The organism is Njordella aestuarii, assembly GCF_056494165.1.
This window is the reverse complement of sequence record NZ_CM151397.1, coordinates 1268770-1384112: the sequence shown is the minus strand read 5'-3', so window position 1 is coordinate 1384112 and position 115343 is coordinate 1268770. Positions and strand designations below refer to the sequence as shown.

General features: G+C 52.3%; 77 protein-coding genes (2 of these 77 only partly in view). 29 read left to right on the top strand and 48 right to left on the bottom strand.

Going from position 1 to position 115343, the window contains the following annotated elements; translation table 11 throughout:
* Positions 1–3609, bottom strand: partial view of a DUF2135 domain-containing protein gene (locus SH451x_RS05350; RefSeq protein ID WP_479361412.1) — the 5' portion only. The gene continues 585 nt to the left of window position 1, outside the view; the window shows 3609 of its 4194 coding nt (coding positions 1–3609); the start codon lies at positions 3607–3609; its stop codon lies off the left edge, out of view.
* A 624-nt stretch (positions 3610–4233) separates the two neighbouring features.
* A complete protein-coding gene (gene carB / locus SH451x_RS05345; protein WP_479361411.1) occupies positions 4234–7482 on the bottom strand; it encodes a carbamoyl-phosphate synthase large subunit in 3249 nt (1082 codons plus the stop codon).
* 656 nt (positions 7483–8138) lie between these two features.
* On the opposite strand from carB, the gene SH451x_RS05340 reads away from it, so the two are divergent.
* The 5 genes from SH451x_RS05340 to SH451x_RS05320 all read left to right on the top strand — a co-directional run bounded on the left by SH451x_RS05340 (position 8139) and on the right by SH451x_RS05320 (position 15068).
* Positions 8139–8720, top strand: coding sequence for a 5-formyltetrahydrofolate cyclo-ligase (locus SH451x_RS05340; RefSeq protein WP_479361410.1), 582 nt, complete (start codon positions 8139–8141; stop codon positions 8718–8720).
* A gap of 20 nt (positions 8721–8740) precedes the next feature.
* Positions 8741–9520: a lysophospholipid acyltransferase family protein gene (locus SH451x_RS05335; RefSeq protein WP_479361409.1), complete on the top strand. Its 780-nt coding sequence runs from the start codon at positions 8741–8743 to the stop codon at positions 9518–9520.
* A gap of 114 nt (positions 9521–9634) precedes the next feature.
* The gene (smc, locus tag SH451x_RS05330) at positions 9635–13252 is read left to right on the top strand and encodes a chromosome segregation protein SMC (RefSeq protein WP_479361408.1); all 3618 of its coding nucleotides are present in this window, start codon (positions 9635–9637) and stop codon (positions 13250–13252) included.
* A gap of 179 nt (positions 13253–13431) precedes the next feature.
* The gene (locus tag SH451x_RS05325; RefSeq protein ID WP_479361407.1) at positions 13432–13680 is read left to right on the top strand and encodes a hypothetical protein; all 249 of its coding nucleotides are present in this window, start codon (positions 13432–13434) and stop codon (positions 13678–13680) included.
* A gap of 146 nt (positions 13681–13826) precedes the next feature.
* Positions 13827–15068, top strand: coding sequence for a hypothetical protein (locus SH451x_RS05320; RefSeq protein ID WP_479361406.1), 1242 nt, complete (start codon positions 13827–13829; stop codon positions 15066–15068).
* A 142-nt stretch (positions 15069–15210) separates the two neighbouring features.
* On the opposite strand, the gene SH451x_RS05315 is transcribed toward SH451x_RS05320, so the two are convergent.
* Both SH451x_RS05315 and SH451x_RS05310 read right to left on the bottom strand, forming a co-directional pair.
* Positions 15211–15936 carry an SDR family oxidoreductase gene (locus SH451x_RS05315; RefSeq protein WP_479361405.1) on the bottom strand — a complete coding sequence of 242 codons (726 nt, stop codon included), beginning with the start codon at positions 15934–15936 and terminating at the stop codon, positions 15211–15213.
* 189 nt (positions 15937–16125) lie between these two features.
* Positions 16126–17445 (bottom strand): Gfo/Idh/MocA family protein, encoded by a 1320-nt coding sequence (locus SH451x_RS05310; protein WP_479361404.1) that lies wholly within the window; start codon positions 17443–17445, stop codon positions 16126–16128.
* Positions 17446–17737: 292 nt separating this feature from the next.
* On the opposite strand from SH451x_RS05310, the gene SH451x_RS05305 reads away from it, so the two are divergent.
* The 4 genes from SH451x_RS05305 (at position 17738) to SH451x_RS05290 (ending at position 24753) form a co-directional block, all read left to right on the top strand.
* Complete coding sequence (locus tag SH451x_RS05305) at positions 17738–18700, top strand: MBL fold metallo-hydrolase (RefSeq protein ID WP_479361403.1); 963 nt, start codon at positions 17738–17740, stop codon at positions 18698–18700.
* A 338-nt stretch (positions 18701–19038) separates the two neighbouring features.
* Positions 19039–21819 (top strand): MMPL family transporter, encoded by a 2781-nt coding sequence (locus SH451x_RS05300; protein ID WP_479361402.1) that lies wholly within the window; start codon positions 19039–19041, stop codon positions 21817–21819.
* A 144-nt stretch (positions 21820–21963) separates the two neighbouring features.
* Entirely contained in the window at positions 21964–22899 is a 936-nt protein-coding gene (locus tag SH451x_RS05295; protein ID WP_479361401.1) for a hypothetical protein, read from the top strand.
* Positions 22900–22923: 24 nt separating this feature from the next.
* A complete protein-coding gene (locus SH451x_RS05290; RefSeq protein WP_479361400.1) occupies positions 22924–24753 on the top strand; it encodes a tetratricopeptide repeat protein in 1830 nt (609 codons plus the stop codon).
* Between the two features lie 73 nt (positions 24754–24826).
* Here the strand turns inward: SH451x_RS05290 and SH451x_RS05285 are convergent, their stop codons facing one another.
* Positions 24827–25843, bottom strand: coding sequence for an ROK family protein (locus SH451x_RS05285; RefSeq protein ID WP_479361399.1), 1017 nt, complete (start codon positions 25841–25843; stop codon positions 24827–24829).
* 168 nt (positions 25844–26011) lie between these two features.
* Here SH451x_RS05285 and metG point away from each other — a divergent pair, with 168 nt between their 5' ends.
* From metG to SH451x_RS05265, 4 genes are all read left to right on the top strand, one after another.
* Positions 26012–28060 carry a methionine--tRNA ligase gene (metG, locus tag SH451x_RS05280; RefSeq protein WP_479361398.1) on the top strand — a complete coding sequence of 683 codons (2049 nt, stop codon included), beginning with the start codon at positions 26012–26014 and terminating at the stop codon, positions 28058–28060.
* A 649-nt stretch (positions 28061–28709) separates the two neighbouring features.
* Positions 28710–30047, top strand: a complete 1338-nt coding sequence (locus SH451x_RS05275; RefSeq protein WP_479362884.1) for an excinuclease ABC subunit UvrC — start codon at positions 28710–28712, stop codon at positions 30045–30047.
* 38 nt (positions 30048–30085) lie between these two features.
* On the top strand, positions 30086–30973 hold the full coding sequence (locus SH451x_RS05270; protein ID WP_479361397.1) for an SDR family NAD(P)-dependent oxidoreductase: 888 nt from the start codon (positions 30086–30088) through the stop codon (positions 30971–30973).
* A gap of 70 nt (positions 30974–31043) precedes the next feature.
* Positions 31044–32549, top strand: coding sequence for a sulfatase (locus tag SH451x_RS05265; protein WP_479361396.1), 1506 nt, complete (start codon positions 31044–31046; stop codon positions 32547–32549).
* 1147 nt (positions 32550–33696) lie between these two features.
* Here the strand turns inward: SH451x_RS05265 and SH451x_RS05260 are convergent.
* The 28 genes from SH451x_RS05260 to SH451x_RS05125 form a co-directional block, all read right to left on the bottom strand.
* On the bottom strand, positions 33697–35085 hold the full coding sequence (locus tag SH451x_RS05260) for a DEAD/DEAH box helicase (RefSeq protein ID WP_479361395.1): 1389 nt from the start codon (positions 35083–35085) through the stop codon (positions 33697–33699).
* A gap of 569 nt (positions 35086–35654) precedes the next feature.
* Positions 35655–36236 carry a hypothetical protein gene (locus tag SH451x_RS05255; RefSeq protein WP_479361394.1) on the bottom strand — a complete coding sequence of 194 codons (582 nt, stop codon included), beginning with the start codon at positions 36234–36236 and terminating at the stop codon, positions 35655–35657.
* A 584-nt stretch (positions 36237–36820) separates the two neighbouring features.
* Complete coding sequence (locus SH451x_RS05250) at positions 36821–37408, bottom strand: hypothetical protein (RefSeq protein WP_479361393.1); 588 nt, start codon at positions 37406–37408, stop codon at positions 36821–36823.
* A 506-nt stretch (positions 37409–37914) separates the two neighbouring features.
* Positions 37915–39237, bottom strand: coding sequence for a NupC/NupG family nucleoside CNT transporter (locus SH451x_RS05245; RefSeq protein ID WP_479361392.1), 1323 nt, complete (start codon positions 39235–39237; stop codon positions 37915–37917).
* A gap of 198 nt (positions 39238–39435) precedes the next feature.
* The gene (gene upp / locus SH451x_RS05240; RefSeq protein WP_479361391.1) at positions 39436–40074 is read right to left on the bottom strand and encodes a uracil phosphoribosyltransferase; all 639 of its coding nucleotides are present in this window, start codon (positions 40072–40074) and stop codon (positions 39436–39438) included.
* 1118 nt (positions 40075–41192) lie between these two features.
* Entirely contained in the window at positions 41193–42008 is an 816-nt protein-coding gene (locus SH451x_RS05235) for a hypothetical protein (protein ID WP_479361390.1), read from the bottom strand.
* A 1451-nt stretch (positions 42009–43459) separates the two neighbouring features.
* Positions 43460–45901, bottom strand: coding sequence for a polysaccharide biosynthesis tyrosine autokinase (locus tag SH451x_RS05230; protein WP_479361389.1), 2442 nt, complete (start codon positions 45899–45901; stop codon positions 43460–43462).
* 2011 nt (positions 45902–47912) lie between these two features.
* Entirely contained in the window at positions 47913–49766 is a 1854-nt protein-coding gene (locus tag SH451x_RS05225) for a TIGR03790 family protein (RefSeq protein ID WP_479361388.1), read from the bottom strand.
* A 1576-nt stretch (positions 49767–51342) separates the two neighbouring features.
* Positions 51343–53121 carry a hypothetical protein gene (locus SH451x_RS05220; protein ID WP_479361387.1) on the bottom strand — a complete coding sequence of 593 codons (1779 nt, stop codon included), beginning with the start codon at positions 53119–53121 and terminating at the stop codon, positions 51343–51345.
* 518 nt (positions 53122–53639) lie between these two features.
* Complete coding sequence (gene xrtU / locus SH451x_RS05215; protein ID WP_479361386.1) at positions 53640–55436, bottom strand: exosortase U; 1797 nt, start codon at positions 55434–55436, stop codon at positions 53640–53642.
* Positions 55437–55719: 283 nt separating this feature from the next.
* Entirely contained in the window at positions 55720–57003 is a 1284-nt protein-coding gene (locus SH451x_RS05210; RefSeq protein ID WP_479361385.1) for a WcaI family glycosyltransferase, read from the bottom strand.
* Positions 57000–57521 (bottom strand): hypothetical protein, encoded by a 522-nt coding sequence (locus tag SH451x_RS05205; RefSeq protein WP_479361384.1) that lies wholly within the window; start codon positions 57519–57521, stop codon positions 57000–57002. Before SH451x_RS05205 ends, SH451x_RS05210 begins: the two co-directional genes overlap by 4 nt.
* A gap of 81 nt (positions 57522–57602) precedes the next feature.
* Positions 57603–57959, bottom strand: coding sequence for a hypothetical protein (locus tag SH451x_RS05200; RefSeq protein WP_479361383.1), 357 nt, complete (start codon positions 57957–57959; stop codon positions 57603–57605).
* Between the two features lie 119 nt (positions 57960–58078).
* Complete coding sequence (locus SH451x_RS05195; RefSeq protein WP_479361382.1) at positions 58079–59068, bottom strand: NAD-dependent epimerase/dehydratase family protein; 990 nt, start codon at positions 59066–59068, stop codon at positions 58079–58081.
* The gene (locus SH451x_RS05190) at positions 59058–59615 is read right to left on the bottom strand and encodes a WcaF family extracellular polysaccharide biosynthesis acetyltransferase (RefSeq protein WP_479361381.1); all 558 of its coding nucleotides are present in this window, start codon (positions 59613–59615) and stop codon (positions 59058–59060) included. Before SH451x_RS05190 ends, SH451x_RS05195 begins: the two co-directional genes overlap by 11 nt.
* Before the next feature lie 208 nt (positions 59616–59823).
* Positions 59824–61053, bottom strand: coding sequence for an ISL3 family transposase (locus SH451x_RS05185; RefSeq protein ID WP_479361380.1), 1230 nt, complete (start codon positions 61051–61053; stop codon positions 59824–59826).
* Between the two features lie 41 nt (positions 61054–61094).
* The gene (locus SH451x_RS05180) at positions 61095–62225 is read right to left on the bottom strand and encodes a glycosyltransferase (protein WP_479361379.1); all 1131 of its coding nucleotides are present in this window, start codon (positions 62223–62225) and stop codon (positions 61095–61097) included.
* 430 nt (positions 62226–62655) lie between these two features.
* Entirely contained in the window at positions 62656–63501 is an 846-nt protein-coding gene (locus tag SH451x_RS05175) for an ATP-grasp fold amidoligase family protein (protein ID WP_479361378.1), read from the bottom strand.
* A 192-nt stretch (positions 63502–63693) separates the two neighbouring features.
* Positions 63694–64893 carry a hypothetical protein gene (locus SH451x_RS05170; protein ID WP_479361377.1) on the bottom strand — a complete coding sequence of 400 codons (1200 nt, stop codon included), beginning with the start codon at positions 64891–64893 and terminating at the stop codon, positions 63694–63696.
* Positions 64894–65205: 312 nt separating this feature from the next.
* The gene (locus SH451x_RS05165; RefSeq protein ID WP_479361376.1) at positions 65206–66546 is read right to left on the bottom strand and encodes a hypothetical protein; all 1341 of its coding nucleotides are present in this window, start codon (positions 66544–66546) and stop codon (positions 65206–65208) included.
* Between the two features lie 513 nt (positions 66547–67059).
* A complete protein-coding gene (locus tag SH451x_RS05160) occupies positions 67060–67524 on the bottom strand; it encodes a nucleotidyl transferase AbiEii/AbiGii toxin family protein (protein ID WP_479361375.1) in 465 nt (154 codons plus the stop codon).
* A gap of 355 nt (positions 67525–67879) precedes the next feature.
* Complete coding sequence (locus tag SH451x_RS05155; RefSeq protein ID WP_479361374.1) at positions 67880–68440, bottom strand: DUF6036 family nucleotidyltransferase; 561 nt, start codon at positions 68438–68440, stop codon at positions 67880–67882.
* Positions 68437–68670 (bottom strand): hypothetical protein, encoded by a 234-nt coding sequence (locus SH451x_RS05150; RefSeq protein WP_479361373.1) that lies wholly within the window; start codon positions 68668–68670, stop codon positions 68437–68439. Before SH451x_RS05150 ends, SH451x_RS05155 begins: the two co-directional genes overlap by 4 nt.
* 61 nt (positions 68671–68731) lie before the next feature.
* Positions 68732–69304 carry a nucleotidyltransferase gene (locus tag SH451x_RS05145; RefSeq protein ID WP_479361372.1) on the bottom strand — a complete coding sequence of 191 codons (573 nt, stop codon included), beginning with the start codon at positions 69302–69304 and terminating at the stop codon, positions 68732–68734.
* On the bottom strand, positions 69301–69552 hold the full coding sequence (locus tag SH451x_RS05140; protein ID WP_479361371.1) for a hypothetical protein: 252 nt from the start codon (positions 69550–69552) through the stop codon (positions 69301–69303). The genes SH451x_RS05145 and SH451x_RS05140 overlap by 4 nt, the downstream gene beginning before the upstream one ends.
* A 171-nt stretch (positions 69553–69723) precedes the next feature.
* Positions 69724–70284, bottom strand: a complete 561-nt coding sequence (locus SH451x_RS05135) for a Uma2 family endonuclease (protein WP_479361370.1) — start codon at positions 70282–70284, stop codon at positions 69724–69726.
* Between the two features lie 140 nt (positions 70285–70424).
* Complete coding sequence (locus tag SH451x_RS05130) at positions 70425–70979, bottom strand: Uma2 family endonuclease (protein WP_479361369.1); 555 nt, start codon at positions 70977–70979, stop codon at positions 70425–70427.
* Positions 70980–71013: 34 nt separating this feature from the next.
* The gene (locus SH451x_RS05125; RefSeq protein WP_479361368.1) at positions 71014–72603 is read right to left on the bottom strand and encodes an exopolysaccharide biosynthesis polyprenyl glycosylphosphotransferase; all 1590 of its coding nucleotides are present in this window, start codon (positions 72601–72603) and stop codon (positions 71014–71016) included.
* Positions 72604–76253: 3650 nt separating this feature from the next.
* Between SH451x_RS05125 and SH451x_RS05120 the strand changes: the two genes are divergently transcribed.
* Together SH451x_RS05120 and SH451x_RS05115 are read left to right on the top strand one after the other, a co-directional pair.
* Positions 76254–77039, top strand: coding sequence for a PEP-CTERM sorting domain-containing protein (locus tag SH451x_RS05120; protein ID WP_479361367.1), 786 nt, complete (start codon positions 76254–76256; stop codon positions 77037–77039).
* A gap of 305 nt (positions 77040–77344) precedes the next feature.
* A complete protein-coding gene (locus SH451x_RS05115) occupies positions 77345–77752 on the top strand; it encodes a hypothetical protein (protein ID WP_479361366.1) in 408 nt (135 codons plus the stop codon).
* Between the two features lie 864 nt (positions 77753–78616).
* Here SH451x_RS05115 and gmd read toward each other — a convergent pair.
* The 7 genes from gmd to SH451x_RS05080 form a co-directional block, all read right to left on the bottom strand.
* A complete protein-coding gene (gene gmd, locus SH451x_RS05110; protein ID WP_479361365.1) occupies positions 78617–79735 on the bottom strand; it encodes a GDP-mannose 4,6-dehydratase in 1119 nt (372 codons plus the stop codon).
* A gap of 118 nt (positions 79736–79853) precedes the next feature.
* Positions 79854–80852, bottom strand: a complete 999-nt coding sequence (locus SH451x_RS05105; protein WP_479361364.1) for a GDP-mannose 4,6-dehydratase — start codon at positions 80850–80852, stop codon at positions 79854–79856.
* Positions 80853–82194: 1342 nt separating this feature from the next.
* Positions 82195–82695: a hypothetical protein gene (locus tag SH451x_RS05100; RefSeq protein ID WP_479361363.1), complete on the bottom strand. Its 501-nt coding sequence runs from the start codon at positions 82693–82695 to the stop codon at positions 82195–82197.
* Positions 82696–82892: 197 nt separating this feature from the next.
* Positions 82893–83837 carry a RadC family protein gene (gene radC, locus SH451x_RS05095; protein WP_479361362.1) on the bottom strand — a complete coding sequence of 315 codons (945 nt, stop codon included), beginning with the start codon at positions 83835–83837 and terminating at the stop codon, positions 82893–82895.
* Positions 83838–84139: 302 nt separating this feature from the next.
* Positions 84140–85180, bottom strand: coding sequence for a S1C family serine protease (locus SH451x_RS05090; RefSeq protein WP_479361361.1), 1041 nt, complete (start codon positions 85178–85180; stop codon positions 84140–84142).
* Positions 85177–87036: a S1C family serine protease gene (locus tag SH451x_RS05085; RefSeq protein WP_479361360.1), complete on the bottom strand. Its 1860-nt coding sequence runs from the start codon at positions 87034–87036 to the stop codon at positions 85177–85179. The genes SH451x_RS05090 and SH451x_RS05085 overlap by 4 nt, the downstream gene beginning before the upstream one ends.
* A gap of 29 nt (positions 87037–87065) precedes the next feature.
* Positions 87066–88313 (bottom strand): hypothetical protein, encoded by a 1248-nt coding sequence (locus SH451x_RS05080; RefSeq protein WP_479361359.1) that lies wholly within the window; start codon positions 88311–88313, stop codon positions 87066–87068.
* 714 nt (positions 88314–89027) lie between these two features.
* Here SH451x_RS05080 and SH451x_RS05075 point away from each other — a divergent pair.
* From SH451x_RS05075 to SH451x_RS05060, 4 genes are all read left to right on the top strand, one after another.
* A complete protein-coding gene (locus SH451x_RS05075; protein ID WP_479361358.1) occupies positions 89028–90461 on the top strand; it encodes an ammonium transporter in 1434 nt (477 codons plus the stop codon).
* A gap of 861 nt (positions 90462–91322) precedes the next feature.
* Positions 91323–91808, top strand: a complete 486-nt coding sequence (locus tag SH451x_RS05070; protein ID WP_479361357.1) for a YkgJ family cysteine cluster protein — start codon at positions 91323–91325, stop codon at positions 91806–91808.
* 181 nt (positions 91809–91989) lie between these two features.
* Positions 91990–93336 carry a histidine--tRNA ligase gene (hisS, locus tag SH451x_RS05065; RefSeq protein ID WP_479362883.1) on the top strand — a complete coding sequence of 449 codons (1347 nt, stop codon included), beginning with the start codon at positions 91990–91992 and terminating at the stop codon, positions 93334–93336.
* A gap of 16 nt (positions 93337–93352) precedes the next feature.
* A complete protein-coding gene (locus tag SH451x_RS05060; RefSeq protein WP_479361356.1) occupies positions 93353–94216 on the top strand; it encodes a carbon-nitrogen hydrolase family protein in 864 nt (287 codons plus the stop codon).
* Here SH451x_RS05060 and SH451x_RS05055 read toward each other — a convergent pair.
* The gene (locus tag SH451x_RS05055; RefSeq protein ID WP_479362882.1) at positions 94207–95724 is read right to left on the bottom strand and encodes a sulfatase family protein; all 1518 of its coding nucleotides are present in this window, start codon (positions 95722–95724) and stop codon (positions 94207–94209) included. The genes SH451x_RS05060 and SH451x_RS05055 overlap by 10 nt on opposite strands.
* 63 nt (positions 95725–95787) lie before the next feature.
* Between SH451x_RS05055 and SH451x_RS05050 the strand changes: the two genes are divergently transcribed.
* Positions 95788–96597, top strand: coding sequence for an SDR family NAD(P)-dependent oxidoreductase (locus SH451x_RS05050; protein WP_479361355.1), 810 nt, complete (start codon positions 95788–95790; stop codon positions 96595–96597).
* A gap of 34 nt (positions 96598–96631) precedes the next feature.
* Positions 96632–97543 (top strand): archaemetzincin, encoded by a 912-nt coding sequence (locus tag SH451x_RS05045; protein WP_479361354.1) that lies wholly within the window; start codon positions 96632–96634, stop codon positions 97541–97543.
* A 34-nt stretch (positions 97544–97577) separates the two neighbouring features.
* Here SH451x_RS05045 and SH451x_RS05040 read toward each other — a convergent pair whose 3' ends face one another.
* Together SH451x_RS05040 and rpsT are read right to left on the bottom strand one after the other, a co-directional pair.
* Positions 97578–99053: a glycoside hydrolase family 130 protein gene (locus tag SH451x_RS05040; protein ID WP_479361353.1), complete on the bottom strand. Its 1476-nt coding sequence runs from the start codon at positions 99051–99053 to the stop codon at positions 97578–97580.
* A 446-nt stretch (positions 99054–99499) separates the two neighbouring features.
* Entirely contained in the window at positions 99500–99763 is a 264-nt protein-coding gene (gene rpsT / locus SH451x_RS05035) for a 30S ribosomal protein S20 (protein ID WP_479361352.1), read from the bottom strand.
* A 195-nt stretch (positions 99764–99958) separates the two neighbouring features.
* On the opposite strand from rpsT, the gene cobA reads away from it, so the two are divergent.
* The 3 genes from cobA (at position 99959) to SH451x_RS05020 (ending at position 102644) form a co-directional block, all read left to right on the top strand.
* Positions 99959–101512: a uroporphyrinogen-III C-methyltransferase gene (gene cobA / locus SH451x_RS05030; RefSeq protein ID WP_479362881.1), complete on the top strand. Its 1554-nt coding sequence runs from the start codon at positions 99959–99961 to the stop codon at positions 101510–101512.
* 74 nt (positions 101513–101586) lie between these two features.
* Positions 101587–102210 carry a DUF502 domain-containing protein gene (locus SH451x_RS05025; RefSeq protein ID WP_479361351.1) on the top strand — a complete coding sequence of 208 codons (624 nt, stop codon included), beginning with the start codon at positions 101587–101589 and terminating at the stop codon, positions 102208–102210.
* Positions 102211–102287: 77 nt separating this feature from the next.
* Positions 102288–102644, top strand: coding sequence for a translation initiation factor (locus SH451x_RS05020; RefSeq protein ID WP_479361350.1), 357 nt, complete (start codon positions 102288–102290; stop codon positions 102642–102644).
* 11 nt (positions 102645–102655) lie between these two features.
* On the opposite strand, the gene SH451x_RS05015 is transcribed toward SH451x_RS05020, so the two are convergent.
* A complete protein-coding gene (locus SH451x_RS05015) occupies positions 102656–103717 on the bottom strand; it encodes a hypothetical protein (protein ID WP_479361349.1) in 1062 nt (353 codons plus the stop codon).
* A gap of 94 nt (positions 103718–103811) precedes the next feature.
* Complete coding sequence (locus SH451x_RS05010) at positions 103812–104513, bottom strand: HD domain-containing protein (RefSeq protein ID WP_479361348.1); 702 nt, start codon at positions 104511–104513, stop codon at positions 103812–103814.
* A gap of 102 nt (positions 104514–104615) precedes the next feature.
* Here SH451x_RS05010 and SH451x_RS05005 point away from each other — a divergent pair, with 102 nt between their 5' ends.
* From SH451x_RS05005 to SH451x_RS04995, 3 genes are all read left to right on the top strand, one after another.
* The gene (locus SH451x_RS05005) at positions 104616–105362 is read left to right on the top strand and encodes a DNA alkylation repair protein (protein WP_479361347.1); all 747 of its coding nucleotides are present in this window, start codon (positions 104616–104618) and stop codon (positions 105360–105362) included.
* Between the two features lie 225 nt (positions 105363–105587).
* Positions 105588–105953: a hypothetical protein gene (locus tag SH451x_RS05000; RefSeq protein WP_479361346.1), complete on the top strand. Its 366-nt coding sequence runs from the start codon at positions 105588–105590 to the stop codon at positions 105951–105953.
* A gap of 304 nt (positions 105954–106257) precedes the next feature.
* Positions 106258–106545 carry a hypothetical protein gene (locus tag SH451x_RS04995; protein ID WP_479361345.1) on the top strand — a complete coding sequence of 96 codons (288 nt, stop codon included), beginning with the start codon at positions 106258–106260 and terminating at the stop codon, positions 106543–106545.
* A gap of 35 nt (positions 106546–106580) precedes the next feature.
* Here SH451x_RS04995 and SH451x_RS04990 read toward each other — a convergent pair whose 3' ends face one another.
* Positions 106581–108347 carry an outer membrane protein assembly factor BamB family protein gene (locus tag SH451x_RS04990; RefSeq protein ID WP_479361344.1) on the bottom strand — a complete coding sequence of 589 codons (1767 nt, stop codon included), beginning with the start codon at positions 108345–108347 and terminating at the stop codon, positions 106581–106583.
* A 724-nt stretch (positions 108348–109071) separates the two neighbouring features.
* On the opposite strand from SH451x_RS04990, the gene SH451x_RS04985 reads away from it, so the two are divergent.
* Positions 109072–111741 carry a hypothetical protein gene (locus SH451x_RS04985; RefSeq protein WP_479361343.1) on the top strand — a complete coding sequence of 890 codons (2670 nt, stop codon included), beginning with the start codon at positions 109072–109074 and terminating at the stop codon, positions 111739–111741.
* 15 nt (positions 111742–111756) lie between these two features.
* On the opposite strand, the gene SH451x_RS04980 is transcribed toward SH451x_RS04985, so the two are convergent.
* The gene (locus SH451x_RS04980) at positions 111757–113316 is read right to left on the bottom strand and encodes a S1C family serine protease (protein WP_479361342.1); all 1560 of its coding nucleotides are present in this window, start codon (positions 113314–113316) and stop codon (positions 111757–111759) included.
* A gap of 133 nt (positions 113317–113449) precedes the next feature.
* Here SH451x_RS04980 and wecB point away from each other — a divergent pair, with 133 nt between their 5' ends.
* Positions 113450–114616, top strand: coding sequence for a non-hydrolyzing UDP-N-acetylglucosamine 2-epimerase (wecB, locus tag SH451x_RS04975; protein ID WP_479361341.1), 1167 nt, complete (start codon positions 113450–113452; stop codon positions 114614–114616).
* 9 nt (positions 114617–114625) lie between these two features.
* Here the strand turns inward: wecB and SH451x_RS04970 are convergent, their stop codons facing one another.
* A protein-coding gene (locus SH451x_RS04970) for a GMC family oxidoreductase N-terminal domain-containing protein (protein WP_479361340.1) crosses the window boundary here: on the bottom strand, positions 114626–115343 show its 3' portion. The gene runs 1169 nt beyond the window's last position; the window shows 718 of its 1887 coding nt (coding positions 1170–1887); the start codon falls outside the window, past its right edge; the stop codon is at positions 114626–114628.

The following is a 115343-nucleotide window of genomic DNA, read 5'->3' as shown; positions in this document are numbered from 1 at the left end:
AACGTAGGTCTCGCTAAAGCCATCGTTACCCGCCTGATCCAAGCTGGATGTATCCCCTAACAAAACGCCACCGGCAGTTGTTCGCGGATTTCCAACGGAGCAGATCGTACCTGTCGGCTCTTGAACGCTAAGGTCGATATCAGCCTCGCCCGTCCAAGACACGCGGACAATGATGTCACGTGTTACGTTGGCCTTCAGATGATCTTCAAAAGCTTTTGCTTCGACGATTCGACCTGAACGGTTTAGCGTAGCAAATGCAACTTGAGCGGCCAAAGCGGCCTGTTCAGTCAGCTGCGAATGTTCAGCTGACCAGGCTTGGCTCAACACGCCGACACACGTCCAACGCATCGCCTCGATGTCCTGCAATTCAACAGCAACGGGTAGAGCCATTTGGTACGGCTCAGGACGAAGCGGTTGTTGAATTGAAGCATCCCGCAGTGCTAACAATGCTTCTGACTTCATGTCGCGCGAAATCAGATACTTCGCAATTCGCAATCGGTCTTCGATATCGTTGCTATAGTCAACCGCGGACATGAGAACGCGGTAGATGTCTGCATTGGAGTAGTCGCAGGCTTGCATCGAAATGCTTAGTGCTTCGTACATCCAAGGCAATGGATACCCCCGGATGATCGACGAATTGAGTGCCGCAATGACCTCTTCGAAATGAGGCTTTGCTGCAGCCAAATTCTTTTCTGCACCAACACGCTCAATTGCATTTAGTTGCGAATTGATCAGCTTGACAATCTTCGCTTCGACCGCTGCTTGTCCCGCTTCGTCTGCGGCAGCTAGTTGATCGATTAAAGCATTCATCTTGACGACAAGATTCTTCTCCAGAACCGCAACTGGCTTTGCCGGTAGAGCCTGAGCCTGCACAGACGAGGCTGCTTGTGGTTTTGCTGGAACGTCATTTACATCGAACATTCCGCCACCACCACCGCCCATGCCACCCATGCCGCCGCCGCCCATACCGCCACCCATGCCGCCGCCCATGCCGCCGCCGCCCATGCCGCCGCCCATACCGCCGCCCATCATGCCGCCGCCCATACCGCCACCAGACATCACTGGCACGACGAGGTCACCGACAGGATAAACACGGATGATCGCAGCATTACCTTCGTCAACGGTCGTAATCGTCATTACTTCGTTGTCGATCACATAGGTCAATTGCAACTGGCCAAGAATCTGGTTCAGCGCCGCACGCAATGACATTTCCGGAACGTTTTGCAAGATGATTGGATCGTCAGGTGAAGAGACTCCACCTTCCAACGCGACTTCGTCAAACAATATCGGAATATCGAACTGCTGCGCAATTTCGTCGATCGCACTTCGCAATGGAACGTTATTGAAGTCAGGCGTAAAAGTCCTGCTCAACGAACTGTAAATTCGTTGTTCCGATGGATTCGAACCTGCCAAATCGATCGAACCATAACGCTCTAAACGGCGAGCCGACAACCGTCGCCACACGTCCGAAGGTGGATACAAAACTGGTGGTTCGTCTGAAATTGGAATCGAAGCGATTTCGTTTTGGTAAAGAACGTCAACAAAACCACGACGTTTTGCATAGATCACGTCGTAGATCAAGTTGTAGTTCGACTCGATACTCGACTTGGTTTCTGTAACAACCGAAATTACCGTACGCTTGGCAAGGTCGTTGACGATCGGAGCGATCTCTTGATTCGCTTTGACATACTGCTGTTGATCGATCAACGCATTGAAACGCTCAACCAATTGTTGGATAGAAGCTTCGGTCCGAGCTTGTTCGGCCAGAAGTCGCTGCGATTGAGCGGCTTGGGCTGTCGCCGATTCGGCAGTCGCTAGCTGTTCACGAACAACAGCTTCTCTCCTAGCGGCTTCTTGGATGTCAGACGCAATACGCGCCTCTAACTGTGCTCGTTTGCCTGGATCAAGGTCTGGCGAGCGAACAACTTCGCTGAGCAAGAGCTTGAGGGCAATCTTGGTGCCTTCTGGATCCCGAGAGATCGAGTTACGTGCTTGGCGAAGCTGCGAATTCACTTCCGCTTCGAGGCCTTCTGCTCGCAACTGACGGCGACCAACTTCGTCGGCTAACAAATCACCACCAAGGGCAAGTTCGCTACCACCCAACATTGGTGGTTCGCTGTATGCGGGAGCAGACTGACTACGAGGAAGCGAGGGAACTGGATTAACAAGCGGAGCGGCTGGAACATCCAAGCCCAGATCGCTGTCGACTTCTGCTTCCGCTGGTGCTGGCGGAGTCACATCCGAATCAAAGCCGCCAAATGGTGTTTCGGCGTCATCACCTGCAGGCATTTCGGCTTCTGCGGGAGTATCGCCGAAAAGCGAATCAGTCGAATCGCCGCCAAGCTCAGATCCAAACGGATTGTCGTCTTGGAAAGCAACTAGCTTCACTTTGACTTTGCGTTGAACCGATGCCGAATCATCCTTTTTCTCAATGGCACTGAGGATATTCTTGGCTTCTAGATTGTTAGGATCGCGACGCAAAGCTTCTTCAGCAATCGAACGTGCGCCTTCAACATCACCACGTTGCAAAGCAAACTGGGCGTCTTGGACCATGCTGACCGAAGCGACACTGAACATGTTCGCAACTTCACGCAAGCCCTCAGAACCAGCCGTTGGTAAGGTAAGACCACCATTACCTTCAACTTCACTGACTAGCTTTTGCAAGAAAGCCATGTCTGGGTTCGATTTCTCGGCCTTCAGGTTCCACTCAAGCTTGACATCTTTGCCATCGAAGTGACCTTCGACCTTTAACGTACCTGGTTGCTTGCCAGAATCCATCTTGCCGATAATGACCGAATCGCGGTCACCACGCACTGGTGGCAACTGTGCAGGCAGAGCTACTTCGACAAGCTCTTCGATATTCGATTTTGCAGGCCAGAAAACGGGTACCGAAGTCGTATCTGCCAAACGTTGGCCAACATCTTGCGGTGTTCCATTGGTCGTTTCGCGAATGAAGATCGCTCCGCCAGTATGATTGGCCAGAGTTGCAAGCGATTCGACGTCAACCGCAGCTCCAGTGCCCATCGAAGTTACACTAATACGACTGGCGACCAACGATTCAACGAGACTGCGGAAACCGCTTTCGTCCAGCAGACCAGTTCGCGTCATGCCATCGCCCAAGTAGACGATCGCACCACCGCTGGGCAGTTGCTTGCCGGCAGCTCGAAGCGCCTTAGGCAAATTGGTTGCTCCCAAAGGCACACGCTTTTCAAGTTTCGCAATGGCCGCCTGCATGGCTGGCGAATCTGCGAGGTGCAGCCCATCACTCAAGTCGACGGTGTCTACGTCGCAGGCCATCAGCCCAACCGACACGTCCGAGGGCAGCCCACGCAACGTGAACTTCAACACGTCCAGCGCGTCTTCGCGCGTCGCTCCAACTTGGGAGGCCGACGTGTCGAAAAGAATAATGACCGGTTGCTTCACTCGCTGGCTCGCAGCACTCTGTGCCGCAATGCTCAAAGCGTAAGACGTTTCGCCAGTAGCATCCGAAAAAGTCGCCAGCCGCGAAGCGGACGCCTTCATGTCAAAGTCGGCTGCTAAGGCAAACGGGCTCGCAACGCCAAGCATTGCTAAGGAAGTTAGGTATGTCAAACGACGTGGTCGCGACATAGGATTGTCTCCTTCAAGGTAGATTTTTTCGCGTTCATGAGCCGCTGGGCTCGGGCCTACGACTGCTAATTACACTTTACTTCGCATGCGCTCGGCTGCTAGGCAATCGGCACATTTTCCTGCATGAGCAACCCTTTTGGGCTCGTTTTCGGACCGTTACGTAAGATACGTACGACGATCAAAAAAGGCTTCAAGTCTGGATGACCTTCTGCCGCAAGGGCCGCTCACACACGCTTTCGAGGTTGCAATTTGCAACATCAAAATGTGCCTATTCACTATTAAGCAAACTGCTGGCCGCAGAGTCTTCGAATAACTTCCGGCCGCTGGATTCGAGAATAGATTCAATAATTTTTTGGCCAGGGCACTTCGAAAGCCCTTTTCACGACTAACGGCAGCCGAATTACGCCGATTTTAACGATGAAATCAGCTAAAAACGGCGTCGGCCAAACTAGCTTCAAAACGTAACATTTCCGAAGTGTTCAATTCTGCAACACTTTCGGGAAACGCGTAGCGACGCGGAAATAGTCTTTCTGCCGCGCCAAGATTGCCACCGGCACCGCCTCGAAACGAGGCAAAGTGCGTGTCAAAAAAACTTCGAAAATTTTTGCGGCTGACGCTAAAAATCTACAATGCAAAGCGTTCCTGCAACGACATTACGGTCATTTCCTTGGTCCGCATATCCTTCATCGCGCCTATCGCTGCTTCAGCAGCTGAGATTGTCGTGATGCAAGGCACGCCGAATTGGACAGCCGCAGCACGAATCCTGCCTTCGTCGGTCCGAGCGCCTTTGCCATTGGGCGTATTGATGATCAAAGAAACATCGCTGTTCTTCAAATAGTCAATCAGATTCGGATTCCCCTCCGCCAGTTTGCGGACGCGTGTCACCGGAATCCCCGACTTTTCAATATGAGCGGCAGTTCCCGAAGTAGCCAGCAACTTGTATCCCATCTCGTGCAAAGCTCGCGCTAGATCGGGCATCGTGCCCCGATGCCGCGACGATACGCTCAGGAACACGTTGCCCGACTCTGGCAACACAACGCCCGCCGCAATCTGGCTCTTGGCGAAAGCAATCGAAAACTGATCGCTCGTCCCCATCACTTCACCCGTCGAACGCATTTCAGGGCCCAAAACGATGTCGACACCGGCAAACTTACGGAATGGAAAGACACTCTCTTTCACCGAGACGTGTCGTGGTTTTGGTTCTTCGAGGATCCCCAGCGACGCCAGCGTTTCCCCCGCCATAACCTTGGCCGCAATGTTGGCGACAGGAACCCCAGTCGCCTTGGCAACAAACGGTACCGTGCGGCTTGCGCGAGGATTCACTTCCAAGACATAAACGATCGATTTGCCGTCTTCGTCCTTAACCGCAAACTGCACGTTCATCAGCCCGATAACTCGCAGCTTCATAGCCATCGCCTTGGTCGCGACACGAATCTCGTCCAGGACATCGCTTCCCAGATGGTGCGGCGGAATCGCACAAGCGGAATCGCCTGAGTGCACGCCGGCCTCCTCAATGTGTTCCATGATCCCCATGATGACGACATCTTTGCCATCGGCCACCGCGTCGACGTCGACTTCAGTAGCGTCTTCCAGAAAGCGGTCGATCAGAACTGGTTGGCCTTCGGCGACAACAAACGCTTCAGCAACATAGCGATCGAACTGGCTCATGTCATAGCAGATCTCCATCGCGCGTCCGCCTAACACAAAGCTTGGCCGAACCAAAACTGGAAACCCAATGCGCTGCATACTTGCGCGGGCTTGATCCATGTTGCGCGCGATCGCATTTGCCGGTTGCTTCAGGCCCAATTCCGTTAAGAACCGTTGGAACTTTTCACGATCCTCGGCCGATTCGATCGTATCAACGCTCGTGCCAATGATCGGAACTCCCGCGGAAGCAAGCGCCCGCGATAAATTTAACGGCGTCTGGCCGCCAAACTGCACGATCACGCCGTCGGGCTGAGTAACATCGAAAATGTTCAAAACATCTTCCGTCGTCAGCGGCTCAAAGAACAGCAAGTCGCTCGTGTCATAGTCAGTCGAAACCGTCTCGGGATTGCTGTTGACCATGATGGACTCAATGCCAAGCTCGCGTAATGCATACGAAGCATGGCAGCAACAATAATCGAATTCGATCCCCTGACCGATACGATTGGGGCCACCGCCCAAAATCATGATTCGTTTCTTGCCCGGCACTTTCGGCGGAACTTCATCCTCTTTTTCGTAAGTGCTGTAATAATATGGCGTAAACGCTTCAAATTCGGCGGCACAAGTATCAACTGACTTGAATACTGCCTGAATTCCACGTGCGATTCGCCAACGCCGCACTTCGCGATCGTCGCTCGAGAGCATCGTCGCGATTTGGCGATCGGAAAAACCATATTGCTTTGCCGCCAGCATCTTGTCGGCGTCCATTTGGTTCAGCGAGCCGACCGAACGAAGGTCGTTTTCCATCTCGATAATTTGATCCAGTTGGTCCAGGAACCATGGATCGATACCGGTCAACTGGTTGATTTCTGCTAAGGAAATGCCTGACTTAATGGCGTACCTCAGGAACCAAACTCGGTCAGCATTGGGACGGATTAGCTTGCTGCGAATTTCGTCATCGTCGGGCTGATCCTCGCGTCCCCAGCGATCTTTACTATCGCTGCCAAAACCGAACGCGCCGACTTCCAGCCCACGCAGTGCTTTTTGGAAAGACTCTTTGAATGTTCGGCCGATAGCCATCGTCTCACCAACGCTTTTCATTTGCGTCGTTAACGTCGGATCAGCTTCCGGGAATTTCTCGAAGGCAAACCTTGGTATTTTCGTAACGACGTAGTCAATCGTCGGTTCGAAGCAAGCCTGCGTCTTTTGTGTTATATCGTTCGGCAGTTCCCACAACCGATAGCCAACAGCCAACTTGGCCGCAATCTTGGCAATCGGAAAGCCGGTCGCCTTACTTGCAAGTGCACTAGAGCGAGAGACGCGTGGATTCATCTCGATCACGATCATGCGCCCATCGGATGGATTGATCGCGAACTGAATATTCGAGCCGCCCGTTTCTACGCCGATCTCGCGAATGACTTGGATGGAAGCGTCACGCATCCGTTGGTATTCTTTGTCGGTCAGCGTCTGCGCCGGAGCCACCGTGATCGAATCGCCTGTATGAACGCCCATCGGATCAAAGTTCTCGATCGAGCAAATGATGACGACGTTATCGTCAGCGTCGCGCATCACTTCCATTTCGTACTCTTTCCAACCGATGATCGATTCCTCGATCAGCACTTCGGTGGTGGGCGAAAGTGAAAGACCATTTTGGACCAGCGTTTCGAAGTCGTCGCGGTTATAAGCGATCGCGTTCCCGCTGCCACCCATCGTGAAAGATGGTCGGATTACGCATGGCAAACCGATCTCGGTCAGCGCTGCCCGTGCTTCCGCCAGCGTATGGACGACGACTCCTTTGCACACGTCCAAGCCAATTTTGTGCATGGCGTCTTTGAATTCTTCACGCCCTTCCGCCTTCTGGATCACGTCGGGCCGAGCTCCGATCATCTCGCAGTTGTACTTTTTCAAGATCCCGTGCTTGTCCAAGTCCATGGCAATGTTGAGCGCGGTCTGTCCGCCCAAAGTTGGCAGAACGGCGTCGGGTCGCTCACGCTCGATAACTTTGGTAACGAACTGCCAAGTCAACGGTTCGATGTAGGTGCGTTCAGCCATGCCAGGGTCGGTCATGATGGTGGCAGGGTTGCTGTTGACCAACACCACTTCGTAACCTTCTTCCCGCAAAGCCTTACATGCCTGAGTGCCCGAATAATCGAACTCACAGGCTTGTCCGATGACGATAGGTCCTGATCCGATCAGAAGAATCTTTTTGATGTCGGTACGACGGGGCACTTCCAGCCTCTAAAAAGCAATAGTGTCGAGCAGTTGAACGTTCCGTGGCTCAAGCCGATATAGGCCCTGTTCGGACCTTTTGGACTTGCCACCCTGACGTTCGCAAAATTGCCAAGAGCCTATCACGGTTAACGCACGATGTTAAGGCAGCTAACGAAATTTGTAGAACCTTGCCCGCACGTCGGCGTGTTGCGACTGTTCAACCTCTCCCGTAGCTGCGTTCGCCTAGAACGCGGTCGAATCTCGATACAATTCCTTTTGGATGCAGATCCCTGAAAAAGGGTGCCACTGCTGGCTCGTCCAGCAGTGCTCGTGGCGAAACAGCAAACCTTCCCAACACATCACCGGCTTCTAGGCGAAGCCAGCTACGATGCGCTTGTATCCTCTTGTATCCTCTTCCCGTAGCTGCGTTCGCCTAGAACGCGGGGGAATCGGGGTGCGATCCCAAAAAACGATCCCGGACCGCCCCCTGAAAAAGGGTGCCACTGCTGGCTCGTCCAGCAGTGCTCGTGGCGAAACAGCAAACCTTCCCAATACATCCCCGGCTTCTAGGCGAAGCCAGCTACGAACGACGTCAAACCTAACCGACCTGTTTGCAATCGTCGTCAATTTCACTATTCTGCTCTTTCCCCCCGCTCACATCCTCCCTATCGAACATGCAAACAAAACCTGAAATCCGTGCTGCGGCTCACGAGAATCGCAAAAACCAGCCTGATAAAGATGCCGTTTCAGCTCAAATCGTCGATAGATTTATGCAGCTGCCCGAATATAAAGCTGCGGGGACGGTCATGTTCTACGTCGACGTCCGCGATGAAGTCCGCACGCGGCACGCTCTGCCGGCGGCCCTGGCTAGCGGCAAAAAGATCGTCGTACCCTATTGTTTGGATGGCGAACTAGAACTCTTTCATCTCGAATCGATGGACGAGCTCGAACTGGGAATGTACCGAATCCTAGAGCCTCGCGAGGATTTGCGCAGCGTAGCTGCCAAACGGCTCGAACCGCAGGACTTAGATTTAGTGATGGTACCAGGGGTGGCGTTCGATCGCCAAGGCGGTCGGACTGGCCACGGAAAAGGCTACTATGACAAACTTTTGCAGCACGCTCGCTCCGATGCTCCGCTGATTGCACTGGCGTTTGAATGCCAGATGTTTGAGAAGATTCCGGTGGAAGATCACGACATTTATATGGACGCGGTCGTGACTCAAGATGCCGTTTATCCAGGCCGGGGCCGCAATTAAGTTTGCTTGGACGACTTTCGATGTTGACCAATCTCTCCAAGCGGCTGATGCAGTCGAGGCGACTTCATCGCGTTGGCGGATATCTTTTAAGCACCTTGGCCGGGCGTTGGATGGAAACGCTCGACTATCGCGTGGCTTATTATGACCCGTCGGCCGACGTTGGGCGAATCGAGTACAACGAACCTGTCATCTATTTAGTTTGGCATGAGTATCTGACGCTGCCGTTCTTTGTTCGCCGCGGAACAAAGCTGGCGTTGCTGACTAGCCGGCACCGCGACGCAGAATTTTTGACGCAAGCCGCAGAAATGTCCGGATTCCGGTGCTTCCGCGGCTCCAGTGGCCGAGGCGGAGGTGGAGCGTTGCTGGGAATTTTGAAAGAGTCTCACCAGAACGGCTTAGTCATAACACCCGACGGCCCCCGCGGCCCCCGCCGCAAAATCGCCATCGGCCCGGTCTTTCTAGCTAGCCGGCTCCAGTATCCAATTGTTTTGATCGGAGCCGGCTTTGATCGTCCAGTCAGGAACAATCGAGCTTGGGATAAGTTTGCAATTCCACGGTTTCACAGCCGCGCTCGCATGATTTTGAGCCCGAAGATCTATCTCCAGCCAGAGATGAACCGCAGCCAGTTGGAATCAGTCCGCGCTTCGTTAGGAAGATCGCTAGCGAATATTACGCTCGCCGCCGAACGATGGGCGGCCAGTAACCGCCCCCACGAAAACTCAGCTGCCTTTTATCCTGGCCCTTTTGCATGCGATTCGAGAATTAGCTTTCGAAATAGCGAAACCGATGTTGGTTTGTAACCCGCTGATTTTGTACAGTCCGAAACAGCTCACTGAAGTGGGAACCTTGCTTGGCTCAACTTTGCCTCGCTTAAGAATTTCGGACCGAAGCTCAATCCTGCAGCGTCGACTAACATGCTCAAAGCGCTCGAACTCAACGGCTTTAAAAGCTTTGCTGATGCCACGCGCTTCGATTTTCCAGACGGAATTACGGTCGTCGTTGGCCCCAACGGTTCCGGAAAATCAAATATCGTCGACGCCATTAAATGGGTCTTAGGCTCACAGTCGGCCAAGAGTCTGCGCGGCGGCGAAATGTCCGACGTGATCTTTAAAGGTTCCAGTGCTTCCGGCCGCAAGCCCTGCAACAGCGCCGAAGCCACCCTCGTACTCGACAATTCCACTCGCGTGTTAGGGGTCGAAACCGATGAGGTCACCGTCACTCGCCGCGTGTACCGCAGCGGCGAAAGCGAGTACTTGATCAACAATCAAGCTTGCCGGCTGCGCGATGTGAAAGACCTGTTTCGCGGCACGGGCGTCGGCGTTGACGCCTATTCTTTGATCGAACAAGGCAAAGTCGATCGAATGCTGCAAGCAAGCCCCAAGGATCGCCGCGCAATCTTTGAAGAAGCGGCGGGCATATCGCGCTTTAAAGCCAAGAAGATTGAAGCGGAACGTCGCCTGAATCGCGTCAACCAAAACATGCTCCGTCTCTCGGACATTGTTGACGAAGTCGCGGGCCGATTGAATTCAATCAAATCGCAAGCCTCCAAAGCCCAGCGATATCGCGAAATGACCGAACGACTCGGTATCCTCCGCTTACAAGTTGGTCACGCAGAGTTTGCTGACCTGCAGCATAGCGATACGGAGTTGACGAAGAAGATTTCCGAAACGGAGATGCTTCGCGACGCTAAACAAGCCGAAGTCGCTGAGCGGGAAACAGTCGCGCAGCAGGATCGCGAACATGCGACTACGCTGCAGCAGAACCTCCAAGTCTTAATCGAACAACAGTATGGGCTTGAGAATAGACGCTCGACGCTTGAAAACCAACAGCGAACACACCGCGAGCGATTGGCTGAACTGACTGACGAGAAAGCAATCGTCATCCGTCAGTGCGAATCGCTTCAAGAACGCGCGAGCTTGACCGAAGATCAGATCGTTGCGCGAGAAAAAGAGCTCACTTCATTGCGCGAGTCGAAAATCGCGCATGATCTTCAAGTTACCGCTGCGACGGCACAGTTGAGTCTGGTTGAACAGCAACGACTGCAGATCGACGCGGACCTCGACAGACTGCGGCACGAACTTGAACGTCTCCGCCGCGACGAGTCGGCGAAACAGTTGCAAGTAGCGAACCTAACGAATCGCTTGGAAGACCTGAACCAGCAATTGGAGTTCGCTCGCGCAGAACTAGCCAAGACGACCGAACAACTTGACGCTCACAAAGCCAAACACGCAGTTATCCAAGAGCAGTTTGTTGCAGCAGAAAGCTTGCTGGAGAAACGCGAGCAGGAGTTGCATGATAGCCGCGCTGCACTAGAACTTCAGCGCGAAGCGTTACGAGCGGAACAAGAAAACGCAATCGTGCTCCAAGGCCGACGTCATTCGCTGCACGATCGACTTGAACTACTGCAACAGCTGGATGCTGAGAATAACGGTTTGGGCGATGGCGCTCGAAAACTGATCGACATTGCTAAATCGAAACCGCAAGCACCTTGGAACAGCATCCAAGGCTTGGTAGCCGACTTGATCGAAGTCGACGTTCACCTCGCGCCGCTGATCGACGTGTCATTAGCTCATCTCTCGGAAGCAATTGTGCTCGCCGATGGCCAGATCGTCGATCTGCTACAAAATAAAAAATTGCAGATTGAAGGTCGAGCGACGCTCTTGCGACTTGATCGAATGCCGTCACGACGCGCTGGCGATCGTATCCAACTGGACGGTCTGCGAGGCGTCATCGGTCGCGCAGATCGGCTGGTACACTATGGTGAAGAGCACCAGGGATTGGTCCAGTTCCTCCTGGGCACTACTTGGTTAGTAGATTCGCTGGAAACCGCGCTCGACCTCAGCCATTTTCGCGGCAGCGGACTGCGATTTGTTACGGCTGCTTGCGAACGGATCGATACCGACGGCACCATTCACATTGGTACACTGCAGACGCTCTCGGGTATCTTAACGCGACGCAGCGAAATACACGCCGTTGAAGACGAGAACGAAAATCTGCTGCAATTGATCGAAGAATCGGCCAAGAAAGCAGCCACGCTGCAAGCCGAACTCGATGACAAAATCCGCGACGAACGGGAAGTCGAAAAAACGCTGCGTGCCGCTCAGCGTGATGTAGAACAAGTGCGTTTCGAACTTCAGTCGCTTGCCAATGAAACGGATGTAATTGCCAAACAAGAAGAATCGCTTCGACTGGAAATCGAAACGCTGGCAACAAACATCGAAGAGACCTCACAAAGTATTGCACAGTCCGAACTGTCGCTTGAACAAATCGCGGTTGAGCTGACTGAAACGCAGCAAAATGCGGATGCGATTCGGGAAAGCCGCCAGACGCAGCACACCATCCATTCAGCCGCCAGCGAACAACTTTCCCAGCAGCGTATTGCGGCAGCCAAACTCGAACACCAACTCGAGAGCGAACAGTTGATGCTGAACGCTTTGCTGAGCGATCGTGATGAACGAGCGGAACTGGTACGGCAAAGCGAAACGAAAATCGCCGGCATCGAAACGAAGATGGTAACCGCAACCGATGCGATCGCCAAAATCGATATTGAACTGGTGGAAGTCGATGGTGCTGTACAAGTGAAACTGGCTGAAAAATCAGGCCTGGAAGCTAGTTCACAGGGTTTGATTACGCAGCAAGTCGCCAGCGAAAAGGCATTGCATGCGGCTCGCAACGAGCTCAGCAAACTTGTGGCGATGATCGATGAATGCAACACGGCTCGCGTTCAAAATCAGCAGCGGCGTGAACTTTTGCTGCAGCACTATTTAGACGATCACCAAATCGATCTAAACCAACCTTTGCCAGTTGAACTTCAAGAGCAAGAGCTTGATCGTGCGGCGGCTAACCATGAAATTGGCAAATTGCGAAGTGAGATTGCGTCCGTAGGCTCCGTGAACATGGAAGCATTGGCGGAGCTTGATGAACTTCAGTCCAGATACGATTCGCTGCACGCGCATTATGTGGACCTCGAGTCAGCACGCGAGAGCCTGCTGAAGATCATCGAACGCATTGAAGTCAAATCGCGTGAGATGTTCATGACAACCTTGGAAGCGATCCGTTCGAACTTCCAAACACTTTACCGTCGCAGTTTTGGCGGCGGATCGGCTGACATCATTCTGGAAGATCCTGATGATGTACTGAACTGCGGTGTGGAAGTGGTTGCAACGCCGCCTGGGAAGATTGCACTTTCCAATTCCTTGTTAAGCGGTGGCGAGAAAGCGTTGACGGCGGTCGCTTTGATTATGTCGATCTTCCAGTTTCGCCCGAGCCCTTTCTGTATTCTGGACGAAGTCGACGCTCCGTTTGACGAGGCCAATATTGGTCGATTCGTGAATGTGTTAAAAGACTTTTTGCACATGACGAAATTCATCGTTGTATCGCATAGCAAGAAGACGATGACGGTGGCTAACACAATCTACGGTGTTACCATGCAAGAGAGCGGAGTGTCGCGTCAAGTTTCCGTCCGCTTTGAAGAAGTGGGCGACGACGGCGAAATCCTAACCGACGAAAAACCTAAACGCAAAGCTGCGTAGGCAACTCGGAACCGATCAGTAATCGCTGGATTGCAATAATCAGTCGTTCAACTTACGCTTCTTTTAGTCGATATTCCGACCGACTGGTTGGGAATAGTCGTGGACGCTGGGAGTTGAATTCGAAAATCGATTGGTACGGTGGCACGAGCGGTCGGCCATGCAATTGAGGAATCCAAGTCATGAATCGCGCTGCAAGGTATGTCAAGATCGTCGAGTGGTCGGATGAAGATGACTGTTTCGTAGGGAGTTGCCCAGGGCTACTTTATGGTGGCTGCCACGGTAACGATGAAAAAGCCGTTTTCGCTGAACTGTGCCAAATCGTCGAAGAAACGTTAGAGTCGTTTGAGAAAGATGGAAGGACGTTGCCACCGATCACTTCCGGACACGATTGGGCAAATACCATCGTAAACGCTTCGTCAGCGCGTTGAGGATATGCCTCGGTTCGATGCTGAAGCAGCCCGTCGGAGTGATATCCGACCGCCCGAAGATTTTCTTGACACGGAGGCACAGCCGTGCGACAACAACAGCTTGTCTTACGAGCTTCCCTCTCCTCAGTTCGATAAAGCGTAACGCTATGTTTGGCTTCCAAGTGATTCGTACGCTATTCCCAACAGGCTTATTTCTTTGTGCAGCGTTTGGTTATGCAGGCATGACAAACGGCCAAGAAGACAATGCACGGCAACCGGCTGTGGAAGCCGCCGCTAAGCTCGATGCATTGGTTGAAAGCCTCAAGCCCTTCATGGTGCAAGGGACGCAGAATAGACCAGACAATCGCTATGAGGTCGGCTTCTTATGGGCAGTCAATGATGATGATTTTGAAATCTACGCTAGCGCCACGCACGTGACTGCACAACCAAGTGGAAAAGTTTCGGGTCTGTTTAAGTACGAAAGAATCTTAACGAACCCTCTGACCAATCAACATTGGTACCTCAATGCAAAGCTACGCGATGGCAAACTTTTGCCAGATAGTATGCACAAGCAACGACTAGCACCTATTACATTCGGACAACTGGGCCCCATCAGCACGTTATTCAAAGTTGCATGTGGTGATCGCTTCTTTACGTTATCCGAACTAGTCGATTATTGCGAAACTGTTAGCGACGGAGGCCTACAAGAATTAAGCGGAGGAGACGCACACGACTCGGAATCAGTGCAGTTTTTCGACATGTTCCCGCCCAAAGTTCTAGGTAAACCAGAGAAGATTCGAGTCGGGATCGGCAGCAAATCAGGCCTGATTCGTCGTGTAGAAGCTTCAACTCGATTCAAAGAACAAGACACGAATCCTTTCGTATCTATTTGTGAAGTGACGAGAATCGTACCGTTTCAAGACCGGTTGGTTCCGAGCGAAACCAGTTGTCTTTCAGTCACCGCTGAGCAAGAAACCCCGAAACTGCTCAGCACACTCACGTTTTCGTTTACAGAAGACTTTCAATTCGATCCGACTTGGATCGATCAATTCTTTCCTGAAAACTCCGTCGTTCAAATACTCGACACGCCAGTCCAACTGGGTAATACCCAAAAAGAAGTTCCGGTAGAGATCGTCGGCCCCAATGGAACTGTGGTCGAAACGCTCGAGCCTGTTGGAGACGACGAAGCGAAACGCAATAAGCACTTCGAGCGAATGATGGGCCTTTCGAGACCGCTCCTTAATGTAGACTATGTCCAACCCATTCCTTTGTTGGATCAGATTTCAAATGCTGATTCGGGAACTCGCAACAGCGGAGCATCTAGCAATCGCCCCTACGCAGCAATATTAAGTCTAGTGCTAGTTCTTTGCGGTCTGATAGTGTTCTTCCGCTGGCGAAGCCGTAAATGAAAAGTTTGCAGGAAACGAAATGTTTACGGCGGACTCTTAGTCCGTTGATAAAGGCGACGGAAAGGAAATCCTTCGTACGAGGCTTTTTGATCCGAAACTTCTAAAGAATCAGTATGTTGCAAAGCATTTGTTTAACCGCAAATCAGCCGCGGCCAACAAACAATTGATCGCGCGGCAGGACGGTCGCTTCTAACATGGCGACGTGGTCGGGTAGGGATGCGGCAGAAATAACGACTTGCGCAACATCTTCCATCGCCATCATCGGTTCGCTATCCTCCTTTTCGGCGCTCGCCTTTCGTCGCTCAACCGCGATATTGCCTGGCTGAATGCAACAACACGTTACGCCATATTCGCGACCTTCCAACGCCGTTACTTGCGTCAGTCCCCACAGCCCAAACTTGGATGCGGAATAAGCAGCTGAATTTGGTCGCACGCGATGAGCCGAAATCGATCCGATGTTGATAATGCGGCCATGCTTTTGTTGCTTCATGATCCGCAAAGCTTCGCGGGTACAGAGAAAAGGCCCTCGCAAATTTGTGCCCAGCACCTTATCCCACGTCTCCGACGACATTTCATCCAGCGGTCCACCGTCAAACGCACCTGCGTTGTTGACCAAAAGATCTACACGCCCAAAATGCTCGTTCGCTTCACGAAAAAGTGCTTGAACGTCCGCTTCAACGGCCACGTCGGCTCGTACTGCTAAAGCGCGATTTCCCAGTTCTGCAATCTCCAGAGCAACTTTCTCCAGACTTTCAGAGCTTCGCGATGATATGCAAACATTCATCCCTTGCTTTGAAAGTGCCAGACTGAGCACTCGACCTAAACCACGACCCGCGCCAGTAATGATTGCCGTCTTGCCATTAAGCATTTAATGTAGGTTCTTCCATGGATTGAAGTTAGTAGGAAAAGCGACTTAGGAGCACTGGCGTCGTAAGGCCGTGGCCGGACATGATGTGGGCATTTGTATGCTTTTCCGGTGAGGTAAACGCTGCCCGATGGGCAAGCGGTTAAACGAAGTCACCCAATTTCGATTGCGAAGTTCTCGCAGGACGCTTCCTTACCCCAACGTCCAATCACGCGACGGTCGCGAGCGCAACAAGTTCGCTTCAGGATCATTGATAAACTCTTCGGTCGTCGGATCGATTTTGATTGGGCGTTTCAGAATCCAGGCTGCCGCCGCCGCATGACAAGCGATATGCGAACGCCGCATCACTTCGTGATTCGCCGCCGGCATGCTTCGTGTACGCATGCAATCGAAAAAGTTTCTTGCATGCGTCGAAACGTCCAAACCGCGAACGCGTTCAGTGTTTTCAACTTCCCGCGAAAGCTTCTCCGACGACAAAACCAATTCACCTTCGTCTCCTGTTTCAACCGATCCTTCCTCGCCCACAAAACGGACTGGACAAGTTCCCAAGCGTGTAATGTAGTGCGGATCACGATTGCCGAACGGTTCTGGCAAAAAGTCGACGATCAACTCAACTCCATTCGCGTATTTGCAAACAATGTTCTTCTCCGACGGAATATACTCGACTGGCATCGTATCATCACTGCTGTTAGCCCACTGGCACAGATCGATGGTGTGAGCGCCCCAATCGAGCAGCCGTGCGCCGGAGTCGAAATCCCACTGTCCTCGCCAGTTGCCATTTACGTACTCTTGGTTAAATGGTCGCCATGCAGCAGGCCCCAGCCACATATTCCAGTCGACGACTTTGCGAGGTGGCGTTGCCTGGGCGGGCAACCAGGAATTGTCGAGCGTTGGAATGTATACTGACGCATGCAACGTTTTCAGCTTCCCAAGCTTGCCGGACTGGGCGAGCGTAACTGCTTGTTGGAAATTCAAGACCGATCGGCGCTGCGTCCCTGCTTGAAATACGCGCCCCGTGCGCTTCATCGTATCGGAGAGTTGCTGGCAATCGTGGATCGTTATGCCACACGGCTTTTCGCTATAAACATCCTTGCCTGCCTCAGCGGCCAACATCGATGCCGCTGCGTGCCAACGATCACCAGTCGCAACGAGCACGGCGTCGATGTCTTTCCGTTCCAGCAGCTCACGAAAGTCTTCATACAGCTTGCAATCTTTGTTGCCATAGCGTTCATCGACCAGCTTCTTGCCGGCATCCCGTCGGGAAGCTTGCACGTCGGCGATCGCCACGCACGTAACATCTTTGAACTCGAGGATCGATTTTAGGTCGTACGTGCATCGTGGGCCAATACCGATGATTCCGAGCGAAATTCGTTCACTGGCTGCAGTATTATCGTTTTGTCCTAAGACGCGTGAGGGAATTATCGTGGCCGCCATCGAAGCAGCTACACCCGTCGCAGACTTGGCTAAAAAACTTCGCCTGGTGTCCGATAAAGTTCGTTCTGGATTTTGCATTTTGACTGCTCCGGGAATTGCAACCATAAACTGTGTACTTGTTGAAGACCGATTTTACACCATTCTCAAGCCTTTGTGGAAAGCGCGCCAAACTTGAGGGCTCAAAGGAAATTGCGAAACGTCTAAACCTCGGTTCCGGATTTTGGATAGTTCGCTAACATAGTGAACCTTGAAAATGCGGCCCGCCACTTAAGTCTGTTGGCTGGTATGAAGAGGCCAGATGTGACGTGATCGATTTAGACGTCTGCGAGCAATGCACATGGAAAACGGGACCAGAAGGTAGTTTAGGCGAATGCAATCAAATGATCGGAGAGGATCCGAAAAACCCGCTTCGCAGCGAGGTCAGTCGGCGAGCCAAACGCCAGCCGAAAGCATCGATACAGATGGCAACAATCCGCTACAAAACGTCCCCTCTTTCAAGAAAACGTTAGGTCGATGGACTGTCGAAGGCTACTCGCGCGCTGCGGTACAAACGTATTGGCGGATTGCCGAAATGAAGATCGGCTTTGACATCGGCGCACACCCCTGGGACTTCATGGGACTGCCGCGACTGTTCATCACCCATTCTCACCTTGACCATATCGCGGCTCTACCCGTTTACGTCGCTCGACGGCGGATGATGAAGATGGAGCCGCCAGTCGTCTACTTGCCAGAATCCGCAGTCGATGCCACCGCAGCACTGCTCCGCGTTTTTTCAAAACTGGATCGCGGGCGACTTCCGTGCGAACTGATCGGACTGAAACCGGGTGATGAAGTCGAAGTCTCACGCGAACTGGCCGTAACAACATCGGAGACGCGTCACACGGTTCCATCGCTTGGTTACATTGTTTGGGAGCGCCGCAAGAAGCTTAAGCCCGAGTTTGCTGAGCTGAACGGTGATCAGATCCGAGATATTCGACTGAGCGGTACGGAAGTGTCGCACGAAGTTCGAATACCGGCCGTCGCTTACACCGGAGACACGTCGCCTGCCGGATTGGACGACTGTCCTGAAATGTATGAAGCTGAAGTGCTGATCACCGAGCTGACTTTTCTTTCGCCGCATCATCGTAAAGAGAAAATTCACAAGCACGGGCACATGCATCTTGACGATTTCCTAGCACGCAAAGATCGCTTTAAGAACCAGCACATTGTCTGCGGTCATTTTAGCACTCGTTACAGCGATCATCAGATTTTGCGCTGGATGCGTCAAGCGATACCTGGCGATATGGCGAGCCGCGTACACGCTTGGCTCGAAAAACCTTTGTCCAAGCCATAGCAAAATCCCGACAGTGGAATACCCGCGCAGTGCAGCGCGCCCCCACGCAAATTCAATTGGCAGAAGAATGAAGGCAGACGAGAAGAATAGTCCGCGCATCATTCTCTTGCCTTCATTCTATTGCCAATATCTTTTTCTTCCGGACCAATCAGAAACAAAGGGAAGGGGTCGTTTCGCACGTGCTATCCATTTTAAGTGGGTGCAGAAAACAGGAAACCGCGTTACATTGACGCTTACAGGATTAATGCTATGTGATTCGCTGTCGCTGCGTTTTTATGACCATGGGCATCTCATTCAGCACTCCTGCACCTTCGCTTTTCCATCCAGGCTAACCAGTTATGTTCCGCAGGCTTCGAGATTTTGGGGCTCGTTCCGTCGCAACGCGATGGTACTGGATCGTCTTGGGTTGGTTCGCCATCGCGATTACGCTTCGATTGCTTAGCCCAAGCTGGAATACGGTCGTCAAGGATGGGGACTTTCAATTCTTGCCCCCGGAAAGCCCCAGCCGCGTTGGCCAAGCGGCCTTGTTGGCAGCTTTTCCAGACGACTTTGCTCGCTCCCAAATGGTGGTTGTGTTTGCCACGACGGGGACTGAATTAAGTCTGGCCGACAAGTGTACCACCATGGATGTTGCGCGACGATTGTCCTACGCAACCGCCAAGATTAACTTTGACCGACTCCAACAGGCCGGGGAAAAGCTCGACGGGAAAGCTCCCCACGTCGAACGACTGCGGCACACGATGGATTCTGCGGTCTTCTTTGACGAACGATGGTTTGACAGCATGCGACAACTTGCCGGTCAGGAGTCGCCCGTTGTCAACGAACGACTCTTTCAAGTTTATCGGCTTCGTCGCGACCTGGCGAAAGCGGTGGGCGACCAAGAACTTGCAGATAGCGACCAACGAACGCTCAGCGCATTAACAGATTCGACCGGTACCGAAGCAGAAAGTTCGCCGAACAAAGAGTCTGGCAGGGAACTCGTGCACTTGGACGACCAAGTGTTACGCTCGGTGGAAGAACTGTGGACGTGGAACGATCCCGTGCTATCAAACAAACTAGGCGAAGATAATCCTCGAGCTAAACTGCTGGCACTACAAATACGTGAAGAATTCATGGCGGTCCAGAACGTCGCCATCATCGAATGGGTGCAGACGATTATTTCAGACTCCAGGCAACTGACCAAGTCTGCTACCTCCGTCGATGCGTCGGCTGCGAATGGAAGTCAGCCGGACGAACTAATGATCGAAATCACCGGCCCCGCGGCGGTCGGCGCGGACCTTATTCGAGCGGCGAAGGAAAGCGTCAGCCGCAGTGAATTGCTGGCAGTTCTCGCTGTCATTCTCACTCTCTTGCTGATCTATCGTTCGCCACTTCTCGTGTTTTTGCCGCTGATTACGATTGGCCTGTCACTTTCAATTTCGATCAGCGTCTTGTCGATCCTTGCGAATTGGGCGACTACCAACTGGGTCCTGGGCAGCACAATCGAGGTCTATTCGACGACTCGTGTCTTTTTAGTTGTTCTAATATTTGGAATTGGTACCGATTTAACTCTTTTTTTAGTCGTGCGATGTCGGGAAACATACTTTTTTACTGCGGAATCCCGGTGGAGAAGAGTTGTTTCGTCGAGTTGGGACAACGTGCTGGAAGCGATCGTTGGCAGCGGACTAACTACCACCATCGGGCTGTCGATGATGGCTTTTGCTAGTTTTGCAAAATTTCGCTTTTCCGGCATTTCCATAGCCATATCGTTGCTCATAACACTGGCCGTCTGCGTAACCTTCCCCCCGGCGGCAATGGCTGGTTTGGGACCGCTTGCTTTCTGGCCACGACGCAAATTGAAATCAGCGGGAGAATCTGGAACAGAGACAATTGCCGATCAGCGGCCGCGCACCTCCATAGCAGACCGCACTTGGTCGTACCTTGCTCACACGATTATGAAACGACCTGGACTTGTATTAGGTCTATCGGTCGGCGTGTTGATGATTCCTGCAATCATCGGTTGGCAATCGATGGATCGCGTTACGTACAACTTGGTCGGCGAGCTGAGTACAAACGCGACCAGTCGTCAAGGGCAAGCCCTTGTTGAGGAATACTTTCCGCGAACAGAAACCAGTGCCATCACGGTAAGTGTGACGGCCAGCCAAGACTTTAAAGATGACCGTGCCCTTGCCTTGGCCATCGAAGAGTATCGTAAAGCTCTGTTTGTAGACGGAGTACGGGCGGTGCAGGCGCTAACCGATCCGCTAGGAGAATTCCCTCCCGACCGAACGATGAGCCTATTGTCGCAAGGCGCTTGGCGGCGGCGCTTGCTTCAAAACCACCCGCTAACTTTACGGAAGTTCGTCGCGCAAAACCCTAAACTGGCGATGCGGTCCGCTCGATTTGAAGTCGTCACGGACTTTGACCCCTTTTCTGACCAAGCGGCTGAAGTTCTGCAGCGTGTAACTGCGCAGAGTTTGAAAATCAGCACCAACAATAAAAGTGCGTGGGTGGGCAGCACGGCGGCCTTCTCTGGCACAACCTCTGGCATTGTCGATTTGAAACGAGTCACACAAACAGACCAAACGCGCGTTCAAATACTGGTGGTGTTAAGCGTCTTTGGAGTTTTGCTTGCACTGACGAAACGGTTCGAACTTAGCGCGTACTTGATGGTGACGGTTTTGTTGAGCTATCTTGCGACACTGGGCGTGACCTATGCCGTCTACCGTTTTGCATACGGCCCCTCCTACGAAGGGCTTGACTGGAAAGTCCCCCTCTTCCTCTTTGTAATTCTGGTCGCGGTCGGGCAAGATTATAACATATATCTGACCACGAGAATCCATGAAGAACAAGCTCGACTGGGTTGGTCTGAAGGGTTGCGGACTGCGATTGTGTCGACAGGGGGGATCATTACCAGTTGTGGCCTTATCATGTTCGCAACATTCGCAGCGATGTGTATCGGTGGAATCAGCATCCAACCGTTGGTACCAGCAAAGACGCCTGTCAGCGAGTGGGTTGTGCCGACTTTACGAGGGATCAGTGAGCTTGGATTCGCATTGGGATTCGGAGTGTTACTGGACACATTTGTGATCCGAACTGTGGTCGTACCCGCATATATTGCCGCGCGCAAGCTGGCTTGAGCAGATAAATTGTTAAACTTCATCAATGGCTAACGCCTCACACTTGACCAAATGCGGTTACACGCCGCACAATAGTCAGGAATTGCAAGCGGTCGCAGATGATCGCCGTCGCTGCCCCTAGATCTATTGCCATACAGTCAACCAATGCCGCGTTCACGGATTCTTCAGCTTGTCGTCCTCGCAGCGGGATTGATCGTTGCGTTGATTGCGTTTGTCTCTGTCGGTAAAAGCTTTGGCGCTATCTTTGCCAGCGGCGATTTAATGACTGCCGGCCTGGCGTTCGTTTCAGCATTCGCCGTCGGACTTGCGAGCACCGATTACGACTGGCAGACACTCAAAATGGGTCGCTTGGTGGGAGCTGGTATTGCACTTGGCATCGCCCTATTTTGTCTCGTCTTTGCCTTCACGAATTATCGTGCGGCTGCCGGATTTGCCGTATGGCTGGGTGTTTTTGCAGTACTGAATCTTTTCGTGACGAATAGCCTTTGGACGCGACCATTGGCGATTGCCGCCATGCCCGCCTGCATCCTATGGTTGATGACCAGCACCATCGCGGTCGACCAAATACGTGAACTGGTCAGCCAATGGACTCTCTGGCTTACTAGCTTGTTACTAGATACGTTTGTCATCCCACACGTACGTCTCGAACAGGCCATTCAAACGATTGTAGGCGAGTCGACGCCACAATCGGCCATCCGCAACTGGGACGGTGTTATCGCAATGATGGCCTTTTCTGCGATCCCGATCATCTATTTCCGCAGGTCGTTGTTGCAGGCAGTCGCGATTTGCTTTTCCATTGGGGCGATGTGGATTCTGTTGAACGCAGGTGCGTCCTGGTGGACGATCTGGCAAGGCGGAGAGCTGATTACTGCGGGCAGCGGGTCTATTCTGTTCGGGATTGTCGTCCTGCTCTTCTCTCTGGCGACTGCGATGATGGTGGGTGAGGTTACGGACGCGATTCCGATGGAACGCTCCGATCTAAGCTATCCCGTGACTACATACTTCTGGAATTTTTTCACACAGTTTCCGACTTCGCTTTTTGTAAGTGGACCGGCTCTGACAGAATCTACCAGCACCTAAACTGCTTTTTTGCTCAGCAATTCAATGCAACAATTCTTCTCCGAGCTCGCTCGATTTTTCGGCAATCCGTTTGAAGCGGTTACGGGCCTATTTGAAAGTTATGGCGCCTGGTCTGCTTCGCGGCGATGGATCGCGATCTTGCCGATGCTGCCGTTCGCGCTCTTTGCAATTGTTGTCTATGCCTATTCAGGACTCAGCTTTTCCGTTGGCAAGGAATCGCGCACGAAGGCCTATTTCGCCCAAATCGACGACAAAGCTTCGCTTAATGTTTTGGAGCGGTTGGTTTACCGTGACGTCTTGGTCTTGGCCGATAGCAACGCAGCAAACGCAGACGTGGATGCAGACAGTGCTGAGAATAGCCGATCTTCTAACCTGAGCAACGATCTGATCGTTGCCCCAACGTTTGCCAGCGGCACACTCGAAAAGCCGACTGACGAAGCGTTGGCGGAAATGAAACTGACGTTGGAGCGAGTAATACAGATCAATCCAAACTTTGACGACGGCAAGTACCGACTGGCTTTGGTTGAAGCTTTATCTGGTGACCGCGAATCAGCTCAACAACGAATCGAGCAACTCGCCAACAAAATCGGCATTCCCCATCTCGCGGCAAACCATTGGTACGCGGTTTCGCTGCTTGAGAAAAGAAGAAATAACGAAGAAGTACTCGACGTAAAACTAGCCGACGTGCTCAGCCGCGCTGTGCAGTGGCGCGAAGCTCGCGTTCCGGTACGCGCCGCCTATGCCGAACTCCTCTTGCGACAAGGGAAGATCGACGAATCGTTGGCAATCTCGGAATCGCTCGCCAACGAATTTCCAGCCCGCTATCTGCAAGTCGCGGCCATCGCTCGAGCAAACGGACGCGAACGAATTTTTCAAGCTGCAAATTCAAAGGCGGAAAACTACTACGAAAGTCGCATGAAGACGGGCAAAGACAAACCGGAGGATCGCATCGGTTATGCCCAGACCCTGCTGTTTAGCGACCGCAAAGATGTTGCTATCGAAGTGTTGAGTTCCGGTATACAAAACTCAACAGCAGAACAACCAGAACTGCGTCGCGCTTTGTCGATGATCTACCTCAACGATTTCTTGCGGCCCGATTCCCAGTCTACGTCGATCACGGGCCTAAGCAGCGTGAAGGATGTCGTAAAACCCGATGTGACCCGCGATCTCGCGTTGCTTGAAAAATCAGCCGCCATCGATCCGATGAACCCTCTTCTGGGGAAAACTATCGCCATGATCGCCGCCGATGCCAGCTCGACTGACCTGCGAATCACAAAACCGCTGACAGATGTCATTTCACGACAAATCAAAGAGAAAGCCATCGCGCCCGACACACTGATGATCTTGGGCGGCATGTATTACCAGAGAGGCAAGTACGCTCAGGCAGAACAGTTCTGGAATGAAATCGTCACGATGCAGCCTAACGCAATCGTTGCGCTCAACAACTTGGCTTACCTGCAAATTGAAAAAACGCCGAAGGACGTCAATCGCGGAATTGAGCTCATCGAACGTGCGTTCAAACTGGCACCCAATAACGTCGAAATAGCTGACTCATATGGCAGAATCCTGTTTGAAGCCGGTCAGAATGAAAAAGCCATCGCAATGCTCGAACGAGCCTTACGAATTGATCCTAAACGACCCAAGACTCGCGACTTGCTCGTCCAGGCCTATCGCAACATTGGACAAACAACAATCAGCGACGCCCAGCTTCGGTACATTAAAAGCCAAGCTCAAACCGAGGATTCTGCTGACAAAGAAGAAGCCAGCGAAGCTGAAAAAGATGCCTCCGGTGCACCTTCTGTAGATGACACGTCTGATGCCAGCCCAACCTCTACAACGTCTTCTGCACCCTAAAGCAACGCCTTAGCAAGATTTGAATTACGGTGGACGACGACTTGGCAAGCAAACTTGCGGCACGCGATCGAAATCATTTCATCATCTGCTGTGCCAGACCGGCCGCTCCTAGGTAGCCTGCGTCGCCACCAAGCTTCGCAAAACGGATCTCCGTTCCATCGGCGATATTCTTAAAGCTTCGTGAACGCATGCCAGATTGCACGTGAGCGAGAAAGCGGCGACCTATCGGGCTGTCTTGCCCGCCGAAAGTCATCGCTCCGCCAATCACGACCAGACCTGGGTCCAGCGTATGGACGATCGAAGTTACGCCGATCGCTAAATAGTCCGCCGTTTCGTCGATGATATTCAAGGCCAAGGCGTCGTTACGTTCGGCAGCTTCAAAAATTAGTCGCCCCGAAAGTTCCGCTTGCCGCCCAGATAGTACGCTCTCTTGCCCAGCATCCAGTCGCTCCCGAGTGATATTGATGACCGCGCTAGCACTCGCGTACGCTTCCAAGTGACCGCGCCCGCCTCCCCAAGCACATAGCCGGGCGTTAGGTCGACCGTCGATGATGATGTGCCCGCATTCGCCGCAACAAGAATTCTCTCCGACCAACATGCGACCATCCATGATGATACCGCCACCAACGCCAGTCCCCAGCGTCAGCATCGCCATGCTGTTCTTGTCTCGACCGCTCCCAAGCCAAAATTCGCCCCAAGACGCGGCATTGGCATCGTTGGAGTAAGCGACGGGCAGGCCGGCAACCGATTCCAAGCATGACACGATCGGGAAATGGTGCCAATTTGGATGGTTGGGTGGCTCGATCAGCAAACCATTCGGGATATCTTGCGGCCCGGGCGTTCCTAAACCTAGTGCCAACAGCGATTTGCGGTCTAAAGCGAGCTCCTTGAGCATCTGATCGATGGCGTCGACGGAAGCCTGCATGGCGGCTTTTGGCCCCTCTGGCTCGTTTGTGGGGATTTCGCGAAACGCTAGCGTGTTGCCCTCGTTGTCGACGATCCCAATTTTTATCGACGTGCCGCCCACATCGACGCCGGCGAAAAATGGACTCTTTGCGTCGGTCACCGCCACCATCGGTTGTTTAGTCATCTATTGGTTTGCTCCTCGATTTCAGTGAATTTCGGCGATGAGTATAAAGCAATTTGCGAAGTTTAATAGTTTGGTTTAATGAGCTTGCAAGTGGCGGTTCGCTCGCTCCAAAATCTGTTATGCTATCCGCGCACAAACTAACCGATCTCCTGATTCAGCAGCAATGGAATGAAGCCACGTAAAATCCTCGTTACAGCCGCGTTGCCTTATGCAAACGGTCCTATCCACATTGGGCACTTGGTCGAGTATATCCAAACTGATATTTGGGTTCGCTTCCAACGCCTGCGTGGTCACAAAGTAGTCTTCGTCTGCGCTGATGATACGCATGGCACCGCGATTATGATTCGCGCGCGTCGCGAAGGAATCGACGAGACGGAACTGATCGCAAAAATGCAAGCGGAACACGAACGTGATTTCGCAGGCTTCGATATTCAGTTTGACAACTACGGCAGCACCAACAGCGATGAAAACCGTGAGTTGTGCGGTCGCTTTTGGCAAGCCTTGCGGCAAACCGACCTGATCGCTGAACGTGAAATCAGTCAACTTTACGACCCGGTCGCTGGCACATTTCTGGCCGATCGGTTTGTTAAGGGAACTTGTCCCAATTGCAATAGCCCTGATCAGTACGGTGACAACTGTGATAAGTGCAGCGCGACGTATGCGCCTACCGATTTAATAAATCCAAAGAGCACCTTGTCAGATAGTACACCTGAGATTCGCCAGTCGCAGCATCTGTTCGTTGAACTCGAAAAGCTACATGGTTTCTTGGAAGAGTGGTCGCAAAACAGTGGGGCGCTTCAGACAGAAGTCGCCAACTATTTGAAAGGTCACTTTTTGGGCAAGCCGCTTCGCGACTGGGACATTTCTCGCCCCGCGCCTTACTTCGGTTTTGAAATCCCCGATTCGCCCGGCAATTATTGGTACGTCTGGTTCGACGCTCCCATCGGCTATATCGCATCCACGGCGCAGTGGTGTGCTAAACAAGATGAAAAGCTTGAGGATTGGTGGCAGAACGATGAGGTCGAGATCCATCATTTTATCGGCAAAGACATCACGTACTTCCACACGTTGTTCTGGCCTGGAATGTTGAAAACAGCTGGCTTTTCATTGCCTAGCCGCATTCATATCCACGGTTTCCTGACGGTGGGTGGCGAAAAGATGTCCAAGAGCAAGGGAACTTTGGTGCAAGCGTCAACGTTTCTGCAAAACATCGATGCAGCTTACTTGCGTTACTATTATGCAACCAAGCTTGGCCCACGCTTGGACGACTTGGATTTGAATCTTGACGAGTTCGCTCAGCGGGTAAACTCCGATCTAGTGGGCAAGGTCGTGAACCTCGCGAGTCGCACGGCAAGGTTTGTGGAATCGATCGGACTCTCCAACGACTATCCACATGACGGCGGGCTGTTTACTGCGGCCGCTCGCGCGGGGGAACAGATTGCAGCGGCGTACGAAGCCAACGATTACGCCCGTGCAACGCGGTTAATAATGGAATTGGCAGACAATGCCAATGCGTTTGTCGAAAATGCGGCGCCTTGGACATTGCGAAAAGACCCAGCTCAGCAAGATCGATTGCAACAGGTGTGCACGATCGTATTGAACCTGTTCCGACAAGTCTGCATCTACTTGTCGCCAGTCCTTCCACGACTGGCCAAACAGTGCAGCGAATTGTTGGGCGAGGCGATCACATCGTGGGATCAAAGCCAGGCTCCGTTGTTAGGCAAACCGGTAGCGAAATTTCAGCACATGATGCAACGTTTACAAATTGAGGATGTACAGCGAATGATAGAAGACAGTAAAGCAGATTCCGAAGCAGCGCAACCGACAGATGTCCCAGCTCCAGCCTTCAGTGATTCCGATGATGCTTTGAAGGCAGAACCACTGGCAGCGGAATGCTCGATCGACGACTTCGCCAAGATCGATTTGCGCGTCGCGAGAATCGTCGCTGCGGAACATGTTCCCGAAGCGAAGAAGCTGCTCAAGCTGACGCTGTCCTTAGGCGGCGACAATACCCGTACGGTTTTTGCTGGGATCAAAGCGGCTTACGAACCAGACAAGCTAGTTGGGCGATTGGTCGTTATGGTCGCCAACCTCGCGCCGCGGCAGATGAAGTTCGGACTTAGCGAAGGCATGGTCACTGCAGCTGGCGCTGGCGGAGCTGAAGTCTTCCTGCTCAGCCCCGACTCCGGCGCAGTACCTGGCCATCGCGTTCATTGATGTTTTGTTGACGTGAACGACAATCTACCAAGCGCATCGTAGCTGGCTTCGCCAAGAAGCCGGTGGGCACATTGGTTGAATTTAAGCCCGAAGGGCTGACATATTTCCTGCCGGGGTCGAAGGCCCCGGTTCCAAGCCTTTGTAATCCTCCAAGGCCCGAAGGGCCGACACATTTGCTTGACATGTGTCAGCCTTTCAGGCTTTTTCTTTTTGTTTGCTCTTTTCCGGTGGTTATCACCACCGGCAGAGGATGTGTCAGCCTTTCAGGCTTGGGGATCAAACAGAATCAGTATCACCCAACCTTCGTACCTCGCTTCGCCAAGAAGCCGGTGGGCATATTGGTAAGCTTTGCTGTTACGCCACGAGCACTGCTGGACAAGCCAGCAGTGCCACCCTTTTTATAACTCCCACCTAGATTCTCAGAGTCCGCATCCACCTTCAACCGCGTTCTAGGCGAACGCAGCTACGGGGGAGAGACCGTGTCGCGGATTAATTGCTTTCGTAGCCGAATTTGCCGCTGACGCTATAATTCCCTTTGTTACGCACGACCGAGCTGCTCTCCAGCGGCTCTTTCATGGATGGACAAATGGAAAACGAAACTCCCGAGATCCCCGAAGCGACCGATGAACCGTCGTCTCCTCGCGACGACATGACGTACAACCCGACGCAAAGTGGGAATGTGGGCTTTCGTCGCGCGGCCGAAAAGGTCAAAACGTTTCCGCAGACACCTGGCGTCTATCTGATGAAGGACGCTGCGGGGATCGTCATCTATGTTGGCAAAGCCAAAAATCTTCGCAGCCGGGCGGGCAGCTATTTCCAAAGCACAGCGGCGCGTGAAATTCGCACCGCCGATTGGTTGCACGAAATCGCCGACATCGACTATCTGGGCTGCGAGAGCGAAGTCGATGCGCTGCTTACCGAAAACCGCCTCATCAAAGACGTCCAACCGCGACACAATAAGGACCTTAAGGACGACAAGACTTACCCGTATCTAATGATCACTCAGCACGAAGATTTTCCCCGTGTTGAGGTCACGCGGACTCCGAAAGCAAAGGGAGCCAAACTTTACGGCCCGTTCACCAGCGCGGGTCAACTTCGTGGAGCTTTACAAGTGCTTCAGCGAGTGTTTAAGTTTCGCACCTGCTCGCTGGACATCGAAGAATCCGATCCACGCTGGCAATGGTTTCGCCCATGCATTCTGGCCAGCATCAAACAATGTACCGCTCCCTGTAATTTGCGGATCGACAAGGAAGCGTATCGGCGGGACATCAAACGCCTGCAAACGTTTCTCGATGGTGGTTCAACGAAATTGTTGAAGCAGATGCGTGAAGAGATGGCCACAGCATCCAAGGAACTTGACTTTGAACGAGCCGCAAAACTGCGCGACGAGATCAAGCTGTTGGAGAATCTAGACAAACGAGGGGAGATCGATACACATGCGCAACCTGAGGTGTTCTACGTCGATCCAAAACGCGGCCTCAGAGGACTCAAGAAAGTTCTTGGCCTGAAAGACGAACCTCGCGTTATCGAAGGCGTCGACATCGCTCACTTGGGCGGCACCGACACCGTCGCATCTCTCGTTCAGTTTTTGGACGGGCTGCCGTTCAAGCCTGGCTACCGCCGTTACAAGATTCGCGACGTCAAAGGTGTCGACGATTTCCGCAGTATTTACGAAGTAATCTCGCGGCGGTTCCGCAAGTTGGATCAACAGCAGGAAACGTTTCCGGATCTGCTGATGATCGATGGGGGAAAAGGCCAATTAAACGCCGCGATAGCCGCGTTCCGCGACCAAGGCATCTCGCCGCCAGCTCTTTGTTCTCTGGCGAAACGTGAGGAAGAGATTTTCTTGCCTGGCGAATCGGAATCGATCCGCTTAGGACGCGACTCCTTCGCACTTCGCTTGTTGCAATATGTCCGCGACGAAGCTCATCGATTTGCACAACACTATCATCATATCCTGCGCCGCAAAAGCACCTTGGACGATTAAGCTTGTCGACTTGACTTACACCGAAACCACGCATCCACATGACTCAGCACGACAAACCACTTCTCTGGCCCAGCGACAAGCTTGATCGCATCGAAGACTACCGCAGCACTTACGAACGCCAGCGCCAAATCGAACAGTACGGAACCGACGCTCCGGTCGCCTTCGTCACCGGCAGTTCCGCAGCTCGAGTGGGCAACATGGTCGCTCGCCATTTTGCCGCTCGGGGCTATCGAATTGTTCTGCACGCCAAAACAAGTATTGACCGAGGCGAACAAATGATCGACTTGTGCAAGTCGCAAGGGATCGAAGCAATGTTGGTCTCGGGTGACATTTCCGAGGAAGCAACTGTTACACAATGGGTTGAACAGATCGGCAATCGATTCCAGCGTATCGATGCCGTTGTGCATTGTGCGGCGACCTGGGACATGCTTGTACTCGAGCAGACGACGGCGGGGGATGTCGAGCGAAACTTGCGTGAACATACTTTGGGGAGTTTCCTGATCGCGCAGAAAATGGGACTGGCAATGGTCGCACAACCGACCGGTGGCAGCATCACCTTGATTGGCGACTGGGCTCTTGATCGTCCCTATCCTGCGTTCGCCGCGTACTTTGCCGGCAAGGCATCGATTCCAACGCTGACTCGGACTTTCGCCGTTGAACTGGGTACGCGAAATCCCAAAGTCCGGACCAATGGCATTTTGCCTGGCACGGTGCTGCTGGGAGAAGGGGCAACCGACGACACGCGGCAGCAGCTGTGCCGCGCCGCTTTGACGGGCCGAATCGGTACGCCACACGACATCGCTCAAGCGGCCCTTTTCTTTGCGGAAAACACGTTTGTCACCGGCGTGTGTTTGCCCGTCGATGGCGGCCGGCATTGCTATGCTGGGGCTGGTGTTGACGCGATTGCGCACCCGGAAATGCAATAAATACTGTTTGCTTCCCGTGCCAAAATCGCACGGGGTAACAATGTTGCCGATGGCAATTATATTATCCAGCATGAAACATTACTTTCTTTTCTTGACAGTAGGTCTCGGCTGGCTGCTGGCTCTTGCCGCAGAATCGGCCGATGCACAAGAACCGCAGCGGCCGAACGTGCTCATGATCGTGCTCGATGATCAGAACGATTGGGTTGGTTGCCTGGATGGTCACCCTCTCGCGAAAACACCGTACATCGACCAGTTGGCGGCCCGCGGCACACTGTTCTCAAATGCTCATTGCCAGGCTCCTTTGTGCAATCCTTCTCGCACCAGCGTCCTGACGGGCCTGCGACCGAGTTCGACAGGGATCTACAGTTTGCAGCCACAGCATTGGTCAGTCGACGAGTTCCGAGACACGCTCACAATTCCGCGAGCTCTGCAAGCGGTCGGATACAACACAGCCGCGGTGGGTAAGATATACCACGGCCAACCCGCTGACGAAGAAATCAATATTCGAGAATTTAATAACTGGGGCCCAGGTGCAAGTGTTGGAGCGAAACCAGAAAAGCGACTTATTCCGGAAACGCCGCCTCACAATAACCCTCTGATGGATTGGGGAGTCTTCGAGCATCGGGACGAAGACAAAGGGGACTCCCGCACTACCGATTGGGCGCTAGATTACCTAAGTAACAATCGGTCCCAAGAGCAACCTTTCTTCTTGGCGGTTGGATATTCGCTGCCTCATGTACCTTGTTATGTAACGCAACCTTGGTACGACCAATTCCCCGACAGCGATTCACTTTTGCCGCCGGTTTTGATGGCCGACCGAACTGATACACCTCGATTTTCTTGGTACCTGCACTGGTCGCTGCCCGAGCCGCGTTTAGCTTGGTTGAAAGCAAATAATCAGTGGCATAACCTATGTCGCTCTTATCTGGCCAGTACAACGTTTGTCGACGCTCAGATCGGACGATTGCTTGACAAACTCGAAGAGCAGGGCCTCGCTGAAAACACGCTTGTTGTCTTGTGGTCAGACCACGGATATCACTTGGGAGAGAAGGAGATCACGGGCAAGAACTCTCTATGGGAACGCTCGACGCGCGTCCCCTTAATCTTCGCTGGCCCTGGTGTAACACCGAATCAGGTCTGCAAGTCGCCGGTGGAACTTCTGGATATCTTCCCCACGCTGGTCGAAGTCTTAGAGTTACCGAAGGTGGAGCATTTGGAAGGGCATTCATTGTACGCTCAACTTCAGGAAGCCGGTCACCGTCGAGAATGGCCTGCGATCACAACTCACAATCACGGTAATCACGCCGTACGTTCGGCCACGCATCGGTACATTCAATATGCAGATGGTACGCAGGAGTTGTACGACCTGCAGTCGGATCCTAACGAATGGTATAACTTGATTGGCAAAGGAGACGCGGATGCGATTGCGGCCGAAATGAAGAAGTTCTTGCCGCAGGAGGACCGCGTAATGGTACCCGACAGTCGGCACCGCACCTTGCAGTATGACCAAGTAACGGACACGGCGATCTGGGAGGGCCAACCCATCAATCGCGAAGACCCAATCCCCGAGCAGTAGCATTTGTCGCAGGCCCAGATTTGGGTAGCAAGCTTCCCCCGTGGCTGCGCTGGCTTAGAACGCAGAGATGTTACCCGTAGCTGCGTTAGCCAAGAACGCGGTCGAATTTGGATGCGTTCCCTGAAAACGGGTGCCACTGCTAACGGTTGTGTTTCCGGAAAACGGGTGCCACTGCTGGCTTGTCCAGCAGTGCTCGTGGCGTAACGGAAAAGCTTCCCAACACATACCCGGCATCTAGGCGAAGCCAGCTACGATGCGCTTGTATTCTCTCCTGTAGCTGCGTTCGCCAGAACGCGGGTGAAGTTCGGTGCGTTTTCTGAAAACAGGTGCCACTGGCAACGGTTGCGTTTTCTGAAAACGGGTGCCACTGCTGGCTTGCCCAGCAGTGCTCGTGGCGAAACAGCAAACCTTCCCAACACCCCCAACCTTCTAGGCGAAGCCAGCGAATCCGGGAGTGATTCTTCAAATTGCGGAGCAATGACAGACTATAGCCTGGGACGTGAGTCCCAGGTTTCGAAGCACCAGATACGTTTGAGTCGCGGAGTGACGGCAGAAGACTAAAACGACGGTGGACTTGACGTTACGCTGAGCTTAATGCCGTCGCTCCGCGACTCCGGACCAAAATGGGGCGTGATACCTGGGGTTCCGCGTAAACTCGCCTTCAGCTCGTTTTCGCTCCACCCCAGGCTAGCATATGCCATCGCTCCGCGATTCAGGAACGAAACACGTTTGAATCCTAAGCCTGGAAGGCTGACACATCCTCTGCCGGTGGTGATAACCACCGGTTCCAAGTATTCCAAAAGAGAAAAAGCCCGAAGGGCTGACACACAGATAACAAATGTGTCGGCCCTCCGGGCCTGCTAACAGTACAAATGCTTGAAACCGGGGCCTTCGGCCCCCGGCAGAGGATCTGTCAGCCCGTCGGGCTTAAATCCAATCGGATGAAACTGGCATCATGCGTTCCCTGAAACGGGTGCACTAACAACGGTTGCGTTTTCTGAAAACGGGTGCCACTGCTGGCTTGCCCAGCAGTGCTCGTTGCGAAACGGTAAACCTTCCCAACTCATCCCCGGCTTCTAGGCGAAGCCAGCTACGATGCGTTTGCTTCCGCCTGAAGGCGGTACTACGAACGGTACTACGAAAATACCTACGGCTTCTTTCTTTTCGGGCGGCGTTTCTTCCAAGCTGGTACGAATTTGTCATCCGTCTGCTTGGTCGCCTTCCCCGAACGAATCTTACCCGACAACGTACGACGGCGACGCCCAGCCTTATATTCCACAACAGCAGATTTGCCGCTGCTGGTCGTCTGACGCCGCTGCTCAACTCCTCGCTCACCCGCTTCCCCCGCAGACAGACGACGACGCCGTAACGCCGTCCCGGGCATCGGAAGCTCAACGGCATACGGGTGTTCTGCATCCATCAGCAGCTTCTGCCCGATCTGCCGTTCGATGTCTCCCAGCATCTCCGCATCGCCGACCGTCACAAACGTAATGCTAGTGCCTTTCAGCCCCGCACGAGCTGTTCGGCCAATACGATGCACATACGATTCAACCGACAGCGGCACTTCGACATTGATCACATGGCTAAGTGCGTCAAAATCAAGCCCCCTTGAAGCGACGTCGGTTGCAATTAAACATCGGATTGCCCCCGACTTCAGTTGCTCCAAAACTTCGTCTCGCCCCGTTTGGCTCATCCCGCCGTGCATGACCGCCACTGGCAGCTCTCTCCGTGTCAAATATCGTGTTAGGCGACCGGCCAGTGATCGACTATTGGCGAAAACGACCGCCGAAGTCACTTTGTAGCTGGGAAGTTGTCCGGCAAGCAACGCATATAACAAGTTCTGACGGTCGGCGTCGCGAACTGGCATCGCCAACTGTTCCACTCCGGCTACGGTAGTGGCTGGCGCGTCGACAAAGACTTCCGCAGGGTTAATCAACATTCGCGAAGCGAGCCGCCTGATCGGTGGCGGCAACGTGGCTGAGAAGAAAAGGGATTGTCGGTCCGACTTCATCTTTGCCAGAATTGATTCGATGGCATCTTGAAACCCCATGTCCAGCATCCGATCCGCTTCATCCAAGACCAGCGTGTGTACGCGGTCGAGCAACACGTGGCCTTGATCCATCAGATCGATCAAACGGCCTGGGGTCGCAATCAGGATCTCGACGCCGGTGGTCAGCGTTTTGCGCTGCCGTGCATAACCGACACCGCCATACACGATACCAGTTCGCAACGACGCTTGGTCAGCGACATCCGTGACGACACCACCAACCTGCTGCGCGAGTTCACGCGTTGGGACCAAGATCAGAACGCCGGGCCGCCGAGTCGTCGCAGCGGGGAGCGAGCGGAGTTTCTGCAGAATCGGGAGCAGATAAGCCGCCGTCTTGCCACTGCCGGTCATGGCAATCCCGAGCACATCTCGGCCGGCTGCGATTAGCGGAATAGCGGCAGCTTGGATCGGTGTCGGCGTCCGCCACCCCGCTCGGTCAACCGCCGCCAGCAAAGTCTCGTCGGTCAGCAGTTGTAAAAAACTAGTCATTCAACCTTCAATGTTTTAAGGAATATCCAAGAGGGAACCCATGATAGCACAACCGCATTGAAGCTACATCCGAATCACTTCAACGGCATCCTACAAACGCATCCTATGAGCTCATCGTAGCTGGCTTCGCCAAGAAGCCGGGGGCGCAATGGGAAGCTTTGCCGTTACGCGACGAGCACTGCTGGGCAAGCCAGCAGTGGCACCCTTTTTAGGGAATCACAATCATATTCAACCGCGTTCTTGGCGAACGCAGCTACGAGGGATCAGCCAAGCGCAGCGTGGCTATCTTCGCCTAGAAGCCGGGGGTGTGTTGGAGAGCTTAGCCGTTTCGCCACGAGCACTGCTGGACAAGCCCGCAGTGGCACCCATTTCCGGAAACGCAATCGTGTTCAACCGCGTTCGAGGCGAACGCAGCTACGGGGAGAGCGTCTCCTGCGTTCTTGGCGAACGCAGCTACGGCAGTCCGGAACCGCGGCACCGGCAAACGCGGCTACCAAATGCAAAAACGGACGCGATTGAAATTCAATCTCGTCCGTTTAGTGTTTTTCGTCGGAGTACTAAAGGAAGAACTAAGCCACTACTGGCTCAGCCTTGCTGTTGCGGCGACGACGAACGTAGCCGATACCAGCCGAACAAGCCAACAACGATCCGTAGATCATCGACGCTGGTTCAGGAACACCAGTAACGGTGAGGTTTACTTGACCAAACGATGCGGCAGCGCCAGTCGACGAACTGTAAGTACCGTTTGCAAGCGTATTGAAGCCAACACCAGCTAGATCAAACGTTCCGGTGGAAGCGCCATAAAAGCTGAAATCGTCCAGTGCACTTGAGCCGTTCAAAACCAGCGTATTGCCGGTGACCGACAAGCCGTTATAAGTCGAAGAGGCAAAGCCTGGATTAGCAGCGAAAAGCGTAAAGCCAGGAGATATTGTCCCCGAGGATGTCCCAGACAAGCCCGTAAACGAAAAACCTACGAACTGGTCGATATCACCGAACAAATCGGATCCAACTTGCGAGAAAGTCAGCTCAGCGCTTGTTCCCGCAACGTCCAATTTCTTCAGCGTAATATTCAATCCCGCCATCGCATTGCTCGGCATCGCTGCAATCGCAGCGACCGATAGTATTGACAGTAGTAATAGTCTACGCACCATAGAACACCTTCAATCCTCTCCAAAAGACATAGTTTCCCCATCCGACATGACACTCGATTCTATCCCGCGCGGCATCAACAACAAGAGTTTGGATTGAAAAACTAAAACTTTTCTCATCCGAGATTCGTATTATCAATCTTCACTTCGATGCGGCCTTCTGCTCGTCCCAGCCCTCCCCACCGACTGAACAGAAAACCATCTCACCTTCCACGCCCCCAAAGAGAATCAAGCCCCCATTAAGCCGGATGAAGGAATAGCTAACACTCTTCCGCTAGCCTCCAACGATCGAAGTGCCGCATTGTGGCCACCCCGAAAAAGAGCCCCAGATGACCGGCACTATCGGGCTCGACTGCCCAGCCCCGAGCTAAAGATCGACTCCCTGCGATGCTTTCGCGCATTGGTGCAATGCAAAGGAACCTGAGAAACACGGACGAACAGCGATCCAGCCAAATTCCAACTGTCCTGCATGCGGTTTTGCTGCACGCTGAAGTCCTCGGCCGCGCCAGAAATGCAAAAGAAAACCGCGCAGGATCAATAATAATCCTACCCGGTTAAATGCTTAACGTCGGAGAATAAAAGGATAACTAAGCCACTTCGGACTTGGTCTTCCCGTTGCGGCGGCGACGGATGTAACCAATGCCGGCCGAACATGCTAGCAAAGATCCGTAGACCATCGACGCAGGCTCAGGAACACCCGCAACCGTCAAATTTGCCGTTCCGAATGGCGTAGGGCCAGACGAAAATGAAGGCAGCAAATTGAATCCTTCGGTAGCTACGTAGCTACCATTCATTAGATTCAAGAAGCCAGCTCCCGTGAGGGTATGCACACCCGATGGGCGAGCATAATTGCCAGCAGCAATTCCTTGATCCAAGACAACAACTGCGGTGCTTCCACTGATCGCCAACGATTGCATTGTGGAAGGAACAAATCCCGATCCCACAAAAACAGGTGGTGATGGGCTGGTAATGGTCCCGCCAGCGACACCAGCGCTAATGGCGCTCGAGAAGTTGAGCGTAAAGGTTGATCCTACTGGACCCGATAGAGTTTGCGGAATCGCTCCCGTGAACGAAAGGGTAGCGGTTGTATCGCTGACCTTCGTTAGCAGGATGTTCAGGCTGGCATCAGCCTTCGTCGCTGCAGTCGAGACTGCAACTATAGCGAGCAAACTCATCGCTATAAATTTTCTTATCATAAAATACCTTTTATCCCCTTCGAAAGACATAGTTTCCCCATCCGACTTAACCGTCGATTGTATCTCGCGCCAATACAGCAACAAGAGTTTATACTAAAAATTTGCTGGTTTTTAACAGTCGATTGCCGCGTCAACCAACCCCTTCCCCCTCCGTCCGACGTTGAAGCCAATGCTTCAAAACCGCAACGGGGCCCAAACCAACATAAGACTCGCCCTACGCTTAAACGAGACGCACAAGAACCACAACTGAACGCCTGACCATTAACTGCGAGCCGGCTCATTGCTAGCGTTGCGGCGGCTTGCCTCGATGCACACAACCGCCAAATCGGCCATCGGCGACAACCTGCGAAACGTCCGAAGAGCAGAATGGGGCGATCGGGCTGAGCGTCTTGAGACCAAGACAAGCCGCTACCACGGTTCAACAGGACAGAAATCGAGGGGAACCCAAATGCTCACGCACTCATCTGAGCAGCCATTCCCGCCAGCTAAAGTATTATCCCGACGACGCAGGCGGTCATGTTACAAGCTAACAAGCCGCCCAACATGGCACGAAAACCTAACGAAGCGATGTCCCCTCGACGCTCGGGCGCCAGCGCACTGATGCCACCAATCTGAATCCCAATGGCCGACAAGTTCGAAAAGCCACACAAAGCATACGTCATTAAGGTAAGCGTCCTCTCCGAAATCCTTCCGGCCTGGTGCATCACTCCCATCTGCTCGTACGCCACGAATTCATTGGCGATGACCTTCGTCCCCAGCAACTCGCCGGCCGGCACCACATCTTGCCAAGGAATGCCGACCAGCATCGCTAGCGGTGCAAACAGATATCCAACCAATAATTGCAACGTCACCGTCGGGGCTCCGCTCGCATCGACATAACCAAGCGGCGATGTCAAACTGCCCAACAACCAATTGCCTAGTGCGATCAACGCCAAGAAGGCAATCAGCATCGCTCCGATGTTCAAAGCCATCTTGAGCCCATCAGCCGCTCCACTAGCCGCCGCGTCAATCACATTCACTGGCCCTGGCTGATCGACAACGGAAGCTCGGTCTTCGCTGCCCGCTTCCAATGGAACGCTCGCTTGTTCCGCCGCCCCCAAGATCCCCTTGGGCATCGGCACCATCAATTTGGCAATGACCAGCGAAGCGGGCGCCGAGATAAAGCACGCGGTCAACAGATGCCCCACCTCAGCTCCAAACGACGCATACGCAATCAAAAGCGAACCTGTAACCGACGCAAATCCGCCCGTCATCAACGCGTTCAGCTCCGATCGGTTCATGCGTCCAATGTAAGGCTTTACGACCAGCGGCGCTTCGGTATGCCCCACAAAAATGTTAGCCGACGCCGCGAGCGTTTCCGCTCCCGTCGTACCAAGCGTCACGCGCATCAGCCACGACACGCCATAGACCAGCCATTGCATAATGCCAAGGTAGTACAAGACCGACATCAGGGCGGAAAAGAAAATAACGGTCGGCAAGACACCAAACGCAAAGGTAGACAAGAGTGAGCGACGTGTAATTTCACCTGGAGCAGTATCGGGGGCAGGCATTGCCTGTCCGTTGACGCCGAATACGAAATCAGCACCTGCGTTCGAGCAATCGCCGATGACTTTGGCGAAATTCTCAGATGCTTGGAACAGCGGAGCTCGAATTTGATCGTTCAGCAATGCAAAGGCCACAATGAACTGCAACAGAACTCCACCGCCGATGATCCGCCACGAAAGATTGCGTTGAAAGCCGCCGATGGCCCAAGCGATCAACATAAACCCGAGCAGGCCAGCAAAGCTTATTAATCGTTCGTATGTCATTGTAAAGTCGGCACTCTTTTATTTCGGTAGCTGGCTTTGCCTTGAAGTCGGCCGTGTAACACTAACCGCACCCCTCGGCCACGGCACTGCTGGACAAGCCAGCAGTGGCACCCAAAACGCATCCCAATTCCACCGCACGTATCCGAATTCCACCGCGTTCTTGGCGAACGCAGCTACATTTTTGCCATTAAATTCAATTTACTTGCTGGTATTGAACATTCGATCGCCGGCGTCGCCTAAACCGGGAACGATAAATTTGCGTTCATCCAAATGTTCATCAATCTTGCAAATGTAGATCTTCGTTTCAGGATATTCGGCGTGGATCGCTGCGATGCCCTCTGGTGCAGCCAAAACGCTCAGCACACGAATATCGGTTGTACCCCAGCGCTTGATTGCACCAATCGCGGCTTTGATCGACCCGCCGGTCGCGAGCATTGGGTCGAGCACCATGGCGATATCGGTCGCTTTGTTTTCTGGAAGTTTGCAATAGTATTCGACCGGTTCCGCAGTCCGTTCGTCGCGGTACATCCCCAAGTGCCAGACCTGAGCTTCGGGGAGCATACCCAACACGGGGTTAACAAGACCAAGTCCGGCGCGGAGGATGGGGATCAGAGCGATAGTGTGGGAGAGGTAGTGGCCGGTGGTCTGGACCAGCGGAGTTTGCACCGGCCGCTGGCAGGTTGGAATATCGCGGGTTGCTTCGATAGCGAGGAAGGTAGCGAGCCGATCGATTTGGTTGCGAAATTGTTCGCCGCTGGAGCTGATGTCCCGCAGGACCGTCATATGATAATCGACTAACGGATGATTCAGCTCATGAAGATTGCTAGTATGCGGCACAGCCCGAATCCCACGCGAGTTTAAGTTGGAATGAACTCGCCGGATTGTAATCGCTGGACGCCGACATGAATAGCAGCAAAACCGCGACCTCTCCCGTAGCCGCGTCGCCCAGAACGCGGATGACGTTCTCCCCGTAGCTGCGTTCGCCTAAAACGCGGGTAGAAGTTCGGTGGGTTTCCTGAAAAGTTAGGTGCAATCGCTGAAAACGGGTGCCACTGCTGGCTTGCCCAGCAGTGCTCGTCGCGTAGCGTTAAACCTTCCAAACACACCCCCAGCTTCTAGGCGAAGCCAGCTACGATGCGTTTGTATCTGCGAATTGCGGAGCAATGACAGACGATAGCCTGGGACGTAAGTCCCAGGTTTAGAAGCACCAGATACATTTGAGTCGCGGAGCGACGGCAGAAGGTTAAAACGACGGTGGGCCCCGCGTTGACCTGACGCTGGATATATATGCCGTCGCTCCGCGACTCAGGAATCATTGGGGCGTTATACCTGGGGTTCCGCGTAAACTCGCCTGCAGCTCGTTTCGCTCCACCCCAGGCTAGCATATGCCATCGCTCCGCGATTCAATAACGAAACATGGGGAATCTTAAGCCTGAAAGGCTGACAAACCGATTAGAATGTATCGGTCCTCCGGGCCTGCGAGAAGCACAAAGGCTTGAAACCGGGGCCTTCGACCCCGGCTGAGGGGCTGTCAGCCCGTCGGGCTTAAATCCAATCAGATGAAACTGGCTTCTAGGTGTTACCTGAAAAAGGGTGCCACTGCCAACGGTTGCGTTTCCTGAAAACGGGTGCCACTGCTGGCTTGCCCAGCAGTGCTCGTGGCGAAATGACAAAGCTTCCCAACACGTTGGCTTCAATCAGCCACTTGGCGCAGCCTGCCGGCTCTTCTCTCACGCTCGCTCAACTAAGAACCAAGAACCAAGAACCAAGAACTAAGAACCAAGAACTAAGAACCAAGAACCAAGAACCAAGAACCAAGAACCGCCGGAGGCGCACCCAACCTGCCTTGCGGCTGATACAGCAAGAAAAAAAGCCGCGACGGATGAGTCGCGGCTTTTAAGTTGTCCGTGTTAGTATGTCCGGAAGCTTGGAATTTTTACTTCCACGCAGGGTGGTTACTTAGCAGACTTCGACCGTCGCTTACGCCAACGGCTTGCCGCGCCATAACCAAGTCCACAAGCTGCCAGTAGCATCGAAGATGGCTCAGGAACAGCAGATGCGGTGATCGAAAAGTTGTCGATCGCTAAGCCAGCGTTACCGGTATTGGTACCAGAGTTATTGAAGTCCACCCAACGAAGCCAAATAATTTCACCTGCGTTGAGATTCACGTTGAGCATACTCGAAAGCGCAGTTTGGTTCGCAGGGCTATTCCCGTCTTTCAACGTATCCCCTCCTGGTACCGGCGGAACAAAATCAAGAGCGTCCCAATCAACCCATGCGCCCGTAGTCAGGCTCGACGCATTTAGCGAATATTGAAAGTTTAGGCGATCCGTAGAAAAGCTCGCACCTGAGAATTCTATGGTCCACTGTTCTCCTATAAAAGAAATAGCCAAACCATCGATTAAAGACTGTGAACCGTTCTGAAAAGATGCTCCAAACATGTTCCCGCCAACACTAGAACCTAGTGCTCGGTCCGAATTAGGTCCTGAACCGAAAGGAACATTGTTGAAAACGCCAGAACCATAACTCATTGAATCTGGCGAATTCGCATGGCCTGGATACACGAGATAAGAAGAGTTGCCCTGAGGCTCGTGAATGGACCAGCCTTCAGGAAGCGCGGTGCTCGTTGTATTCGGAGAGCTTGCGAGGGTATCGAAATTCTGCGTGTACGTCCAGTTATTGGACGACGACAAATTCAAGGCTGCCGTCGCAGAACTGCAGACGGTGCTCGCTACGAGCAACGTTAGCAATGAGAGGAATTGCATACGCATTGATAATGACTCTTTGGAAATATGAAATTCGGAAGGATTGAAAGTTCACCTGCTCGCGCAATAGCCCGTTAAGGCGAACCTGCCAATCTTAATCCCACTCCTGGGCGAATCAACCGACCGCCGAGTATTTTCCACAGGAAAACTCCGAAAAGTCTTTGCAATCGTTTTTCACACCAAATTTCGGGCTAAAAGCGGATAAACAAGGGCTTTTTCGCCGCCTTGCGGCGTCTGAGACGAGCGTCACCGGTAACACGAGAGTGACCTTCCTCAGAAGGTTGCGCCGGCAAACAAAAAGGTAAGATCCTGGAAAGGGGGCCACTGCAACAGATAGTCGAGCTCTCTGAAAAAGGGTGCCACTGCTGGCTTGCCCAGCAGTGCTCGTGGCGAAATGACAAAGCTTCCCAACACATCCCTCCCGTAGCTGCGTTCGCCTAGAACGCCGGGGAATCTCGGTGGGTTCACTGTAAAGTTAGGTGCATTCCCTGAAAACGGGTGCCACTGCTGGCTCGTCCAGCAGTGCTCGTGGCGTAACAGCAAAGTTTCCCAATGTGCAACCGGCTTCTAGGCGAAGCCAGCCACGATGCGCTTGCTTCTGCGAATTGCGAAGCAATGACAGACGATAACCTGGGACGTGAGTCCCAGGTTGGGATACAAGAGATGCATCTGAGTCGCAGAGCGACGGCAGAAGGTTAAAACGACGGTGGACTTGACGTTACGCTGAGCTTAATGCCGTCGCTCCGCAACTCAGAAATGATTGGGGCGTTATACCTGGGGTTCCGCGTAAACTCGCCTTCAGCTCGTTTCGCTCCACCCCAGGCTAGAATATGCCATCGCTCCGCGATTCAGGAACGAAACGCGGTTGAATCCTAAGCCTGGAAGGCTGACACATCTTCTGCCGGTGGTGGGAACCACCGGTTGGGAATGTTCAAAAAGCAAAAAGCCTGAAGGGCTGACACACCGATCAGCAATGCGTCGGCCCTCCGGGCCTACTAGCAGTACAAAGGCTTGAAACCGGGGCCTTCGACCCCGGCAGAGGATCTGTCAGCCCGTCGGGCTTTTCTCTTTCCGTAGCTGCGTTCGCCAAGAACGCGGATGAAGTTTGGTGCGTTTTCCATTGCGCCCCCGGCTTAAGGCGAAGCCAGCTACGAAATATCGGGTGACACTGCTGGCTCGTCCAGCAGTGCTCGTGGCGTAACAGCAAACCTTCCCAATGGGTCGGGAACTATCAGCCGCTTGGCGAAGCCTGCGGGCGTGTGCCGGTTGGGTATGATGGAACGATTCGCCACTTGGTCACGGACCGTGCCCGCACGCTATCGCGTTGCGGCTGATCTCGCTCGTGGCGTAGTGGCAAAGCTGCCCAATGTGCAACCGGCTTCTAGGCGAAGCCAGCTACGCTGCGTTTAAAAGATGCGCTTGGTGCCACCTAAAGGCGGTACTACGAACTTTGCCGGTTATCGGTCTTCGCGGCCGCGGTCGTGGTACTTCTCTTTCAGACTGTCATAGTACTTGCCATAGCTGTTGTGGCTACCGTAGCTGTATCCATAACCATGACGATAACCATACCGGCCGTAGTCGCTGTAATAGGGATTGTTGTCCACGCCGTTGACGATGATCCCAGCTAGCTGGGCATTTACCATGTCAAGCTGCTCCTTGGCCTTTTGCGACGCCACGATGACACCGCGACGAATGCGGATCGTCAACAATACCATATCGACCGCCCCAGCCATCCCGGTGGCATCGGCGACCGGCAATACAGGCGGAGCGTCAATGACGATGAAATCGTAATCGGCCCGCAGTTGCGTGATCATGTCTTCAAATTGCGCCGACGATACCAATTCACCCGGATGCGCTGGATAGCCGCCCGTGGTTAGCAGATGCAGCGTAGGCATCTCTTCCAGCGGTTTGATGACCGCTTCCAATTCAGCGCGGCCTTCGATGAAATCCAAGCAGCCTGGTTTCATGTCGACGTCGAAAATCTGATGCACGCGGGGACGGCGGAAGTCGGCATCGATCAACAAAACTTTACGTCCCATTTGAGCCAGCGAAACAGCTAGATTCGCGGAGACGGTCGATTTACCATCGCCAGGCGAGGGGCTGGTCAGCATGAATACCTTATGCATATTCTTACCCGCCGCATAAGCGACCGAGGTGCGGATCGCGCGAAACGCCTCGGAGGCGACCGAATTCGATCGGTGAAGCGTCGTCAGCGACGCCGTACGATTCTTGCTGCGGCGTGCATCTTTAATCACCGGCACTTTGCCAATAACTTGCGTACGCAAGGCCGTCGAGATCTCCTGCGGATTTCGGTACGCTTGATCCGACCAGTCCACCAAAAACGCCAAACCAAAACCCAACATGGATGCGAGGATAGTTCCCAATCCCAGATTTAAAAGCAAGATTGGAAACACGGGCTCAGCCATCGTTGGTGGGTCGATGACACGCACCTTGGTGTACGCGTAGTTGGACGCTAACGCGTTCATTTCTGCGAGCCGATCTAGTACCTCACGCACGGAAGTTCGTTTCTCGTCGATTTGCCCCTTTAGAAAGTTCAGTTCCGCTAGGTCGGAAGAAATCGAAGCCGCTTCGGATTCCGTTTGCCGCAAAACTTCCTTGTGCGTGGCAATGTTCTCCGAAAGACGATCACGATCATGGGCTAGAGACAGTGCGTAGATATGGATGACCTCGCGATCGTTTTTGCGATCCAGATCCTCGACTGCCGCCGTCGAATTGTCACCGAGAAAGTCTGCAGCTTGTTTCTCAATTGCCGTCAACTGTTCGCGAAGCTGATCGCCCCGTTTACGCATCTCCGCCAGCTCAGTATCAATCACCCGTATCGAAAAGTGCTGGGGACCATATGTACGTGAAAGTCTTGCTTTTTCGTATTCGCTCTTGCTCATGCTTACATCGAGGTCTTCAAGTTCCTTGGCAAGGCCCTGGTGTTGTCGTTGAATCTCCAAGGGCAGGCTACGCATGACATCTCGATATCGCTCCAGGTCGTTCTTCGCAGTGGCTGGTAGCTCCAAATATTGTCTGCCGGCGACCGCCATCAAGCGGAATGATTCCGATTTTTCATCAGTGCTAGTCTTCTGCAAGTCTTTCAGCGTCCGAATACGGGAGAGCACTTCGTCCAGCTCGATTTCTTCTTCGTCAATCCGTTTGGTAAGCGTTGCGATTTTTTCCGTGAACGGATTGGCAACCTGGACATCGCCTGTGTTCGTAAGTCCGAGCTTCTTAAAAAGCGTAAAGTACTTTTCATCCAGTTGCGCCTTTTCGGTTTCCAATCGCTTCCGTACATTTTCCATCACCACGACCGAATCGTTGCCCGTGTCGGCCGAATCTTGAGCAACTACTTTTTCGTAGGAACTGATTATCAGTCTTAATATCTCCGGAAGTTCATCTGGATTCGGTCCGGTAATCGAAAGTTGCAGTGCTTCTGAGTCTTTCGCGATTTCAGCGGCAACCAAGTTCTCCTGCAAATACATCATCGGCGAATCAGCATCAGCGAAGGTCTCCATCTCGCTGAAGTTGCCTTCGGCGATCGCAGTCGAGAGCACCAGATTGCTCATCACCAAACTCTCATGCTTCGGCAACGACACCTTCTGCATCATCGCATTGCCGTTGACCATCACGGGGGGAGCCTGCGTCCAGATCATCAACCTGGCGGCAGATTCGTAAGTGGTCGGCGTTTTGACGTATACCAAATAGCCAATGCCTGCGCCCAAGAGTGCAAACAGGATCAGGATCCATTTGCGCCGCCAAGCGATCCCTAGAAAATCGATGCCGCTGTCAACGTCAGGCTCGGCCGCGTATGCCTCGTCCCAATCGCCATTACGCGAAGGTAAATACTGGTCACGTGGCTGTATCTGTAATTCCGTGTTAGGGATCATCGCCATAAATTGGCCTGCATCTGCACAATTGCAATTAAAGGTTCGCGATCGGACATCGTGCGAAAGTCTGGTGCGGTTTCAAGCCTATGACGACGTGAATTGCACACCCAAGAACTTCCACTTGTTAGCGACTCCGACCATTTTATCGCGGGGACTGTTCGCGGTCAAAAATTTGTATTCGGTTTGGTGCACTTGCTTTTTTACATGCATCGTAAGCGGCACGGCGCAAGCCGTCCGGTTTTTCTCGTCGGCACGGCGCAAGCGGTCCGGTTCTTCTGGATGACTCAAAACAAATACACCGTAGGGCTTGCGCCCTGACGCTTACATTAAGGACGTCCGGTGCATCGGTTGCGAACCGCATAAGCCTTCACAACGTTGCTATCCACCAAACGTACTCAATTTAAGTGACTCAACCGCACAGATTGATCACTTTACAAGTAATCAACCTACCCCCCATTGATTTCGCCGCCCCCGCAATCGGTTTAAATTTATCTCATGCAAGGGTGATGAACAACAGTTAATCCCGCTGAGTTTCGATTCATATTTGAAACGCAGCAAAAGACTGCCTGACCGTCAAAGTCAAAAGGTCGAGTGAATGGGACTCGCAGGTTGTTTGGAACTCAAGAGTCGAATGCCGCAGCGGCCCGTGGGCTGCTTTGCACAATCGACGCCTGACCTTTTAACCCTACATTCATCAGACCTTCATGGCTTTTGCGGACGGTCCCCTAACCATAGGGCAAAATAAGCCAGTGGTATGCCCTGAGTAGAAAATAGGGCAGAGTAGAAGTGCTAGCGGAACGCACAATCGGTAGAACCGATAAGAATGGCCGGCGTCGTTTGGCATCGTCGGCCCGCCGTGGGCGTTCGCCTCGCCCATCGACGACAACTGGGCCGTGATACCGACCGCTAAGATGTGCTGGATGAGGGTTGGAAGCGAAAGGCCGGATACCCTTCAAGCGCAACGTAGCTGGCTTCGCCTAGAAGCCGGGGGCGCGCTGGAAAGGTTTATCGTTTCGCCACGAGCACTGCTGGACAAGCCAGCAGTGGCACCCGTTTTTAGGAAGCTCAACGGCCTGCTGGCAGTGGCACCCGTTGTAGGAAGAGCACCTAGTGCAATCGCGTTCTAGGCGAACGCAGCTACGGAAAGCGAGTTCCGATTCTGCCGCGTATCGTTATTGAATCGCGGAGCGATGGCATATGCTAGCCTGGGGTGGAGCGAAACGAGCTGCAGGCGAGTTTACGCGGAACCCCAGGTATAACGCCCCCACGATTTCTGAGTCGCAGAGCGACGGCATTGTGCTCAGCGTAACGTCAAGTCCACCTTCGTTTTAACCTTCTGCCGTCGCTCCGCGACTCAGAGGCATCCCTTGTGTCCCAACCTGGGAATTACGTCCCAGGCTATCGTCTGTCATTGCTCCGCAATTCGCAGAAGCATCCGCATCGTAGCTGGTTTCGCCCAGAAGCCGGGGGCGCGCTGGGAAGGTTTATCGTTTCGCCACGAGCACTGCTGGACAAGCCAGCAGTGGCACCCGTTTTCAGGAAACGCAACGGCCTGCTAGCAGTGGCACCCGATTTCAAGAAGCTCAACTGCCTGTTAGCAGTGGCACCCGATTTCAAGAAGCTCAACTGCCTGTTAGCAGTGGCACCCGTTTTCAGGAAGAACACCCAGGGCAACCGCGTTCTAAGCGAACGCAGCTACGGAAAGAGAAAAGCCCGAAGGGCTGATACATCCTCTGCCGGGGTAGAAGGCCCCGGTTCCAATCCTTTGTACTCCTAGAAGGCCCGGAGGGCCGACACATTGCATATCGGTGTGCCAGCCCCTGAGACTTTTTGCTTTTCGAATATTCCCAACCGGTGGTTAGCACCACCGGCATAGGATGTGTCAGCCTTCCAGGCTTTGGAAATCCCCGCGTTCTAGGCGAACGCAGCTACGGAAAACGCAACCAGATTTCCCGCGTTCTGGCGAGCGCAGCTACGGGGGTAACGCGCCCGCAGGGTGATGCAGGCGGTTGATCTACTACTTCAGTTTTGGCCGGTACAACGGATCACCGATCAAAATCATCGGCGTATGGGTCCGCTCCAGCGCCGCAAAATAATTTTCTACAATTGTGTTGGTACCGTCAAACCGCTCAGGTGCAAAAAAATAAGGTGGCACTAACAACTCATTGGCGGCAAACGAGGTACTCCCCACCACACAACACGCTCCATTGTTTAACATCTGAGTTACCCACGTGCTGCTCGACGCGTCATGCAACTCCGTCGCACTGATGGGCGACAAATGATATCCAATCGAACCCAGCTTCCAATTGCCAATGTCCACGTACTCCGCGGTCGCCAGCCAACCGCAATAGATCGCAATATCAGGACAGGCTCCTTCTGCAAATAAAGTCAGTTCGCGATCGACGACCGTCTGTTCCGCAAACTCCCTTTCATACTGCACCGCGACACCGTTCAACGATTGGTCCATGTTAAAATCCATCCCGCGCTGCGGAGCGTTTTGCTGCAACGCAATACCTCGGATGTCAAAGTAAAACTTTCCGCTCAACGCCGACTTCTCGGCGGCAATCGCGTCATCGATCAACCGCTTGCAAATCGGCCACGTCGGAGCGTCAATCCGTGCGACCATTAACGTCGGATAGATGGTTCGCAACGAATGGCTTTCCATCCGAGGGTTCAAGAAGTTGGGCGAAGCGACCTCGGCTAAATCACTCGGCCACAACAATGTGATTAGCTCGGAATCGAAACTGGTCTCCAGCGCCGTCTCGGGTGGCGTAACCAGTTCGCGAACATACCGCAGCGCTCCCAACGCACCGTTTTGACGTTCGATGGCCGCAATTCGCAGCACCAGCACTTCGGGCGTCGCCGAAACTTGCTTTGTCTTTTCAAGCATCAGCATCAACGATTCGCTGCTCCCGCGCACGGCGGCTTGGTTCAGTCGAGCTTGATCCAATTGCGGTGCCTTTCCGTCGGCCGGAGCGTTCGCCAGACTGTTGCCGATCAACTGACCGATCAGCTCAATCCCGCCGATGCCGGTCAGTAGGCCCGTAAACTCTTGGCTCAATTGAGCGTTATTAGTTTGAGGAGTTTTCGCGATCCGTGAATTCGTCGCTTCGACAGTTTCTTGGACGATTTGGTTCAACTCTTCCGAGTTCAACGCTTCCAGGGTTTCAAAGCTGGTCGCTTCAAAGTCAGCTCGGGCAGGCAGTTTCTCCAAACCATTCACGAGGTTCGTAACTTTACGGAGCAAGCGTTGTTGTTCGGCAGCATAAAATCCGCTCAGTTGCGAACTGACGGTCGTTTTTGAAGTGCCCGTGATGCTCAGGGGGACTCCGCGGATAGTCACGATGCACTGGATCCGTTCCGCGCGGTTTGCGTCGTTCAGCCAAGTTGTAATGGCGGGGCGAACGGTCTTCGTCCAAGATTCCCGGTCGAGCGAATCTTCGTTTTCGACGTCCAGGAGTAAGATATTGGCGGTTGGGATGGCGCGTTTTTGGGCGTAGTATTTGGCGAGTTGTTCGGAGCCCGCGACGCCTTTGGCGGCGATGATCGCGACCTGCGACGGCTCGAGTGCTCGCGAGGTGGTAGGCGCGCCGGCGAGGATAGCCCAGCAGAGAAGAGCGTAGGTGTAGGTTTTCATATTTGTGAAATGAAAGGTAAGTTGCGAATATCCATCCATGATACGGCTCATCAGCCGTTTGGCGAAGCCTGCGGGCGTATCACGGTTGATTATGCTGCAGTATCGATGCGTTGGCTGCATCTCCCGAAGCCGCGTTCGCCTAGAACGCGGAGGAAGTTCGGTGGACTTTCCTGAAAACAGGGTGCCACTGCTGGCTTGCCCAGCAGTGCTCGTGGCGAAAAGGTGCGTACCCATTTGTCTATGATACGTTTTGTTGTTTTCCCGTAGCTGAGTTCGCCAAGAACGTGGGGGAATTTTAAGCCTGGAAGGCTGACACATCCTCTGCCGGTGGTGTTAACCACCGGATAGTTGTAGATCAAAAGCAAAAAGCCTGAAGGGCTGACACATGAAAAATTAATGTATCGGCCCTCCGGGCCTGCGAGCAGTACAAGGGCTTGTGACCGGGGCCTTCGACCCCGGCAGAGGATCTGTCAGCCCGTCGGGCTTAAATCCAATCGGATGAAACTGTCTTCTAGGTGCAATCCCAGAAAACAGGGTGCCGCTGCTGGCTCGTCCAGCAGTGCCCGTGGCGAAACAGCAAACCTTCCCAACACATCCCCGGCTTCTAGGCGAAGCCAGCTACGTTGCGCTTTCTTCTGCGAATTGCGGAGCAATGACAGACGATAGCCTGGGACGTGAGTCCCAGGTCGGGAGGCACCAAGATGCGTTTGAGTCGCGGAGCGACGGCAGAAGGTTAAACCGCCGGCGGCCTCGTTTTGACGTGACGCTGGTTTTGAATGCCGTCGCTCCGCGACTCAGAAACCATTGGGGCGTTATACCTGGGGTTCCGCGTAAACTCGCCTTCAGCTCGTTTCGCTCCACCCCAGGCTAGAATATGCCATCGCTCCGCGATTCAGTGATTAAACGCGGGGGAATTTTAAGCCTGGAAGGCTGACACATCTTCTGCCGGTGGTGTTAACCACCGGATAGTTGTAGATCAAAAGCAAAAAGCCTGAAGGGCTGACACACGAATAATTAATGTGTCGACCCTCCGGGCCTATCTGCGATACAAAGGCTTGGGACCGGGGCCTTCGACCCCGGCAGAGGATCTGTCAGCCCGTCGGGCTTTAATACATCTAGATGAAACCAACTTCTAGGCGAAGCAATCCCTGAAAACGGTTGCCACACTGCTAAAAGGCTGTTGAGCTTCCTGAAAACGGGTGCCACTGCTAAAAGGCTGTTGAGCTTTCCTGAAAACGGGTGCCGCTGCTGGCTCGTCCAGCAGTGCTCGTGGCGAAACGGAAAAGCTTCCCAGCACATCCCCGGCTTCTAGGCGAAGCCAGCTACGATGCGCTTGTAGGATGCGCTTGCTTCCGCCTGAAGGCGGTACTACGAACCAAGAACCAAGAACCAAGAACCAAGAACCAAGAACCAAGAACTACGAACCAAGAACTACGAACCAAGAACTACGAACCAAGAACTACGAACCAAGAACTACGAACCAAGAACTACGAACCAAGAACTACGAACCAAGAACTACGAACCAAGAACTACGAACCAAGAACTACGAACCAAGAACTACGAACCAAGAACTACGAACCAAGAACTACGAACCAAGAACTACGAACCAAGAACTACGAACCAAGAACTACGAACCAAGAACTACGAACCAAGAACTACGAACCAAGAACTACGAACCAAGAACCAAGAACCAAGAACTAAGAACTAAGAACCAAGAACCAAGAACCAAGAACTAAGAACTAAGAACCAAGAACTAAGAACCAAGAACTAAGAACCCGCGAAGCGGAAACCAAGAACACGCCGCAGGCGTTCAATCCTTCCGCACCGCCAATTGCTCGTGAGTCTTAGCCAGCTTCTCGTTCCCGATGGCTCGATAAGCAACGGCCAGCCGCGAATGGACCTTGGTGGCATCATAAGCGGCGTTATTCAGTACGTTTAGATCGGCGATCGCTGGCTCCCAAGCTTCGGCCCGGATCAGAATATCGACCCGAGTATCACGGGCATGAACGTCCTGAGGATTCAACTCGACCGCTTTGTCAGCCGCTTGTTTGGCCAACGAAATCTCTTCCGGGAAACCTTGATCGATCACATAAGCGTAATTGTTCCAAGCAACCTGCAACTGAGGCTCGGCGGTAATCGCACGTTCCAGTAACTCCCGCGCTTCGGGATATTTTTCTTTAGCGGCAGCGGCCGTGCCAAAGAAAGCCAAGATTTCGCCCGTGATGTTCGATTTGTTTTTCAGAATCGAGAGGAACTCTTGAGCTCGAGCGGTCGGTTGTGCATCGATTTCGAACAGGATAGGGGTCATCGGCCGCTGAGGAGCATTGCGGGTCTTGGCCGAGATATCGATCGCCAGATCGGCCAGTTGATCGAACTCGCTGCTGACGGCGATCGGCCATTGGCGGTTGAAGCGGTTCAGTTGCATCGCCAGCAAGGCGTTCAGCGCGTCGGGATTTTCGGGGAATTTTTCGTGCCATTGCCGCGCGATCTCTTCGGCTTGGGCGAGCCGTTCCATAACACTTTCGGCGGTAAAGAGAGTCGCGAAGACGCCTTGATCGGCTTTGGCTGTAATCGATCGTTCGCGATCGACCATTCGCACGACGGCTTCGGCGTCAGCCCGCATCGCCTCTTGGTCACGCAATTGTAAGTCTATTTGGAAGCGCATTATGGCGGCGGGGAGCGAGGTATCGCGGAGCGGTAGGAGCAGAGCTTGAGCTTCGGCGAACTGTCCCATGCGGAGGTTGGCCAGGGCGCGCAGAAGGCTGAGTTCGGGGGTATCGACCCCTTCGGCCATAATGCGGTCGATATGCTTTAGCGCGCGTTCGGCAGCGTCGATTGGTTCAAGGCCCGGTTTGCGCGTATTCGGTTTATCAGCGTCGAGCAGTTGGACGGCCATCCAGAAGTGTGCGCCGGGAGGCCCGCCAGTTTCGAGGTTAGCAAGTGGTTCGATCAGAGCGTAGGCTTGTTCGATTTGCCCTTGTTCGAGGAGGCGAGAAGCTTGTTGCAGTTCGATGCGATCGGTTGAGGCCTCGAGCTGTTGTAGTTTTTGCCGATAGAGCGCCGCCGCTTCAAAATTTTCGGTTTTGATGGCGGTATCGAGTGCCTTTTTGTAGCGTTTCGCGATACCGGTATTGCTCTGCGATTGGACTTGATAGATTACAAATCCGATTCCGCCGACGAGAACGATCATTGGAATGGCGAGGAAGAATAGTTTGCGCGAGCGGGAGTAGTAAAACGCACCGAGGAACCCCACAAAGGCGCGACCTGGCACGAGGATTGGCCAGAGTAGCACGCGTCCGATTTTGGCTACAACGCCGTCCAGTCGGAGCAGCCGCAGGGCCGAGAAGAGCACTGCGCCGACAAATCGGAACGGGGCAAGAGCGAAGCCGAGTGCTTTGGCGAGGAACGTACCGCCTTGTTCGGTGGCATCAGCGCCTTCGATAATGATCCTTGTTGCGCGGCCGAAGAAGCGTTCGACGGGGCGAGTGATGAAGCGACCGACGTTCCCGATTCCATCGATGAAACCGAAGAAGAGGCGGGACGGCAGATCACGCCATGATTTCCCGTCTCTATCGTATTTTGAAGGCATATCAGCTTTTAGGTCGTAGTTGAGTTATAGACTAAGTTCGTAGTACCGCCGTCAGGCGGCAAGAGTTCACATTTCCGTTCGTAGTACCGTTCGTAGTACCGCCTTCAGGCGGAATCAAGCGCATCCTTCAAGCGCATCGTAGCTGGCTTCGCCCAGAAGCCGGGGACACATAAGGAAACGCACCCAGATGCACCCGCGTTCGGGGCGAACGCAGCTACGGGAAAACAACATAACGTATCATACAATTGGGAACGCACCGCTCGGCCACGTCACTGCTGGGCAAGCCAGCAGTGGCACCCAATATCAACAGTTCGTGCTTCCGTTCGTAGTACCGCCTTCAGGCGGAATCTGTTCGTAGTTCCGTTTGTAGTACCGCCTTCAGGCGGAATCAAGCGCATCGTAGCTGGCTTCGCCAAGAAGCCGGCGCAAGATAGTCGCGAAAGACCGGCTGAAGCCGGTACTGCAAACTGTTCATAACACCGCCACTGAGCGTCGCCTTTCCATCCAACAACCACACATCAATTCCCAGCCTCTGCCGTTTCCGCGATGGCCAATTTCTTCCGCAGTACGTCACCCGCTTCACACAAGATCTCGAGCATTTTCGCTTCTTCTTCGGGCGTCTTCACGCTTTGCGGAACAAACACCTGCAGTTGGTAATAGTAATTTCTGTCAATTTTTCCAAGCACCAACTCTAATCTTTCAAGAATTGGTCGTGCGATAGTTGAATCCGCCCTCCATATCGCTTCGCCATTGATATCAAACCCCAAATAGCCGACAGCTGCATTCTGTACTCCGCCGTCACGACTGATGTTAAATTGACTTATCGTCCATTCAATTTCGTTAATGTAGTACTGACGAACCCTATAGTTTTCTACCAGCCAACCGGTCAGCACATAACAATCTTGAAGTTCATGCCAGTAGGGTCCAAACGGGTAGTCGAGGGATACTATATAACTTTGTTGATTCGCACCTTCATATGTCCATACTGCCGAAAACTCGCCACTGATGTCATCCCGCTGCCTCTTAATCTTCTCAAAACTAACAAGCTTGATGTCATGTACGTCACCGCATGGGTCGTCCCCGGCTTTGAGTTGATCCGCAATAGCCATACTATCCTGCTTCGCAGCTTCATCTATATTTGAGAGGAATAGTGACCTGGGAGTGGTAATCGCGGCAAGGAAAAATATGCCGATAGCTGGCCAGCTTAGGAGTAGCCCTAGTGCGCTCTGAAACACTAGTTTGGTGCAGTAGCGATTGGCATCATCTTGCACGGGTTGATATTTCTCGTCGAGTGACACTCGACTGGAGGCTTTGTTCAATGCGCCCGGTTCTCTAGTGTCATCCTGTACCACAATGGCTTCACCTTCGTAATGATTGGCGAACCAACGGTCCCATAAGACCATGAGTTTTGTACCTGCAGTACTGTCCGATCTATCAGTTAAACGCCAACTGGCATCGATCGGCTGAAAGAATTCGCTAAAGAAGCGGTCGACGATGCGCAGCACACCCAAGCTGACGATGAAAAGAACGACCGCCAGAAGGGTGTGGGGAGTTCCCTCCGACCAATCCAAATTCCACCATTCGAGTGCCACAGCGATCGACACAATCCGAATGCTGTTCATCAAGACCGTCCAGAAGATACTGACGACGATCATGGCGAACGTATGGACTAGGCTCTTGCGCAACCAAACACAATAAATCGCCACGGCAGAAATAATCGTAATCAGCGAAACAATGCCGCTACAGGCCTCGTCGACGAAGAGTTCTTTGGTGGTCAGCAATAATGTATTGCCGCGCAGGAGATGCAGCAGGCCGATGACTTCCAAAATTTGACTACTTAGCCAACTGCTCAAAAGTTGTAAGTTCCCGGTGAGGCGTGCTCCCTGGTTCATGGGCAGTGGAAGCACGAGGAACATGAGTGACCAGACGGCCCACAATCCTTTCACGCGAAGTACTGAATTGATCGCGAGTACCGCTCCCGCACAGAGAACGATCAAGAACAAGGCCACGATTCGAGGACTACCGACGCGAACACCGACAAAACAACCAAGGGCGGCCAGGAGTCCGATCCCAATAATCGACCACTTTCTGTTGCGGGTAAGCGTTGTATCCGTCGGCGTGCTATTAGCAAGTCCCGCACGAATTCGCTGATAAGCCATAATTGCGATGGCGCCCAGTACGATCGGAAACCCCTGATACTCGGGGCTATCGAGCTGACGTTCCGCGAAATCGGTAAGCGGAAGGGCAAAAGCAGCGAACAGACACACTAATGCAGCTAACCAACCTAGAATTTCGAGCCGAGATCTATTGAGCATTTTGTAAGTACTGAAAACCGTATCGAGCGGGTCCGCGCGTTCGGTGAAAAACTGCATCCCGGAATTATGCAGTACGCAGCTCCATCGGAATGAATTCGTCACGCGAAATTGCGAGCGCCGTGGTACGTCCACGGGACGATCGAGAATTGTAGCGAGCCCATCCCCACCGGTGAACTAAGCTCTCGTTAAACTACCGGAGATCCGATCATATGATCCACGCATAACATCAACATACGTGTGATATAGAGAGTGGGGAAGAGAAAATGAGGTGATTTCCGACCCTTTATTGTGCGCAAATACTTGTCAAATTACCTAAGAAACGTTGCAAGATCGCTGTTCGATCAAGGTTTTTTAGCGAAAACTCCCTGGCAGTTCGACCGTAGCGCAATCGTTCGCCTGGATTTTGTGCTAGTCTCCGAATTGCATCACAAAATGCAGCGGAATCACCAGGCGCAACGACGACACCATGTCCGGCCACCACATCGGCGATTTGAGTGCCAGGCGAGGCACACGCGACCACGGGGCGACCACTAGCCAACATCCCTCCGAGTTTGGAAGGCATCACGAGGTCGGCAGCATCGCTGCGTTGCGGCAGCAAATGGACATCCGCCACATTCATCAGTTTGTTGAAGTCCGCCAGTGGCTGCGGCGGTAACAATTGAACGTTGCATAACCCCTGCGCTGCAGCTTGGATCGCTGGGAAAGCAGCTCCGGTTCCGCAAATGACGAAGTGGACGGTGGAGGCTTCGCCCGCCAGCTTTGCCGCCTCGATTATGATTTCCAGCCCCTGTTTTGCCCCAATATTGCCAGCGTAGAGCGCGATGCATTTGTCGGGAGGAAGTCCAAACTGTGCCCGATACTGCTGCGGGTCTTCCAGCGGAAAGATCGATTCGCAATCGACCCAGTTCGGAAAGAGCACCGTCCGCTCGGGATCGACCCCTTTACGTTGCAGGCGATCTACCATCGGTGGCGAGATGCTCGACACCCGGTCGAAGCGACGCATCCAAAAACCCTCGATCCACAAGACGATTTTTTTAAGCAATGGGTGCTTTAGGATGCCGAGTTCAAAGGCCGCGTCGACCTCAAAGTCTTGGACGTGCAGCCAGCATTTGGCACCTGAAAATTTGGCTGCCAGCCACGTACTCGGCATGCAGAACGCGGCCGGTTCAACCGTCATGATCACATCCGGCTTCAATCGCAGCGCTTTCAAAATCACGACCGGAGCGCTTGACAATCCGAAAGACAACAGATGCACTACTCGTTTCCAGCCGTTCACACGGGCTGGAACCCACAAAGGACACCTTACTATCTCCCAGCTTTCAAGTTGCTTATCGGGTGATTCTAACTTTCCTAGTTTTTGACTCCTATAACTTGGATCTCTTCTCTCAAACGAGAAAGTTCCCGCCGCATATCCGTTCCAGATCTTCCACTGCGGATAATAAGGTGGCGTGGTGATAACCGTGCAGGAAATGCCGTGGCAAGCTAAGCACTCCACCAATTCCGTGGAGAATTTTCCTATTCCGATTTCCTCTGGAGAAAAGTTGAGCCCATGGAGAAAAAATTTCATTCTTTAGTCGGGATTTCTTTCTCAAGATAATTCTCATTGAAATCAAGTTCATCAACGATCAGGTTGACGAGATTTTTGATGCCATCGGTATTTGGATGAATACTATCCCTATATCGTGAAGTATTCCAGCTTGGCGACGACATTACCTCCAAGAAGTGGGGCGTAGGCCCTAACCTCGATGCAAGAACTTTTCTGAACTTTTCATACTTACGAACAGCGACCTTCTCACCTTCGACCTGCGCTCGATCCGGATAATAAACAATTAACACTTTTGTACCATTTTCCTTCAATCGAGAGACCCAGTCTTCGAAAACACTAGCGCTTGACTCGTCGATTGCAGTAAATTCCAATGTGCTAGTTGGCTCAACTTTCGACCAGTATTTCCCGATTCTTGAAACAATATATTTTTCGATCGCATACAAGACAGCGGAGTATGGACGTTGTGTCGGGTGTGTAGCTTCTGCAAGCCACTGCGATGCAGGCAAAAAGTACCCGCTATTTAAAATTCCATATGACACGGTCCGCTTCGTCCACATCGTCTGGATTGCGATTCATCCATTCCGCCGCATCTCGACAGTCCAACTGCCTGCAGCTGCTGGCTAGACTCGCCAGCCTTGTGGTTTCAGTTCGAGTTGTCGCCCTAGCCTTTCGGATTGATCGTATGGATTCCCGCCCCAGACAATACTATCACCTATTAACAAAAGATCTTTGTTACCGTTGGCGTGCCAATCGAGTTCAGTGTTGGTGCTACGGTCATTGACAAACCATCGGTTCTTATTTGAAAAGTAGCCGCTTTGCGACGGCCCCTGTACGTAACCTATGCGTTTGTCGCTGATGTACAGAGGGAAATCTGTTAATCCAAAGTAGCGTAGAATACCTTCCGTCAGTAGAACTAGACAGACGGAGGCGATAAAAATTTTGCGAAATATATTTTTCCGAGATTTTGTCAACTTCATGACGACTACCTAATAAAAGGAGACCGAATTCCGAAACGCTCACAAGTAGCGAACTTGCAACATCTATTCAGCTGACACTCCACAGCCAAAACCCAGCACAGACACGTCGAATAGTTCTGTTACCGGAAGGCATCAGGCTGTTGATCTTTCATCCATTGCATAGTTCTGCGGACTCCCTCAATTCGTGAAATCTTTTGAACTCCAGCGATAGCAAGTATCGGTGACAGATCAAGAATATTATCCGTGGTCATATTTCTTAATCTGAAAGTCGTCATCGGGAAAGAAACATTGGCAATTTTGCATAGATCTCCAAAACGCGCTGCCGCACTGAAAAATGCAAATGGCAGCTTCCGAATACGAAAGCCTTCGGCCTCGGCGATTTCATCGGCCCATGCGGAGATATTGTATGGCGGGTCATCGCCTAAATAGAACACTTCCCCTGTGAGGCTAACGTCGTAGTTAAACAAGAGACTAATGATTTGATCAACTGTATTTTCGATATAACCGTATGTTTTGGTGCACGCGCGTGATCCGAGATGGTAATATTTACGCGACATCACTAATTTGAAAAACAAATTGTAAGGCTCATCAAACCACGGTCCCCAGATCGAAGTCGGGCGTATGATATTCCAATTGAATGGAAGCTTGGATTGTCTAATAATCCTCTCAGTCTCTACCTTGCTTTCACCGTAAATAGTATGCGGACAAAAATCGTCTATTGAGTTTGGCTGGTATCCTGGACGACACACATACATTGATGAAGTGAAAATCACTTTTTTTAAACTTGGACAGCGGACTAGACACCGAATGAGCGTTTCCATTCCTTCGATATTAGCCGCGTAATCAGCGAGAGAAGTTCCCCTTAAATGGGTAACCGCGGCTAGATGCACTACATGAGTCGGACGAAACTCCTGCGTAACGCTGCTCAAGCGTTCCGAGTCTAACAAATCCACGGGACGCCATACGGCGTCCATGGCGGGAATTTTCGGTTTTGCAATGTCAACATTTAGCACTGAAACGTCAGAAGATCTGTTATCCGCCAACAAAGCCCCGATAAGGTTTGTTCCAATAAATCCTGAACCGCCCGTTATAAGAACCCTATTCATCATCCACCATTACTCTTTGCTTTACGGCCTTCGCTGGTGAACCGAAGCAAATCATTCCTTCAGGTAAATCACTCAGGACAGTACTACGCGCGCCAACGACCACACCACGATGGACTGTGACGTTTGGACCGACAAACACATCATTGGCAATCCAAACTTCGTTTTCAATTTTGATGGGAAACGCCAATATATCGAAAGCTACTTTCGTGTAATCATGCGTGCCCGCGCATAGATAAACTGAATGGGCAATGGCAACGTTATCACCAATTTCTATTTTATCGAGATTATATATAGAACAATCGTCGCCGATCCAGCAGTTATTGCCTATTCTAAGATTCCATGGATACGTGAACTTTGAAGTTGGCCGGATAATAACGTTTTTTCCAATCTCTGCACCAAAGAGTCGGAGCAAGAAATTTCGCCATGAGAAAAGAGGCCGAGGCGACCAAGCAAACAAAGTCGCCTGGATGCACCACCATAGCATCACAAAAACTGCACTCTTACCTCGAAACCGCGAAGGAAGCGTAAATTTTGACAAATCTTGATACAAGCAATACTCCAAACTCTACATAGAAACTTAGTATTAGTAGGCACCCTTCGGCTCAATCCTTGAGCACGAAAACGTCCTTCGTAGTTGGAATAAACGATCGCAACTTCCAATATGTCCAAGTATTACTGCAGACTAAAGAATTGATTGCTCAGCGTTTGCTCATACATTCTACAGTGAGTCACACAGCAAGTAAAAGGTCCATCCGGGATTATCGTGGGTAGAGATCTAATCCGCCGCAGCGGAAGTAAACTGCAGTCTTGAAGTTCTCTACGTTGCGATAGCCGCCTACTCGCCTTTTGATCGACATGATCTTACTGTTCATCCCTTCGGCCACGGCGTTCGTGATCCGATGCGTACAGTAACTAACTACGTTGCCTAGTCGCTCTTTGATCGTCCGGGCTACGGACTTCATCGGCTCAAGCTTCGTATGGATCACACTGCGATACCACTTGTTAAAATACTGCGTCGCTGTGCTCGCATCGCACTGGTCCCAAAGTCCTCGAAGAATTTCTTTGGAGCACCAAGCTTTCGCTGTTTGCATCGTGCCATGATAAATCGAGGCGAACGTTTCGCTTTGTGCTTCGCTCAAACTCTCTTCGCCTTTGAGCCATAAGTATTTTGTCTTGCTAAGCCGATCATCTCCCAACGACAGCAACGAGCGATGCTCTTGCCGACGCACTTTATCAACCGCCTTGTTCGCTAACTGCATCACATGAAATCGATCATGCACGATCTTCTCTTCAGCAAGGGGAATTGTTTCTTTGGTGGCTCGCACAAAGCTCGGGCTCATATCCATAGCGATCGCTTGTACTGAAGCGATTTGATCCTCAGAAAGCTGAGAAAAACAGGCTTTTGCACTCTCGACATCATGCCCTTCACTTATAGCTTCGACTGTACTGTTTTGCAGATCGTAGAGCATGGTCACATAGCTATGACCTTTGCGAAAAGCTTTTTCATCGATACCAAGGTGCGGGATTGGTTTGGCTTGCTTGCGAGCTTGGCCACGCTCGACAGCACGCTGCAGGATGTTCCAGGCTTGGTCCCATTTAATGTCTAAGATGTTCATGGCTCCTTTGACGGTTTGCGTTGCTCGCAGCACGTCGATCGCCAAACGTTCGAAGAGCAAGGTGAACCGGCTATGCTTTTCTGCCCAAGGCACTGCGACATTCTTGATACCATGCGTGGGACATTGGACGCGCGGAACACGTGCCACAAGGATTGTTTTAAATTGACACGAATCCAAATGCCGCCAGCGTCGCTCTTCGGCATGATCATAGCATACGCCAGTGTGATCACACTGCGAGCACGAGAATGTTGCTTGATCTGGGTGGTTTACCCGAACGACAATCTCTTTGGCTACTTGATCCAGAACGACTTCTTGAACAGACCACGGATTGTTGAGTCCAAGGATGTGTTGGTATAATTCTTTGTCTTGCATGGCTGATTTCCTCCAGCCCAGATTCTACCAACTTCACGAAATTACCGGATGGACCGTTTTAAAGCTAACGCTTCGTATTTGTCCGCGACGGACTCAATTGAATACTTGCTTTCTACCAACTCTCGAGCATTTCTACCCAACTTGTCAAGATCATTATTTAGACATAGATTGCGCAACGCTTCACCTAAACTTCTCTCGTCAAGCTCGGACGTTAACCCAGCCTGCGCCAATTCCAACTCGGGAAAATTACACCCTGGCGTTATTAGAGCGGGAATCCCCCAGGCCAACGCCTCGATCACCGAGTTTGGAAAACCCTCACTGTGGCTCGGGAGTACAAACGCATCGGCAAGAGCAAAACATGCCGACTTTCTAAGACCACTTACCTCGCCAACGAAGTGGACGCACCCTGAGAACTTCTCGGCAAGGGCAAGAACTTTTTTCTTGTATTCAAAATTGCTGAACATTCCAGCAACTACGAGACACCATTCTGGATACTCGCGGGAAAAGCGGGCAAAAGGAGAGATAAAAAGATCCAATCCCTTCTTACTATCAATCCTCCCCAGATAAAGCATAACTTTCTGCCGATCCCCTAATTTTAAATCGAGCTGAAATAACGCCTCTCGCCGAGAGATAGCGGGCTCCATAGGAACTGACACACCATTCGGTATTATGGCAATCCTCGCTTGGGGAAGCAAATTCGATATCCGCCTTCCCTCAATTTCGGTATTGGCCAACACTCCCTGTGCCGTGCTCAAGTTCTTGCGCACATATGCATTCATGCCGACAAATTTTTTCAACCTAGACTTTCTAAGAATGTACTCCTCCAACATACCGCAGGAACGGATGTACAGCTTGCTAGGGTCTATCCCGGAAATTGACAACGCCAAACCCTCTATCGGCCCCCAGATGCCACTGACGATTACTACGTCGGCTTTCTTCGAAAGCTGGCAAATTTTTCGAGAAGCAGCGCCAAGAAACCTCAAGCCCTTCTGTTGGCAAAGGTGCTCAACGGTCACTTTATTTTCTAGTTGGACAGTCTCACGAGAAGTGGGAACGCACCCCACGGTCACCGAGTGCCCCTTGCAACTTAAAATATTTGCAACAGCTGATGCAACACGGGGCGGGCCGCCGTTCTCAACAGCCAAACTCTCCAAAATGAACAGATAATTCATGTTTCCTCAATAAGATTCGTGTAGAACCGCAAGCACTTCGCGCTGACAAAGAAAGCAAACGAAAGGCGAGGGCAAATTCCGCCCAAGACTATGGAAAGATTCGTACATAGCAAAGCGCAGCGGAACTTCGTCGAGATCGTGTCATCGTAATGCCCTCCTTCGGACAATAGAATAACTCGATCAGCCCCCAAATCCACTTTCAACTGACGCAATACAAAGCTTAGCTGCGTAGATTTACCTCAGTATACGAGTAGTCCCAATCACAACTGCACTATCACCCTCTCCCAACGAATGAAGCAAGAAGTCGAGCGTGCACTAATATAACGCGAAAGACAAGCGGCACTCGGAAAAACATAGCAACACACAAGCAGAGAACTTCTTTAGATAGTACAATAAAGAATTTCTTGCATATCTTAACTACTTGCATATCTTAACTAATCTTCCAAAAACTACCAAATCGTAAATCCCACTCCGGTGGATCAAACCTTTCAAGTCCGGATCCTGGCGCGAAAGTAAGTTCGCCAAATTTCGGCCCGTCTGGTAGATCGTATAAATCGACGCGGACAAAATCAAAGTTAGCCCCTAATTTTTCTGCCACAGCGATCATTTCTGATAGATTCTCTGGAGGCGGATGAGCCGAATCGTCACTGGGATACTGTAACCCGAACGGTTGTTTATTCCAACTCACGTCGTAGAAACTTCGCCGATGTAGTGTAAATCTTCCAGTGTCTATCTGGATATAACGAACATTCCCTTCAAAGACGAAAAATTTATAGTCGCTCAAATCTTCTTTAAGAAACGGCTCCACCAATATCGCAGGTGAAACCAAGTCGTACCAACGTTCATTGAGTGCGGAGGGATATTTTCTCTTTAGCCATTGTTGCGTGACTTCTGCAATTTGATTCCAATCTAAGTCTTTTTCAGTTCGGACGATTAAGATATCACCAGATGAATGGGTCGCCTTTAAGATAAATGGTATTGGCCAATTTTGCTCAGTAAATTTTGGTATAACTGTACCTGACCAAATTGTTGGTATTATATATTTCATACCAACTGTTGCCGCTACGAAATCCTTAACCGTGAGTTTGTCTGCCAACATTGCCAACTTCGGCAAATCAGCATGCTGTTTTCGAAAATGAATTTTTTCGCTGAACGATCGCGGCGTGGTGAAATTCGGCCATTTCCGAATTTTCCGAATATATTCGATCCGACTTGCAAGAAATGTAGGAAGGCAGCTAAGTGCCCGTATATAATAGTCAAAACGTGATCGTTTCATTTATTTTCATCGATGAAGCTTTTGTGTAAAAAAAGGATGATCTCAATTTGATAGACATTTATCCGAAAATTGTCTTGGGCTTACGACTCCAAGTCAGTAAATTGATTCACCTACAGCGAATGAGCCACGACCGACACTAATGCTCGATAGCTCAACGGACGAACTGTCGGAAAATGCATTTCCGAACTCCTTCTATGAACGCCAACGGACCATGTACAGAATACATTGCACAAGTTGATGTAAGAATTCAATTGCTATCAGCGGCCAGAGCACCCCTGATAAAACAAAAGGCATGAACAAGCCCACCGGCAAGAGTACGCTAAAAACTAGGATCGCTACATTTTCCTGCCCCCGAGATTGCAGCAAAAACACTCGCTGTAATGTCACTGATGTTGCGGCCATCGCAATGCAAGGCGCATAGAGTAAGAGGGTATAGGCGAGATCTGACCTCGCGTTCCACAGAATCGCAGACACTCCCAACAAACAAAGAGTTCCCAACACCCCGAGACGTATCGCATAAGACGTTTTAATTACGGCGACTGCCGAGGGAGTCCGCGTCTTTAAGTAGTGGGCAAACTCATTTAAATCAACTCGTAGATAAAAACCTACGCCCTGATAACCGACGCCAATTAGCTGACGGGCGTAAATAAACAATGCCACTAGTTCTGTAGGCAAATACATCGCAGCCAAAACGACCTGTAGCCGAAACAGGGCGTGACCCGGTAGCGAGGTCAACATATATGGAACCGACTGACGTCCCACAATGAAAACTGTCTTCCAAGTTAGACTCTTCCAAGCAGAATAATAGTTTAATTTAAGACTTAAGTGCTGAACTGTCACAGCCACCGACATCCCAACTGAGTAGACGACTCCGAGAACACGACCAGCATTGAAATCATCCATAGAAACACACAAGGGAAGTGCCAACGCAACACAGACAATTGGTATAGCTAATGTTATGCCTGAGACCCCAGCTCTTGAGGTGCCATCGAGTAACCCACTTGCATTGAAGGCAAAAACAAGCAAACCTAAACAACCAAAAGTACAATAACTATTGAAGAAAGTTGCAGGTTCTCTGTGTAGCGACACGGCGAAGAAAATGATAAAAAGGGCGCTCACGATGAGTCTGGTGGTAGTTAAAGCAAGATAGCTTTCTTCCGCCGACCTTCGTAACGGATTATCAACCATTGTTTCTTTCGCGAGATAGAGTATGCCTCCCCAATCGCAGATGAAGTAGATGAGAGTGACTATCGTATGTGCAGCACCGAATTCAGCTAGAAGTCTGAAGCTACTCGTCCATACTAAATAGGTATTCGCAAGAAATAGCGAGCCATGCCCCAATCCAAAACCGGCAATTAATAAGAGAAGATTCACATATTTAGGAGGTAACACGACGCAGGTATCTATTGTGGATTTACTGACGCTTTACGATGCACGCGAAAACTATTCTTACTCGTAATATATCGCGGAAGAATACGTGTATCGGAAAGTGCGGACAACTCCTAAAAAGACCCATAGCATTTTTTCAATGTGATTCCTCGGGTATTCAAAGGAAAAATAGCAAGAATAGAAATTCATTTAGATAGTAGCAACGAATTGATGCGAATTGGAATAGGCGTTTGCGTCATCCCCCTGAAACCTTTAGTTGGCGTCGGTGCAATATGATGGACTGGCATAAAATGCTAGGCAGGAATGAAAAAACGTTTAAAGCCTTCGAGAAACTTCTCTGCGACGATGCAATCCCCGAAAGGAACAAGGCTCGGTTCGTTTTTTTTCTTTGTGGAACAACGGCAAAACAAACGTAAACAAGATTATCCAAACCACCTGTGCTGCAAAAACGCCGATAACACCAAGCAGTGACCCACGAAGAATTATGACCAGTTGGCCGAAAGCACAAGCGGAAAGGCATGTTGTAACCAGTGACATATCCTGGATTGCCCACATGTCCAATTTTGCAAGAGCAATGCCAAAAATCCAAGCAACAAAAACGACCCCAATCCAACCGAACGCGAGATACCCCTCGGCTGGTAGTGGGCAGGAAACATTAACAAAATCCTTACTTTCAGCCGTTGCTACAATCACACCGGAAGGCTCAAGCTTTGAATCCCATACCCTACGTGGCACAAAGAAGAAACCTGCAGAAAGCAAGTTCCTTCCAAATAGAATCCCCTTTGCGTCGGCATATTCCTTTGAGCGAACAATCCATTCGAAGCTGTCATAGTCACCATATTGAAACGTTTTGCGCATGTCGAACGTGATTGACTTGAGATCCAACGATTCGATCTCTGCGCCTCGATTATAACTCGACAAAAGTGGCATGATCGTCAACAGTCCAATTGGAAACAGCAACGCAATACCCAATTTTATTACTCGTTTGCTTGGTTGCGTCAGAACGATTAATATCGAAAGAAGAGTTCCAAGCAATATGAATCGTGGTAGGCTTGTTGGCCAAAGAATCACTCCGCAGATTAGCGAAGGTCCGAAGATCAGTGGAAGTTTCCACCAAAAGGTTTTCAAAACATTGGTGAAGATTATTGTTCGAAATATGGTAAGCAAGACAAGATGTGCGCTAGCAATCGCCCGCGGAAGAGTAATCAGCAATCCAGCTTCCTCAATAGACCCGACTTTCGCCGAAGCACGCGTTCCAACGAACGAACTTAGTCCCACGAGCACGATGCAGATTCCGCACACAGCGAAAACTAACAACGAAGAACATACAAGGGAGATAATATTGTCGACGTACGCCTTCCGTGGGACTTCTTTGTATGTGTGTTTCGTCGCAACTCCCATGTTATATGCGTATGTTAGCGTTGCGATCAGCAAAAATAGAAATACAACGAAGAGCCCCTCTTTTTGGCTTTGACTTGAAATATTTCCAGTCCAAAAGAATCGTTTTGAATCCGACTGGACCCAACCAGGCACTAGAACAATCCAAAGAACGTACGAAACGAACAAAATATAGTGAGGTCCACCCTTATAAAAAACTCCGTAAAAACTGCACAATCCGGCGATTATTACTAAGATCAGAAAGTATTGATCTAACATTTCTCAGACTGCGTTTCGATCTTGGCTTTGAGCATTATCTATGTTTCGAGTAATAGGGTTTTTGCGGACGACGGACGGTCCATGTTAGGCGTTTCGGGATTTTTTGTAATTGCCCACGATAATGGCAAAGTCAGCTAGTCTAATCCGGGGCACGAAACTGTTGTTTTCCATTATTGAGATCTCAGACAGAGCCTTAGTTAAATCTTGCTCCCTTCGTTGCCGCTGCATGTCGAGTTCAGCACTTAATCCGTTCAACCATGCGCTGAACGACCTAACGCTTGCGCTGCCTCACATTGCCGTTCCTCACTATGCCATCGTCTTCGAAATACTTCGAACGATCAATTAACGCAATTATTAATCGCAGATCGCTTAACTCGCCGGTGCTGCTTGCTTGCAATGCGGAGCCCACTATCTCGCAAACATAGGAAGTTCGGACATTGTATTTCTAAACTCAATTTCGGCAGTTCCTAGCGGCCGCTTCGCGATGTGCGAAGAGGTGCTTGGGTCTTACGGTCAATCCTTTGAACTAAGCCATGCTTCGAGTTCGATGACGTCTGGCAAATCCTTCGGCCGCCCTGCAGCGTGCTTGTTCTTCAGCAATGTTCTCGGGGAAATCACAGGAACCGCTATTCCATCCAGTTTCACGTTTTGACGGGTCTCGTATACCTCGGCAAATTCCACGCCATCGATCCTGGTGAGGATATCGATACGCAACGGAGCCTTCCCAAGCATGATAATCTTCCCGTCCTCCAACAACTTCTCCGACTGAGGCGGGACCGTCGAACCAAAACCAAATTCTGTTAGTGTCTGCCGAACTCGCAATTCGTTCTCAGCATCAGAGCCCACAATAAAATCAATGTCGCCGGTCGCTCGCGGGTTCCGATACAGGTTGTACGCATAGCCCCCAATCATCACGAATCGAACGCGGTTTGAGATCATCAACTCGATAAACTCTCTGAAATCCGCCGGAAGCATCATAGTACGGCCTCATCAACTGCATAAAAGCCTCAAATCGCTCTTCATACGTGAGCCGATTGTCGTCAAGAAACTCTGCCCGATCTGCTTCCATTTGACTATCGAATAGGCGAAGTACTTTTTCCATGTCGTTTTAGTCCTTAGTCCTTAGTCCTTAGTCCTTAGTCCTTAGTCCTTAGTCCTTAGTCCTTAGTCCTTAGTCCTTAGTCCTTAGTTGCCGCTGCGCGGGTGCTTGGTGCCTAGTTCTTGGTGCCTAGTTCTTGGTGCCTAGTTCTTGGTGCCTAGTTCTTGGTGCCTAGTTCTTGGTGCCTAGTTCTTGGTGCCTAGTCCTTGGTGCCTAGTCCTTAGTCCTTAGTGCTTAGTGCTGATCATGCGAGGAGGGGAGGCGATCTTCGATGCCGAGCTTTGCGGCCCAGTGATTCATATATTGCTTGTCGAGGTCTCCTTGGACAAACAGCACATCGGATACATCGCCAAGGTCTCGCGGACGATTGGCTATCAACTTCAATAATACCAGGTCCTCCGGTGTGACGAACCAGAGCTGCCTGCCTTCGAACTCAACCAACTGCCTCCGCGACATGACTGACCGCTGAAACTCCGTCTCCTCTAAAAAGATATCCACATCAACACTCTGTCCAGCCGCCAAAAAGGTCTTCAGTTTTACCAAAGGCATCGAGCCGATTTCGTCACGCCAACCTGTCCGATAGATCGAAGGAACTTCATAGCCTAATTTCTCGGCATGATCAAAGAACTCGCTTAATTGAGCATCGGTCGTGGCGACCGCGAAATCGACGTCGTACGTTGGGCGTGGTATCCCGTGGACGCGAACTGCAATACCACCCATGATGGCGTAGTCGAGCGAAAATCGTTCGCACAGGTCAACCATCGTCATCAAGACTTGCTCGACCGTTCGATTCAATCCGCTTCTTCCTTCGGTCTTTGAAATACTGCTACCCCAAGTAACGCTTGGCAAATCGCATTGTTACGAGAATCGTTCTCTTGGCGTATACGCTGAAATCGACGTTCCACGATCTCAGGACTGCCTTGCAGCATTGCAGGCCATGCACTTGCACAAAGGTCAAGCGTTAATCGCAAACGCTGTGCGGGCGTCATCTGACGATACGATTCAAGGGTTTCGGGAGACAACATGATTTCGGCTTCGCGGGTGCTAATCGCTTCGCGATGTTTCCGCTTCGCGGGTTCTTGGTGCTTAGTGCTTAGTGCTTGAAAAGAGAGCTTCGAGCCGCGCTAGGATCTCAGGCTCTTCCTTTAGGTCGACTAGCGGCCTTAGCTCCTGGCGAATAAGGTCTCGGTCTAACTTTGCCGATTGTCGGATTAACACGTTTTTGACATCGATCCAGTCTTGATCTCTGGAAGCGAATGCTTTTAGGACAATGAGGTCCTCAGCGCTGCAGGTGCGAATCTGGCCACCGCCCTGAACACCCCAAAACGAAGATCGCTCAATGATCCGGTGTTCAAAGTCAAGGCCGCCAATGGAAAGGTCAATTTTATTCTGTCGCGAATCTTGCAACAAAAGTATGCGAGCTTGAATCGCAAACGGTACAGGATCTTCAATTCGGCTTTGATAAAGCCCCAGTATTTCTTGGGCGAGCTCCTTCTCGTCCCCAAATTCGCAAAGCACCGTGGCATCGACATCGCCAGTCACTCGCGGCTGCCCCCAACGCTGCACGACGAGGCCGCCAATGAAACAAAAAGAATGCCCCGCTGTTTTCAGATTTTCTTGGAGTTCCAGAGCAGTCTGCCAAAGCGATTGGTCAATCATTCGTCTGCTGGCAACGATGTGTGCTGTTGTGAGAGTTGCTTTTTCAACTGCATGACCCGCATCCGCATCATCCACGCCTGAAACTCAATCAAACCGCTGTGCGCATGCTCTGGTTGTGCCAAAGCGCCGATCATTCGCAGTCCTGCAGTTTCGTCAAGTTCCTGCAATTCGCGGCGATTTATCTTTTCCAATTCCGGCGCTGCGTATCGCCACGCTTGAATGAATCTTTGTTCGGCTTCTGTCGGCATTGGTTTCCGCTGCGCGGGTTCTTAGTTAATCGCTTCGCGATGTTCTTGGTTCTTGGTTCTTAGTTGCCGCTGCGCGGGTGCTTGGTTCTTGGTTTAAAGAACGTACGCCTGGTGGCTGAAGGCGAAACGGAGAGGTGTTTGGTTTCCGCTGCGCGGGTGCTTGGTGCTTGGTTACTTTCCTTCGAATAGATCTTGCAAATCCAGTTGAGAATTGGGGGCAATGCAAGGACTGAGCTGGTCTCGGGCTGTGACGACGAATCGAACTTGATAATCAACGCCATTCGATTCACGAAAAACATGAATACAACTCGATCGGCAATCTACAATCCAGTACTCTGCAATCCTGGCTTCCGCATAAAGCAACCGCTTGACCTCCAAGTCCTTGGCTAAAGACGAGTCAGCTACTTCAATCGCTAATTGCACGTCCTGGGCGCGAGGATGATGATCGCGATAACGCTTCTTTTGAACCCAAAAAATGTCAGGCTCCGGACGACTTTCCAATTCAGGCAGATCCACACCTGTCTGGGCAGTCAAAAGTGTTTTTGTCGGGTCAATATGCTGAGCCGACCAGGATGTCAAATACGCGATAAAATCGTCATGAAGCGGTCCAGCTGGATTCATCTCGACTAACTCTCCCCGAATCAGCTCTATCTTGCGAGGAACGTGATCAAAAGCCCCAACTTTGACCATCGTGTCATACTCACTTAACGTCAAATGGAGGCTTTGGATCATGGGAGTTGCCGCTGCGCGGGTGCTTAGTGCTTAGTGCTTAGTGCTTAGTGCTTAGTGCTTAGTGCTTAGTGCTTAGTGCTTAGTGCTTAGTGCTTAGTGCTTAGTGCTTAGTGCTTAGTGCTTAGTGCTTAGTGCTTGGTTTAGCCAAATAATTCGGCGAGGTTTAGTCTTGAGTTGGGGGAAATCAGAGGTGACAGCTCCTCGTCGGTCTTCACAATACGACGCACTGTGTAGTCGCCGTTCCTTGGTTCCAAAAATACATGGATACATTGAGCTTGCGCATCTACAATCCAGTATTCTTGAATGTCACACTCCGCATATATCCGTCGCTTGGTCTCAAAATCATAAACTAAACTACTGTGAGCGACTTCGATCGCCAGTTGCACATCGACTGCCCGCGGATGATGCTCGCGATAACGCGCCGCTCGAATCCACATCAAATCGGGCTCAGGACGCGATTGAGACTCGGGCAAATCCAATCCGGTTTGGGATGTGACCAACGTCAATTTCGGATCGGCATTTCGCACCGACCAGTTATTGAGATAGGTAATCAAATCATCGTGCACGAGTCCGGCCGGACTCTTTTCGACCAGCTCTCCTCGGATCAACTCCACTTTGCGATCCAACCGGTCAAACGCACCGACTTTGACCATGTAGTCGTATTCGCTGAGGCTTAGATGAAGGTTTGTGGACACGTGCTAATCGCTGCGCGATGTTCTCGGCCGTTGGCTAACTGCCTTCGCGGAAGATGACGGTTTTGACCGTTCGCATGATCAAATACAAATCCAGCCAAATGCACCAGTTGCGGACATAATACATGTCCCAATAGATCCGCAGATCATAGACGCCGCGGTTGCGACACTGAACCTGCCACAGACCCGTCAAACCCGGGCGCACTGTCTTGTACGTCTCAAACTCTTCCGGATACTGCTCGACATACAACGCATCATACGTCGGCGAATTGATGATCGGCCGCGGACCAACCAAACTCATCTCGCCCATCAAAATGTTCCACAACTGCGGGAGCTCGTCCAGACTGCTGGCACGCAAAAACTTCCCAACCCACGTAACTCGCGGATCATTCGACAGCTTATGCTTCTCGTCCCATTCCGCCCGAGCTTCCGGGTGTTCCGCCAAATACGCATCTAACACTTGATCCGCATTGCGATGCATCGTGCGAAACTTCCAGGCCGTAAAAGTCTTGCCCCAACGCCCTACTCGCTTTTGCCCGTAAAATATCGGGCCAGGCGACGTTAGCTTGGTCAACGCACACAACACTAACAAGAACGGGAGCGAACAGACGATCGCACCAAAAGAGAGTCCGATATCCAGAACTCGTTTGGCAGCCATCTTGAAGGAACTGGGGCGGCCAACACAGTGCAACCCTGTCGTACAACCGACACTGTAAAGCCGATCCCATAAACCCAAATCCAACTGAGCCGATGACAGCAACAAACGATTGGGAATGGCTGCCAGCGATGGATCGAGCGACGGAGTCGAACGATTCGCACAGGGGGACACAATCACCCAAGTCACCGAATTTTCAATCGCCGCTTGGTCCGCCGTTCGAATATCGAAGGTCGGGATTACGCCGCGATTGAGATCGAAATTGTTGCTGTCCCAATACAATTCTGGATCGAGCAAAACGCCCTTGGGACGGTACCCTTGCTCGGGCAACGACTGCAGGCGACGGTAGAACTCGTATGCCCGTTCCGGCTCGGCCACAATAAAGACAGGCACTCCCCAGAACGACGTCTTGGAGGCAAGCTTTCTGGCAACAAATCGCGACGTCAGCATGACCGGGACGGCGATCGTAAAGGCAGTGCCAGCCGTAACAAAGATGAACGCAAACGAATTCGGCAAGAAGAAACAGCCAACGCCGATAAAGATCACCAGGGCCGCAAACAGCGAACGCACAACTTGGCGGAATTCAACCGGAGCGCTCAAACCGAGGCCTGGGTAGAGACCGCTGAGCTGCGACATTGGCAAGATCGTCAGGGCGACAAACAAAGCAGGCAGGCCTCGAAACGCCTCACCGGGAGCATTCAGAAACGGACCATACAAAACCGTCGTCACCAGCAACGACACGTACAACGACAGAAAATCGGAAATGGCCAGCGGAATCGACGTAACAATGGATTGCCAAACAGAGATATCGGCTAACCGCGTCGCGGTTTCATCAGTCGCGGCATTCGCCTTGCAAAACTGGTTGAGCGTCTCGGCTGCATGCCGATCGAGCAGTTCCAGTCGCTCGTAACGTTCCGTCCGGTCGCCGACTGCAGGGAATAGTGTGGTTGGGTCGTGAGCAATACTAGCCATTTGCGAAATTTCCTCGAAAGGCATCAACATTTCCACTCGATCTAGCGAACAATCTGCGTTTGCGATGGGTCGCTTGGGTAACGCCACAGTTCTCCCTGCGCGTACTTCGTTCTTGTGGGTGACCGTTTGACGGCATCCAGTTTAATATGCGAGTGGTAAAAACTCGCCTGTTATTTGGATAAATTTGTGAACGCGAGCGGCCGAAGGTCACTGCATTCGGGGTTAGTTCGTAAGGGCTTTAATTCTTGCAACGAGCAGAATTGCAAAGCCGGGGAGCGAAGAGGGTGACAAGGGCTTTTTTTGCGAGTGAGTCGGCAGCACAAGTCAACGGGCAACATTCGCACGAATTCCTACAGGATTGTTAGGCGAGTAGCTTCTTCAAAGAATCTGCACGAGTGTAATCCCGAGGCCATTTTTGGCAATACTTGGCGTCCCCCTGAAGGAAGCGCGGGAACCTTGGGAAGTTAAGATTATCTGTGTGTGCGCTCGGATACATACTTGAGAAGACTTAAGGGGAGAGGAGGAGCCTCTAACAGGGCCGACAATTATCGAAAATTTAACATGAATTTGCGTGTTTATCAGCCAGTTAGTCGCGTCGCCTGGCAGCAGTGTACAAAATGCCGGGTGACGTTGAGCCAAGTATCAGGAAGCTGGACGGAAAGGCAACGGGTTGATTGTGAATTTGTGGATAATCGGTAAATGACTTTAACGAAAAGCTTGAATTTGCAGCCTGTTGGTGAAATAGCATTCGTTTATAAAGCGGGAATGGCAGTTGGACTGGTACACGAAATTCGGAATTTTCCCGATTTTTTTACAAATCGGGCGAAACAAATGAATTTGGAAGTTCTTTTTTAGGGTGCTTGGTTCTTGGTGCCTGGTTCGTGGTTCTTAGTTTAAGCGGGAGCATGCGCATCGTAGTTGGCTTCGCCTAGATGCCGGGGGCGTGGTAGGAAGATTTACCGTTTCGCCACGAGCACTGCTGGACAAGCCAGCAGTGGCACCCGTTTTCAGGAGACGTACCTTTTTCAGGAAACACACCGAACACCACCCGCGTTCTGGCGAACGCAGCTACAGGGGATCAGCCAAGCGAATTGTAGCTGGCTTCGCCTAGAAGCCGGGGATGAGTTGGGAAGGTTTGCTGTTTCGCCACGAGCACTGCTGGACAAGCCAGCAGTGGCACCCGTTTTTAGGTAACACCTAGAAGACAATTTCATCTGATTGGATTTAAGCCCGACGGGCTGACAGATCCTCTGCCGGGGTCGAAGGCCAAGGTCCCAAGCCTTTGTATTGCGAACAGGCCTGGAGGGCCGACACATTTGTTTTTCGTGTGCAGCCCTTCAGGCTTTCTGCTTTTGATCTACAACCCTCTAGTGGTTATCACCACCTGCGGAGGATGTATCAGCCTTCCAGGCTTGGGAAATCTCCGCGTGCTGGCCAGCGCAGCTACGGGAGAGGTTGCGAACGCATATGACACGGGTCGCAAATTTGAACAGCTAGCACTTTCGAGTGGCACATCAGGTGCACCCGAGCTGCCGCTGTTTAATTTTTTGCTTAACTTACTTGCGTTTTGCCAGCGCGGCAGTTTACGCTGTTACAAATGTTCACAGGTGCAGTTCTGCTCAATGTGAGCAGAACGCTGTTATTTTGAGATAATTGGAATTCAAAACATGGCCCGATCCCGCTCGGGCTGTTTTCGTAAAGGGTCCCTTGCGCTGCTTTGACCAAATTTTTTCCCATCCTGGGCAAAGTCAGCGCAAGGCCTTTGTGAAGAAACTGTTAAGATCTTCGGTTGTTGCACATTGCAGTTTTGGGACGCTCGATTACAATCCCTTACACGAGAATGGACTGGAAACTTGGGGTTTGCCGCACGCGGGCTTCCCCACGGAGCTTTCAGTTCTATCGCTGCTATGACGTTTCCCATAACGGAGAAACGACGATGGAACTGGCACGTCTAGACCAGTTGACCTTCACGGCGGGAGCGTGGTGATTCCACCCAGGGCTCCGACTTCCAGAGGCTGATTGGAAGGTTCATTGGTGGCGGCCCATGGAAACGATCGATCAAGTTGCAAAATCGGTAGAGCTCGGGACTCAGGTCCAGACAGCCTAGACACCTCTCCCCTGAGTCCCGAGTTTCTCCGTAATGCAGTTGTCGCGTTAAAATTAATCGCAACCTTTATAACATACCGGGCGCCTCTGCGGACAGAAGCCGAGTATAGATTGAGGCGTCGCAGGATCAAGACCGCCACCTGCCGGGGATGGCACATTGTTCGTAGTACCGCCTTGTGGCGGAGGCACGCGCAAACCAAGCGCATCTAACCTGGCTTCGCCTAAAAGCCGGGGAGCCATTTAGTTGCGAAAAGACCGGCTGAAACCGGTACTACAAACCGTTCGTAGTACCGCCTTCGGGCGGCAGCAAGCGCATCTTACAAACGCATCGTAGCTGGCTTCGCCTAGAAGCCGGGGATGAGTTGGGAAGGTTTGCTGTTTCGCCACGAGCACTGCTGGGCAAGCCAGCAGTGGCACCCGTTTTCAGGAAACGCAACCGTTGCCAGTGGCACCCGTTTCAGGGAACGACTAGAAGCCCATTTCATCTGATTAGATTTAAGCCCGACGGGCTGACAGATCCTCTGCCGGGGTCGAAGGCCCCGGTTCCAAGCCTTTATACTTTGAGCAGGCCCGGAGGGCCGATACATTGGTTACTGGTGTGTTAGCCTTCCAGGTCTTGGTTTCCCCGGTGTTTCGTTATCGAATCGCGGAGCGATGGCATACTATAGCCTGGGGTGGAGCGAAACGAGCTATAGGCGAGTTTACGCGGAACCCCAGGTAGATCGCCCCATTGGTCCGGAGTCGCGGAGCGACGGCATTCAGATTAGCGTCACGTCAACCTAAGGCCACCGTCGGTTTAGCCTTCTGCCGTCGCTCCGCGACTCAAATGCACGTGGTGCATAGAAACCTGGGACTCACGTCCCAGGCTATCGTCTGTCATTGCTCCGCAATTTGAAGAATGCAATCGCATTGTAGCTGGCTTCGCCTAGAGGTCGGGGGCGTGTTGGGAAGGTTTGCCGTTACGCCACGATCACTGCTGGACGAGCCAGCAGTGGCACCCGTTTTCAGGAAGCTCTCCCACACGCCAGCAGTGGCACCCGTTTTCAGGAATCGGCCCTAGATGATTTTCATGAAGCAAACCCAGGTTCTCCCGCGTTCTAGGCGAACGCAGCTACGGAGGATCTGGCGCTACGCGATAGGGTGCTGGCGCGGGACATCGCCAGTTTGAATCCAGTCGCCCGAGCCAACTGAAATAGCTCGCAGGCTGCACCAAATGGCTGATAATAAGGTCTCTGACGCCGCGGTGATGGGAGGCTATTTCGCTCGGCACGAAAAACTCGGCAAATCCATGCCTATTGCTCAGTAGAATGCGAAAATATTTTCAATCGCAAAATCGCAAATTAATGGCATGAAGCCAGCCACATCCACAGCACTTTGGCAGGACGGCATCCGTTAATCCGCATACTCCGATTTCTTCATCGAAAGCTCACCAACGAAATGTTTGTAACAGTTTGCTAGACGGCTACAATCGGACGCTGTCTAGGCGGGTTACATGGTACATGTTCAACTTTGGTGCGAGCCAAGTCTCGCGAGAGAGGTTTTTTATGAGAAAATGGTTTAATTGCTTGGTTGCGATTTTCGCTATGAATAGTGTGCTACCAAGTGTTGCTTATTGCGACCTAACGGTCGGCGACGTTATGGTCGTCGGTTTCCGCTCTGACAATCCAGATTCATTTTCATTTGTCAGCTGGAAAAGTCTCGCCGCGGGGACAAGTATCTATTTCACAGATAGTGGTTTTTTTTCGGACGGTACCATGCGAGACTCTGAAGATATCTTCTCGTGGACTGCTCCAGCAGGCGGCATCAATGCGGGAACAGTAGTCGTTGCAAACAACGGTACGGCTGACTTCGGCACCTTATCAGGTACATTCCCAGCACTGACTGACAGCGGAGACCAACTGTTCATTGGCGACTCCGCCTTTACAAAAACGAACGATACTACAAGTCCTGGTAGCACCTATACTGGCAATCTGATTTTCGGTATTGATTTTGGCAACACTCTCGGCTGGGATGCGGGTGCCACAAGCACAAATACTTCTTTACTTCCTACTGCGCTAGCATCAGGGGGAAATTTATCTTTTGCAACCGACAACGGTTTTTACAGTGGTCCTATGACCGGCACGCTGTCTGAGCTTAGACTTTCGGTTCTCGATTCGTCAAATTGGACACTCAGCAGCACGACTCCTAGTGGCGCATTATCCTCGGTCGATTTTTCAATTTCCGCCGTCCCCGAGCCTACCTCAATGCTTCTCGCATCCATTGCCGGAGTATCTGGTGGCGTCGGTGCATGGCGTCGTCGTAAGGCTAAGAAAGTTGCTTTGCTAGCTTAGTCGAGCGGTTGATTAACCGATCAAACATTGAATTGGGAGGCTTTACCGAGCCTCCCAATTTTTTTAGACAAGACTTCCATCAGATGGCAGATGCTCGTCGCTAGCTTTCAATCGCTGCATTCAAGTTGCTCGATTCGGAGGACCTAGCCGAATCGCTGCACACTGCGCCCATCCGTAGAGGCGTTGCGGTTGGTCTTTGTAGCATACGAACCTACAATTTTGGGTCGGCACTCCCTTAGGTCTCTCCACCTCCTCTTCTTCTGCCACGGATCCCCCTCTCTATGGAGTCAACCTCTCTCCGTTACATGAATTGGCAATCGCTGAATTACGTTGCGGTCGCACTCTGGACCGGAGCAACCCTTGCCGTCGCGATTTACTGCGTGCTCAAGCCAAATACGAGCGCCGGTGAGCTGTTCTTTCTGCCCCGCTTTATCGCCGATTGGCTAGATACCGCGGCCGATTTCCGCACCTTCGTGATGACGTGCGGTGTGATTAGCGTGCCAGGCTTGCTGCTATCTTCACCTGAGTCGAATACGCCGCGTCGAGTATTTTTATATTCGGCAACAACGCTGTTGATAGGTGCCGAAGTCTGCCAGCTTTGGCTGCCGACACGATCGTTCAGCTTTACCGACGTCGTCTATACTGCGATGCCAGCGATCATGCTAGAGCTAGCGATTACATTTCGAAACGATCTGCGTTGGCACGGCGGCTGATCGGGTGCGAAAAGACCGGGAAGGCGGATGCATGCGCTTCGTAGCTGGCTTCGCCTAGAAGCCGGGGATGTGTTGGGAAGCTTTATCGTTACGCCACGAGCACTGCTGGACAAGCCAGCAGTGGCACCCGTTTTCAGGAATCACCTATGTTCGACCGCGTTTCGTTACTGAATCGCGGAGCGATGGCATATTCTAGCCTGGGGTGGAGCGAAACGAGCTGAAGGCGAGTTGTCGCGGAACCCCAGGTAAAACGCCCCATTTCGGACCGGAGTCGCGGAGCGACGGCATTCAGATCCGCGTAAACGTCAATCTGAGGCCGACCGGTGGATTAACCTTCTACCGTCACTCCGCGACTCAAATGCATCTGGTGCCTCCCGACCTGGGACTAACGTCCCAGGCTATCGTCTGTCATTGCTCCGCAATTTAATGGATGCAAGCGCATCGTAGCTGGCTTCGCCTAGAAGCCGGGGGATACATTGGGAAGCTTTATCGCTACGCCACGAGCACTGCTGGGCAAGCCAGTAGCGGCACCCGTTTTCAGGTAACGCACCGAACACCAACGGCGTTCTGGCGAACGCATCTACGGGAAGAAAATGCAAGCGCATCGTAGCTGGCTTCGCCTAGAAGCCGGGGGATACATTGGGAAGGTTTGCCGCTACGCCACGAGCACTGCTGGGCAAGCCAGCAGTGGCACCCGTTTTCAGGAATTCCGCCCTAGATCCTTTCCAGGAATCGGCCCTAGAAGCTTTTCGGAAACTGCACCGAACTTCAACCGCGTTCTGGCGAACGCAGCTACGGGAAGGGTGTGACACGCCCGCAGGCTGCGCCAGGCGGCTGATCGGGAAATGCCTGCGTGAGGACACCTTACTCGATGGCTACGCTGACGTCGTGGCCGTGGCGCTTCAACAAAGCGTGCCGGCGGGCGTTGTCTAAGTCGTGCGCAACCATCTCGGCACACATCTCCTGAACGGTGATCTCACATTCCCAACCAAGCTTATCTTTCGCCTTCGTCGCATCACCCAGCAACGTTTCAACCTCCGCAGGTCGGAAGTAACGAGGATCAACTCGGACAATCACATCGCCTACCGAAACCTCAGGGGCCTTTTCAGCATCCAAAACGTTAACGACCGTGGCGATCTCATCGACGTCTTCGCCGTTGAATTCGATCTCCAGGCCTGCTTCCATCGCGGTCATCCGGACGAACTCTCGCACGCTGATCTGGCGGCCCGTGGCAATGACAAAGTCCTCGGCGACCTCTTGCTGCAACATCATCCATTGCATACGAACGTAATCTTTGGCATGTCCCCAATCACGCAGCGAATTCATGTTGCCCAAGTATAGGCATTTCTCAAGCCCCTGAGCAATGTTCGCAATCCCTCGGGTAATCTTGCGTGTTACGAACGTTTCGCCGCGGCGCGGTGATTCGTGGTTAAAGAGAATCCCGTTGCACGCGTACATGCCATACGATTCGCGGTAATTGACCGTAATCCAGTATGCGTAAAGCTTGGCACAAGCATACGGCGATCGAGGATAAAAAGGCGTCGATTCACGCTGCGGAATCTCTTGCACGAGACCGTACAATTCCGACGTGGAAGCTTGGTAAAACCGCGTTTTACTCTCAAGCCCAAGAAACCGGATCGCTTCCAGCAATCGCAGCGTCCCCATGCCGTCGACGTCTGCCGTGTACTCCGGCGATTCAAAGGAGACGGCGACGTGCGATTGAGCGCCCAGATTGTAAACTTCGTCCGGTTGAACTTGATTGACGATGCGGGTCAAGTTCGAGGAATCGGTCAAATCACCATAGTGCAGTTTGAAGCGAGCATTGGCGTCGTAAGGCGATTGGTAAATGTGATCGATGCGAGCAGTGTTGAACGACGAAGCACGACGCTTGATGCCGTGCACTTCATAGCCCTTTTCGAGCAGCAGCTCGGCAAGATAAGACCCATCTTGGCCTGTGATTCCGGTAATTAAGGCACGTTTCATAGCGACGAGGGAGGGGTGAAGGGTGAAGTCTGAAAGGGTGAAGTTTGAAAATTGGTTATCGGCTCCCTTCGCTCCCGATAATCCGGGGGCGAGGGGAGAAGATAATAGGTGCTGCGCACTATCGGGGTCTGTCCCCTTTTTCCGAAAGCAGCGATAGATCGTGGTTTACCATCGCTTGGACCACTGTAGCCAAGCTACTTTTGGTTGTCCAACCCAATAATTTCCTAGCCCGGGACGGGTCGCCGACCAATCCGACGACTTCGGCAGGGCGAATGTATCGACGGTCGAATTCGTAGTGTTTTTTCCAGTCGAGTCCCACTTGGGAAAAGGCCGCTTCCAAGAAGTCTCGCACGGTATGCGATAAGCCGGTGGCTAATACAAAATCGAGCGGTTCGGTGTGCTGCAGAATCCGCCACATGCCTTCGACGTATTCCGGGGCATAGCCCCAATCGCGGGAAGGATCGATCGATCCCATCCGTAATTTTTCCTGTAAGCCTAAGGAAATTGCCGCCGCCGCTTTGGTAATTTTACGCGTGACAAAGGACTCGCCGCGGCGCGGTGATTCGTGGTTGTAGCAAATGGCATTGCAAGCGAACAAACCAAACGATTCGCGGTAAATTCGAGTCATGTTGACGGCAAACGCTTTGGCAACGCCATAGGGCGATACCGGCTTCATCGGCGTCTCTTCATTTTGCGGCGAATCGGCAGGGGCACCAAAAATTTCGCTGCTGCCGACATGCAGAATTTTGCATGGTTTCTCAAGGTCGCGCAAAATTTCCAAGAGCCGCAATGTCCCCATCGCTGTGAATTCACAGGTCGATTCGGGAATCTCAAAACTCGCACCGACGTGGCTTTGGCCAGCCAGATGGTACAGCTCGTCTGGCTGAACTTTATTCAACAACCGACGCACCGTAGTGGTGTCATCCAGGTCTGCATAGTGCAAAAAAAACTGCTTGCCGTAAACGTCGTCATCACCGGTCAAGTGATCGAGTCGAAGTCGCACAGTATTGCTCGCACGACGGACCAGCCCATGAACCGTATAGCCTTTACCAAGTAAAAACTCGGTGAGGTACGATCCATCTTGGCCGGTGATACCCGTTACGAATGCAGTTGGCAAAGGAACGACTTTAGTCTTGGTGGTCTTACAATTTGAAAGTGGGAGACTTCGCGCTCAATAAAGCAGTGCTATACCTGCTTGATTGTAGACAAAGTTGTCATGGCCGAAACAAGTTGATGGATTTTACAATACCAGTCGAGATGGCTCCGCTGCCGATCAGAGGGCCTATAACGAACGCAACGGTTCGTGGTAGCACCATCAGGCGAGACCCAAGCGCATCGTAGCTGGCTTCGCCAAAAGCCGGTCAAGCGCATCGTAGCTGGCTTCGCGCATAAGCCGGGAGGAGCATTGGGTAGCTTTACCGTTTCGCCACGAGCACTGCTGGGCAAGCCAGCAGTGGCACCTGTTTTCAGGAAGCTCGCCAATTCAGCAAATGCCCCTGTTTCAGGAATCGCACCGGGCTGCAACCGCGTTCTGGCGAACGCAGCTACGGGAAGACAATGCACGCGCATCGTAGCTGGCTTCGCCTAGAAGCCGGGAGCAGCATTGGGAACGTTGCCGCTACGCCACGAGCACTGCTGGGTAAGCCAGCAGTGGCACCCTGTTTTCAGGAAGCTCGCCATTTCAGCAAATGCCCCTGTTTCAGGAATCGCACCGGGCTGCAACCGCGTTCTGGCGAACGCAGCTACGGGAAGACAGTGCAACCGCATCGTAGCTGGCTTCGCGCATAAGCCGGGAGCAGCACTGGGAAGCTTTGCCGTTTCGCCACGAGCACTGCTGGGCAAGCCAGCAGTGGCACCCGTTTTCAGGAAGCTCGCCATTTCAGCAAATGCCCCTGTTTCAGGAATCGCACCGGGCTGCAACCGCGTTCTGGCGAACGCAGCTACGGGAAGACAATGCACGCGCAGCGTAGCTGGCTTCGCCTAGAAGCCGGGAGCAGCATTGGGAAGCTTTGCTGTTACGCCACGAGCACTGCTGGGCAAGCCAGCAGTGGCACCCGTTTTCAGGAAGCTCAACTGCCTGTTAGCAGTGGCACCCGTTTTCAGGAAGAGCTCCCAGGGCAACCGCGTTCCTGGCGAACGCAGCTACGCGGGGGAGAGTCGAACGCTAGCAGTCGCAGGAAACGCAATCGCACTTATCGCACGTGCAAGGCTCGCCGGCACTGCAAGGGCAACTGCATTCGCAACGTTGGCAGTTGCATGCTGACGCATTTCCTGCGTCCACCGACGAAGTACCAACGACACCGCCTACAGTTGCGGCAGCTAGAGACAAAAACAATAGTCCAGATTTTAACATTAGAATATCCTCAAATGATCATTAGCAATATTATGATTAGAAACGCAAAAACTCACGGCTGACTTAGCCAAAGATTGACCTAGCCAACACTAGAGCTCGAGGCGTTTCATTCCTGCCAAGAACATTCGAGCGCACACTGCTCGCTCGCTGAGGTCGCTGAAACATCCGCCGCCACCGTCGCGTCGATCGAAACTTCTGGCGACAGCGGCAATGCGGCTGGCAATGCAAAAGTATCTGACGCCACAAGAACGTCCGCTAACTTGCGGTCCGACGTGATGGCAAACAAGCTTTGAGGTTGAGCGGGCTGGCATTGGCAGGGGTCGAGCGTCACTACCGAGTCGTTTTGACCGCCACCGTCCGCAACATCTGTCTTAACGGAACAGCAAGATCCGGTCGCACAAGTTTCGTCAACCGCTGTGTGGCTGTAATCGACCGGCAAAGCACAACAATTGTGCGAAGACTCGGCTGCAGGCGATGTATTGATCGCGTTGCCCAAGACCGTGCAGCAACAAGATCGGTTGGAAGCACCAAATCCAGACGATGCAACGAACGCAATCAAAATTGCCCACAGGGCAAATCGTTCGCGTTTTGTTTGCTGATATCGCATGAAATTCGCCACTGCGGTTGAAACCAGTCTGGATTGCTCCCCTAAGCCTAACATCTAAACGACAGGCAATGCAATAAAGTTCACGCCCGTCCGTCAAGAAAATTCGAAATGGGCAAAAACTAGACCACGTACGGCGTGGCTTTCAGCCCGCTGCAAATTTCGAAACGAAGCTGCGACTGGCCAAAGGCCCATTCTACTTAGGTGGCCTCGCGGAGGCTTAGGCCGCCGTTTCTTGTAACGATGATGTGGTCAAGCACTTCAATGCCCACCAAACGACCAACTTCCGTCAGCCGCTCAGTCACTTGACGATCTTCGCGGCTGGGCGTCGAATCGCCGCTGGGGTGATTGTGCACCAGTAACACCGCGCTGGCCGCATCGCGAATCGCTGGTCGAAAGACTTCCCGCGGATGAACTAAACTAGCATCGAGCGTCCCGACCGTTATCTGGTGCGTCTGGATCGGTTTGTGCTTGGTATCGAGCGTCACAATATGAAACTCTTCCTGCACACCGTCGCTGGCAAGGTAGCGAAACGCTTCGTTACAGTATTGGACGGCGGAAGCGGTACTGGTAATCTTGATGGTGGTCTGCTTCTGCCGCGACTCGGCGTCCGCAACACGCCGACCAAGCTCAACGCCAGCCATGATCTGAGCATAACTAGCTACCGAGATCGCTTTACTGATCTGCTTCAGCTCCGGCGCAGACATTTGTCGCAGTCGCGGAAGACTATTGGCGAAGTAATTGGCGATTTTCCGGCCCGCTTCAACGGCCGACTCGCCGCGGATCCCAACACGTATCAGCACCGCTAATAAATCGGCGTTGGTTAGCGTAGCAGGACCATCGCGCAGCAACCGTTCTCGCGGACGTTCTTCCAACGGAGTCTGCGTCACTTGCCCACCACGAACTTGACGTTCCACCCACAATGTCACCTCCTGCGCAGAGGGCAAAGTTGGCCATTCGAAGTGCTCTTGTCCATCCGCGTCATAGGCTTCCAGCATGCCGTCGTGCACGAGCTGGGACAGGGTCATTCGCACGAACTGTTTTGTCGCTCCTTGGCAATGTTCGATGGCATGGTCGAACGAGAACCGCTCCATGGCAGCGATCTGCAAGAGCAACCGGTTGAGCTTGTCTTCGCGTTTGGACATCGCAGCGATAGGAAGAGGCAGCAAAATTGAGTGCTGCAAATTCTAGCCGCTGACAAGGAGCTAGGGAATTTGGCTAGCAAATTTTTCTGAGCTCGTAGCGTGGTTTTCGTTCGTAGTACCGCCTTCAGGCGGCTTGGGTTCGTAGTAACGCCTTCAGGCGGCTTTTGAATAAGATCTGAAGGTATTGCGTTTAACAGTTAGCCGTAGGCGTACTCGTTATGGCTCGCTGTAAAAACAGGTACGCCTTCGGCTAACTGTTAAACGAATCGCCGCCTGAAGGAGGGACTACGAACGGGCGTGAGCTAGGGACGAACTTCTAGCTGCACGAGTTCCTGAGCTCGTTGCAGCAGTACGGAATACTTGTCGTTCTTGTTGATGGTCGCAAGCAACTCCCGCAATGTTTTTTGCGAGTCGATCCGCTGATTATTAACCAACAATATGAGATCATTCGCCAGAATGCCACTCCGCTGAGCGACCGAACCGTCGATCACTTGATCGATAAATGGCGGCGTCTTGGGCAACACGTCGGGGACTAAAACTAGCCCCACGCCCTCCGGCGTATGCGGGTTCGCATCGGCCTGCATCTTCTTCTGTCGCTCGGCAATGATCACTTCGCCAGCCAAGACGCGTTTGACCGATCCAGCCAGTACGTCGGATGGCAAGGCATAATTCAAGTAAATCCCCGCTTGCTCGTCCCGCAACTCTTTGCCCAGCATCCCCAACGCCCGGCCTTGCAGATCGACTAGAACGCCACCGGTTGCACCCGGGTTGTTGGTCATCGCATCAACGACGATGACGGGGCCTTGATACAGCGTCTTGAACGCTCCCTTTCTTGCTGACAGTTGCGTGATGGCCATCACCACCCCCTTCTGCACACTCGACTCTTCCCGCCCCTTCGCAATTTTAAAGAGATTGCTGACAGCGAAGACGCGCATGCCCGGGACAGCTTTGCCGCCGCCATCCAAAGCGAAATAGTCGTTCCCCTCGTTGGCTATTTTAAGCACTGCGATTTCGGTTTGAGGGTCGCTGCCGATGATCGTCGCGTCGTGGCGAACGCCATCAGATGTTACGACATACGCAACCGAAACATCGAGCACAGTGCTCCAGGAAGTCAACACATGCCCTTGATCGCTGATGAAAAAGCCCGACTGATAACTTTCCAGCCCGCCAATTCCGCCCGCGCCATAAATTTTCACAACGCGCGATTGCAGTAGGCTGGACAACGCTCGAGGTCGAGGCATCGACGCATCTGTGCCGGCCACATCGGCTGCATGACCAGCATCAACAAGTCCGCTGGCAATGCACAACGACAGTACGATCCGCTTTAAACCACATAGCATCATAGACTTTTCTCCGTCTCTGCTTCTGGTGCAGCGGGTGCACTCTTGAGCTCTAGATTCTCGAACTTCGCTGGTGTCAGTTCATCGATAGCGTAACCGAAGCGAACCTGCATGGGGAACGATTTGCCTTGCAACTGTTGATAGCTGTCGATATAGAATTCAAAGCGGTCCTGACGCGGATCGGATGCTAGTTCGATCAGTCGGATCTTTCCGGAATCATTATCGGTGTAAAAATAAGCTTCGACGTCGGCGGCGGTGATTTGTACTAAATCAAACTGCTCCGATTCACCGACGACAGCTCCACCGCCGATGTAAGTCGTCGCGCCGATCAAAGCAGGCTTTTTGATCTGCCAATCGTGCCATAGCTGCATGGCGATGCCGAAGGCGTGCAGCGATCTGGAATCGACCACGGGGCTCCAACCGCTCTTGGCTGGAATCGATTTCCGTTGATCGGCGATGGTGGTAGAAATGGTCCGGCCAGTCAATTCGGCCGAGACGGTTGTCGTTTCGCCCAACAACGTTCCGCTCACGAGCATCTGCCCGCTGCTGTCAGTCCACGCTTTGCGGTCTTCGTCAAGGGCCGCGATTCGATCCAATTCAAACGAGTTGAACCAGGCATTCGCGAATCCCTGTTTGGCTTCGTATTTTTGAAACGTCTTACTAAGCTCGCTTTGCGATTCGTCGGCATCTTTCGTCGAAGTTGGATCTTCCGCATCTTCGCCTTCAGCCGGATCGCCAGGTTTCTTTTCATCGTCACCCTTGCGTTTAGGCCGTTCCTTGCCGCTCTCCGATTCACCTTCCACAATCTCCTGCAGTTCCGCGTCGGTGTGGAGTGCATCAAGCCGAATCCAAGTCTCTTTGACTTCGTTGCCCTGGCGATATGTCATCGGCAGCCGATAACGCGCGGGATATATTCCCAGCAGATTCAGCAGTTCGTTACGCGTTTCAATCTTGCGACCGCCCAACGATAAAATTTCGTCGTCATAACGCAGTCCGCGGCGGAACGCATCGCTGCTTTCCAAAATATTGGATACGAGCACCCGATTCTCGACATCTCCGCTAACGGTAAAACCAAGTGTTGCATGATCGACGATGCGACCAGAACGTAGGTGTTTCAAAAAGAGCATCGCTTGGTTAATCGAGATCGCGTAACCGACGCCAACGTTGACTCGTCCGCGTTTCTCGAACGAGCATCGCCCATTGATGCCGATCAAATCCCCATTGGCGTTGTAGAGAGGCCCACCGGAATTCCCAGGGTTGATCGCAGCGTCCGTCTGAATGCAGTCCGTATATTCAAGGATCGAACCGGACGGATATTGATAGCGATGCGTCCCAGAAACAAGCCCCCACGTAACGGTCGGTTCGAGGTTCGTTGCCAAAACAAACGGATTCCCCGCCGCAAAACACCAGTCGCCTTGCTGCACCGTGTTGCTATCGGCGATCGTAGCAGCCGGCATGTCGACCTCTTCAAACATTTTCAGCAGAGCAAGGTCGCCTGTCGGGTCGATCCCCACCACAACGGCATCGAACATGCGACCGTCGCTCAGGCCGCAACGCATTTGATGGCCAAATGGGGACGACACGTGGAAGTTCGTCAGCACATAACCATCTTTCGAGATGATGACGCCGCTCCCTCCGCCTTCCCCTTTATCGCTGAAGACACCGACGGTCGACATCGTCGCTTTCTTAATCGCGGCGATGCGGTCGGCCTCTGCCGCCAGCACTTTCGCACTCACCTCAAGCTCAACACCGGATGACTGTTGAGCGATCGCGTTAAGTGCAGGAAACCCGCATATGAGCGCAATGGCAGCGGAATTCTTGAGCGAGGTCAAAAGCCTAGCGGTACGATAGTTCGCCATAGTTCACTTTCCTTGTGGATGAATCTCGACTACCGAAGCAATCGCGGTTGAAGCAAGATCGTACGAGTTCCAAAGCCGATCAGGGACGGGGATTCGATTGCGATTTCGAACTGTTTGTTCGGCACCACTTCCGCCTCGATTTCGGCCCGCATTTGATCGCCTGAAAACTCTCTCGACCACACGACCTTTCCATCAGATCGCACAACAATGTTGATGGGGCTGAGAACCGAAGCGCCCTTGGCTCGCTCCACGCTCGCCTCCAGTCGCTGGTACCCCTCGGGAGCTCGCATCACGACCTTGCCTGCGCCTTCGAATAACAGATTCCGGTTGGTTGTCGCATCCGTGGTGGACGATTTCAAATCTGCGGAAACAAAGCGTGGCTTCAAAAGTTCGAGTCGCGCGGAAATTGGGGTAGCAGAGCTAAGATTGGGCGTTGCAACGCGTTCGAGCGACTCGATTTCGTTCAGCCATTTCATGTTCGCCGACGCGTAATCGATCTGCGCAAGCTTGCTCGCATCGATTTTGACTTCAACACCACCCAGGGTTACCAAGTTCAATACTGACGTCGAGCCATCTCGAACTAGTTCCAAAGAGCGGCTTATCAGTCGAGTCCCATTGTTTGTTATGACCGTGGCGGCGTTTTCTACATCGACGCGATCGCGACGAAACCAAATGGCACCGGCTAGTTTCGCTCGGGGAGCCGGAATGGTCTGGCCGTCGAATTCGAACTGAACCGTCTCTTCGGTAATTGCGATGATGGCTCCGTTGAGCATTTCCAGGTCGTTTTCGCGAAGCACGGCAATCGAGTCGGAGACGCGTTCGCCTTGCTGAGAAGACTTCCATGTTTGTGCCGCAGGATCCGGCAGCGTGCGGAACTGAAGCGAACTGATGGCGTTGCTGGGCAAGGCGATATCGCTAAGGAACGTTTCGCCTTGAATCTGCCAGACATCATTGTCTCCAGTGATTTGTTGGGCTCGCAAGCTTGTGCCGTCGGTCAGCACGACTTGAACACCGTCCGGTGGAGAAGCTTCGGCTGTTTGGCCGTTGGCGAACTGAACGCGCAACAGGTCTGACGTGGCGATCGATTTTTCACTGCCGTTCTCGACGATTACAACGCTCCCGTCGGCAAACTGCTGCAGTTCGCCTTTTTGCACGTTACCCGAAAGGTCGACGAGTTCTACCTGTTGGGCGTAAGCGTTGCTGTAACAGAACGAAAGAATAGCCGCGAAGGTTGCTGTGATTGGCCAGCGACGAACGGAGTGGGCTGGAATATTCAAGTGTTAAGTGCCCGCAGGAAGGGTGGTCGGAGTCGAAAGGGGGAAAACCAGTGACCGTTAGGTAATAGTCGCTTGCGATTATATGCCGTGGCGTTCCTTTTATGTACGCCAAAGTTTCGCGGAGGTTGCCGACATGTTTTCCGAATGCAGTCAGCGGGAGGCTTGAATGGGAAGGGGAGGGGATTGAGGAGCCTTTGCCGTGCCGGCTCACCCTCGAAGTTTGTAGCCAGACTTGCGGGGAACCCTCGCGGCTTGGGAAGGCATTTTCGACACTTAGTTCGTGACTGGAGGGCGGTCAAAAAAGGCTGGCATTCGACGAAATTTGGCTTCCGCGTCGTCCTTGGGCGGGAACCATGAAATGCTCACATTCTAGGCACGAGTGCTATTCTTGGGGCACTTTAAACAAAATGAAAATTTTATTTGACTTCTTAACTTGCTTGCTGGCAGGATTTTAAGCACTTCGAGGACACCTGGTCAGTACCGGTTGGCGCGGGAATTGTTGTTGCATGCACGACGAGCACCAGACCGGTCGAAGTCGACTTACGATTTTGATCGCAAGGCCCAGGCAGGGGTCGACGGGAGAATCGGTCCGGGTGGTTACAGCAGCTTGTAGCTGCGGCAACTCGAGCCCGATCGGTACGCCTGTGTGCGGCTGCGGTCTTGTTGCGGAAATGCAGATCGTTTTCATTTTTTGTCGTGTACAGGAGAGACTCCATGACGAGGCTGACCTCGAAAACTTGGCTCGGACTGAGCATTTTGGCGCTTGTAGCGTTTGCGGTATTATCGGTTTCAGACATCAGTACTTTAACATCATTTGCACAGGAGGCTGCGGAAACTGCGGCTGAAGTAACAGCAGAGACGGTAACAGAGGAGGCACCGGCCGAAGAAGCTCCGCCAGCCGATGCAACGCCCGAGCAGTTGAACGATTATGCGTTCAACACGATTATCATGTTCATTTGTGCGATCTTGGTTTTGTTCATGCAAGCAGGGTTCGCGATGGTCGAAGTCGGTTTGAATACCGCGAAGTGCACGGTCAACATTTTGTCGAAGAACTTGCTCGACTTGTGCCTTGGCGTGTTGCTCTTCTGGGTTGTTGGATATGGTTTGATGTATCCCGGGGCAGATTATGCAGGGGGATATTTCGGGTTTGGCGCTCCATTTGTCGCTCGCGACGTAGAGCCTAATTTCAACGCGAACACCAGCGTGCCTTGGTCTGCATCGTCTGACTTTTTGTTTCAGGCTGCGTTTGCTGCAACAGCAGCAACCATTGTCTCTGGTGCGGTTGCTGGACGTTTAAAGTTTGGCGCTTACCTGGTTTACAGTGTGATCATCACTGGCTTGATCTATCCAATCAGTGGTTTTTGGAAATGGGGGGGTGGCTTCTTAGCCGAAGCTGGTTTCCACGATTTTGCGGGTAGCATTGTGGTCCATGCGGTTGGTGGATTTGCTGGTCTGGCCGGAGCGATTCTGCTCGGACCTCGTCTCGGCCGATATTCCGCCGACGGCCGCAGTATTCCCATCCCTGGTCACAATTTGACCTTTGCAGCGCTGGGCGTATTTATCCTGTTCATCGGTTGGTTTGGTTTCAACCCAGGTAGCCAGTTGACATACGCTGGAGCATCGAACGCAGAAGCGACCAGCTATATCGCACTGACGACGATTTTGGCTGCATCAGCTGGTGCAGTTGTGGCGTTGATCGTTGCTTGGGCAGCGTTCGGCAAGCCCGACTTGACGATGGCTTTGAACGGCATGTTGGGCGGCTTGGTTGGTATCACCGCGAACTGCGATTGCGTTGAGCAATGGGCTGCGATTGTTATCGGAGCTGTTGCCGGTGCATTGGTAGTTCTGGGGGTTATCGCACTCGATAAGCTAAAGATCGACGATCCAGTTGGAGCGTGGCCTGTTCACGGCCTGTGCGGCGTGTGGGGCGGCCTTGCAACTGGTATCTTCGGAGCCGAGAAAGTGTTCATGACTCAGTTGTACGGCACAGTCGTCATCGTACTGTGGGCGTTTATCACCATGTTCATCGTCTTCTTTATCCTAAAGATGGTTGGATTCCTGCGAGTTTCCGCCGAAGAAGAGAAGGCTGGCTTGGATATCGTCGAGCATGGACTTCATGCTTATCCAGTTGAGTCGAGCATCTCGTAGTACATGTTTGATCTACTCGACCGCGTGCGGTGGCTTCGGCTGCCGCACGCGGGTCAACGGACACGTGGAGTTTTGCTCTGCGTTGTCTCCGCTAAATCAGTTTGAAAAACGCAATCCATCTCGGCTCTTGCCTGGGCCGAAGGATGCCCCAATGACCCGTGGCAGAGACTGCGCCTCAACTGCCGCGGGTCGGGGTGTTTGCGGCCTGAATTTTTGGCACCGTCCCTGCCTGCGATTTGAGGCATCTTTGGCGACGAACTGGGTCCAATTTTTGAAACATGATGCTGGACCGTTTCCTGAATAGGGTGCCACTTCTATCAGGCAGTTGAGCTTTCTGAACAGGGTGCCACTGCTGGCTTGCCCAGCAGTGCTCGTGGCGTAACAGCCAAGCTCCCCAACGTGCCCCCGGCTTCTGGGCGAAGCAAGCTACGATGCGCTTGGTTTGCGCGTGCGTCCGCCTGAAGGCGGTACTACGAACAGTTCCTGAAAAGGGTGCCACTGCTGGCTTGTCCAGCAGTGCTCGTGGCGTAATGGAAAAGCTCCCCAACATAACCCCGGCTTCTAGGCGAAGCCAGCTACGATGCGCTTGGTTTGCGCGTGCGTCCGCCTGAAGGCGGTACTACGAACTGTTCCTGAAAAGGGTGCCACTGCTGGCTTGTCCAGCAGTGCTCGTGGCGTAACGGCCAAACTTGCCATTGTGCAACCGGCTTCTTGGCGAAGCCAGCTACGATGCGCTTGGGTGATGCGATTGTCGCCGGTTTTCGGGCTTCCAAAGCATGGCTTTTCTAGCAAACTTGGGTTACGATCAAGGCGAATTCAATTCCAGTTCCCGTTCACGATCCATCGCTTACTTAATCGCCCATGGTTAGCTTGCCTGTCCTACCGCAAATCGCAACGCCGACTCCACTGAAAACGATGGATGGGCGACGGCCCACGCGCGATGAAGTGCCTAAGTCAGAATGCCTTTGCGACTACTGTACGGCGCTTTGCTGCCGGTACTTTGCATTGCCGCTGGATCCGCCAACGGAAATGCACGAATTTGATTACATGCGCTGGTATCTGCTGCACGATCGAGCTTCTGTGTTTGTCGACGGGGACACGTGGTACCTGCTGGTTCACACTACCTGCAAGCACCTTCAATCGAACAATATGTGCGGAATCTACGAAACGCGTCCGCAGATTTGTCGCGACTATTCGACCAAACGTTGCGAGTACGATGACACAGCCGTGTACGATCGCTACTTTGAAACGCCGGAACAAGTCGCTGAATATATGGAAGCGCGCTTCTTTAGCAGCGATCCCGATAAACTGCGGACGCAGCCTCCAAAGCTACCAGTTCTGAACTAAGCGGTCAGCCAAAACTAGCAAAAAAAGCGTTGTCTTCCCGGCGGACACTCGGCATGCTCGTTGAGCGCGAACTCGTGGCGTCCACTTCTTGTCAGAGTTGCCGAGGTGCTTTCAAATGTCGGTCGTGGCGTCTTTACGCCTGGCTCGTTCCTACTTTTTAAAAATATCGATGTCTCAGCAATTGATTCAGCCCCGTACGCTCAAAGGTTTTCGCGATTATCTGCCAGCCGCCATGCTGCAACGCGAGTGGATGATGAGCGTCGCGCGGACTGTTTACCGGAAGTTTGGTTTTGTCCCCATCGATACCCCAGCTCTCGAGTATTTCGAGGTGTTAACTGGGAAGGGGTCGGAAGAGACTGATCGCCAGATGTACCACTTTGAACATGGTAGCCGCCACGTCGGCATGCGGTTCGACTTGACGGTACCATTGGCTCGATTCGTCGCTCAGCATCATGCCGAAGTCGGACTGCCCTTCAAGCGATATCAAATTGCCGCTGTTTGGCGTGGCGAAAATCCGCAGGCTGGTCGCTATCGCGAATTCACGCAATGCGATTTCGACACGATCGGAACAGAAAGCGTTGTCGCTGACATTGAAACGATCAACGTCGTCCACAGTTTGCTCAGCTCGCTGGGCATAACACGCTTCCAGATCCGAGTTAACAGCCGCCAAATTCTGTCGGGGCTTCTCAAATCGATCGATGCCCATGACCGTTCGACGGCGGTCCTGCGTGCTTTGGACAAGTTCGATAAGCTGGGTGAAGAAGTCGTCGTTCAAGAACTATCGAACGTTGCCAAGTTACAGGCGAACCAGATCGATAAAGTCCTGTCGCTCGCCAAAGCCACAGGTACGAACGAAGCGATCTTGGAAGAGCTTCAGCGTTCGCTGGGCGACCAGCCTGACGCAGCAGCGGGAATTAGCCGACTTGAGCAGATCTGCGAAGCCATGCATGCCATCACAGGCGACCCCGAATCGGTGCGGATCGATGTACGCATTGCGCGCGGGTTAGACTATTACACAGGGATCGTTTTCGAAACACTCCTGGGCGACTTGCCAGAGATCGGCAGCGTTTGCAGTGGCGGGCGATACGACAATCTTGCGGGGCTGTATACAAAGCAACACTTGCCAGGCATCGGTGGATCGCTGGGGCTCGATCGTTTGCTCGCGGCCCTAGAACAAATGCAAGCGCTCGAGAATCTGACCTCCAACAAGACCGTCTTTGTACCCTATTTTGACGCGGAAAGATTGGGAGATTATCTTGCAATTGCAACCATCTTGCGCAACGCTGATATCAACGTCGAGCTTTATCCCGAAGCGAAGAAGTTAGGGCAACAACTGAAACATGCTGATGCGCGAGGATTTCCGCTTGCTGTCATCGCCGGTTCGGACGAACTTCAGCGCGGCGCCTGCCAAGTCAAAGACTTGCGACATAAGACCAGTTCTGAGATCGCCTGGAAAAAAGACCCACAACAATTAATTGACACTGTGACCATGTTGCTTAATCTACCAAACGGCACTTTGTTGGCATAAAAGCGAGGGACACGAGATGTTGAAGACAGTCGCTGGCGTACAGACGCATGTTACTTTCGCCGACAAGGCCGCTAACTTACAGCGAATGTACGATTGGTTGAATCAATCGGCATTGCAGGATTGCGATCTTGTCGTCTTTCCCGAGTGTATGTTGACGGGCTATTGTTTCAAGTCGCTGGAAGAGGCACTTCCGCTGTCGGAACCGATTCCTGGACCTACGACGCAGGCCATGATCGAGTGGTGTCGCGAGCATCAAAAATACGTCGCGTTCGGGATGCTTGAAATAGGCGAACAGGGCGAAATCTACAACGCTTGCCCAGTGGTAGGTCCCGACGGATTGGTGGGTGTGTATCGTAAAATCCACCTTCCGTTCTTAGGTATCGATCGTTTCGCAACACCCGGAAAATGGCCGTACACGACGTACGACCTGAGCGGCATGCATGTAGGCGTACACATTTGTTATGACGGTTCGTTTCCGGAATCGTCTCGAATCATGGCGTTGCAAGGCGCCGACTTACTCATCCTCCCCACGAACTGGCCGCCTGGAGCAACGACGTTTGCCAAGTTTCTACCGAATGCTCGCGCACTGGAAAATAACGTCTACTTCATGAGTGTAAATCGCGTCGGAACAGAACGAGGTTTTCGATTCATCGGTGAAAGTCGGCTTTGCGGTGTCGACGGGGAAGCGATCAGTGACTGCCACGGGCAAGAGGAAGGAATCGTGATCGGGCGAATCGATACGGAAGTCGCTCGTGCGAAACGCTTGGTACGAATTCCCGGCGAACATATTATTGATCGCTTTGCTGACCGGCATCCAGAGTTCTACGGCGACCTTGTTCAACCGCATGATCTACGACGACCGGTCGACGATTATTCGTAGTCCCATTTGAGAGCCCAAGGGTCTTCCATCGCTTGCTGAAACTCTTTCAGCTTGCGTTTGTAGTTTTCCAGCGTCGCTGCATAAGCAGGGTCTTCCGCAAGATTCTTTGACTCCTGCGCATCGCTGCGGATATCATACAGTTCAAATTCAGGACGCTGAATGTATTCGCCTACCGTGTTGACGCCGTAAGGAGCATCCAGTCCTTTTTTGTACTGCGACTGCCAGGAGGGGGCGATCCAAAGGTCGGAGGCGAAGGGAAACGGCAACGGATGCGCGATATTCCAAATCAGTTTGTATTGCGTATCGCGGATAGCACGCATGGGATAGTACATTTGAATCTCATGAAACGTATGCGATGCAAAAATGTTATCCCAATGTTCTGCCTGCGGCTGCGAAAATAAATGTAGCCAAGATTTCCCATGGTAGCTGCGAAACTGAAAGGGACCGCTCTGGTTCTCCCTCAAGCGTACGCCTTCGTTCTTCCAAAAATCGTTGGGATTTATCCACTTTTTGGGACCATTGACTGCTTGATCCAGGCCGCCGGCGAAATCAAGCAGGCTGGGGGTGATATCGATGTGACTGACGAGCGCCTGTGACTCGACACCTCGCGCTTGCTCATAAGGATTACGCACGACCAAGGGCACTTTCAAACCGGCCTCGTAGACGGTCGTTTTCGCGCCTGGGAAGGCGACGCCGTGATCGGAAGTAAAGACGATCATCGTTTTGTCGTACAAGTTCGCTTCTTGCAGGATCTTGACCAAGCGAGCTAGACCTTGATCGATCCTGGAACAAGATTGGTAATATTGTGCAAGTTCACTTCGCGTTTCCGCGTTATCGGTTAAGAAGTACGGCACGTCCACTTCGGAAGGCGAAAAGAACTCTTCGGCAATCATTGGATAGGCACCTCGCTGAGGTTTGTTGCCAAATAGATTCGGCTTGAGCTCAAGCGATGAAGTCTCATCAACTTTGTCGCTGCGATGGGGGTCGGAGGTTGCAAAGTAGAGGAAGAATGGTTGATCCGATGAAGCGGATATGAACTCGCGACAGTTCTCCGCCATCTCAACCGGGCTGCGCGAATTCGCTGGTAGATACTCGTCAAAGTGATACACGATTTCTGGAGCGACGTGATACTTTCCAATCTGAGCTGTTCGGTAACCTTCGTTCGCCAAGACTCGAGGCAGCGACAGGCTCACGACATGGTCGAACGAAGAGAACTTGTGAAAGTCATGTTGGTGCCCGAACTGGCCATTTTTATGATTGTGCAAGCCTGACAATATGACGGAACGGCTAGCGCTGCAGGAAGCGGTCGTGGCAAAGGCGTTTCGGAAAAGCAGACCATCGGCGGCGAGGGCATCGATCGCTGGAGTTCTTGCAACTTTGTCGCCATAGCAGCCGAGCGTTGGGCCTTCGTCGTCGGTGATAAAGAAAATGATGTTCTTTTCCGCGGCCCGGAGCTCGCCCGTCAAGCTCAAGAATTGCGAACCGAGCAACATGGGTAGGATCAACATCAGGAAAGTCTGTCGTACGCTCATCTTTTTTAGAACTCCTGTATTGTTTCGAAAGCGGCCGGAATGCTCTATGATTTCGGTATGACTAACACCACATCAAATTTGCCGGGCATCTCTCAATTTCGATTAGACTCGCAAGTCGCCGTGATAACGGGCGGAGCGAAAGGGTTGGGGTTGGCGATGGCTGCGGGCTTGGCATCTGCGGGCGCCAATTTACTGATCATTGGACGTGATGCGGAAGTAGCTGAGGCTATGGCAAATCAGCTTGCCGAGCAATATGGCGTGGAGGCGATTGCATTTGGCGGCGATGTGACTGAATTGGTGTCGATGGAAAACGCGATGGCCGTCGCGCTCAAACGTTGGAACCGCATCGATATTCTAATCAATAGCGCGGGGATCAACATCCGCGGTCCGATTACGGAATTGAGCAGCGAACAGTTTGATCAGGTCATCCGCACGAATGTTCACGGAACCTGGAACGCTTGCCGATCAGTTTTACCGGCGATGAAGGCGGCAAATTATGGACGAATTATCAATCTCGCCAGCACTTTAGGCGTCGTCGGCTTGGCGAATCGAACCCCATACGCCAGCAGTAAAGGTGCCGTCGTTCAAATGACACGCGCTTTTGCGCTAGAGGTAGCGCCATTCGGAGTGACGTGCAATGCAATTTGTCCCGGCCCATTCCTAACCGAGATGAACATTCCAATAGCTGATACCGAAGAAGCCAAAAAGTTCATCGTCGGCGCGGTGGCTCTAGAGCGATGGGGCGAACTTAAGGAGATTCAAGGGGCTGCGATCTATTTAGCCAGCCCCGCCAGTAGTTTTACGACTGGCAGCCTCTTGTTTGTCGATGGTGGTTGGACCGCTCGATAAGCGCTGATGCTCTATTTTTCGTTAGGCCCAGCATATGAACGTTCGAACTTATCGCGGAATGTTGTGGTCGATTGTATGGAGCCTTGCGATTTGCTCGAGCGTGCTTGCACAGTCATCCTCACAGATCCAGCGAGCGCAGTCGCTGGTTAGAAAATTGCTCCCGCTGTCGTCACCAATCGCTGAACCACAGCCCGGAGACTGGCTAGCAACACAACAAGAAACGGGGCAAACGTTTCGACAATACTTGTCGGGTCGCCCGAACACTCTTTCACGTGCTCGAAGTACGCTTTACATCCAGCCGATCGGCGAGTTTTTAGGCGACGACCAAGCGTTATTAGAAAAGACCGCCGAGTTTTTGGAGATCTATTTTGCTTGTAAAGTTCGTACTCTTGAAACTATCGCGGAATCCGAAATTCCCAGCGAGTCTCGCCGCACAAACACAGCCACCGGGAAGCAGCAAATCCTAACAAGCTACGTGCTTGAGAAGCTTTTGCCACCTCGCTTGCCGCGCGATGGTTTTGCAATCCTCGGCCTGACCACCGTGGATCTGTGGCCCGGCGAAGGTTGGAATTTTGTTTTTGGTCAAGCGACGTATCGAGATCGTGTAGGCATCTGGTCGATCAGCCGCTTTGAATCGACAACAGACAACGCGGCGATCAACGACTTGCGATTGCGACGCACTCTGAAGGTTGCTTCGCATGAGACCGGCCATATGTTTTCGATCAAGCATTGCACGGCTTACGCTTGCAACATGCAGGGCAGCAACTCACTTGAGGAAGCAGATCGGCAGCCGCTGAATCTATGTCCAGAGTGTTTAGCAAAGGTTGTCTATGCGACGAATGCGGATGCGGGCGAGCGTTTCGTGAAGCTGGCCGAATTTTGTAAGGCTAACAAAATCGCCGAGGAGTCTTATTTCCAGGCGGCTAGCGATTTACTGAACCCTTGATTTGAGCTACCGCTAACTGCTGGAATCGACTGGGCTATGATCCTGTGAGCGCGGCCAGTAATGGCTCCAACGGCACGGTTGCAAAAGACGAGGCATAATCGCTCATGGCATACGGGATGACCAAGCGTTCGTTATGAATGATGCCGCCGCAGCTATACACCACGTTTGGCACGTAGCCTTCTCGTTCGTTTTGATCAGGCACTAGCAGTGGTTCGCTGAGCCGTCCTAGCACTTTGGTAGGATCATTGAGATCGAGCAAACACGCTCCAATTGCATACTTTCGAAGCGGCCCAACGCCATGAGTGAGCACGAGCCAACCAGCTTTCGTTTCGATCGGCGAACCACAATTCCCTAGTTGTACAAACTCCCACGGGTAGAGCGGCTTCAGCAGATCCTGTTTTTCGTTCCAGAAATAGAGTTGGTCTGAGGACATGATAAAGACATTTTCGCCATCTTGCCGACCCAGCATAAAATAGCGGCCATTGATCATCCGCGGAAAAAGTGCAAACCCTTTGTTCTGCACTGCAGCGCCATTGAGGGTATGGACGCTAAACCGACGGAAGTCATTCGTTTCGATCAACTGCGGTAGCACGACGCGGCCGTCGTAGGCAGAGTAGGTCGCATAGTACTTGCAATGGCCGGGTTCACAAAACTGGACAAATCGAGCGTCTTCGATACCGTTGCTTTCGCTGGGTGCTCCTGGAAACAAGACACGTTCGGAAATTGACAGCTCTGGTTCAAATTCAACGGTGTAGTTCGACGCAATCAACGTTCGCATCGTATTCAAGTATGAATGCAACCCTATCTCATGGCTTTCGCCGCTGGTCAGTAACAGCGAGATCGCTTGTTCAAACTGCCGATCTGAAAACTCAGGTGGCAGAAGTGCCGTCACGGCATCAATCGTCCGCTTTGGAATCGCGAGTTCCATGAGTTTGCGGCCGAAGATCTTTGCTTTAATCAACGCATCGGGAACGTTGGTCGGCATCGTCACGTATTTGCTGACTGGATCCATCAAGATCTGATAGTCCGCGGTGATCGTGCCTTCGCGAAATGTAATACTAGACAGATGGCCTTCGCCCGTCGCCCGCAACGAAATCAGGAACCGCCGTGCGCCAGGTTCGACAGAATCTTGCTTAGGGTGCCACACGATCGAAGGATTGAATAAGGCAGCGGATTCAAGCGAATACTCCATGGTGAAGTAAGCGCCGATCAACAATTGTCGATTTTCGTCGATGTTTGAATGGACGTTGACGATCTTTTTGACGGCGTTAAAACGCGCTTGAAAGAACTGCAGCGGCTTTTGATGGCGGCCTTTGAATTCGGCGAGCACTCGATCGAATTCGGCGCTCATTTCTTCATCGGTCATGCAGATGACGCGCGTGAAGATCCGCATCACTCGTTTTTCATCGCTGATGTTAAACGGTCGAAAAACAACGCGCGCCAAATTGGGAGCGAGACAGATACCGGTACGGTAGACAGGCACAGTCGATTTGTTTACAGGCGGATTCATCTAGCCATCGTCCTCAGGTTTATGTTCCGATGCAAGGCTGTAGAAACATACTGGTTCATCGAAAAACTACTAGAGCTTTGTCGCAACTAAATTATTAGGATCAACCGCAATGTCGTGTGGCATAAATTCTAATAAAGTTTTGAATGTTGGCCGCTTGAGCTCAGCCGGCTCGTCAAATCGATCGCGAACAACAGATGGGACGACGACCTGCCACGAAGATGCCGATTTGAATTTAAATCGGCGTATGTAAGCCCAAAACAAGGATAGCAGGGCCTTGCTCTAAGAATCTGCTGGCGTGCTGAAGCATCGGCGAGTTATGGAGCGGGAGTCAATTACCGAAACGGCCCTTGGGAGGTTTCGCTCAATTGACTGCCGGACCGATAAACACAAACACCGGCAGACAGGAAGGCTGAATCGGGAGCGAACTCCAGAATCGACACGGAAAACTAAGCGGCTTTGACAATTGCAGCCGACAGGCGGCTTTTTAGTCGTGACGCTTTGTTAACATGGATCACGCCTTTGGCTGCGGCTTGGTCCAAAGCCTTTGCAACCTTTGGAAACGCTGCTTTCGCATCGTCCAATTGCTTACCATCGATAGCAACTCGCAGCTTGCGAATAGCGTTTCGAAGGACGGACTTTACAGCACGATTACGCAGACGTTGCTCTTGGCTTTGACGCAGACGACGCTTGGCACTCTTGGTATTTGGCATAAGATTTCAGAACGATGGCAAAATTGCGGTAGACCTTTGTTCCGCGTTTCCTAGATTTCATCTAGCCCAGACGCAGGATCTTGATTTTGAGGGCGCATATAATTGCATCATTTTCCTACGCTGTCTAGGCGTTTTTCCGTTTACTTCCGCAATCTAGTACGTTTGTTTTCCCCGTAACCTGACCGAGCGACCGCGATTAGTCCTACAAATAGCATTCCCGACGCAAAAACGCTTGGAAAAGTATACCTCGTCTCGGCAGGGCCAGGAGACCCTGGGTTGCTGACCCTGCGCGGCGCCCAGTTGCTGGCGGACTGTGATGTCGTTCTTTATGACGCCCTGGCAAATTCAGACTTATTGCAGCATGCGGCGGCCGCGACCGAGTTGATTTCGGTCGGAAAGCACGGCGTCGATCGGGTCTGGAACCAGCAAGAAATCGAGCATGAAATGCTAGGGCACGCTCGACTGGGCCGACGGGTCGTTCGGTTAAAAGGAGGCGACACTTCGATTTTTGCTCGAACAGGCGAGGAACTGGAATTCCTGCTGGCCCATGGCGTCCCCTTTGAAGTCGTCCCAGGCGTCACGGCGGCGTCGGCAGCGTCGGCCTACGCTGGCATTCCGTTGACACACCGCGATTGGGCGTCTGGCGTCGCGTTCGTGACGGGACACCAGCAGGCCACCGACGGCACGCAAGAATCGGACGACCAGTTGGATTGGACCGGGCTGGCGGCGTTCCCAGGCACCCTCGTGCTGTACATGGCCGTCACCAATACCAAACGCTGGACCGGCCAGTTGATTGCCGCTGGCAAGCCGAGCTCGACTCCCGTCGCAATTGTTCGCCACGCAAGCCTCTCGAATCAAGTCGTCGTTCGCACCACACTGGGCAATTTGCCTGATATCATCGAAGGCCCGCCCAAGCTTCGCCCACCAATCGTCTTTATCGTCGGACCTGTCGCCAATCTTGATACCACTATGAACTGGTTTAGCGATCGCCCACTGCTTAACAAGACGATTGTCCTAACAAGGCCCGAGGGACAAAACGAGGCTCTAGCGCAAGCCCTGCAGTTGCTAGGTGCGAGCACTGTGATTTGTCCTGCGATCAGCATCACGCCGCCCGCCCCCGATTCCGATGAGTTTGCTGAACTTAACAAAGCACTGGATCAAATACACACGTACGATTGGATCGTATTCTCATCGGCAAACGGCGTCCGTCACTTGTTCAAGCATCTTTTTGACAAAGGACTTGATTTAAGAGCAATACGCGACTGTAAGTTTGCCGGCGTGGGGCCTTCCGTTCGAACGGCGTTGGATGAATTACATTTGAATTGCGATGTTGTGCTGGAGGACAACTTGAATGCGGAACACTTGGCTGAAGTCCTGCTGCCGCTGGTCCGTAACGAACGCGTGCTGAACGTCACTACCAATCGAGCTCGTACGACGCTGCCAGACGCTCTGCAGGCAACAACTGCGAAGTTTGATTCTGTCGTCCCGTATGTCAGCCGACCGGTTGCACAAATGCCGCCTCATGCCACTCCGCATTTAAAACAGTCTCCTGAAATCTTCGTTACTGCAACGAGCACTTCGGTTGCAGAAAGTTCTTTTGCGATGTTCAGCGAGTTCAGCTCGAAAGTAGTTTGGATGTCGCTCTCGCCTCAGATCTCCGCCGCTCTTGAACAACTGGGAGCGCGCTACATCCGTGAACTCAAGCAGCTTTCCGCTAGCGAAATTGAACGAATCGTCGCCGCACAGTAGCGGCGCGCATCGGCTAAACTGAAACCTGATTGGCAACTTGCAAGCACGCAACAAACGCATTTTTCGAGACCGACATGGTTCAAGCTAAAGTAATAAAATCATTCAGCTTTTTGTGGTCGACAATTATCGGCGGCATCTTTTTCTTGCTACCGATGATCGCGATTCTCGCACTGCTAGGGCAGATCTATGGCATTGTGGCCGCCATCGCAGTGCCGCTGCACGACTATATTCCAGTCAACTCTGCGTTAGGTATCGGGCTGCTGTTCCTGGCTGCGATTGTTGTCGTAATCTTAATCTGTTGCGCCGCAGGAGTATTAGCTCGGCGGGCAATTGGACAGCGCTTTGCAGGCAGGCTTGAAAAGCAAGTTTCCACGCTGTTCCCAAAATACTCCGTTTATAAAGACTTGCTCGCTGGAAACTTGAACCATGATCATGGCGGTCCCGCTCTTAAACCGATCCTGCTGACGATGCCTGAAGGCGAGCGGATCGCCTTTGAAGCCGACAGCTTGAATGACGATACAGTGGTAGTCTACCTGCCAGGCTCGCCCGATGCTTGGATTGGATCGGTTGTGTTAGTGCCACGGTCGCGGATACGCCCTGCGAGCATAACATTTAATGACACCGTTGGAATCCTTGAACAACTCGGCAGAAACTCAAGGCAGTTTCTCGGTTCAATCGACCGTCATGTCGCCAAATAGTGGCTACCGCATCACTAAACGCGCTTGCGATAACTCCCATCGCTAACGAGACTAACGCTTTTCACTGAGTTGCCATTATGGGATTATTTGACGGGACAGCACTGGAACGAGCAGTTTTGTGCGATCGATGCAATTTGGACGTCAAGGTGTGCCAATGCCCACCGCTACCGGAAGCTGAATTGCCAGAAGTCGCTCCGGAGAATCAGCGGTTGAAGGTTCGCGTCGAAAAGCGCAAAAAGGGCAAAATCGTAACTGTTGTTTCCGGATTCTCTGGGTCTGCCAAACAACGACAGGAAGTCCTCGTAAAGCTTAAGAACAGTTGCGGGGCTGGCGGAACAATCGACGAGGATGACGTGATTGTTCAAGGCGACCACCAGACTCGAGTGATTCAACAACTGAAGGAGTCAGGTTACCGAATCGCTACGAAAGGCTAAACGGCCATGAATCAGACATTGTCTTCATCGTCTGCTTCATCTTCGTCATCTTCTTCATCCTCATTTTCGTCGTCTTCGTCTTCGACTTCGTCATCATCTTCTTCGTCGCCATCTCCGTCGTCCCACTCATCTTCTTCAGACTTGTTCGACTTTCTCTGCTTCTTGCGACTCTCCAGCTTTCGTTCTGACTTTTCTTGGCGTGCTCGGGAGACTTCACCAATCTTCCGCTCTAGTTCTTCGATTCTGTACACCAGTTCATCACGTTCCATAGACAAGCGTTGATTCTCCATCGTCTTTTCGTCAATGATGCTTTCCAGCCGTTGATCGTTCTTTTGAATACGATTACGCTCGTTCTTAATCTCCTGACGTTCCATCTCAGTTGCTTGCGCTTGTTCAGACAGGTGCATTTTCTGCCGCTCCATTTCGCGCTGGTTCGCCTCCAAGTTACGCATTTGCTCTTGAGTCTCTCGCTCCCTGCGTTCGATGTGCTCGAGCTGAGATTGAAGCTTAAGTTCAGAAATGGTTCGCTCCGCCTTGGCTTGCACAGCTTCAACTTTGAGCTGTGCTTTGAGCTCCATATTTTCTTCTTTCAGCCGCAGGAACTCCTGAACGACACGTGAATTGAGGATCGCGTCCCAAGCGTCGATCGCTTGCCTTTGCTGCATTGCATCCTGTGCGGCATATCCATTGTTAGGCTGCGTTACGCCTTGGGAGGTATGGGAATCACTGCCTGCAAATTGCTCAACGTCCTGAATCAAATGCTTTTCATAAATTGGCCTTGGAGCGGTTAAATCAAAGATCAAAGGCTCAGCGGGTTCAACTGATTCAGTTGCCTTTGCTTGCGTATACTTCGGCGATGAAATTTGCGGCGGTGTTGGTTTGGAAACTGCCGAATCAATGCCGCCTAACACAGCGACGGGCCCGATCATACTTGAACAATGCGGTGGCAAGTGGAGCACATCCGCTTCATTGGCCAGTGGTTGATCTGCGACCGCGTTCGGAGACGCCCCAAACACACTTAAGACAGCGGACGCGACAATCAATGCAGCTTGTTGCCGTAAACTAAAACGCATTTCATTACCTCTTAGATTGAACTGATTTCTAACTGTAGCTTGATTATATCGCATTAACACCTGAAAGGCCTCCCTCTCAGATCTTCTGTGTTCGCTAGCAATCGATCGCAAAACGTTGCAGGGCTTGCTTTAATTCGTCTTCGGGAGTGTTCAGTTCCAATCCGAGTTGCTCCAAAAATTGCATGAGGAACTGCGTACGCTTTCGCGATTCGGCTCGGCCCGCTGCTGTTTGCATTGTCTTGTGCAAGTGCAGCAGTTTGATGAAAAAATGATCAACCGAATAAAGAGAATCATTTGCTTCGCGCGTTATCGGAAACGGTTCTTCGCAGTGGACAAACGGTTGTCCAAGCGAGCCACCAGTCATGAGACATCGAGCTAAACCGATTGCTCCCACCGCCTCCAGACGGTCTGCATCTTGCAACACGCGAGCTTCAATCGTTTCCGGAGCAATACCGGCAGAAAAGCTGTGAGCCAAGATCGCGTGCGCTACCTTTGGTAATGCTTTCTCAGGATATCCGATCCTGCTGAGTACCTCGACTGCTTTTTCAGCTGCCAGTTTGGAGGCTTGGGACCGCAACGGGGAATTCTTGGGCACGCTCACACAGTCGTGAAACCAAGCGGCTGGCAACACAACAGCGGGATCTGCTTGTTCAATGCGACCAATATTCCGCGCCGCCACCAGCACTCGTTGAACATGTGCGATATCATGTCCCGAGTCAGCAGTGGCCATGAGTGCACTCGCTTCCGCGAGCATCACTGAATCCCACTGACGTGACCAACTATCCCATGCGTCCATTGAATTTTATCCGACTTCGTGCAATGAAACGCATATCGTAGAATCAATCTCTGCATCGTTGCAAGTGGCTAAGAATCGCGTCGTGCTTAAAAGAACAATTGCATGAAAAAGATTGACCTAGAAAAATCAGAAACTTACATCGCTCAAGACGTACTGGATGCGCTGACGTCGCAAAAGAATCCCGTAAAAGCCAAACTATTGCAAGGTTTTTTCAAGACTGGCCCGGGTGAATATGGTGAAGGCGACAAATTCCTGGGCTTAACAGTTCCCGACCAGCGCGCCATTGCCCGCAAGTATCAATCGCTTCCTCTTGACCAACTGCGCATCCTGTTCAATAGCGACTGGCATGAAGCCCGTCTGACTGCTGGCTTGATTTTGGTTTCCCAATACGAGCGAGCATCGTCGCTTTCCGAACGGAAATTGTTAGTCGATTATTTTCTCGATAATCTTGATTGCATTAACAACTGGGACATCGTTGATAGCACAGCACCCAAGATACTTGGACTCTACCAGTTGGAGTCTGCTGCTGGGCGGCAAGTCGTCAAGCGATTGGTTAAGTCCAAGAATCTTTGGCACCAGAGAGTCGCTGTATTGAGTCAGTTCCCGGCGATCAAGCAAGGAAAATTTGATGACATGTTTGAGATCGCTGGTGTGTTGCTTGATAATCCTCATGACTTGATTCATAAAGCGGTCGGTTGGATGCTGCGGGAAGTTGGCAAGAACGACCAAGAGCAATTGTTAAGCTTTCTGAGAAAGTTTGCTGCACGAATGCCTCGCACCATGTTGCGTTATGCGATCGAAAAGTTAAGCCCTGCTGAACGAGAGTATTTTATGAAGGCAAAGACATAACAGGCGGAGCGGGCTGGATGCGAACGCCGCTTCTATATCTTTCTCTACATAGTCGGGGCTCTCCGAGGACTCGAACTATCGTTTCAGAGAAGTTGCCACGCGGGATTAAAACAGACAAAAGATGTAGCTCCCTGCTGGTTTTTCAAATAGCCAACTTGTAAAACCAGTGGTTATGTGTTCCACAACGCATGTAGGAACGACAGTCATTTTTTGAAAGTTAGCCTTATGAGCCAAACAGTCCCACCGGAGCCTCCGAACCCTTATGCGCATACTAGTTCGACAGCTGAGTATCGTGCGCCTCAGCACACGGGCGAAGGGGACGCGACCGGAGGGATTATTCCGTACAAGAACCCTCACGCGTTGATCGCTTACTATCTCGGGATCGTCGCTCTGTTCCCTCTTCTGGGTGTACCATTTGGCATCGCCTCCTTTGTGCTGGGCATCATGGGGCTACGCAACCGTCGCAAGAATCCTGCGATTAAAGGTTCGGTACATGCGATCGTTGGCATCGTTTTTGGAATCTTTTCGATGCTGCTTGGCGGCCTTATTGGGCTTGCGATCGTCATCGCGATGTTTGGTCGACGAGCGTAACAGCTGCACAAAATGTCGTGAACGCTGTTGTTTGTGCATTCTTGTGCAAGTGTTTTCCGCGACCGATTAGCGTGTGTTACGCTTTCAGTCAGAAACATGCTAGAGTCCGCGAAGTTGTGTTCGCATGTACAACGATCGAGCGAGCAAGACAGCCGCGAGCCGCTTCTAGTTTCTGGACGTCTGGGGTTGTCCGTGTCTGTGGAAGTCCGATTGAGCGAGCCAAAATTCAGTCGCGACGCAGTTTTATGGTTTATGGTTGAGTAACGGTTTTGGTTACCACCTGCGTTTTGCGAAACGTTCCACTATGCGATTTGCATTCACCATTTTTTTGCTTGCCTGCACGGTTGGTTGCGGTAACGATCCACTGCAATCAGAGGCGGAGCGAACTGTACAAAAGTACCGTACTGCTGAAATTGCGAAGAATGCCATTGAAAAGGAACTGGAACTTTTCGAACGCGACCAAGAGGCTCTGCACACCATTAACGCTTCCGTCCAGAACCGCAAACGTGTCTTGGAAATGCAGCATCGCCTGCGTCGGGAAGTCCAACGGCTGGAACGTTTGATGCAGGATTACTCGAAACAAACGAAGTAGTGCAGTCACTGGCATCCAAGCGGGTGGTTTGCGGCTTACTTCAGCTCCCAGCACCCCATCTCATTTGCTGTACGGGCGTAAAGCCGTTTGCCGACGACGACCGGGTGATTCCAGCTTTTGCTGACCATAGACGTAATTTTGCCAAGTTCTTTCGGACCGTTTTCAGGACTCGCATCTAGCAAAACGATCTCGCCTGTTTCCGACTGCACAATCAGCGCGTCGCTGTCGGGCAACAGGAAGACTTGGCCCTTCCCATAGCGTCCGCCTTTCCAAGCCTTCTCGCCTGTTTTCAAATCGATACAGGCAAATATCCCATCATCGAATCCGTAAGCGAACCCTTGATGCAACACGCAGTCATTAAAGTCCGACTTAAGCCTGCGCGTCGTCCATAACTCTGTCGCTCGGAGCTGTCCGTCTGTCTCGGCGACCTCGACAAGTCGAGTTCCAGTGCCCATGCCGGTCGGAATTAAAACCTTGTTGCCGTCCAAGAGTTGCGGTTGAAGCGATCGATAGCCTTGATGCTTCCATTCATACTTCAACTGTACGTTTCCGTTTTGCGGGTCGTAGAGGTGAAGTCCCTCGTCCGACAAGATCGCGAGGTAGTCGACGCCATCTAAACGCATAGTTTGCACAGAGGCATAAGAGTCTTTCCCGCACGGCGCTGACCATTGCTCGGTGCCATCGTTTTTGTCGAACGCCACAATGCCTTTTTCTTCGCCGCCAGCGTAAACGATAACGCTTGACTCGTTCACATAAGGCGAAGCCGAAAAGCCCCACATCGGAGGCTCGCGTTCAGCAACACTTCGCAGATCGACCTTCCACTTTGATTTACCGGAGGTCGCATCGACGCATTGCAGCCATCCTTCGGCTCCCAGTGTGTATAACGAATCGTCGGCGAGCGTCGGAGTTGCACGGGGGCCAAGTCCGCCAAGTGGTTCAAAGAATCGAGACGCGATTTCGGAAGTCCATAGCTCTTGGCCATCGGCTGCGCGATAGCAGACAACAGATTCGTTATCACCACGTTGCTCTTGTGTAAATAGAAGATCTCCAGCGATTAGCATGGATGACCAAGCAGGACCGACCGCGATTCGCCAGACTTCTCGAGGCGGGTTGGCCGCCCAGTCCTTATCAATCGTCACGCCCGGTTGGGTACTATTATAATTGGGGCCACGAAAGTTGGGCCATTCCGCTTTGGCTAGCGACGCATCAACTTCAGCGGCGTCGATTAAGACCGGTGCTTTCTCCGATGCGGACTTCTGTTCGACGAGTTTCTGTTCCGCAGTTTTATTCCAGCGCCAGTCGAGTTCAACGGCGAAATTCCCCCACATGCCGTCTGTTCGAAGCATGGTGGAGACTAAAAACCCCAACAATGCGCAACCTAGGGCGATCCAAGTTCTCCGAACGGAGAGGACATTGCGCATCACAATCAAAGCGAGCGCGAACAAAACGATCCCGACCGGAATCGTAAATGCGATAAAAGCAGGGCCGTGCAGGCTTGGGTCTACGGTGAACGCCGTGATGACAAGGGAGACAAGTATTCCGAGGAGACCAATCACACGCTCGTACCAGCGAGCGCGGCTGAAAGTCACCCACCAAAGCACAATCAGCATGGATAGAAGGGCAGGCCCCAAGCCGGCTATCATCCACAAAAAGCTAGGCCCATCGTCAACAATTCGAGTGATATTCTTGGCAAGCAACATGACCGCCAAGAGAACCATTACAGGCCACACCCGAAGGCTCTTCCACACGTCGCGTGCCAGGATTGTCTCGCCAGATTCGGTTGATGTCGCGTCGGTGTTCATAACTTTAACTTCAGAGTTCTTCTTCGAATTCAAAGCAAGAATCATACGCGTTTTCAGAACCGGGAGCCAGATCGAAGCAAAACCACCATTGGCAGAAACTTATCGATCGGAAAAAAGCGTTCACAAATGTTTCTGACAATCCCTTGTTCACGGGAGCAACCGGTAAGTCGCCAGGCGTTGCACCGCCAACGCCCCCCGGCGTGCTGCCGTTTACATTACGCCAGTTCGGTTTGATGGTGGAACGTTCAACGTTACCGCTCGAGATATGCTCGGCCGAATCACTAGTGGTACCATAGCGGACCTAGGTATGCCCTGGGAAATGATTGGCACCGGGCCGAACGCTGGCGTGGTGTTGAATGGCTCCGAAGTCACCACCGAATTCGTCTTGGTGGGTTCATGATCAAAACAAGCCAAAGAGTTGCTCAGCACTACCCGATCCTCATTGCTCCACCACAAAGCTTGATTTGGTGGAGCAATGAATCTCAACGCAGCGATTGGATCATCGCTTGACTGGGTAAGACGATTTCTTTCGAACACGGACGGCGTTTGTTCGATACGGCAAATGAGCTTCTGCAATTCGTACGACAAAATCTCGAAGAGTTCCAGTTTCTTGCACGGATCCCGGTTGGCAATGTCACTATTAAATTGGTGACAGAGGTTGCCTTGACTGGTTATTGTGCGGGCACACACACGTATCGACTCGAAATTAGACGGTGGAATTGCGATGAGACTAACGCTGCGAACTTTATTGGCTTACATCGACGGCGTTCTGCCCACTGAAGAATCTCAGCATTTGGAAGCTAAGATCCGTGAAAGCCGCATCGCGCAAAATACGATGGAACGGATCGATCATGGAATGGCCCGCAAAGATCTCGGAAGCCCAGCAACAACAGCACGGCCCAGCGAACAGGACGCTAACACGGTTGCCGAATATCTCGATAACACCATGTCGCCAGACCAATTGCCGCATTTTGAGAAAACTTGCTTTGAGAATGACGCTCAACTGATTGAAGTGGCAGCGGTTCATAGGATTCTTTCGGTTGTACTTACAAAGCCAATCTCGGTTTCCGAAACGCTTCGCCGACGAGTTCGTCAGATTCGGAACACGACGCAAGCCGTCGCGGCCGAATCGTCCGACGATCCAGTTGCTGGTGAAATCCCGCCGGTTGTCGTACCGATACCTGCTTCGCAGCCAGATAGTGTCCGAACCAATGGGAAAGTCGGCAGCAGTGACTTGGGTGCAATCGATTCACGCTCCGCCTTGTCCGGTAACTTGCAAGGCAAGAATCTGCGGTTTGATAGCTCCCACAGCAGCGACGCAGTGGCTCAAACCCAGTCAGAGTCACGCGGGATGCCGACAGAGCAAACGAGCGCTCCCGTCAGCGCCATACACACCGCAAATCTAGCCACTCAGGGGCTTGATCTAACAGACGATCGTACCAACGCTGTGCCAGAATATTTGCGAGATCGCTCGGAAGGAGTTCTGTCACAATTTGTGATTGTATCGTTGTTGATCGTGGCTCTTTTCGCAGTAGCCTTCTATTCGATTGGACCGATCGATCAGATCGCCGCTTTGTTCTCTGCAACATCGCCCAGTTCTGATGTGTCAACTGAATCAATCCCGTCCACCGACGCGGTTGCAGTGGATTCTGATTCCACCCCAATCGTTGTAGGCGATGCATCTCCCGTTCCACCATCCAGTCTGGCAGGAGAACCTACACTTCTAAACGGCGCAATTCCCCAACCAAATATTTCCCCCGAGCCTGAAAGCACTGGAGAATCCGTCTCGACAGCTTCGTCGGAAGCCAGTGTGGACGGTAACAAGGTCGATGCCGAGATCTCCGTGGCTGATGCCGCTCCACCGCTCACACCCGAGAGCGATTTAACCCGCTCAATCGCTTCCGATGTTCCGGCGACTGTCGACGGCAGTGCAATGATCACTAGCAGTGATGTAGCGCCGCCGATTGCTGAAGCTTCGGTAGCTCCGCCCAGCCCCGCGGCCGCTGATGAATCGAACGAGGAGGGTGCAATCGCAATGACTTCCAACGCGCCGCCACCGATCCCTTCACCGGAAAGTGCAACGAGCGGTGAAAACTCTGGAGAAGTCGCGACAGCTTCACAGCTATCATGGCAGCCCGAGACCAAAGATTCTGCGGCTGCAATAGTTATGTCGTTATCGAACGTATCTCCCGAGCCCGCAGTTGGCGGCTTTGTTGAGAAAAAATTACGGTTGATGAATGTTGCTGAAGCGCTGCCAATTGAAGACCGCATGATCGTACCCAACGCGTATCGCACCGAAGTTCGCATTCAACCGGGCCTTAAATGGGTGGTTGCATCGGCGACGGACATGCAAGGCGAACAAGGCGCTGAGAAAAATATCGCTTATGTGCGTTTGAGACTAGGACGCGCGCTGCTTCACGCCTCGTCGGACTGCAGCGCTGTAGTGTTGCGAATTCAAAATGCCGACTACAAAATCCAGCTCGACTCGCCCTCGGCGATCGCAAGCGTAGAACTAAAGTACTTCCAAAATGCGGGCGTGCTGGTCAGTCCGAATGCAGACGCTGAAGAGGACCAACCGTTCGTAGTGCCCGTTGTAACGATTGCATGCGTTGCGGGAAGCATGGATGTTCGGACAAAGAGTGGACTATCTTGGTCAGACGCAGAAACTTGCGGGGAAGGACAGGCGGTTGCATTTATCAATCACGAACGCCAATTACAGTACACGTTGGCCGAAGTGCCTTGGTGGTACCGCACCAGCATTGAACGTCCCATCGATAGCGGGGCTGCAGAAGACCTAGCCTTGGAATTACAAACTCTTCCACCCGAGCTACGTGGAGACGCAGTTGATGGAAATGAGGCCTTGGCTCGACTGGACCTGATCTCTGTGTTGCAGGAAGCCACTAAATTGAGGCGAGCGGAGACAGCCGCACTGGCGGCGCGAACGTTGGCTTTGCTGGGACGCTACGATTCAATTTTCGGTAGCGACGGAATTCTAAATCAGTCTAGCTCCCGCCCACACCGAACTCTGATTATCAACGCTGTCGTTCAGTCGCTGGGGATCGATGAAGAATATCGAAACTCACTCGCAAAATCGCTTAATGCCTATGATCCTCCCCGCGGCTCACGTTTGCTCTCGCTGATGACATTGCCTGATGCCAAGATGTTGGCGATGGCTAGTGGAGCTCAGCCGTATATCGACGCCCTCTCCAGTTCATTCCTCGACGAACGCGTGCTAGGGATTCATCAACTAGCTTCGATCACCGGTCGAGAATACGCGTATCAGCCCGATCGTGTAACTAGCGAAGCGCTCGCACAGTGGAGAAAGTTGCATAGCTCGGGAAAGATTGAGTGGAACCGATTTTCCGTCAAACCACTTGATGTGCCTGCCCAATAAGCACCGCAACTTGAACTAATTGGAACCGGGCTTTACCGTGACTGTCGTCTGCTGGCCATCGACGGTCTGCAAAGTCAAAGTAACGCCCGCTTGCTCGGAACCAACCATTTGCAAAAAGTCCTCCATCGACGTTGCCGGTCGACCATTGACTGCGACTATTTGCGAGCCGGTTCGCAGGCCAGCTGCCCACGCCGGCGAGCCGAGATCGACATCGATTACAGCGATCGAATCTGCAGAAAACTTGTTGAAGCCGCGTAGCTGCTGGAACAACAAATCTGGCGGAAACGCAGTAATGTAGTCAATCAATGCACCTCGCCACTTGGTATCTGGCTCTATCGAAAAAGCGGGCCGGTTGGTAACAACGTAGCGTTTGCTAAGTTTGACGCTGGCATCAGCATAGATAATTTCATTGCCACGCGGCCTCAGCAACGACAGCTGAACGGTATCCCCTGGCGCGTATGCTGCAAGCTCTCGAAAAATTGCGTTTCTCGATTCCACCTCCCGTTGATCGATATGAGTAATCACATCTCCGACGCGAACTCCAGCCGACTCGCCTGGCATACCAGGAATGATCGCTTCGACAGCAACACCGCGAATATTTCGCCGTCGGTCAATTGAGTTCACTTCGCCAGGCTGAATTCCCATAAAGCTAAAGGCGGGGAGCTTTCCTTGGGCAAGAGCGTCGACGATTCTGCGCAGTGTCTTGTTCGCTGGTAAAGCAAAAGTTCCCGGCATATGTTGCTGTTGCATCTGAGAACTATCGATAGTGATGCCGACAAAGTCGCCCTGAAGATTGAATAGTGCGGCGCCCGTTGCATCGAGATAGTCCACGTGAGTAGTATGAATCAAAGATCCGTGTGCATAAATCGTGCTTCGATCAACACCTTCCGTCGGTCGCCCTTCTGTCGGTTGCTGGTTGTTCGATTCGAGAGATCGATGAACGCCGCTGACAATCCCCCAGTCGATGGCCGATTGGCCATCGCGATAAATCGCTCCAGGACTAGTCAAGCGAACGCAAATCGAACCTGGAACGGCATCTTTAAACGTATAGTCGCGGATTGGTTTTGCGTTGAGCGCGAACTTCTCGTCTCCAACACGGAGTACTGCAAGATTGGTATAAGGTTCCCCCGCGATCACTTGCGCTTGCAACCCAACCAGTTGAGCGCCTGCCAAGAGGCCTTTATTCCAGACCAAATACTCATGATCATTGGGGTTTCCCAAAGCGCTATAGGGCGTGACGATCGATCCTCGATCATCCCAGACAATTCCGGAAGCATATCGTGCCGCAATATAGCTTGGGTCACTTGGGGCTGCCTGGAAGTAGCTCATCCGCTGGCTTTGAATCGGGTCAATTTCCGTCAAACTTCGTCTTTGATTCTTCGATATACAAGCGATGCTTACGATACTGGGATTAAAATCGGCCGCGATACTTTGTAGCGTGTGCTCCATCGCTCCAAGAAAATCTCGAGTCTGCTCATCCATTGGAGTCGTGTCTTGGGCAACAGCCGCACGACCGAACGCGAGCATAACCAAAAGGCCAACTCGAGCTAACTTCCCTGCGAGTAATGAATTCATGAACATTCCAATCTGAGAGTTACCGGCGGGAGAGCAGTGCATTTTCACTGACGTTTTGATCAGATAACCGTTCGCAAACTTGTTTTTGCAATTATCTTAGAGCTATTGTCACTCATCTACCACATGAAAACGTATGACCCTCCCGAAAAAACGGATCGCCTTAGTCGCGGGAACTCGTCCCGAAGCAATCAAAATCGCGCCGATCTATTTTGAGTTATCGAAATCGGATCTGCTTCAGCCAGTTTTGTTAGCTACTGCTCAACATCGGCAGATGCTCGACCAGACCCTTGATGTGTTTGGCCTCACTCCAGACGCCGATCTAGACTTGATGCAGCCGGGCCAGACTCTTCCTGAGCTTACGGGGCGAGTGATCAACGCCGTAACAGGTTGGCTTCAAAAGAATCCCGTCGATGCGATGTTGGTTCAAGGCGATACCACCACCGTTCTTGGATCTGCGCTAGCCGCGTTTTATCAACAGATTCCCATCGGGCATATCGAAGCTGGATTGCGGACAGGCACGATCTCTTCACCATTTCCCGAAGAAATGAATCGTCGACTGACAAGTCCGCTGGCGCGATGGCACTTCTGCCCGACATTGACTTCGCAAGCGAACTTGTTAAGGGAATCGATCGATCCGAAATCGATTCACGTCACGGGAAACACGGTGGTGGATGCACTGTTGTGGATGCGCAATCAAGTGCACCAGAGTGTCGAAACTGCTAGCAGTTGTTTGGCTGACCTAAAAATTCCGTCCGATTTCACCGAACGATTTGTAAACAATCCCGATTCGCAATGGATTTTGGTGACAGGACATCGGCGCGAGTCGTTTGGCTCAGGCTTCGAAGACATTTGCATGGCAATTCGAAAGATCGTTGATACTTTCCCTGACGTTGGAGTCCTCTACCCCGTGCATCTAAATCCCAACGTGCGAGAGCCTGTGCAGAGGATACTCTCGAGCCATCCGAATATTGCATTGATAGAACCTGCTGCATACCGCCCCTTTGTGTACTTGATGGACAATGCAACATTCATTTTAACCGACTCTGGCGGCGTTCAAGAGGAAGCCCCTTCGTTGGGTAAACCAGTGCTGGTCATGCGTGAGTCGACCGAAAGACCCGAAGCCGTGGAAGCAGGAACCTGCAGGCTGGTGGGCACATCGATTGAAAGAATTGTCGCTGAAGCAACGATCTTGCTGCGCGATAAAGCCGAATACGCACGTCGTTCGCAGTTAAGCAACCCGTATGGTGATGGTAAATCAGCAGGTCGTATCCGGGCGATACTGGAACGTGATTTGTGTTGAACTAACCCGTTACGAATGGTTGAAAAGATCTGAGTACTCAGGCTGCTTACACAAGAGCGCTGCATTGCGTTCAGCCATCGCGGCGATAGTGAAGAATGGATTTACCGCTATCGCTGTCGGATAGATCGCTCCATCACAAACATATAGCCCCGAGTGAGTCTGGAATTCACCAGTGGGGTTTAGGTCGCCGCCTCTGGAGTAGTCATACAATCGTCCGCGGCTATCTACGACGCCCGCCAAAGGGTTATCGCCCATTCCACAACCACCAAGTGGATGAACTGTGATCATGCGATCGTGAGGAGGATGAAGATGCCGATACTTGCCGCCGTGAGCTGCTGCGACATTAGCAAACTCCTGCCGAATTTTGGTTCGATACGCACTTTTTAGCAGGCCGGGCCAAAGCACGTTTGCGTTACCATCAGGATGAAGTACAACACGACCATGCTGACCATCGTGTCCCATGCCTAGCATAACCATCGTACTTTCCAACTTCGGATCTAGGAAAAGGCCGCCAAGGATATTTGTGTACATCCTCGCGGCTGCACCTTCTTGAATCAAAACGCGATCATGCAAATGTGGCCGATACGGGTATGTTAAATTCGTTTGGATTGTTGGTCCCGACCGATGCTCACTTGGATAAGCGGATGTACCGCCAACTTGCGTACATAGTTCCGAGTTATCGACGAACCCTAGCGCGTCTCCATTGGCCGTCCAGCTACAACCAAGA

What these genes read in the sequence shown, in the direction of transcription:
- SH451x_RS04990 (WP_479361344.1), bottom strand. Translation starts at nt 108,347, where the DNA reads ATGAACACCGACGCGACATCAACCGAATCTGGCGAGACAATCCTGGCA.
- SH451x_RS05305 (WP_479361403.1), top strand. Translation starts at nt 17,738, where the DNA reads ATGCAATCAAATGATCGGAGAGGATCCGAAAAACCCGCTTCGCAGCGA.
- SH451x_RS05295 (WP_479361401.1), top strand. Translation starts at nt 21,964, where the DNA reads ATGCCGCGTTCACGGATTCTTCAGCTTGTCGTCCTCGCAGCGGGATTG.
- rpsT (WP_479361352.1), bottom strand. Translation starts at nt 99,763, where the DNA reads ATGCCAAATACCAAGAGTGCCAAGCGTCGTCTGCGTCAAAGCCAAGAG.
- SH451x_RS05210 (WP_479361385.1), bottom strand. Translation starts at nt 57,003, where the DNA reads ATGAAATTTTTTCTCCATGGGCTCAACTTTTCTCCAGAGGAAATCGGA.
- SH451x_RS05145 (WP_479361372.1), bottom strand. Translation starts at nt 69,304, where the DNA reads ATGATTGACCAATCGCTTTGGCAGACTGCTCTGGAACTCCAAGAAAAT.
- SH451x_RS05010 (WP_479361348.1), bottom strand. Translation starts at nt 104,513, where the DNA reads ATGGACGCATGGGATAGTTGGTCACGTCAGTGGGATTCAGTGATGCTC.
- SH451x_RS05045 (WP_479361354.1), top strand. Translation starts at nt 96,632, where the DNA reads ATGAACGTTCGAACTTATCGCGGAATGTTGTGGTCGATTGTATGGAGC.
- SH451x_RS05100 (WP_479361363.1), bottom strand. Translation starts at nt 82,695, where the DNA reads ATGCGATATCAGCAAACAAAACGCGAACGATTTGCCCTGTGGGCAATT.
- SH451x_RS05245 (WP_479361392.1), bottom strand. Translation starts at nt 39,237, where the DNA reads ATGACATACGAACGATTAATAAGCTTTGCTGGCCTGCTCGGGTTTATG.
- SH451x_RS04995 (WP_479361345.1), top strand. Translation starts at nt 106,258, where the DNA reads ATGCGATTTGCATTCACCATTTTTTTGCTTGCCTGCACGGTTGGTTGC.
- smc (WP_479361408.1), top strand. Translation starts at nt 9,635, where the DNA reads ATGCTCAAAGCGCTCGAACTCAACGGCTTTAAAAGCTTTGCTGATGCC.
- SH451x_RS04980 (WP_479361342.1), bottom strand. Translation starts at nt 113,316, where the DNA reads ATGAATTCATTACTCGCAGGGAAGTTAGCTCGAGTTGGCCTTTTGGTT.
- SH451x_RS05055 (WP_479362882.1), bottom strand. Translation starts at nt 95,724, where the DNA reads ATGTTGATCCTACCCATGTTGCTCGGTTCGCAATTCTTGAGCTTGACG.
- SH451x_RS05320 (WP_479361406.1), top strand. Translation starts at nt 13,827, where the DNA reads ATGTTTGGCTTCCAAGTGATTCGTACGCTATTCCCAACAGGCTTATTT.
- SH451x_RS05285 (WP_479361399.1), bottom strand. Translation starts at nt 25,843, where the DNA reads ATGACTAAACAACCGATGGTGGCGGTGACCGACGCAAAGAGTCCATTT.
- SH451x_RS05075 (WP_479361358.1), top strand. Translation starts at nt 89,028, where the DNA reads ATGACGAGGCTGACCTCGAAAACTTGGCTCGGACTGAGCATTTTGGCG.
- SH451x_RS05185 (WP_479361380.1), bottom strand. Translation starts at nt 61,053, where the DNA reads ATGCAAGACAAAGAATTATACCAACACATCCTTGGACTCAACAATCCG.
- SH451x_RS05260 (WP_479361395.1), bottom strand. Translation starts at nt 35,085, where the DNA reads ATGACTAGTTTTTTACAACTGCTGACCGACGAGACTTTGCTGGCGGCG.
- SH451x_RS05265 (WP_479361396.1), top strand. Translation starts at nt 31,044, where the DNA reads ATGAAACATTACTTTCTTTTCTTGACAGTAGGTCTCGGCTGGCTGCTG.
- SH451x_RS05000 (WP_479361346.1), top strand. Translation starts at nt 105,588, where the DNA reads ATGAGCCAAACAGTCCCACCGGAGCCTCCGAACCCTTATGCGCATACT.
- SH451x_RS05150 (WP_479361373.1), bottom strand. Translation starts at nt 68,670, where the DNA reads ATGTTGTCTCCCGAAACCCTTGAATCGTATCGTCAGATGACGCCCGCA.
- metG (WP_479361398.1), top strand. Translation starts at nt 26,012, where the DNA reads ATGAAGCCACGTAAAATCCTCGTTACAGCCGCGTTGCCTTATGCAAAC.
- SH451x_RS05225 (WP_479361388.1), bottom strand. Translation starts at nt 49,766, where the DNA reads ATGGGTACGCACCTTTTCGCCACGAGCACTGCTGGGCAAGCCAGCAGT.
- SH451x_RS05235 (WP_479361390.1), bottom strand. Translation starts at nt 42,008, where the DNA reads ATGCGTATGCAATTCCTCTCATTGCTAACGTTGCTCGTAGCGAGCACC.
- SH451x_RS05340 (WP_479361410.1), top strand. Translation starts at nt 8,139, where the DNA reads ATGCAAACAAAACCTGAAATCCGTGCTGCGGCTCACGAGAATCGCAAA.
- SH451x_RS05255 (WP_479361394.1), bottom strand. Translation starts at nt 36,236, where the DNA reads ATGGTGCGTAGACTATTACTACTGTCAATACTATCGGTCGCTGCGATT.
- gmd (WP_479361365.1), bottom strand. Translation starts at nt 79,735, where the DNA reads ATGAAACGTGCCTTAATTACCGGAATCACAGGCCAAGATGGGTCTTAT.
- SH451x_RS05220 (WP_479361387.1), bottom strand. Translation starts at nt 53,121, where the DNA reads ATGCCTTCAAAATACGATAGAGACGGGAAATCATGGCGTGATCTGCCG.
- SH451x_RS05070 (WP_479361357.1), top strand. Translation starts at nt 91,323, where the DNA reads ATGGTTAGCTTGCCTGTCCTACCGCAAATCGCAACGCCGACTCCACTG.
- SH451x_RS05115 (WP_479361366.1), top strand. Translation starts at nt 77,345, where the DNA reads ATGAATTGGCAATCGCTGAATTACGTTGCGGTCGCACTCTGGACCGGA.
- SH451x_RS04985 (WP_479361343.1), top strand. Translation starts at nt 109,072, where the DNA reads ATGAGACTAACGCTGCGAACTTTATTGGCTTACATCGACGGCGTTCTG.
- SH451x_RS05020 (WP_479361350.1), top strand. Translation starts at nt 102,288, where the DNA reads ATGGGATTATTTGACGGGACAGCACTGGAACGAGCAGTTTTGTGCGAT.
- SH451x_RS05180 (WP_479361379.1), bottom strand. Translation starts at nt 62,225, where the DNA reads ATGAATTATCTGTTCATTTTGGAGAGTTTGGCTGTTGAGAACGGCGGC.
- SH451x_RS05250 (WP_479361393.1), bottom strand. Translation starts at nt 37,408, where the DNA reads ATGAGTTTGCTCGCTATAGTTGCAGTCTCGACTGCAGCGACGAAGGCT.
- SH451x_RS05025 (WP_479361351.1), top strand. Translation starts at nt 101,587, where the DNA reads ATGGTTCAAGCTAAAGTAATAAAATCATTCAGCTTTTTGTGGTCGACA.
- SH451x_RS05085 (WP_479361360.1), bottom strand. Translation starts at nt 87,036, where the DNA reads ATGGCGAACTATCGTACCGCTAGGCTTTTGACCTCGCTCAAGAATTCC.
- SH451x_RS05335 (WP_479361409.1), top strand. Translation starts at nt 8,741, where the DNA reads ATGTTGACCAATCTCTCCAAGCGGCTGATGCAGTCGAGGCGACTTCAT.
- SH451x_RS05015 (WP_479361349.1), bottom strand. Translation starts at nt 103,717, where the DNA reads ATGCGTTTTAGTTTACGGCAACAAGCTGCATTGATTGTCGCGTCCGCT.
- SH451x_RS05135 (WP_479361370.1), bottom strand. Translation starts at nt 70,284, where the DNA reads ATGATCCAAAGCCTCCATTTGACGTTAAGTGAGTATGACACGATGGTC.
- SH451x_RS05165 (WP_479361376.1), bottom strand. Translation starts at nt 66,546, where the DNA reads ATGTTAGATCAATACTTTCTGATCTTAGTAATAATCGCCGGATTGTGC.
- SH451x_RS05195 (WP_479361382.1), bottom strand. Translation starts at nt 59,068, where the DNA reads ATGATGAATAGGGTTCTTATAACGGGCGGTTCAGGATTTATTGGAACA.
- SH451x_RS05315 (WP_479361405.1), bottom strand. Translation starts at nt 15,936, where the DNA reads ATGCTTAATGGCAAGACGGCAATCATTACTGGCGCGGGTCGTGGTTTA.
- SH451x_RS05120 (WP_479361367.1), top strand. Translation starts at nt 76,254, where the DNA reads ATGAGAAAATGGTTTAATTGCTTGGTTGCGATTTTCGCTATGAATAGT.
- SH451x_RS05125 (WP_479361368.1), bottom strand. Translation starts at nt 72,603, where the DNA reads ATGGCTAGTATTGCTCACGACCCAACCACACTATTCCCTGCAGTCGGC.
- SH451x_RS05310 (WP_479361404.1), bottom strand. Translation starts at nt 17,445, where the DNA reads ATGCAAAATCCAGAACGAACTTTATCGGACACCAGGCGAAGTTTTTTA.
- SH451x_RS05270 (WP_479361397.1), top strand. Translation starts at nt 30,086, where the DNA reads ATGACTCAGCACGACAAACCACTTCTCTGGCCCAGCGACAAGCTTGAT.
- SH451x_RS05300 (WP_479361402.1), top strand. Translation starts at nt 19,039, where the DNA reads ATGTTCCGCAGGCTTCGAGATTTTGGGGCTCGTTCCGTCGCAACGCGA.
- SH451x_RS05230 (WP_479361389.1), bottom strand. Translation starts at nt 45,901, where the DNA reads ATGGCGATGATCCCTAACACGGAATTACAGATACAGCCACGTGACCAG.
- SH451x_RS05040 (WP_479361353.1), bottom strand. Translation starts at nt 99,053, where the DNA reads ATGAATCCGCCTGTAAACAAATCGACTGTGCCTGTCTACCGTACCGGT.
- SH451x_RS05050 (WP_479361355.1), top strand. Translation starts at nt 95,788, where the DNA reads ATGCTCTATGATTTCGGTATGACTAACACCACATCAAATTTGCCGGGC.
- SH451x_RS05005 (WP_479361347.1), top strand. Translation starts at nt 104,616, where the DNA reads ATGAAAAAGATTGACCTAGAAAAATCAGAAACTTACATCGCTCAAGAC.
- SH451x_RS05160 (WP_479361375.1), bottom strand. Translation starts at nt 67,524, where the DNA reads ATGATGCTTCCGGCGGATTTCAGAGAGTTTATCGAGTTGATGATCTCA.
- SH451x_RS05275 (WP_479362884.1), top strand. Translation starts at nt 28,710, where the DNA reads ATGACGTACAACCCGACGCAAAGTGGGAATGTGGGCTTTCGTCGCGCG.
- SH451x_RS05325 (WP_479361407.1), top strand. Translation starts at nt 13,432, where the DNA reads ATGAATCGCGCTGCAAGGTATGTCAAGATCGTCGAGTGGTCGGATGAA.
- xrtU (WP_479361386.1), bottom strand. Translation starts at nt 55,436, where the DNA reads ATGCTCAATAGATCTCGGCTCGAAATTCTAGGTTGGTTAGCTGCATTA.
- SH451x_RS05090 (WP_479361361.1), bottom strand. Translation starts at nt 85,180, where the DNA reads ATGATGCTATGTGGTTTAAAGCGGATCGTACTGTCGTTGTGCATTGCC.
- wecB (WP_479361341.1), top strand. Translation starts at nt 113,450, where the DNA reads ATGACCCTCCCGAAAAAACGGATCGCCTTAGTCGCGGGAACTCGTCCC.
- SH451x_RS05200 (WP_479361383.1), bottom strand. Translation starts at nt 57,959, where the DNA reads ATGAAGTTGACAAAATCTCGGAAAAATATATTTCGCAAAATTTTTATC.
- SH451x_RS05140 (WP_479361371.1), bottom strand. Translation starts at nt 69,552, where the DNA reads ATGCCGACAGAAGCCGAACAAAGATTCATTCAAGCGTGGCGATACGCA.
- radC (WP_479361362.1), bottom strand. Translation starts at nt 83,837, where the DNA reads ATGTCCAAACGCGAAGACAAGCTCAACCGGTTGCTCTTGCAGATCGCT.
- SH451x_RS05060 (WP_479361356.1), top strand. Translation starts at nt 93,353, where the DNA reads ATGTTGAAGACAGTCGCTGGCGTACAGACGCATGTTACTTTCGCCGAC.
- SH451x_RS05175 (WP_479361378.1), bottom strand. Translation starts at nt 63,501, where the DNA reads ATGAAACGATCACGTTTTGACTATTATATACGGGCACTTAGCTGCCTT.
- SH451x_RS05290 (WP_479361400.1), top strand. Translation starts at nt 22,924, where the DNA reads ATGCAACAATTCTTCTCCGAGCTCGCTCGATTTTTCGGCAATCCGTTT.